Origin of the sequence: uncultured Flavobacterium sp. (genome assembly GCF_951805225.1) — a bacterium.
Taxonomy (GTDB): domain Bacteria; phylum Bacteroidota; class Bacteroidia; order Flavobacteriales; family Flavobacteriaceae; genus Flavobacterium.
Map to the genome: position 1 here is coordinate 5,132,756 of NZ_OX638201.1, position 115,343 is coordinate 5,248,098.

Below are 115,343 nucleotides of genomic sequence, written 5' to 3' on the forward strand. Positions count from 1 at the left end.
TTGTATTATTCTTTTTCGAAAATTAAAAAAGGCTAATATCTCAACTTAAATTATTCGTTTTTTAAATCATTTGGGCTGTTTTAATTTTCGAAATTCCAAAGGATTAACGCCTTCATGACGGCTGAAATATCTCGAAAGATTTTTAATATCGGTATATCCGCAAACATCTGAAATTTCGGTAATAGATAATTCTGTTTCTATTAAAAGCTGTTTGACTTGTTTGATTCGGAGTGTGTTGATTTCGTCAAGAATACTTCGTTTTAAAACCAATTGAAATCTTTTTTCGAGAACTCTTCGCGATAATGCCGTTGCATTTACAACATCGTCTACAGATATTCTTTCTTTATAATTATAATAGATAAAATGCAGCGCTTTGCTTATTTCTTTGTCATTTACAGCCAAAAAATCAGTTGATCTTCGGGTAATTATTTGTAAATGTTCGACCTGAATATCATTATAAACACCATCTTTATTTGCCATCATTTTGCTAAGAAGCTGTGCCGTTTCAAAACCGGCTTTTTCGGTATTTAGAGAAATACTCGATAAAGGCGGATCGGAGAGATTGCAAATACTCAAATCGTTGTCGACGCCAAGTACAGAAACTTGTTCAGGAACATTAATGCCAATTGCTTTGCAAGCTTCGGTAACATGTTGTCCCTGATTGTCGTCGCAAGTCATAATGGCGATGGGTTTTGGTAATGCCTTAAGCCAATCTGCCAATTGCGATTCTTTGTAACTCCACAATGGCGGAGTTTCTTCTTTTTGATGTTGGTAGATATGAACATTAAAATTAAATTCTGCTGCTTTTTCGCAAAAACCTTCACATCTTTCACGCGACCAAACAATATTGTCGAAACCATAAAAGCCAAAGTTTTTAAATCCTTTTTCGATAAAATAAGAAGCCGCCATTTGTCCTGTTTCTTTATAAAGTCCGGTAATATTCGGAATGCCAATAAAACGTTCGTTCGTGTCTTGCGCAATAATTGGAATGTCTAACGAAAGTAGTTTTTCGAATACTTGTTCATTTTCAATTTGGGCTATTATTCCATTTGCGCCCCAGGTTTTTGCCCACGAAATCGCGTTTTTTAATTCCTTTTTATTTCCGCTTACAATTGGAATTCGGCAAAAGTTAAACGGACCAAATAGTCGGGAATACTTCGCAATTCCGTTTAAAAGTCCGCGTCCATATTCTTCAGAAAAGTTAACTAACAACAATACTTTCGGTGTCATTTTATTCGATATTAATTGGAATTGAACGCTTTACATTAAAATAAAATCTGGAAACAACTCACAATACACTTTGAATTCTGGAATTGTAAATATTCGCAAAATGAAGATTAATTATCGCAAATATACCATTATCAATTAAAATACAAGTCTATTTTTGTTTCGTGGTTTTTAATAAAAAACATAAAAACGTTTTAATTATTAGTTTTTTTAACTCTTTTTTAAAGCATTTAATTTTTTTTACTGCTTTTGGTAAAATATACCATTTGAAATTTTGTAGTAAAAAAATGATGAATTTTATTAGATAACCAGAAGATTTAAAACGTTTTAAACCTTAAATTTTGTTAACCAATACATTAATCTTTCGATTAGATTAAAAGAACAATTATGAAGAATATAAATTATCCTAATGGTAAAATGATTTCATTCCTTTTATGGGCTATGTGCAGTTTAATTACTGTAAGTGCTCAAAATGTAAAATTTGAACAACAACTAAAAGAAGGATGGAATATAGAATCATCAGCAAAAATAAATACAACGGGAGATAAAATTTCTCAGGCAAATTTTGATATTTCAAAATGGTACAAAACCTCGGTTCCGGCGACTGTAATGGCGTCTTTAATTGCCAATAATGAGTATTCAGATATTTTTATGGGAGAGAATATCAGTAAAGTTGATACTACAAGATTTAGAGTTCCGTGGTGGTATAGAAATGAGTTTGTTATTGAAGATGCTTCAAAAAACACAGAATTAATATTTGAAGGAATTAATTATCGTGCAAATGTTTGGCTAAATGGTAAACAAATAGCTTCGGCGGATAGTTTATTTGGAGGATTTAGAATATTTGATTTAAACATTTCGAAGCATGTAAAAAAAGGAAAGAATATTTTGGCTGTTGAAGTTTTTAATCAAAAAACACATGAACCTTCTATTGGTTTTGTGGATTGGGCGCCAATGGCTCCAGATCGCGAATTGGGACTTTGGAGACCTGTAAAACTTAAAATTTCGGATAAAACGAGTTTGAATAACATCTTTGTGACTTCAAAAATTGATAAAAAAGGCTTTAAGAGTGCTGATTTAGAAATTTCTGCGGAAGCGGTAAACAATACAAATGAAGTTGTAGAAACGGTTGTAAAAGGGAAAATCGAAAACATCAATTTCGAAAAGAAAATTAAACTTCAGCCTTTAGAAAAAAGAATGATTGTTTTTAAATCTTCGGAATTTAAACAGTTAAAAATCAAAAATCCGCGTTTGTGGTGGACGTATGAATTGGGAAAACCCAATTTGTACAATCTAACAATGTCTATTGAAACCAATAATAAAGTTTCGTTTTCAAAATCTACAAATTTCGGGATTCGTGAAGTCGAGGATTATTTGACTGCAAAAGGCTATAGAGGTTACAAATTAAATGGTGTTGAAGTTCTAATTAAAGGCGGCGGTTGGGTCGACGGAATGTTCCTGAATGATACTGAAGAAAAAGTAAAAGCGCAATTAGAATATGTAAAACAGACTAACATGAATACGGTTAGGATGGAAGGTTTTTGGGGAAATAGCGAGAGAATCTATGAAATGGCAGATAAAATGGGACTTTTGATGATGGTAGGATGGAGTTGTCAATGGGAATGGAAAGGTTATCTTGACAAACCAGAAGATGATTTTATGTCGATTAAAACTCCTGAAGACATGGATCTTATTATAAATTATACGCGCGATCACGTGAATTGGTTAAGAAATCACCCGAGTATTTTTGTTTGGGTTATGGGAAGTGACAAATTGCCGCGTCCAGAATTGGAAGCAAAATATAATGTTCTTTTTGAGGAAGTTGATCCTTCAAGACCGCTTTTAATGTCTTGCAAAGGAATGGATAGTTCTATTTCCGGAAAAACCGGAGTAAAAATGAATGGTCCTTACGAATATGTTTCTCCAAATTATTGGTTTTTGGATACAGAAAATGGCGGAGCTTTTGGATTTAATACTGAAACAGGTCCGGGGCCGCAAGTTCCTTCGCTTGAAGTTGTGAAAAGTATGATTCCCGAAGATAAATTATGGCCAATAAATTCGACTTGGGATTTTCACTGTGGGCGAAATGAATTTCAAACGCTTGATCGTTACACAAGTGCATTCAATAACAGATACGGAATTCAGAATAATGTTGAAGATTTTACTTTTAAAAGTCAGGCGTCAAATTTAGAATCGATGCGTTCCATGTATGAAGCTTTTGCTATAAACAGAAGCAACACGACGGGAATTGTTCAATGGATGTTTAATTCGCCTTGGCCAAAATTAATCTGGCAATTCTGGGATTATAATTTATTGCCAAATGCTGCTTTTTATGGTGCAAGATTAGGTGCGCGTCCGGTAAATATTGCTTATAATTATGGAGATAACGCCGTTTATGTAAGCAATCTAAACCCTGAGAAAACTAAAAATCTAAAAGCGCAATTAAAGATATATGATTTTAATGGAAAAGTAATTTTCGAAAAAGAAGAAACAGTTTCAGCAGATGGAAATGCTTCGGTTAAAGCTTTTGATTTACCGGATGATAAAGCGTATTCTAAAATTTATTTCTTGAAAATGAACTTATTAGACGAAAAAGGAAAATCAATCGCAGACAATTTTTATTGGTTATCGACTAAAAAGGATGTATTTGATTTTAAAAAATCAGATTGGATACATACGCCATTAATGGAACACGCTGATTTTAAAGATTTGGACAAATTACCAAAAGTAAAAATTGAAGCGCAACACACGATTAAAAAGGAAAACGATAAATATGAGGTTACAATAAAACTCAAAAATCCATCAGATGCTATCGCGTTTTTAATTGAGTTAAATATTGCCGGAGATGTTTCAGGAAAATCAATAGTTCCGGTTTTATGGGACGACAATTATATCTCATTAGTGCCAAAAGAAAGCAGAATAATCAAGGTTACTTTTCCAGTTTCTGCTTTAAAAGGCGAAAAACCTGTTTTTAAATACAAAGGCTGGAATGTAGAATAAAAACATCAGGATCATTTATATAAATAGCCGAATTAGCGCTATTAGAAATTACACGAATTAGAGATCTCAAAAAAACAGATTTCTTCTTCAAGAGGAAAACTCATGTCCAAATCTAAATTTTTAATAAATAAACAAACAAATGAAAACGAGTAAATTAACAGTAGGATTGGTGTTTCTGACCTTTTTTGTTATTTCTTTTTTGACTAACATTATGGGACCTTTAATTCCGGATATTATCAATAGTTACCATTTATCGCTTGGTATGGTTGGTTTTCTTCCGTTCTCGTTTTTTGCAGCTTATGGCGTAATGTCAACCTCAGCGGGAGTTTTGCTTGAGAAATACAGAGAGAAAAAAGTAATGGCATTTTCATTTCTGATAGCCGCTTTAGGTTCGCTATTATTTGGGTTGTTTCCGTACTATTCTATGGCGCTGGTTTCTTTGTTTTTAATCGGAATTGGAATGGCGGCTTTGCAAGTTGCAATTAATCCGTTATTGAGAGTTTCGGGCGGAGAAGAACATTTTGCGTTCAATTCTGTAATGGCACAATTATTCTTTGGATTAGCTTCTTTTTTAAGTCCGCTTGTTTATAGTTATTTGGTTACCAACATCAAACATGACGAAACAAATTCAAATGAGTTTCTGGAAATCTTATCAAAACTGGTTCCTGCAAATCTGAATTGGGTTTCCTTATATTGGATTTTTGCCATAACAGCACTTGCAATGGTTCTGATTATTTTGCTTTTTAAGTTTCCAAAATTTGAATTAGAAGAAACTGAAAAAGCAGGAACCTGGAGCGTTTACAAAGATTTACTTCGAAATAAAACCGTGCTTTTATTCTTCTTCGGAACTTTTGCATATGTAGGAACGGAACAAGGAATTGCCAATTGGATGTCAAAATTTCTAAGTGATTATCATGGTTATTCGCCTCAAACTGTTGGTGCGGAAACTGTCGCTTATTTCTGGGGACTTTTGACTGCAGGATGTCTTCTTGGTTTGGTTTTATTGAAATTTCTGGACAGTCGTAAAGTCCTTATTTTATTTGCCGCCGGAGCAATTATATGTCTTACGCTAGCATTATTTGGCTCAGCCAAAATTTCTCTTTATGCATTTCCAATTTCCGGTTTTGCCCTTTCGGTAATGTGGTCCGTCGTTTTTTCATTGGCTTTAAACTCTCTTAAAAACAATCATGGAGCTTTTTCAGGGATTTTATGTACCGGAATTGTTGGCGGAGCAGTTATGTCATTAATTATTGGGAAACTGGGCGATATAATTGGACTTAAATACGCAATGACAACTTTGTATATCACACTTGGATACATCTTAAGCATTGGTTTTTGGGCTAAACCTTTAGTAAATAATGCCACAATAAATTTAAAGAAAACAAAAGAAAATCAATAATTATATAAAGTAGTAAAGATGTCGGAAAGAAAGATCATAGGCGTTGACATGGGAGGGACAAAAATCCACACTAGCCTAATTTTAGGAAAAGAAATAATTTCCGAATGCATATTAGATACACCCGCCAAAGAATCTGAAAAAGTCGTTCTGGACAGATTAATAAAAGCCATAGAACAAGTTTATCAACCTGGTTGCGAAGGTATTGGTATTGGAGTGCCAAGCGTCGTAGACTGGAAAGAAGGAATTGTATATGATGTTGTTGCAATACCGTCGTGGAAAGAAGTTCATGTAAAAAAAATACTCGAAGATCATTTTAAAATTCCTGTATATGTCAATAATGATTCGAATTGTTTTGCGCTTGGCGAAAATTTCTTCGGAAAAGGAATTGATACAGCAAATTTTGTTGGAGTAACAATAGGAACCGGTCTTGGCAGCGGAATCATTATCGAAAACAAACTATATCAAGGCGTAAATACGGGAGCGGGAGAAATAGGAAGTATCTCGTATAAAGATGGAATTATAGAACAATATTGTGCGAGTGAATTTTTTATTTCCCGCGGATTAGATGGAGAAGAACTCTATTTGAAAGCCAAAAAAGGAGATCCCGAAGCTTTAGAAATTTTTAAAGATTACGGTAAAAATCTCTCTGAGGTCGTAAAAATAGTTTTATACGCTTACGATCCTGAAACCATAATTCTGGGAGGATCGATTAGTAACGCTTATGAGTTTTTTATTGATGCCGTTTGGCAGGGACTTCAGGATTTTATGTTTCCTGTTGAGCTCAAAAAACTCAAAATCGAAAAATCAGAACTTAAAAATAGTGCTGTATTAGGTGCCGCAGCATTAGTTTACAATTTTAACCTCGAAACAGCTTAGTGCATCATAAATAATCAATTTAACACATAGAAACATAGGTTATGGGTGTAAAAAAGAATACAAAAAGAAACACATTTCTTTCACATAGCCAACTCTGTGCGTTTGAAATAAGTGAAACACCTTTTGAGAGATTAAAGTCTATGTTTCAATGTGTTAAAATTAATTACAACCTGTGAATTTCTATTAAAAAAATAACTAAACAAAAACCAAAATTATTAACCAAAAAGATATTACGATGAAAAATAGTCTACAAAAAGGCTTAATGGTTATCATAACCATGCTATGTACCAGTTTGATGTATTCTCAAGATGTGTCAGGGCTGGTTTCAGATTCTAGTGGCCCGCTTCCCGGCGTTTCGATTATAGTAAAAGGAAGTAAAAATGAGGCTCAAACTGATTTTGACGGAAGATTTACAATTAAAAATGTTGGCAAAGGAGCAGTTTTAGTTTTTAGCTACATAGGTCTTAAAAATCAAGAAGTAAACGTTGACGGTAAAACCAAGATAAATGTAGTAATGGCGCAAGACCGCAGCGAATTAAACGAAGTTGTAGTCGTGGGATATGGAACTTCAAAAAAGAAAGATTTAACGGGAGCCGTAGATGTACTTTCGTCCAAAGATTTTGACGGAGTTTCGAATACTTCGCCAGCTTTATTGTTACGAGGTAAAGTAGCCGGAGTACAAATTACACAAAGCAGCGGAGAACCAGGTTCGGCAGTTACGATTCGTGTTCGTGGATCTTCTTCCGTTCGTTCTGGAAACGGACCTTTAATTGTGGTAGATGGCGTTCCGTTAAGCGGAGGCGATGTTTCTGCAGAAGGAGCTGATTTATTGGGAACATCTTCGGCAAAAAATCCTTTGAATTTTATAAATGAAGCCGATATCGAGTCTATTTCTGTTCTTAAAGATGCTTCGTCAACAGCAATTTATGGTGCGCGTGGAGCAAATGGAGTAATCGTTATTACGACTAAAAAAGGAAAATCAAATGTTCCGGAATTCAACTTTAGTACCTCAACACAATTTAGCAGAAAAGCAGGAAATTTTAATGTAATGAATGCTGATCAGTTTGTTGCGGCAAGCAAAGCTGCGGGCGTACCGTCGATTCCTGCAGATCCTGTTGCAGGAACTCCGGCAATTAATAATCAGGATTATGGAGGAAGAAATTACAATTGGGAAGATGCAGTTTTACAAAATGGATTAGCAGTAAACAATAGTCTATCTTTTAATTCGTCAAGCGAAAATTCGAACACAAGAGTATCTTTTTCTACGAGTAATAACAAAGGAATTGTAAAAAATACAGGATTAGACAAATACACAATTTCGTTTTTTAACTCCAATAATTTCTTTGATAAAGTATTAAAAGTAGATACAAAATTGCTTTACGCAGGTATAAATGATGAAACTACTTTGATAACAAATAATGCCAGTTATATTGGTAACGTTATTGGATCTGCATTATACTGGAATCCAACGCGACCAATTTATAACGCCGACGGACATTATAATGTGGTAAGCGAAACGTATCTAAATCCGGTACAATTGCTGAATTCTTATAAAGATTACACGAATACAAGTAAATTGTTAGGAAGCATAAATGCTGTTCTTAATTTGGGAAGTCATTTTAAATACAATTTCTTATTTGGAATAGAAACTTCAGCATCTACAAGAAAAAGCCAAATTTTGCCAACCATGCAAATACAAGGTGAAGCATTTTTTGGAACAGTTCCGGGATCAGATCCTGCCGTTACAAAATACGGAACAGCATCTATTCAGGGGCTTAATAACTTCAATAAAACATTCGAAAATAATATAAACTATACCAATAAATTCAGCGACAATTTTAACCTGAATGCTTTAGTTGGATATTCTTATTACTATTATCTGGCAAGTGGTTTTGTAACTTCGGGAAAAGGATATGACTTGGCGCAAACCAATTTGATCGATAATATCGAAGGCGGACTTCAGAATGAATTTAGAAGTAGTTCTTTTAAAAATGCTTCAGAATTGCAATCTTTTTATGCCAGAGCCGATGCTACTTTTTTCAAACAATATGTAATTACAGCAACAGTTCGTACAGATGGATCTACAAAATTAGGAGCGAATAACAAATACGGAACATTTCCGTCTATAGGTTTTGCCGATAACTTATTTCAGGATAAAGACGGAATGCTTAATAATTTAAAAATAAGAGCAAACTGGGGAATTACAGGAAATCAGGAATTTGCTCCAAACTCCGCAATCGGAAGAGCGAGTTACGGTAACAACGGAAATTTAAATATCGATACAAATGCAAATGATAATCTGAAATGGGAAACTACAGAATCATGGGGAATTGGAACAGATTTTACTTTGCTTAAATACAGATTAACAGGAACAATAGATTATTTCTACAGAGATACAAAGGATTTAATTTTTCCGGTTCCGCAAGCCTCAACACAACCGGGACCAAATACGCCACGTAACAAAAACTTACCAGGAAACTTAATCAATCAGGGACTTGAAGTTAGTTTAGATTATAAAATTATTGAAACCGAAAATATCTCTTGGGAAATTGGCGCAAATGCTTCCTTCCTTAAAAACGAAATGAAAAACTTTAGCGGAACTGTTGGAACAGGAGGTTTAAACGGACAAGGATTGGACGGCGCTTATACACAAGTAATCACGAATAATAAACCGCTTTATTCGTATTATTTATATGATTTTAAGGGATATGACGCCAGCGGAAATTCGATTTATACAAATGCTGCAGGACAGCCAGCCGGACTTGGAGACGCTTCTAAACAATTATTGAACAAACAGCCATTGCCAAAAATAAATTATGGTTTTTCATCAACATTTAAATACAAAGGATTTGATGCAGTAGTTTCATTCTACGGAGTTGCAGGAAATTATATTTATGATAATACACAAAATGCATACTTCTTTAAAGGAGCTTTTTTGGGAGGTCGAAATGTTACTGAAAAAGCAGCATATTCTGAACAAGCACAAGGAGATCCAAACTCGCCTTCGACTAAATTTTTGCAAAAAGGAGATTTCTTAAGAATGGGAGAATTAACGTTTGGATACACTTTTACAGGACCTTTAGTTGAAAGAATAAAATGTAAAAATGTACGTGTTTATGCAAACGGTTCAAACCTGTTATTGTTTACAAATTACACCGGATTTGATCCCGAAGTAGATATTAATAAACAAGTTAACGGAGTTCCTTCTGCAGGTATGGATTATCTGGCTTACCCAAGATCAAAAGGTATTGCTTTTGGACTTAACGTAACATTCTAATTTTAAAAACTATGAAAACTATCAATATTATAAAAAGTATTTTTTTCGTAAGTACACTGGTTTTAAGTGTTAGCTGTACGAATTTGAATGAAGAAATTTTAGACGGAATTCCTACCGGAGGAGAAAATGAGCCTGTAAACACAGCAGCTTTATTGCGAACTGCGTATCAGGGTTTAAGAAATTTTCAGGTTCAGGAACAAATGCATACGTTAAACGAAATGTCTACAGATGCATTAGTTGGGCCAACAAGAGGAGGAGATTGGGATGATAATGGTACGTGGAGACAATTTCATACACTAACCTGGACGCCTGATAATGTCGAGATCAGAAATGCATGGAATAGTTTATTGGCAAGTGTGTACGATTGTAATACGATTATCCAAAATTCTAAAGATCCGTCAGAGATTGTTCAGGCGCGTTTTTTAAGAGCGTTCTATTATTACAATGTTTTGGATTTGTACGGACAAGCGCCATATAGAGAACCGGGAACTCCATTGACAAGTGATCCTAAAGTTTGGACAAGAGCTGAAGCGACAGATTTTGTACGTACAGAATTAGAAGCTATTTTGCCAAATTTACCCGCACGTGTTGCTGGAGATGCAAGTATTGTAAATGAAGATGCAGGACATTTTTTATTGGCTAAAATTTACTTGAATCTTGCTGTTTTCAAAGCTGCAAATCCTGCCGGACCATATACTTTTGAAGCCGCAAATATGAATAAAGTTATTGCGCACGTTGAAGCCATAAAAAGTAGTTTAGCTGATTCGTATTGGGATAATTTTGTGCCGGACAATAACACTTCGCCAGAGATTTTATTCTCTTCAAAAAATGTTTTGGGAGATGGCGGAGCGCTTGGAGATTACTGGAGATACGGAATGCATTACAATCAAACACCAGATGGTTACAACGGTTTTTGTACTGTAGGCGAATATTATGACCGTTTTAATGCTGCCGATGATCGTCGTCAACATTCAACACCTGAAATTATTGCACATTTTGGAAACCCAATCGGATTTCAGTATGGACAAATGTATGCACCTGAAACTACAGATGAGGTTACCGGTGTAGTTACGCCAGGAGGAACAATTCCGTTAAAAGACAGAAACGGGAATCCATTATTCTTTACCAAAGAAGTAACGCTAATTCTTTCAGGACCAACGATTGAAACAGCCGGAATTAGAACTCAAAAATACCAACCGGATGTTAATAATCTAGACAATCCCGAAAACGACTTTATTTTAATGCGTTATGCAGATGCGTTATTGATGGAAGCCGAAGCAATTCTTAGAGGTGGCACTGCGTCAGGAAACGGTTCAGCTCAGGATATTATGGACAAAATTGCTGTTCGAACAGGAGTTCCTGCGCCAACGGCAACTTTAGAAAACTTGTTAGCAGAAAGAGGAAGAGAATTATGGTGGGAAGGCTGGAGAAGAAACGATTTGATTCGTTTTGGAAAATTTCTTGGACCAAGAGAATTGAAAAAGAATACTTCTCCGGAGAAATATTTATTGTATTGTCTTCCTTCAGATGCTTTGTTTAATTTGAATTTAAAACAGAATCCGGGATATTAAATGTAAATTTTCATGTTTAGCAAATTCGGTATGCAAAATCTTATTGGCAAAGGTTTTGTATATCGAATTTGTATTTTATCAATTTTCAACTTCAGTTTTCAGCTTTTGGAATTCTTCGTTTTTCAGGGTTAGAAATTCCATTGTAGAGAGAATATTACTGTGATTTAAAAGATTTAATGATTTTGGATCAGCATCACAGAAATCAAGAAATAACTCTTTTTCCTCGGGTTTTAATTTTAAATCTCTTGTAAAAAAAACATTAGGAACTGATTTTGCAACAAGTTTTTTAAAGCCATCATTTGGCGTTGTTACTTTAGATTCGTCTTTATCTTTTTTAAATAAATTCCTAATTCCGGTTATCATTCTGCCCATGTCCATACCACCTGCAATACTTCCGTCATTAACGCCGGTATATTTTTGTAAAGAAGCAGCATCTTTTTCAAGTTTTACTGCATCTAAATCTTTTTGAGAAATTTTAAAAGGAGTCATTTTTACATCCGTAATTATTACCTCATCCAATTCTTCGGGTTTTAGACTCAACCTTACTTCAAGATTGTCAGCCGCAATATTTTCTTTGGTAACCCTTAATCTTTTGAAGAAGTAATCTTTCGAAAAGAAAATCAAACTATCTTTTACATGTACTAAAATCGAAAATTCTCCAAGGGAATTTGTAGTTGTACTTGTTTTGGTAGTTTTATTAATAACCTCTACATTTTTTAGCGGATTATTTTGAAAAATAACCTTTCCGTGAAGTAATTTTTCAGTTTGAGAAATCGAAAACTGATACGTTAAAAAAGAAATTGCAGTAAGTAATTTTACTTTCATTTTGAGAAATTGGTTAGATTTTATTTAGTTTTTAAGCTCACTTTTTAGTTTCTGAAATTCTGTGTTTTTAGCGTATAGAAAATCCATTGTAGATAGAACATTTGCGTTATCTAAAAGTTTTTTAGATCTCGGATCAGCATCGCAAAAATCAAGAAACAATTCTTTTTCTTCAGGCTTTATTTTTAAATCGTTGATAAAAAAGGCAGGCGAGCAAGAAGCCAAAACCAGTTTTTTGAAGCGTTGGTCAACTTCGATTGTTTTCTTCGGTCTATCAAAAATAGCGTGACTGTAATTTATTGCTTTATTAATTTTTCCGTCATAAACATTAACCCTTGAAGTTACATCATCAAATTGCTTACGAATTTTAATTTTCCTTATTTCGTCTCTGTTATAAGCATTATCAATGATTTTAGGAGCTTTAATATTCGTCATTATAATAACGTCATCTAATTCTTCAGGCTTTGGAGCCATATTGACAATTAGAGCATTGTTTTCTATATCTTTAGCTGAAAGCTTTAATCTTTTAAATAAATAGTTTTTAGAGAAAAATATAAGGCTATCCTGAGGTTTAACCAGAATCGAAAACTCTCCCCAATCATTTGTTCTGGTACTAGTTTGAGCAGTTTTATTGATTACTTCCACATCTTTGAGTAAGATTGTTTCCGAATGAACTTTTCCTTTTAGGAGTTTTTCAGTTTGAGAAATCGAAAGTTGATACGTGAAAAAAGAAATTGTGGTAAGTAATTTTACTTTCATACAGGATTAATTAGTTGAAAGTAAAATTATTAGAATTGTCTTAACTAAAACTTAGCAAATATGTAAATTCTTGTTAATAGATTTTTGCGTAGATGAGGTTTTAGATTAAGTTTTCAGTTAATCAGATTATGATTGAAAACTGCGACTGAATACTCTTTACAATATCTCAAGTAAATCTGAAGGATTATTTAATACCAATTTTGCGCCGGTTGCGATTAGTTCGTCTTTTGTTCTGTAACCCCAGGAAACTCCAACCGGAAACATTTTAGCATTTGTTGCAGTTAAGATGTCGATATCTGAATCGCCTACAAAAAGAATTTCATCTGTTTTTAAGTTCCAGCTTTTGCTTATTTCGATCGCTTCAAACGGATTTGGTTTTTTAAGTGATTCCGTACTTAAACCAATTGCAGCATCAAAATAATCAGGGAATATTTCGGCTACGATTTTTTTGGTAAGTTCATCTGCTTTATTCGAAAAAACAGCTAATTTGAAATCTTGCGATGCCAAATGATCTAATAATTCAATAATACCATTATAAGGTTTTGTTTTTAGCGTGCAAATCTCGCGATATTCCGTAATCATGTTTTGAAAACTGATTTCGATCTCACGTTCTGTATTATTTGATGCCGGCAAAGCTTTACTTACCAAATTTCGTAAACCGCTTCCAATAAAATATTGATAATCATCATACGAATGCGTTGGAAAATTTAGTCTTTGTAGTATTGTATTCATTGCATCAGAAATGTCTTCCAATGAATTTACCAACGTTCCGTCCAGATCAAAAATAACACCTTTAAATTTCATTATATTATATATTATTTGCCAAAATAAAACCGCTTGTCCATGCATTCTGAAAGTTAAAACCTCCCGTAATAGCATCTATATTTACAATTTCTCCAGCAAAATAAAGATTTTGATGCAGTTTGCTTTCCATAGTTTTAAAGTTGATTTCTTTTAAATCGATTCCGCCAGCAGTTACAAACTCTTCTTTGAAAGTGCTTTTTCCGTTTACCTGAAATTTTGCTTTTGTCAATTGAGAAGCTAGATTCTGTAATTGGTTTTTAGATAAATCTGCCCATTTCGTTTCTGCTTCAATTTCAGAAGCTAAAACCAGACTTTCCCATAAACGATTTGGGAAATCAAAAGGAGATTTTTTCGAAACTGCTTTTTTAGCATGTTCCTGTTTTAAGTCTTTCAGAATTTTTTCGGCATCTTCTGTATCAACATCATTTAACCAATTTACGAAAATGGTAAACTGATAATTTTTATCGAATAAAATACGAGCGCCCCAAGCCGAAAGTTTTAGAATTGCAGGACCGCTCATTCCCCAATGTGTGATTAATAAAGGTCCGGTTGATTCTAGTTTTGTATCTTTTACGTTTACGGTAACTTGTGCCGCAACGCCGGGCAATTCTTTTATTCTTGGATCTTTTATGTTGAATGTAAATAGGGAAGGAACCGGACTTACGATTGCGTGTCCTTGCGTTTGCAGCATTTCCCAAATTTTAGGATTACTTCCTGTTGCCAAAACTAATTTTTCTGTAGCATAGTTTTCATCCTGCGTATCGATTTTCCAATGATTTTCGGCTTTAAAAATCGATTGAACACTTTGTCCAGTCAAAACTTTAATACCTAATTTTCCCGTTGCTTCCAGGAAACAATCTATAATAGTTTGAGAGGAATTCGAAACCGGAAACATTCTTCCGTCGTCTTCGATTTTTAATTCAACACCATGTTTTTCGAACCATTCAATTGTATCGCCGGAACAAAATTGATGAAAAGGACCACGAAGTTCTTTCTCGCCACGCGGATAAAATTTAACCAATTCATTTGGCTCAAAACAAGCGTGTGTTACATTGCATCTTCCGCCACCGGAAACGCGGACTTTAGAAAGCACTTCTTTTCCTCTTTCTAAAATGGCAATTTTCAGTTTCGGATTTTTCTCTGCAATATTAATCGCTGTAAAAAAACCTGCAGCGCCTCCGCCAACAATAATTATGTCGAAATTTTTAATCATATTTTTATTTACGACGTCAAAATATCTTTGTCAAAGTTTAAAACTTTGACAAAGATTCGGACAGTCGATTTTATAGTTTATCCGGAAAATCAGAGATAATTCCGTCTACGTTGTAGCTTTTTATTTTTTGAATGTCTTCTGCTGTATTTACTGTCCACGGCAAAACCTGAAATCCTTTTTCTTGTATTTTTTTGGTGTTTTCCAAAGTCAACAATTGATAATCAGGATTGATGGCGCTTGCTTTTATTCCTTCGGCGAAAGCCAAAGCTTTATCCAGATCTTCCTCTGTCAAAACTCCAATGGCAATTTTTGGATTTAGATTGTGAACTTCCTCTAAAAAAATCCATTCAAAACTTGAAATAATAAAATTTTCATAATTCCAGTTTTTATCCGAAATATATTCTTCAATCAAGGCCACAACTTTACTTGCTGTTCCGACACCTTTTAACTCGACATTGATTAGACATTTTTTGTCTATCAAATCAAAAACTTCAATTAAAGTTGGAATTTCGAGTTTGCCGTCAATCAAAAACGATTTCAATTCGGACAAAGATAATGTATTTACAAAGCCTTTCCCGTTCGTAGTTCTGTCGATGGTTTCGTCGTGAATAACCACGATATGTCCGTCAGCGCTTAAGTGAACATCGAGTTCGATTCCGTCAGCATTTAATTCTAATGCTTTTTGGAAAGCTTTTAAAGTATTCTCGGGTTCGTATCCGGCACCGCGATGTCCTATTTTTAGCATAATTTGAAGGATTTAACCGCAAAGGTCGCAAAAAATAGATTTGCTATGTGTAGTTTTACCGCAAAGTGCGCAAAGTTTTTTGTGTAAGTGATTTTATAAAACACAAAGTTCGCAAAGCTTTGTGTTGATTTAGCTTTGCGAACTTTGCGTTTATTAAGATATTACCAGATAAAATCCTTGCGAGCTTTGCGGTTAAATTTTTTCCAATAAAACAACATCAAAATCACTATCAATAGTAACTTTTCCATCTATAACTTCAGCTTCCTGATTAGAATAAGTATCTCTTAATTTTGTTCCGTTTTGGAAGATAGAATTAACGGGAAGTTCTTTTTTGCCTTTCGGTAAATCTAGACCAATAACGACTTTATCTTCGAAAGTTTCTTTGCTAAATCTTCTCGAAAAAACATAAGGTTCGCTACTAATCTGAGTATGAATTCCGGCACCAACTGCTGGATGATTTCGTCTAAATTGCCCTAATTTCTGCCAATGCAAAAGTGTTTTTTGTACTTCAGAATTATTCTGAATATCATCCCAATTCATGTTTGAACGTAATGTCGCATCGCCTTGTGTGCCTTCAATAACCAAAGATCTGCTAGATTCATCACCATAATAAACCTGAGACATTCCAGGTGAAAGCAATAATTTAGTTCCGGCTTCGATACCTTTTACTCTGTTTGCATCAAAAGGTTGTCCATCATCGTGTGACGACATATAATTTAAAACCGAATATCCTTTTAAGTCATTGTTTAAAGCATTTGAATATTTCGAAAATAAACCTTCATAATTATTCTGAGCAGCATTCCATTTAAATTCAAAATTGATCATGCTATTAAAACCATTCTGAAAGTAATTTACTTTTCGATCTCCAAAATCATAATCTTGTCCGCCGCTGATTCCGTAACCGTAAACTTCGGCAATTGTATAAAATGGGTTTTGATCTAAAACTTCTTTTGGATGGTTTTTCTTCCAGGTTTCGAAAGCGTAATCACATTCTTTTTTAAAGTCAGACCAAACGTTTTCATCTGTATGTTTTACAGTATCTCCGCGATAACCATCAACGCCAAATTCGGTAATATAATCGGTTAGCCATTTTATGATGTAATATTTAGGCGTTCTTGGATAATTTGTTCTTTTGAAAAACTCATCCAATGAAGCAATTTCTTTCTCATATCGACCTTCTTTTTTCCATTTTTCGATTAAAAAAGGAGGTAATTCTACTTCTTGCGTACTCTCAGTTCTCACATCCGGAAGATTCTCTACCAAAGTACACATCGTAGTATTTTCGAATGATTTATAGTCGCAAACAACACCAGTTCGAACCCAGTCTGAAGGCCAAACAGGATCTTCGGGAGTTACAGGTCCGGTATGATTGATTACGCCGTCGAGAACAATTCGGATGCCTTTTTCGTGTGCTTTTTTTACCAGATTCGCAAGATCTTCTTTAGTTCCAAAATTTGGATCTAAAGCAGTCCAGTCTCTTGCCCAATAACCATGAAAACCATAACTAAGACCAGTTCCTTCGTCAACTCCATCATGAATTTGCTCTACAATTGGCGTAAGCCAAATCGCATTGATTCCTAGTTTTTCGAAATAACCGGATTCAATTTTCTTGGTAATTCCAATGATATCTCCACCTTCAAAACCACGGAGTTTTCCCGGAGTTTTGGTTCGGTTGAAGTTTAAATCGTTAGAAGGATTTCCGTTATAAAAACGATCGGTAAGTAAAAAGTAAACATTTGCTCCTTCCCATACGAAAGGCGTTTTCGAAGTATTTTCGTGATTCATTGTAACTGATTTAGAGCCAGAACAACTCGTGATTAAGAATACTAAAGATAAAAAAAGGAAAGTGTATTTTTTCATTTATTCTAAATTTAACAAGCATTTATAATTTGACTAATAAAAAAATTCCGCCACGAATTCACGAATTTATTTCTTCAATAAGATGGTAAATAATAATTCGTGAATTCGTGGCGGAAAAACTTTGTGTAGACGCACTGCTGTGCGCCTCTACAATACATACTGTCGCAAACAATATTGCGAACTTTGCGCTTGTCCTTGCGAACTTTGCGGTTAAGCTTTATTCCAATTCTAAAACCACTGCTGATTTTGGTTCTAAAGTAATTTCAGAAGCTAAATCGAATGTTTTTCCTGTGATAACATCTTTTCCGGATTTAAAGTTTTTGATGTTTTCTTTAAAGCGATTTGTTTTGATAGTTTGTTCTTTTGCATTGTTATTAAAAACGACCATTACGGTTTTTGCATCGGTATATCTAAAATAAACATAAGTGTTGTTTTCCGGAATATAATGTGTCATTTTCCCGAAGTGAACGGCTTCATTCGATTTTCTCCAAGTGAATAATTTAGAAGTAAAATCAAAGAATTTGGCTTGTTCAGCATTTCTTCCTGCTGCGGTAAATGCGTTGTTTTTGTCGCCATTCCATCCGCCTGGAAAATCCTGACGAATATCTGCATCGCCTTTGCCTTTATCGCCGCCCATTCCAATTTCTGAACCATAATACAATTGCGGAATTCCACGAATCGTTGCTAATAAAGTCATGGCAAGTTTGTATTTTGGAAAATCATATTTAAAGTTATGATTCATACGATCTGTGTCATGATTTTCGGCAAAAACCAAAATACTATTTGGGTTTGGATATAAATAATCCATTGCAAAATTGTTGTAGAATTTAATCAATCCGTTATCCCAGCTTGGTTCATTTTCATTGAAAGCAGAATTGATTTGATCTTGCAAAGTAAAATCCATTACAGTTGGTAAATTCGAATTGTAATTTTCGATCGCACCAATTTTACTGTCTTTTTGCCAAAAAGCTAAACTCGCCTGATTGTGCATCCAGATTTCACCTACAATATTAAAATTAGGATATTCGTTTGTAATCGATTTTGCCCAATTTGCCATTGCAGTTTTATCAGAATAATTATAAGTGTCTACTCTGAATCCGTCAAGGTTAGCAAATTCAATCCACCAAATAGCATTTTGCGTTAAGTATTTTGCAACTAGAGGATTTCTTAAATTCAAGTCCGGCATTGAAGGAACGAACCAACCGTCAACACAAACTTCCTGATCTATTTTGGATGCATGAGTATCTGGAATTACTTCACGTCTGTGGTGCGTTTGTGTGAAATTTTCGAATTGATTGAACCATGTTTTAGTCGGGATATCACTCATCATCCAGTGTGTAATTCCCCAGTGATTGGTAACATAATCCATGACCAATTTCATGTCTTTTTTGTGCATTTCTGCCGAAAGACGTGCATAATCGTCATTGGTTCCGTAACGCGGATCTATTTTGTAAACATCAGATTGTCCGTAAGTGTGATACGAATGTTGTTTGTCGTTGTCTTCGCATAAAGGCGTGCTCCAGATTGTGGTTGCGCCAAGTGACGAAATATAATCAAGGTTTTTGATAATTCCTTCGATATCGCCGCCGTGACGACCGCTTGGATCCTGACGATTTCCTTTTTCTGTTAAAGAAGCATTGCTATCGTTTTTAGGATTTCCGTTAGCAAAACGATCCGGCATGATTAAGTAAATCATATCCGATGCATCGTAACTTTTTCTATCTGCCGAATTTGCTCTTCTTTCTTTAAGGGAATATTTCTGTGTAAAGGCAACTTTGTTTTTGGTTTTGAAAGAGAAAACCAATTCAGAAGCTTTTAGGTTTTGCGTATCAATTGTAACGAAAAGGTAGTTTGGATTTTCGGTTTTTTCTACATTTTTAATCACCACATTATTAGAAACAGAAGCTTCATATTGTGCGATATTTTTTCCGTAGAACATAATTTGTAGTTCCGGATTTTTCATTCCGGCGTACCAAAATGGCGGTTCTACTTTCTGGATTTGCGCTTTCGCGGAAGCAGAAAAAAGCAAAACCATTAAAATTAATTTATAGATATAGTGGTTTATTTTTAGGTTGTTCATAATAGTTTTAAGGTTTATTATAAATATCTGAAAGGTTGATTTCGCTAATATTTATAGTGTTCTTTAATTTTTTTGAGATTAACCTCGAAAAAACTCTTAAGAATGTTTTAGTCACAGGGAATTCCAAATAGATCTAAACCATTCACCCAGAATTTTTTTATAGGTTTATCTTTTTTTACGATATAGATTGTTCTTCCGGGGAAATTACATTTGCTTTTATCAGGATATTTTCCCCACATAAAATCATCGTTATACGCAAAATAAGCATCTCCAACATTGGCAAATATTTTTGTTTTAATGCCGTCTTTATAATCATAGTTTTTGCTTTCCTTTTCTTCAAATGCCCTTACTTTTTTCTCAATATCAAAATAGTTGTTCTGATAGTTTATTTTTAATAACTGTTTTGAGCAAATAACAGGTTTCCCGTTTTTAGCGGTGTCAAAATTTTCAATTGGAAAAGCAATAATATTGGTTCGGCATTCATCAAGTCCGCAAACTACGTTGTTGATCGTTACTTTCGAAAATCCCTTTGTACCATAAACGTAATAACTCTTATCGGCAATCTTTTTAATCTCACGTTCTAATGTTTTACTTTTAATAAGTTTGAAACTTCCTAACGTATCGTAATATTCAAAGTTTCGGACTTTAGTAGTGTCTTGTTCTAAAACATTGTATAAAGAATCTTTGGCATTTACCTGATTGAAAATTTTATCAAATTCAGCTCCTTTATAAGTTTCTTCCTCATTAAGATTCACCACAATTGCGGTTGTTGTTTTTGATAAATTATAAACACAAAAAAGCGTTTTATCGATATCAATTTTATCTAAAGAGTCTGACTTTTTATTTTCGGTACTTGGTTTAAGGATTTTTTCGTTTTTCTGATTGCAGGAAAGAAGTAGAAGGCTTAAAAATAAACTTATAACGTTTTTCATTTTATATTGATTTGATTAATGCAATTTAAATTTCCGTTATCGTTTTGGAAACCTTGCAATCCAAATATAGCAATCTTAAAAAAAAGACAAGTAATTTTGGGGAAAATCACTTGTCTTTGAAAAAATTATTTAGTTTCGATAATGCTTATTGCATAACCTCCGCCAGGAGCAGATAACTGCGATAATTTTGATTTATTTGTTACTGCAATTTTCTTGATAGTATAAGCTTGCGGATTTGTTTTGTAATGCGCATCTTTTGCATCAGCATAAATTGTAGCGGTATATTTTTTACCTTTTTCAAGGAAACTGAAATCGATGTTTGATGTACGAGGAGTTTCTCCGTTTACGTTTCCTACGAACCAATTGTTTGTTCCTTTTGCTTTACGGGCAACCGTGATATAATCTCCTGGTTCAGCCTCGATATATTTACTTTCTGACCAATCTACAGCGACATCTTTAATGAATTGGAATGCATCTGGAAAACGGTTGTAATTCTCCGGAGTATCAGCTGCCATTTGCAACGGGCTATACATTGTAACGTATAATGCTAATTGATTACAAATTGTACTGTTTACATGAGATTTGTTATCAGGATTCATTTTGCTGATATCCATTTCGAAGATTCCAGGGGTGTAATCCATTGGTCCGCCAATTAAACGTGTAAATGGTAAAACGGTAACGTGATTTGGTTTAGAACCCCCAAAAGCTTGGTATTCTGTTCCTCTTGCAGCTTCGTTTCCAATTAAGTTAGGATACGTTCTGCAAATTCCAGTTGGACGAACTGCTTCGTGAGCATTCACCATAATTTTATAATCAGCTGCTTTTTCAATTGCATATTGATAATGGTTTACAATCCATTGATCGTAGTGGTTTTCACCACGAGGCAAAATATCGCCAACATATCCGCTTTTTACAGCGTCATATCCGTTGTCTTTCATGAATTGGTACGCTTTGTCCATATGACGCTCGTAGTTACGAACTGAACCTGAAGTTTCATGGTGCATGATGATTTTTACACCTTTAGATTTTGCGTATTCGTGCAAACCTTTTACATCAAAATCAGGATAAGGTGTTACGAAATCAAAAACATAATCTTTTGAATGTCCAAACCAGTCTTCCCAACCTTCGTTCCAACCTTCGACTAAAACGGCGTCGAAACCATTTGCAGCAGCAAAATCAATGTATTTTTTTACGTTAGCATTGTTTGCTCCGTGCGTTCCGCTTGGTTTTGCTTTTGAAAAATCAGAAACTCCCAATTGTACCGTTGGGAAATCGTTTGTGTATGACCAAGTGCTTTTTCCTGTAATCATTTCCCACCAAACCCCAACGTATTTTACTGGTTTAATCCAAGAAGTATCGTCAATTTTTGATGGATCATTTAAGTTTAAAGTCATTTTTGAAGCTAAGATTTCTGTAGCATTATCGCTTACCATAATCGTTCTCCAAGGCGAGTGACTTGGCGCTTGCATATATCCTTTATCTCCTTTTGCATCTGGCGTTAACCAAGATTCGAAAATCATGTTTTTGTCATCAAGATTCAAGTGCATACAAGAATAGTTGATCAAAGCTGCTTCGTGCAAGTTGATGTAGATTCCGTCAGCAGTTTTTAACATCAAAGAAGTCTGAACTCCTGTTGGTGAAAAGTTCTTTTGAGAAACATTTGCTGTATATGCTTTTTGAGATAATCCTCTAATTTCAGATAATTTAGATTTTGTATAATCGTATTCCTGAGTATCATAATCTCCCGGAATCCAGAAAGCTGTGTGATCTCCAGCCATTGCAAACTGAGTTCTTTCTTCTTTGATTACGAAATAAGTAAGATTCTTTTGAGCCGGAAATTCATATCTAAATCCAAGTCCGTCATCAAATAAACGGAAACGAATTATGATTTGTCTGTCAGTTCCTTTTTGATTTAAAGTAACCGCCAATTCATTATAGTGATTTCTAATATTGTCTACTTCACCCCAAACCGGTTTCCAGTTTTCGTCAAAAGTCGATGTTTTTGTGTCTACAACTGTAAAATCATTCAATAAAGATTTTTTGTCATCTTTAAGTTCAAGACCTAATTTACTGGTTTTTACAACTTCTTTATTTTTGTATTTTAAATTGTAAGTTGGAGTTCCGTCATTTTGAAGCGAAAATTCCATTACGAACTTTCCTTCGGGAGATTTTAATTGTTGCGCTTTTGCAATCGAGCTAAAAGCAAACAAGATTAAACTTGCGAAAAATAAGTTTTTCATGTTTTTTAGTTTTAAGGGTATTGTAATTTAATTTATTTGTACAAATTTACTTGCAATTACAGGATTTCCGTTAACGACAATTGTTAAATCCTGTTCGCCATCTACTGTAAAAGTGGTTTCGTTGTGATTTACAGCAACTTTCAGAATTTGATTTCTAAAGTTGATTTTAAACGAATAACCTTTCCATTCTTTTGGAATTTTTGGAGCAAAATGAAGCTGATCATTTTTCACACGCATTCCGCCAAAACCTTCTACAATACTCATCCAAGTTCCGGCCATTGAAGTTATGTGACAACCTTCTTCGACTTCTTTATTATAATCGTCAAGATCAAGACGAGAAGTTCTTAAATAGAAAGTATATGCCATATCCATTTTGTCCAGATGTGCAGCCTGAATCGAGTGCACGCAAGGCGAAAGTGAACTTTCATGAACCGTAAATGATTCATAAAATTCGAAATTTCGTTTTAATTCTTCTTTAGAAAAATGATCTTCGAAGAAATAAAAACATTGCAAAACATCGGCTTGTTTGATGTAAGGCGAACGTAAAACTCGATCCCAAGACCATTTCTGGTTGATTGGTCTTTGCGATTTATCTAAGTCTTTTACAGGAACTAAATCTTTGTCTAAGAAACCGTCTTGTTGTAAATAAATACCTAATTCCTTAGAAGTAGGGAAGTACATATCGTCAGCCACTTTTTTCCATTCCTGAATTTCATTAGCCGAAAGGGTTACTTTTTCTAATACACGTTTGTGATCTGCAGGATATTCTGTTGCAACTTTATTAATTTGTTCTGTTGCATAATCAATACACCATTTTGCAATATAATTGGTGTAGAAATTATTGTTGATGTTGTTTTCGTATTCGTTTGGACCTGTAACTCCAAGAATCACATATTGATTTTTCTCTTTAGAGAAAGAAGCTCTTTGGTGCCAGAAACGTGCAATTCCAATTAAAACTTCCAGACCTTTTTCAGGAATATAAGAGTAATCTCCGGTGAAACGATAATAGTTATAAATCGCAAATGCAATCGCACCATTTCTGTGAATTTCTTCATGTGTGATTTCCCATTCGTTATGGCATTCTTCTCCATTCATGGTAACCATTGGATACAAAGCCGCGCCATTTTTGAAGCCTAAATTGTCTTTGGCATTTTCGATCGCTTTATCCAATTGATTGAAACGATACGTCAATAAGTTTCTCGCAACTTGCTGATCTTTTGTCGCCATATAAAACGGAATGCAATATGCCTCAGTATCCCAATAAGTTGATCCGCCGTATTTTTCTCCTGTAAAACCTTTTGGTCCAATATTCAAACGAGAATCTTTTCCTAAATAAGTTTGGTTCAATTGAAAAATGTTGAAACGAATTCCTTGTTGTGCTTTTACATCGCCATCGATTGTAATATCTGACATTTCCCAGATTTTACTCCAAGCCTCAATTTGATTTTGAAGTAAAGTATCGTATCCTAAATTAACGGCAGCTTTTATTGCTTTTTCGGCTGCAGCCAAAGTGTTTTCGTGGTTTAAAGAAACAGTATAACCACCAATTTTCTGAATTGATGAGGTTTGTCCTTTTGCGATAATCGTTCCGTAAGTAAACTGAACTTTATCTGTTGTTGAATCGATTGTTGAAGGTGAAATATTTACGTTTTCTCCATTTGCAAAAATCGTATTGTGCATGAAAGTCGTAACTTTAAAATGCGTTTTGAAAGTTTGCGCGGTTACAAAAGCGTCACTATTTGATTTTTTTACTTCTAATGGTTCCCAGAATTTTTCTTCCCAGTTTGCATCTTCGTTCGTTACACCAGCGTCAATATAAGGTTTGTAAACGATCTTGGCGTCTTTGTTTAAAGGCGTAATTTCGTATTTGATAATTCCTGCTTCATCCAGATCCAAAGAAAGAAAACGACGAACGTTTACCGCAATTTCGGTTCCGTTTTTCAACGTAGCTTCAAAAGAACGATTGTACCAACCTTCTTTCATATTCAATTCTCTGCGAAAGTTTTTAACTTCGGTACAAGTATTTAAATCTAAGTTTTCTTCGTTGATTTCTACGTCAATTCCAATCCAGTTTGGAGCGTTTAATACTTTCGCAAAATATTTTGGATATCCATTTTTCCACCAACCCACTTTGGTTTTATCCGGATAATAAATTCCTGCGATGTAACTTCCCTGAAAAGTTTCACCAGAATAGGTTTCTTCAAAATTGGCGCGTTGTCCCATCGCACCGTTTCCGATACTAAAAAGACTTTCGGACGATTTTACTCGTTCGGCATCAAATCCTTCTTCAATGATGGACCAGTTGTCCGGTTTTATATAATCTTGATTCATTTGTTCAATTAGATAATGTGGCAATTTGATAATGTGTCAATTTGAAAATGTGCCAATTTGATAATTAAATAATTATTTGTTTTGGGTTATTTCTAATTTTATTTTATCCTTAATTGCTCGTTGTTTTACTATTTTACTTTTTTAATTAGATGATTTATATTTTTAAATTATCCGTTTGATTTGTGACAATTAGTCAATTAAATAATTCCAGTTTAGGAAATTATCTCATTTTCTAATTGATAAGTTTCTCGATAAAACTTGAGTCGATTTCGGTAAAATCTTTAAAAATATAATCAGCTTCATGCAAAATTGTTTCCTCACCAATTCCCACACTTACCATTTCTGCAATATTTGCTGCCTGAATTCCGGCAACAGAGTCTTCAAATACGATTGAATTTTTTGGATCAATTTTTAATAATTGAGCCGCTTTTAAGAAAACTTCCGGATCTGGTTTGGCATTGGTAACGTCGTTTCCGTCAACAATAACATCGAAATACGAAAGGATTCCTGTTTTTTCAAGGATTGGTCGGGCATTTTTACTCGCTGAACCTAACGCAATTCCTTGGTTTTTTTCTTTTAATAGTTGTAGAATTTTAAGTACTCCTGGAAGAATCTCGCTTTCGTCCATGTCAACTAAATAAGATAAGTAATCTTCATTTTTTTGAATCAACCATTTGTCTTTGTCTTCTTGTGAAGCCTGAACATTTCCTAATTCAAGAATTATATCTAACGAACGCACGCGACTTACTCCTTTTAGTAATTCGTTGTTTTCGAGTGTAAAATTTATATTTAATGCTTTTGCAATTTTCTGCCAAGCTAAAAAGTGGTATTTAGCGGTGTCAACGATCACTCCATCAAGATCGAAGATGAATGCTTTTTTATTATTCATGAATTTCAATTTTAGTTCTGCTATTTACTCTAAGGGTAAGTAATCCGGCAAATATCATAGATACTCCTCCGATAATTAAGGCGTATATTGGTTCGTTATGAAAGAATTGTTTAATTACAAAACCTAATATAGTGGCGGCAACAATTTGTGGTATTACGACAAAAAAGTTAAAAACGCCCATATAATAACCCATTTTTGCTGCCGGTAAAGCGCCGGATAACATGGCATAAGGCATTGATAAAATACTTGCCCATGCAATACCAACTCCCAACATTGGAAGTATTAGCATTTGTTTATCACCAATAAAATAAATCGAAATTAAACCAACACCTCCAGCGCATAATGCGATTAAATGTGTTACTCTAACGCCTACTTTTTTTGCAATAATTGGTAATAAAAAGGCAACTGCAGCGGCGATTCCGTTATAAACTGTGAATAGTACAGAAACCCAATCTGCGGCATCATTGTATACTTTTGATGTTGTATCTGTTGTGCCAAAAATGTGTTGTGTAACGGCTTGCGTGGTATAAATCCACATAGAAAATAAGGCAAACCAAGAGAAAAACTGAACCCAAGCCAGTTTTTTCATTGTGGTTGGCATATTCAATAAATCAGTCATAATGATTGTAAAACCATTATTGATTTGAGAACTTCTTAATTGTGAGGCAATCATGAATAAAACTCCCATGAAAATTAAACCTACAAACAAAATATAAAGTTCTACGGCAAGACTATTTTCGAAAATCAAAAAGGAAACTAATGCGCCAATAACGGTCAATAATATCCCGATAGACAATTGTCTTTTGATGTTACTTTTAGATTCTGTTTCCGGATTTAGGATAAGATCTTCCTTGTCTTTTTTGCTTTGCGCTTCAAAAGCATGAAGTTCTTCGGGTGTATATTCTGTTGTTTTAAAAACGGTCCATAAAACGGAAAGTAAAAAAACGATTCCGCCAATATAGAAAGACCATTTTACTGAATCTGGAATAATTCCTTCGGGAGCTGTATTGCTTACGCCAAAAACATTTGTAAATAAATAAGGCAAAACAGAACCTACAACGGCGCCGGTTCCTATAAAGAAACTTTGCATTGCGAAGCCTAAAGGGCGTTGTTTTTCGGGTAAATTATCGCCAACAAAGGCACGAAAAGGTTCCATTGAAACGTTTATCGACGCATCCATTATCCATAAAGTTCCTGCTGCAATCCATAAAGTTGGAGAGTTGGGCATAATGAATAATGCGATTGAAGATAAAATTGCTCCAATTAAAAAATAGGGGCGACGTCTGCCTAAACGAGTCCAGGTTCTATCGCTAAAGTAACCAATTACGGGTTGAATTATTAATCCTGAAACGGGAGCTGCAATCCATAAAATCGGGATTTCGTCAATTTTAGCGCCTAGTGTTTCAAAAATTCTTGAAGTATTTGCGTTTTGCAGTGCAAAACCAAACTGTATTCCTAAGAAACCAAAACTCATGTTCCAAATTTCCCAGAAACTTAATTTACGCTTTTCCATTATCGTAATTAAATAATTAATTAGACGATAAGCGCTTTGCTTATCAAAACTTACTTATGGTTTCGAAGTAAAAGTAAAAGCTTTGAGCAGGCGTAAAAGTATTAATTATTTTTTTATTTATGCTAACAAAAAAGTCATAAATGTTATTTATGACTTTAGAATATGTTGATTTTAAGAATTTTAGTCAGTAGATTCTCGTTGTATTAGATGTGTTTCGATAACTTCGGTAGTATAATTTTCGTTTTCTTCATCGTCATCGTCATGTTCGGCTTCGAGTCTTTCGATCAGCATTTTAGCCGCTTTATTTCCCATTTTTTCTCCACTTTGACTTACTGTTGTAATACTTGGCGTTGAGTATTTTGAGATAATTCCGTCCGTAAAAGCAATTACTGCTAAATCTTCGGGAACTTTTAATCCCATTTTTGATGCAGTTTTGATAATTGTTACGGCAAAAAGCTCGTTTACAGCAAAAACAGCATCAAAAGCTCTGTCGTGTAAAAGCTGACTAATTGTGATTTCGCAGGTATCGACGTCTTCAATTTTTATAATTAAATCTTCATTGAATGGTAATCCATTGTCGAGAAGCGCTTTTTCGTAACCATCGGTTCTCAATTTTCCAACGCTTACATAATCTACGGTTGTTACTAAAGCGATCTTTTTTCGGCCATTATCAATCAAGCTTTGAACGGCTTCGTAAGCAGCAGCTTTATCATCAATAATTACTTTATCGCATAAAATATCATTGGTAACGCGGTCGAACATTACAACGGGCATTCCCTGATTAATAACCTCTGTAATATGATGAAAATCGCCTTTATATTGGGTTTCTTTAGAGAGTGACATGATAAAACCATCGATACTTCCGTTGGCTAACATTTCCATATTCAGGACTTCTTTATCGAATGAATCATCAGATAAACAAATCACAACGCTATAACCATTTTCGTTAGCAACTTGCTCGATTCCGTTGATTACAGTAGAGAAAAAATAATGTACAATTTCCGGAATGATAATACCAATACTTTTGGTTTTCCGATTTTTTAAACTAAGGGCGATATTGTTGGGCTTATAGTTGTAAAACTTTGCAAAAGCCTGGACTTTCAGACGTGTTTCTTCTCCTATTTCCAGACTGTTTCGTAGTGATTTTGAGACTGTTGAAATAGACACATCAAGTTCTTTTGCAATCTGTTTCAGGGTTATTTTGCGTTTCATAATGGTTATTTGAAAAAAATCTAATTGTTAATAAAGGTATCTTATATTTTTATAATTGACAATTTTTGACTTAAAAGATTACAAAAAATAGAAAGTTTTCAACACTACCACGTTTTCGTAAACCAATAAAAATTGCCAAATGTTGGTCGTGTTAATAAATTCCTAATTTTGAAATTCGAAGTAAAATTAAAAACTTAACTAACAATCAAAAACTCAAACTAATTTAAACAAAAAGTATGAAAACAATTTACAAAAAGTTGTTATTTTTATTCCTATTGTTGCCGTTTAGTGTACTAGCTCAAAGTACCTTAAGCGGAACTGTTGTCGAAAAGTCAGGACAACCAATTCCGGGAGTAAATATAAGTGTACAAGGTGCGCCAGGTGGTGCTTCTACAGATTTCGATGGTAAGTTTCAGTTATCTAATGTTAAAAAAGGAGACAAAGTTGTTGTTTCTTTTATTGGATACAAAACGTACTCTCTTGTCTATGATGGACAGAAATCTATAAACGTAGTCTTGCAGGAAGATTCAAATGAACTTAAAGAAGTTGTGGTTCAGGTAGGTTACGGTTCTACAAAAAAGAAGGACGTAACTGGTGCGGTATCAAAAGTTACTGCTGAGAACTTGAATCAAGGAACTTTGGTAGATCCAATTCAGGGACTACAAGGTAAGGCTGCGGGTGTTTCGATCACAAAACAAGGGGGTGACCCAAACAAAGGTTTTGATGTTCGTATTCGTGGTGCTGCAGGTTTTGCTGCGGGAGGTGCTCCTTTATACGTAGTTGATGGAATTCGTGGTGTTGACCCTACAACGATTTCTCCAGACGATATTGTTTCTTATGACATTCTTAAAGATGCGGCTTCGACTGCAATTTATGGTGCTGATGGAGCAAATGGTGTTGTATTTATTACAACTAAAAAAGGAAAATCAGGAAAAACTACAATCGAATTTAACTCTTCTATCGCAACAGATAAGGTTGCAAAAGAGCAAGATTTTATATCTGCAACTAAATATAGAGAATATATAGCAGCGCATCCAAATATCGATTTTACAGATAATGGAGGTAATGTAGATTGGCAGGATCAAATTTTTAGAACTGGTTTTACTAAAGTAAATAGTTTAGCTGTTTCTGGAGGAAGTGATACTGGAAATTATAGAGGATCTATCTCGAACAGTGATTTTGAAGGAGTAATTAGAAACTCTGGAAAAAAGAGAACTGTTGGTAGATTAAACCTTACTCAAAAAGCATTTGAAAATAAAATGACAATTGACATGGGAATTTCTGCTACTATCGAGCATAATGACTATGTGAATTATGGAACTGACGGAAAAGATCAGGTAATTTACCAGGCTTTTCAAAGGCTACCAACCGATCCTGTTTACAGAGCTGATGGAGCTTTATTTGAAGCGCCGGGAACAAATAACTACTACAACCCGATGCAATCTGTTAACAATATTGAAAACTATAGAGATGCTAAATTTCTTTCAGGAAACTTAGGTATATCTTATGAACTTGCAAAAGGATTAACTGGTAAAGTTTCTACAAGTTATTTGAGAAATGATAGCGAAAGTACTTATTTCGAACCTACTTATAACTATGTTTTTACAGGTACAACAGAAACTCCAATTTATTTAGGATACGGAAAAAGGTCTTACGCAAACTGGGAGCAAGGTTTAGTTGAGGCTACTTTAACATACAAAACTACATTTGCTGAATCTCATAATGTTACTTTATTAGGAGGTTACTCTTATAGAACAACAAAAAGTGATGGTTTTGCTATGGAAGCTAATAACTCTACTTCTAATACTTTGGGATCAAACAATTTCCAAAATTTTGAAACTATCGTTTTAGGGAACTTAACTTCTTATAAAAACGAACGTAAAGATATTGGTATGTTCGCAAGAGCGACTTATGATTTTAAATCTAAATACTATGTAACCGGAATGGTTCGTAGAGACGGTTCGTCAATTTTTGGAGATAATAATCAATGGGGTTATTTCCCATCTGTGCAAGTTGCATGGAATATAGCAAATGAGAATTTTATTAAAGACAATGTAAGTGCATTGAATTTATTAAAATTCAGAGGAAGCTGGGGTGTTTCTGGAAACAGTAATTTACCGGTTGATGCAAAAGATTTAGCAGTTAGACCAGAAATTCAATTAGGAGAAGTAGTTTATGGTTATAGCCATAATGCTAATCCGGATTTAAAATGGGATAAAAATACTGAGACTAACTTTGGAGTTGACTTTGGTTTGTTCAATAATAGAGTAACTGGATCTGTTGAGCTTTACAGCAAAAAAATTACAGATATGTTAATCCAGAATACAAACGTGCCTGATCAAACGAATCTTTCTAAAAACATTTTCATTAATGGTGGAGAAATGAAAAACAGAGGTCTTGAGGCAACTTTAAATGTTAAAGTAATTGAAAACAATAACTTCAGCTGGAATACTACTGTAGTATATACACAAAACAGACAAGATGTTGTTGCTTTAGGAAACGCACGTTACAACTATTCTTTCATTAACACAGGATATATTTCAGGACCTGGTTTAGTTGGAGTTCCAACTCAAAGAATGCAGGCTGGATATAAATTAGGTACTTTTTATGGATATGAATATGCAGGAGTATCTAATGGTAAATGGTTAATTAAAGGAAACGATAATCAAATTCATTATTTAGAAGATGTTGCAAACTCTGATGATCAGAAAAAAGTAATTGGTAATGCTTTGCCAGATTTTGAAATGGGATGGAGTAACTACTTTAAATACAAAAACTGGGATTTAAGTATGACATTCAGAGCTGTTGTTGGTAATGATGTTTACAATGCAACAAACCAGGTTTTTGGTAACCCTGACCAAGTTGGAACAAGAAGTGTAAACAATGAAGCTTTAATATTGAATGATGCTGGAATAAAAGGAGCTTATAGCGCATTGTCTTATTATATTGAAGATGCAAGTTTCGTAAAATTAGACAACATTAACTTAGGATATACTTTCGTAAATCCAACGTTTGCTAAAGCAATTTCAAAACTTCGTTTTTATGCTTCTATGAACAATGTATTTACATTGACAAATTATGGTGGTGCTGATCCTGAGGTTAATTTTTCTGGAGGAAAAGACAATAAAGAAATCTTTTTTGGAATAGATAACTACAATAACTATCCAAAAACTAGAACCTTGACATTTGGTTTGAATCTTTCATTTTAATACAAAAATCATGAAACTAAAAAATAAAATAACAGTATTAGGTTTAAGCTTTTTAGCTTTTACTTCTTGTACTGATCTGGATACAACAAATAGCGAGTATTTGAGAGGAGATCAATATCCTGAAACAACAGAACAAGCTATTAATCTTGCGACTCCTGTTTTTGCTAAAACACAAGGAATGCTTGATGGTGGCGGATGGTGGTTTACTCAGGAATTAAGTTCTGATGAGGCAGTTTGTCCTACAAGAGGAGCTGACTGGGATGATGGTGGTAAATGGAGAGCTTTATCAAAACATACTTGGGGACCTCAAACTGAAGCAGTAACTCAATTATGGGGAATGATTTATTCAGCAGTGCCACAAGCTAATTATGCTGTTGAAACTTTAACACCGGCTTCTGCGACAAATCCAAAAGTAGCTAAAGTATTAGCTCAGGTAAAAGTGTCAAGAGCTTACTACTATTATTTGGCTATTGACAATTTTGGAGACGTTCCGTTTCCAACCACTTTTACAGGTGCAGATGAGTTTCCTAAAAAGACATCCAGAGCAGAAGTTTTTGCAGCTATTGTTAAGGATATTGAGGATAATGTAGCATTATTACCAAAACAAGGAGATGAAGGTGTTGTAAGAAGTGATATCACTCAAGGTATGGGATATACGCTTTTGGCTAAATTATATTTGAATGCAAAAGTTTATACAGGTACAGCAATGTGGGAAAAAGCAATTGCAGCTTGTGATAAAGTTTTAGCATTAGGTTATTCATTAGAAGCTAATCCTTTGGCACCTTTTGTAACTCAAAATGAGAATTGTAAAGAGAATATCTACACAATTGCTTACGATCAGGATAAAGTAAAAGGATTCAATCTTCACATGCGTACTTTGATCGATTTGTCACAACAGACTTTCAATATGAGTACAGCTCCATGGAACGGATTTGCAACTCTTGAAGCACATTACAATTCATTCCCGGCTGGTGACAAAAGATTAGCAGGAATTCTTGTTGGTCAACAAAAAACAAAAGCAGGAGATAATATTCAGGATCCTAAATCTGGGAATGCAAACCTGGTTTTTACAGCTAATATTCCAAATCTGCAAATGGCTTTAGGTACTAATACGCAAGAGCAAATTAGAATGGCAGGAGCAAGACCAGTAAAATGGGAAATTGCTGCAGGAGCAAAAGAAAACTTGAGTAATGATTTTCCTCTTTTCAGATTGGCAGATGTTAAGTTAATGAAAGCAGAAGCATTAGTTTGGTTAAACGGTGCGGGAGCTGGAGATGCTTTAGTAAATGAAATTAAAGGAAGAGCTGGAATTGCACAAACAGGCGGATATACATTAAACGATATTTTAGCTGAAAGAGGTAGAGAAATGATGTGGGAAGGACACCGTCGTCAGGATTTGATCCGTAACGGTAAATTTGAAAACACTTGGTGGGAGAAATCAGATACTGATCCTAACCATAGATTGTTTCCAATTCCTACATATGCAATTAATGCAAACCAAAATTTATTGCCACAAAACCCAGGATATTAATAATATAAAAATATAAATCAAAATGAAAAAATTAACTTTTTTATTACTAGGACTACTTGCATTTACTATAACATCATGTAGTGATGACGATCCGGATATCATTGTAAATGGTAAAGAGAAAATAACAACATTACCAGTTTTGGATGCATTACCTGCTCCAGCTGAATACGTTGTTCAAAAAGACGTAAATGAAACTACAGAAGCAGGAACTTTTAAATGGTCAGCTGCAACTTTAGAGTACAATGGAGCTGTTAGTTATTACATTCAGATGGCACCTGCAGGAAGCGATTTCTCTACTGCAGTAGATGTATTTCCTGCAAGCGTTTCAACTACTACAAAAAGCTTTACGTTTGGAGATTTAAACAATGCTTTAACAAGATTAAATGCTTCACTTGTTGCAAATGGTAAAACTTCATTAGGATTTGGGGCTCTTGCTCAAGTTGAAGTTAGAGTAAAAGCAATCGCTGAAAAATCTTTATCAATAGGATATTCTTTAACTCAATTAATGAAAATCAATGCTTATGAGAATATCGTTGTTGTAACGCCAGAATTATTTTTAGTTGGTGCGCCACAAGCTTCTTATGGAGGATCTGCTTGGGATGAAAAACATGGTATTGCATTAAAATACATTGGTGACGGAACAACAAAACTTTTTGAAGCTTACGTAAAAGTAAATGTTGGAGAAGGTTTCAAATTTACTGGAGACGGAAAAACTTGGGATAATGGTAACTATGGTACTGACGGAGGTGTTGCAGCTATTTCAGGAGGACAAGAGTTTGCTTTAACTAATTCAGGAGGAAGCAGTGATCTTAAAGTTGCTGAAGCTGACGGTGCTGGATTGTACTATGTACGTGTTGACATGGATGCAATGAAAGTTAAAGTTATAAAAATGCAATGGGGAGTTATTGGTGCTGCTACTGCAGGAGGATGGAATGACGAAAGTGCAATGGGTTATGATTTTGCATCTAACACATGGTCATATGCAGGAAGTGATATTACTGCTGGAGAAATGAAATTCAGATCTAAAAACACAGGTAACTTCATTAATGGAGTAAATGGAGCAGGTGGAGAATGGACATTCAATGTTGGTGATTTACTTTTTGTTGGTGATGGTGGTACAGGTAAAAACTTTGTAATTACTGCTGGTGCTAAACCAAAATTAGTAGTTAATTTTGATGGAACTGCTGTTGTTACGGGATTGTAATACATAAAATAAATTTTAAAAAGGGCTGTCGAAAGACAGTCCTTTTTTTATGCCTTTTTGAATGAGACTTTATGTACAGGGTAAATTCTAAGATTGCGATTTAGTCAGGTAACTTTCTGGATTGATGTTATTAGTTGATAAAAATATCAATTTAGGAAAATAGTTCAGAGATAAATAACTATTTGTTAAATAAATAGAAGTAAAAAAACACACTTTGCAATTTCATTTTCTGTCTGAAAAATATCCTTTTTTGAATAATTTTCTTCTTTTTGCGATAAAGTTTTGAACACTACAACGTTTGCGCGAGGTCATTTCGAAAACGCTATAGTAGATTTACGATTTATAGGATACCTTTATTAATTATGTCATTTTTTGCTTTAATACACATTACTTAAATTATGAAAAAAACTTTACTTTTATTTTTCCTTTTGTTATCAGCAATTACATTTGCGCAACAACAAACGGTTACTTACAGTGTAAGTCCATCAACTTTTGAAGAAACTACTGCAATTACCATTACAATTAATGGAAACAGTGTTAATGAAAGTACTTGGGGAGTTACAGATCACTCACTTTATCTGTGGGCGTGGGCTTTTGATACCAATGATACAACTCAAAAAGGTACTCCAAATAATGGTGGTTGGGATGCATCAAGCGATGCAAGTAAATTTACATACAACTCAGCTTCGGATACTTATACTAAAACAATTACGCCAACAACTTATTATAATGTAACAGGAATTGGTAAAATTGGTTTTTTGGTTAAAGCAAAAAACGGAACCGGTGATAAAAAATCACAAGATATTCTTGTTGAAGTAGGATCTTTTCAGGTAACATTAACGGCTCCAACAGAAAATAGTACTACAATTTTAGCTTCGGGAGCAAGTTTTAATATTGCTGCAACAAATACAAACGGAGTTGCAAGTTATTCATTGAAAGCTAACGGAACTGTAATCAATACAAATGCAAGTACATCAAGTTATTCTTATACTGCGACTAATATTACAGCCAATCAAAGTTATGAGTTAATTGCAACTCAGGGAACAACGACAATCTCTAAAAAGTTTTCGGTTGTTGTAAATCCAAATACGGTTTCAGAAAATATGCCTGCGGGTTTAGTTGACGGAATTAACTATAATGCTTCTGATGCTACAAAAGCAACTTTGGTTCTTGATGCACCTTTAAAAGACTTTGTTTACATTGCAGGAAGTTTTAATAATTGGCAGCCTTCATCGGCGTATGCCATGAAAAAAGACCCAACTTCAGGGAAATTCTGGTTAGAATTAACAGGTTTAGTTTCCGGCGTAAATAATACATATCAATATTGGGTAGTTGAATCTACTCCAATTGCAAATTCACCTTCATTGGTAAAAACTGCAGATCCATATTCAACTTTAGTTTTGTCTCCTTCTGATGATTCTGGGATTCCTGCAGCTTCATATCCAAATAGACCGGCTTATCCGGCAGGACAAAATTTTGAAGTTACAGTTTTGAAAACAGGACAAACTCCATACAATTGGAAAGTGACCAATTTTACAAAACCTGCTAAAGAAAAATTAGTAGTTTATGAAGTTTTGGTTCGTGATTTTGATGCTAATAAAAATTATCAAAGTCTGATTGACAGAATCGATTATTTTAAAAATCTTAAAATAAATGCAATCGAATTAATGCCGGTTATGGAGTTTGAAGGCAATGAAAGCTGGGGTTACAATACTTCATTTCATATGGCTTTGGATAAATTTTACGGAACTTCAGATAAGTTAAAAGAGTTTATCGATTTATGTCATGAAAACGGAATTGCGGTGATTCTTGACGTTGCTTTAAATCACGCTTTTGGCCGTAATCCTATGGTTAGAATGTGGATGAATGATCCTGATGGAGATGGTTATGGTTCGCCAACAGCTGAGAATCCTTATTTTAATACCGTTGCAAAACACAGTTATAGTGTTGGAGAAGATTTTAATCACCAATCACTAAAAACACAAAATTATGTAGATCGAGTAATCAAACAATGGATTGAAGAATACAAAATTGATGGTTTCCGTTGGGATTTAACCAAAGGATTTACACAAGCTTGTACAGCTTCAGATGAAACTTGTACGAATGCATATCAACAAGACAGAGTAGATATCTTAAAGAAATATGCTGATTATTCCTGGAGTCTTGATCCTACACATTATACCATTTTTGAGCATTTAGGAACTGATGCCGAAGAGAAAGAATGGGCAAATTACAGAGTTACAGAAACGCCTAGTAAAGGAGTTATGATGTGGGGGAAAATGACAAATCAATACAATCAATTGTCAATGGGATATGCAACAAGTAGTGATATTTCGAGAATGGCAAGTTCTAGTCGTGGTTTCACTGCAAACAGATTAATGGGATATGCAGAAAGTCATGATGAAGAGCGTTTGATGTACAAAAATGTTCAATACGGAGCTTCAAGCGGATCTTATAACGTTAAAACATTAAATACAGCTTTGTCAAGAATGTCTGCAATTGGTGCCGTTTCATTATTAGTTCCTGGCCCAAAAATGATTTGGCATTTTGGAGAATTAGGTTGGGACAGTTCTATTTTTACTTGTAATAATAACACCGTAAATACAGATACTGATGCTGCTGCCGGAGATTGTAAATTAGATACAAAACCACAACCTCAATGGGTTAATAATTGGTTAGGAAACACGAATAGAAGCAAGATTTATAATGATTGGGCAAAAATGATTAATCTTAAAATCACAGAACCTGTATTTTTAGGAACTTCTACTATTTCAAGTCCAAATTCATTGAGTATCAATATCAAAATCAAGAATGATAATCTGACTTCTGCACAATTAAAAGACGTTGTGATTCTGGCTAATTTTGATCTTACAGCAAAAAATGTTGCAACAGGTTTTCCATATGCAGGAAATTGGGTTAACTTAATGGATAACACAACTATTGCTGTTACAGATGTAAATGCAACGATAAGTATTCCGGCTGGAGAATACAGAATTTACGGTAACAAACAAGCGAATTTAGCGATCGAAGATTTCGAAAAAGGAAATGTGGTTAGTTTGTATCCAAATCCGGTTGCTAACTACTTTACTTTAGATATTGCAACAACCAAAGTTCAGGTTTATGCAGTTTCTGGTCAATTGGTAAAAAGTTTTACAACAAACGGAGATTTAGATTTTCAATTTGGTGTAAGCGATTTAAAAACAGGAATATATATTGTAAAAGCTTTTGACGAGAACGATAATGTTCGAGTAGCAAAGTTTATTAAAAAATAACTTTTAGAGTATAATCTTTATAGTCTGAAAAGTATAATGTTTGGTTTTGTTTAGTAATGAAAAAGGGTTGTCTGGAAACAGACAACCCTTTTGAGTTAAAGTGTATTTCAACTTATCTCTTTTTGTGATTGTACTCGCCAATTACAGCGAAATAGCCAAAAGTTCCTAATCCTAAAACAATTAACGGAGTAAGAATAAAAAGAATAATGATGCCAAATACTAAATCATCTTGTTGATCTGATAATAATTTAGGTAAGCCAAATTCAAACACGCAAAAGTAAGCAGCGGCAACTGCTAAAATAACCCATAAAACGCCTAAAGCCTGTTTGATTGTATCCATGTTCTAAAATGTTAAAGATGATTAATTTTATTTTTGTTGTCTATATAAATCATTCCAATTATAAAGCAGACCGAAGCAATAATAATAGGATACCAAAGTCCGTCAAGATAAAAATCGCTTTTTCCGGCTGCTTTTGAATGCGTTACAAAGTAAGTTGAGATTGCCGGCAGTAAACCTCCAAAAATTCCATTTCCTACATGATAAGGAAGTGACATTGAAGTATATCTGATTTTAGCTGGAAACATTTCAACTAAAAATGCGGCAATTGGACCATAAACCATTGTAACAAATAAAACCTGAATAAAAACTAAAAAAATTAAAGTCCATTCATCGCCGGAATTGATATTTATAGTGATAGTGCTTTGAGATTTTTTCTTATCAGCAAAGTCTGTTCTCTTTTCGATATACGAAGTTCCATCCGTATAGGTTTTTGAAATAGTGGTAATTATGTTATTATTTTTTGCTGTTTCAACATTTTGTGTGGTTTGTTCTACAATTTCAGATTTGTAACTTACATCCGTTGTATTGTACATCATTTTATAGATTGGTCTGTAGAATAAAATGGCAAGAAGCATTCCGCCCATCATAATATATTTTCGACCAACTTTGTCGCTCAGCCATCCAAAAACTATGAAAAATGGTGTTCCAATTAAAAGTGCAATTCCCAATAATCCATCAACTTGAGACGAATCTATATTCATCACAGTTTTCATAAAACTCATGGCGTAAAACTGTCCAGTATACCAAACAACGCCTTGTCCCATTGTAGCGCCAAACAATGCGAGTAATACAAATTTCAGATTGTATCGATTTCCAAAACTTTCTTTTAACGGATTTGTGCTCGTTTTTCCTTCTTTTTTTGCTTTAGCGAAGACAGGAGATTCGTCCATATTTTTCCGAATCAAATACGAGACACCAACCATTACAATAGAAACCCAAAACGGAACACGCCATCCCCAGGAATCAAAAGCTTCAGCAGAAAGCACGTTTTTAGTAGCAAGAATAACCATTAAGGAGATAAATAGACCAATTGTAGCGGTAGTTTGAATCCAGGAAGTCCAATATCCTTTTTGTCCAACCGGAGCATGTTCTGCAACATAAGTAGCTGCACCTCCATATTCGCCACCAAGAGCAAGTCCTTGTAATAAACGAAGAATCAAAACTAATAAAGGCGCAAGAAAACCAATAGTTTCATAACTGGGAATACAGCCAATTAAAAATGTAGAACCTCCCATTAATAATAAAGTCGCCATAAAAGTATATTTCCGACCAATGATATCGCCAAGTCTTCCAAAAAATAAAGCTCCAAAAGGACGAACTACAAATCCTGCCGCAAAAGTGGCTAACGTTGATAAAAAAGCCGCAGTAGGATTGTCACTTGGAAAGAATTTAGTGGAAATTACAACAGCTAAACTCCCAAAAATATAGAAATCGTACCATTCAATCATTGTTCCCATTGACGAGGCCGAAATTACTTTCCAAATGCCTTTTGTAGAATTTTTACTCATAAAATATTTTGTGTTTTTGATAATTAATTGAATAATTAAGTAACATTTTACGAATATATGAGATATTTTTTTATTTGTTCAATACTTTTTTAACAAAATTAGATCGATTATTGACTTTGTTTTTGTTCTATCAGTAAATGCCTAATAATTCGAAATAAATCATAGATTGAAGATTATAGATTGGGCTTTTAAATATAAAGGAGTGTTATTTTCTTAAGAAAGAAAACACTAGTTTTACAGCACAATTTTAAAACAGAAAATGGTTGTCATATTGAATAAATATTGACATTAAAAGGGAATTTGGTGTAACTCCAAAACTGTCCCGCAGCTGTAAGCTCATTAACTGAAGCCCTTTAATACGTCACTTTTCATTTTTTGAAAGGGAAGGCTGGGTGTAGGGAGCAAGTCAGAAGACCTGCCATTTTTATAGTAATAAATAGCTTTCGGGGATTGAAGCTTGAATTAAAACCAATACTTTTTCACTCTATGTGATAATGGTATTGTTTGGTTATTCTATTCTCGTAAGCCAAAAAAAGAGTTTATGAGATTTTTTTTCTGCAAATATGATATCGTAAAAACAATTTCCTGTTGGATGGTTTTCTTTCCGATACATGCTTTTTCTTCATTAAAAAAATCATTAAAACGTATCGTTGTACAAAATGTTTTGCTTTTTAAACAAAGGCAGACAGAAGTTTATTTTATAAAACTTTTGCTGAACACAAATTGTACATCGATTTAAAGATTTAAGTAATCTAATTTTAAATATTTAATGATGAAAAACCAATTTTTTACCAAGCAGTTACTTGCAATTGCTTCTTTAATGATCCTAACAGTTTCGTGTAATAATGACGACAATTTTACAGCAGCTCCGTCAATAAAAGGCGCACAACAATTAAAAGACACTTTAACTATTGGTAAAGCCCTAAAGTTAAGTTCGAAGTTAACAGATAGAAATAATGTTACTTACGAATGGGCTGTAGACGGAAAAGTTGTAGGATCTGATTCTACTTATGTTTTTAAACCAGAAACAAGAGGTGATTTTAAAGTTACAATGACAGCCAAAAATGATGGAGGAAAAACGTCTCTAACCTATAATGTTCTTGCATTAGGAACTTATGAAAATGGTTTTTTCATGATCAACGAAGGTTGGTACGGACACGGAACAGGAACAGTTGGGTTTTATAGATATGATACAAAAACTATTGAAGACAGTGTTTTTGTAAAAGCAAATCCAGGTAAAGATTTAAAACCAGAATCGTCTACATTAGAATTTGGAACGATCTTTAACAAAAAACTATTCTTAGTTTCTAAAGTTGGCGGACCAGTTGTTGTTACAGATGCGTACACACTTAAAGAAGAAAAAAGAATTCCAGCTCAAGGCGGAAACGATTGGCGTGCAGTAGTTGGTATTGATCAAAATCAAGCATTATTGACCTCTGGTAATGGTATATATAAGCTTAATCTGAATACAATGGCATTAAACGGACAAGTTGCTGGTGTTACAGGTCAGGTTGGAGATATTGTTAAAGTTGGTAATTATGTTTTTGCATTATCTGCTTCACAAGGAGTTATTGTTCTTAATGCTTCAACATTTGCAGTTGTAAAAACGATTCCGGCTATGGTTTTAGGATTTGCCGTTACGGATGATAAAAAAGTTTGGGCAGCGGGAGGTACAAACCTTATAAGTATAGATTCAGGTACGCTTACGGTAACAGAAATTCCGTTAGGTTTTCAAGCTTATGGAAGCTGGGGAGCATGGCATCCGGGATCTATTACGGCAGCCCAAAACAATGTTTTTATTGCTAAAAACGGAAGTTGGAGTGGTGGTAAACAAGTTTATAAATATACTGGTACGACCGCATCTTTGGCTACACCTTTTATTACTTTAACACAATCAAATATATTATATGGTTCAGGAATTGGTTACGATCGTCTGAAAAATACTTTGGTTGTAAATACAGTAAATGAAGGATTTGGAGCAAATTTCGCAATCAATAATCTTTACTTATTCAATGCTGATTCTGGTGTTAAAACTGGTACAGTAAGTTTCTCAGGATATTATTTCCCTGCGGTTTCTGTATTTCAGCAATAGTTTTTTTATTTCTTAACCGCAATCCCGATAGTTATCGGGAGCTAAGATTTACGCAAAGGTTCGCAAAGTGATTATAGCTTTGCGAACCTTTGTGTTTAAATAGATCAATAAAAAAACGTTGTAAGAGAATATATAACCGCAAAGTGCGCAAAGATTTTTTTAAGTAGGGATTTTGTAAAAAAAACGCAAAGTTCGCAAAGCTTGATCAACACAAAGCTTTGCGAACTTTGCGTGTTTGTTAACCACAATCCAAGGCAAAAAAAAACTTTGCGCGCTTTGCGGTAAAATCCGATGCAATTAAGCTTTTCACGGAAATATTTAAAAACAAAAAACCCGAATAGAAATATTCGGGTTTTGTGGTACCTCCAGGGATCGAACCAGGGACACATGGATTTTCAGTCCATTGCTCTACCATCTGAGCTAAGGTACCTTTGTGTGCGTATTGCGGGTGCAAAGATAGAATCATTTTCCGTTTATCCAAAACATTTTTTTAAAAAAATCAATTCGTATCTTCGCAGAGGTAAAAAAATAAATATGGTTTTAGCAATTGATGTTGGTAATACAAGAATTAAAGCTTCTGTCTTTGAGGATAATAATGTTTTGGAAGGCTTTGTTTTTGATAAAAATGAGCTCGAAAAAAATATTGAAAAAATTTTAAAAAAATTTCCAAATTGCTCTGATTTGATCGTTGCTTCGGTTGGAAATATTGAAAAACAATCTTTTTTAGCTTTCGAAAAAACACTAAATATTCATTTTTTTACACACGAAGATCTTTTTCCCTTTACAAATAAGTATGCAACTCCAAAAACTTTAGGAATTGACAGAATGATTTTGGCTTCCGGAGCAACTTTACAGTTTCCAAAACAAAATCGATTAGTAATTGATGCAGGAACTTGTATTACCTACGATTTCATCGACGAAAATGACAATTATCTGGGCGGAGCAATTTCTCTAGGCCTACGTTTAAGATATGAAGCGCTCCACAATTTCACGGCCAGATTGCCGTTACTGACTTTAGATGCACCTGAATCCTATATAGGAGACACGACTGCACAAGCCATTCATTCCGGAGTTGTCAATGGCTTCGTCTATGAGATTGATGGTTTTATCGATGAATATCGAGCAAACTTTTCAAATTTTATAATAATTTTAACGGGAGGTGATGCAGAATTTTTGGCTAAACGATTAAAAAATACCATATTTGCCAATTCAAATTTCTTACTGGAGAGTTTGAACCAAACATTTCAATATAAAATCGACAATGATTAAAAAAATTATAGTAAGCGCTTGTTTGCTTATCTCGTTCGTTTCATTCGCTCAACAAGGAACAGCTTCTCCTTATTCTTTCTACGGAATTGGGGATGTAAGGTTCAAAGGAACACTTGAATACAGATCTATGGCCGGAGTTGCAGTAGAGCAGGATAGTATTCACTTAAACATTGAGAATCCCGCGAGTTATGCCAGTTTGCTTCAGACGACTTTTACTGTTGGAGGAACTTTTGGAACTTCAAACTTAAAGACAAGTCAGGAAACTGCAAAAGCACAAAGAACTACTTTTGATTATTTGGCGATAGGAATTCCAATGGGAAAATTCGGTGCAGCATTTGGTTTGATCCCAGTATCTTCAGTTGGATATAAAATTAGAAATGACAGAACGGACACTGAAGGAGCGACAAGTTCTCAGCTTAGTGGAACCGGTGGAATAAATAAAGTGTTTTTTGGTTTAGGTTATAAAATCAGACCAAACTGGAATATTGGTGCAGATGCTCAATATAACTTCGGAAAAATCACAACAACAAGTGTAGAACTTCTTACAGGTGTTCAAAACTCGACTGCAGAAACAAATGCAGCAGAGTTATCAGGTCTTAGTTTTAATATTGGTACAATGTATCAAGCTAAACTTACTCAAAAACTACAGTTATTTACTAGTTTGAATTATACTTTTGCAACTAATCTAAATTCTAATACAACAAGAGTTATTTCGGTTGATGGAGATTCTACTCCAGTAGTATTTGAGCCGCATGGTGATGATTTGAAATTGCCAAACAAAGTAACATTTGGTGCAGGTATCGGACAGGCTAGAAAATGGTTAGTAGGAACTACAATGGCTTTTCAAGGAGACGGACAATTTGCGAATTACTATAATTCAGAGCAAAATGTACGTTATGAAAAATACCAAAAATATGCAGTAGGAGGATATTATATTCCAAATTATACTTCTTTCTCAAACTATTTAAGCAGAATTACCTATAGAGGAGGATTTAAATACGAGAAAATTGGTTTAATAATCAATAATGAGTCTATAAAAGATGTTGGTATGACTTTAGGAGTTGGAGTTCCAATTCCTGGATCTTTTTCGAATGTAAACTTTGGTGTTGAATTTGGAAAAAGAGGTACTGTTTCTTCAAACCTTGTTCAGGAAAACTATGTAAACTTTAGTGTAAGTTTCTCTTTTAATGACAGATGGTTTATTAAGAGCAAATATAATTAAACATAAAATCTTATGTTTTTTTAAGCACATACAATTTACTACATTTGGCAAATGAATTTACCAAAGAGATATATTATAAATGCTGTCACAGTTCTCGCTGTGACACTGTTTTTTGGATGCGAAAGTAACTTTAAGGATGTTCAGAAATTTAACTTCTCTGAATTCGTTCCGGGCAGTGATGCTGATACCGTTAATATTAAGTATACAGATTCTGGGCGTATAACCGGTGTTTTGGTAAGTCCAAAAATGCTGGATTATTCTAATCTGGATTTTCCTTTTACAGATTTTCCTAAAGGATTGGATGTTACTTTATACGACAAAAAACAAAAACGTACCTTTATAAGATCTAATTATGCTGTTTCATATAAGGCTACAGGTATAATAGATTTACAGGGAAAAGTGAAAATCACCTCAGAAACTGGTCAGATGCTGGAAACAGAGCAATTGTATTTTGATCAGAAAAACGAATGGTTTTATACCGAAAGAAAATTCAAGCTTACAGATGCTAAAGGAGTTTCATACGGACAAGGAATAGATTTTAGTAAAGATTTTAAAGTGATTAATTCGCAACGAGTAAGTGGTGAAATTGAATCATCAGAAGAATAAAAAAAATATTATGGGCTTAATAAAATACACACAATACCTTTATTTGATAATTGCAGCTGCGTTTATTTATGACGGAATCACAAAATTAAATGATCCTGCAAATGGTTATTGGTTAAGTTTTGGGATTGCTGCAGTGAGCATTTTTATGTTCTTCTTCAGAAGAAAATATGCAAAGAAATTTGACGATCATTATAAAAAACAGTAAAAATGGAAATTAGTATTATAATACTATGTTTAATACTATCAGCCTTTTTTTCAGGAATGGAAATAGCTTTTATTTCCTCGAATAAGATTTATCTTGAAATTGAAAAAAAACAAGATAATTTTCTTTCTCAGATTCTAACCAAACTTACCGAAAACCCTTCAAAGTTTATCGCTGCAATGTTAATTGGTAATAACGTGGCTTTAGTTGTTTACGGTTTCTTTATGGGAGATTTAATTCTAAAATGCATCATAAGTTTAGGATTTCATTTTTCTGATTTTAGTAGTTTGTTGATTCAAACAATAACTTCGACTTTTATAGTTTTAATGACTGCGGAATTTCTTCCGAAAGTATTTTTTCAGATTTATGCCAATACGTTGATTAAAGCTTTTGCGCTTCCGGCGTATTTGTTTTATCGATTGTTCTATTACATTTCGACTTTCTTTATTTGGATATCAGATTTTGTTTTGAGGAAATTCTTTAAAACAGAAGGAGATCAGACGCAACTTTATTTTAGTAAAATAGAACTCGGAAATTATATCACAGAACAAATGAATTCTGTAGAAGACGATGAAGAAGTAGATTCTGAGATTCAGATTTTTCAAAATGCTTTAGAGTTTTCAGGCGTAAAAGCGCGCGATATTATGACGCCGCGTACAGAAATTGTAGATGTAGATTTATTTGACAGTATAACAGATCTTAAAGAATTATTTATTGAAACTGGATATTCTAAAATTGTAGTCAGTCAAAACTCTCTGGATGATATTGTGGGTTATGTGCATTCTTTTGACTTGTTTAAGAAGCCAAAAACGATCAAATCCGTTTTGATGACCGTTGAGTTTGTTCCGGAAACAATTTTGATAAAAGACGCTTTGAATTTGCTGATTAAAAAAAGAAAAAACGTTGCGGTAGTTCTAGATGAATACGGAGGAACTTCAGGAATTATTACAATCGAAGATATCGTAGAAGAACTTTTTGGAGAAATCGAAGACGAACATGATTCAGAAGAAGAAGAGTTGATTGAAGAAGAGTTAGGCGAAGGAAAATATTTGTTTTCGACACGCTTGGATGTGGAGTATTTAAATGAAACTTACAAGTTAATGATTCCAGAAGAAGATTCTTACGGGACTTTGGGAGGTTTTATTGTGAATTATACCAAAGAAATCCCTCAAAAGGGCGATGAAATCGTGATTGACAACTTTTATTTCGTGATTGAAGAGGCGACAAATAAGAAAATTGAATTAGTCAAAATGACAATAAAAGACTGATTTTTTAAATTAATAAAAAAAATTGTTGAAAATAAAACGCTAGTTGTATTGTTATTAACTAGATAATTGTATTTTCGCAAACTGAATATAAAATTAACGATAATAAAAATGGCAGTTTTAGCAAAAATTAGACAGCGTTCCGCTTTATTGATAGGAGTTATTGCACTTGCATTATTTGCATTTATAATACAAGATCTTTTCACTAGAGGAAGTTTCGGTCAAAGTTCAAAAGATGTAGGAAGCATCGATGGAAAAGATATTTCATTTGAAGACTTTAGAGTTAAAGTTAGTAATGTTGAAAAAAGTGGTCAAGGAATTACTTCCACTGAAGCTGCAAACAGAGTTTGGGATCAAGAAGTTTCAATCGCATTATTATCTGCTCAGTTTGATAAATTGGGATTAAGAGTTGGTGAAAAACACTTACTTGAAGTTTTAAAAGCAGATCCGAATATTGGTAAAAACCCAATGTTCTTAAATGCAGCTGGATTATTTGATGTAGCTAAATTTAAAGAGTACTTCAAAACAAATCCTGAAGCAGCTCAATATCTTTCTCAAAAAGAGAATGATGCTGAATTGAACGCAAAATATCAAATCTACAGCACACTTGTAAAAGCTGGACTTTATACAACTGTTAGCGAAGGAAAGTTGAAATATGAAATGGAAGCTAACAAAGTAAACTTTGCTTATGCTGCTGCATTATATTCTTCTATTAAAGATAGCGATGTTAAAATTTCTGATGATGAGATCGTTGCTTATATGAAGAAAAACGAGAAAAAATTCAAAGCTGATGAAACTCGTGAAATTCAATACGTTTTAGTAGAAGACAAAGCTTCAAAAGAAGACGAAGCTGAAATTAAAGCTAAAATCACTGCATTATTAAACGGTAGAGTTGAGTACAATACAAAAACTGGTAAAAACGATACGTTACCTGGTTTTAGAAGTGCAACAAACATTGCTGAATTCGTAAACTCAAATTCTGACGTTCCTTACGATTCTACATACGTTCCTAAGAATGCTTTGCCAGCTATCGATGCTGATAAATTATTTAGTTTACCTGCAGGAGCAATTTATGGTCCTTATGTATACGGAAAATATTATGCTATCTCTAAATCTTTAGGATTTAAAGCTGGTGTTAACGCAAAAGCAAGTCATATCTTAATTGCTTATGAAGGATCTCAAACTCCAAATGCTAAAGAAAAAAGAACTAAAGAAGAAGCTAAAGCTAAAGCTGAAGAAATTTTAGCACAAGTTCAGGCTAATCCTGATAGTTTCATGATGTTGGCATTTACAAGTTCTGATGACTCATCTGCTCAACAAGGTGGAGATTTAGGATATTTTGGTCCAAATCAAATGGTGAAACCATTCAATGATTTTGTATTCAATAACGGAATTGGAAAAATTGGTTTAGTTGAAACTCCTTTCGGATTTCACATTATCAAAATTACAGATAAACAAGACGGAATTCGTTTAGCTACAATTGCTCAAAAAATTGAGCCATCTGAAGCTACTTCTGATAAAGTATTTACATTGGCAACTAAATTCGAAATGGACGCTGCTAATAAAGATTTCAATACTACGGCAAAAGAATTAGGTTTAAAAGTTGCTGCTCCGGTAACTGCAAAAGCTTTAGATGAGCAATTTGGTCCATTAGGAAACCAACGTAACATCATCAGATGGGCATATGACAAAGAAACAAGCAAAGGAGATGTAAAACGTTTTGAAATTGCTAATATTGGGCACGTAATTGCACAATACAAAAGCGAAAACAAATCAGGTTTAGTATCTGTTACTTTAGCTAGACCTTATGTTGAGCCAATCTTGAAAAACAAGAAAAAAGCTGAAATGTTAAAAGCTAAAATGACAGGATCTAGCCTTGAAGCTATTGCTAAAAGTGCTGGTGTAGCTGTTCAACAAGCTGCTGACGTAACTATGGATAACCCGGTATTACCTGGTGGAGTTGGACAAGAGCCAAGAGTTGTTGGTAATGCATTTGCTTTGTCTGCAAACAAAATCTCTGCTCCAATTGAAGGAAACACTGGAGTTTATGTTGTAAAAAACATCAGTACTGTTAAAGCTCCAGCTGCTGCTAATCATGCAGAATATGTAGCTAAAGTTAAAGCTCAAAGCGCATCTGATGCAAGCAGAATTTTGCCAGCATTGAAAGCTAACGCTAAAATTGAAGATAACAGATTACAATTTAACTACTAGTATTTAGTAATTAAATAATCAAAATAAAAAAACCCGAAATATTCATTTGAATATTTCGGGTTTTTCTTTGCGCTGTATTGTGTTTTTTGTAGTATTTATTAGCCGCTTTTCTTAATGTATATAGGAATAATAGAAATAAAATTTTAAAAATTTGTGATATTAAAATTATTACAGTTAATTTGCTGCGATTTAACGAAGTAACTTCCGCCCCTAAGGTATTAGCTAAATTATAATTAACGGAGATAACAATCGAGTACTGTGGATAAACAAAAATTTTATATTTTTTTATGTTTAATTTGTTAAGAAGAAAACCTAGGGTGTATACCAAAATTGAGAATCATATTTTGGGGATAATTACGGAACTTTTAAAACTAAATAATACTGATATCAATTGTGATGAATTGGGAGGTAAGTATTATTTAAGTAATGAAGAACAGCATTTTAAAGTTACCGTATTAAGTAATGACTATGTTATTAGGTTGACTAATACTCGTGATTCTGTTGCTGAAAAATATGAAAAACTTTTTGTCGAAGATGTTCTAAAAGCTATAAAAGAAGAAAAACATCGAAGGATGGAAGTCGTTTATGATTCTATCAATAATAGTATAGAAAAAATGGCTGAGCGTTTACATAATACACTTATCGAAACCAATGAGCTTGAAACCCAAAAGGTGAGAAGGCTTGAAACGAAGCATATAAAAACAAAAAAAGTGAACTATTAGTTCACTTTTTTTGTTTTATGTCAGGTTGTATTGATGATTTAATTCTGTAGAATCATTTCATCATAAGTCAGGATTGTCTCGTATCCTTTTGAAGTGAAATATTCAGTTGGATTTTCTTTTGAAACAACCATAACAAAATCTCCGCCCCAGGCACCAAGACTTTTTACTACTCCGGAAAAATCAGGAAAGGCAATTTCTTTGATCGTTTCCAGTTCTAATATATTGCTTAAATGAATTTCGTGTTTTTCTAAAGCAAAGGCAAATTCTTTTAAGTTTTCTGCCTTTAGAACAGCTTCCGTTATTTTATCATTGTCGATAATGTTGTGCGCCAGATTTTGATTCTTGTTATTGTAATAAGCGTTTATTGCTGCTTTACTATTTTGTTTTTTATTGAGGTAAACGAAATGAATATTTTTAGTAAAATCGGGACTAAAATTAATTGTTTCTACGGTTGGTAAATTTTGTTGATCCAGACGATATATAATTGGCGTATTATTTTGAGCGCAGGCAATATCGTAACCGCTGCCTCCGAAACTGTTTTTAAGAAGCGTAAAAGCGTCAATTTTAGTCCATTGAGCAATGTTGTTCAATAAGGTTGATGATGTGCCTAATCCCCAGTTTTTTGGAAATGTAAGTTGCGTGCTTATTTTATAACCTTCTGCATTATTGATAAAATCAGGATTTAAAAGATATGCTTCGTGCAAAATGTTTACTAAAGTACTTTTAACTGTTTCGATTTGGACTGGAATATTGGCTATAATTTCAGAGAATGAAATAGTGTTTTGAAACCAAAGATTTTCATCAAAATCATAGCTTTGCCATTCAATTTCTTTATTTGAACCATTTTCTACAATTAAATTCTGTCCAAATTTTGTGGGTAACGCAAAAGCTTTGGCGCCATCTAAAACTAAATATTCACCTGTAATTAGGAGTTTTCCGTTACTGTAAAAGGTTGTTTTCATTCTGTATTTTTAAAATAAATTCCAATTAACGTTGGGGTTTGGAATTTTATTAGGAGGCTGTAATATTTGGAATTTTTATTTACTTTGTTTTCTTATATTTTCAATAAATTCGACAACGGCACTGTGTGAAACGGCATTTTTCTTAAAATGAGTTTTGATTAAATGACGTTCTTCATCTGTGGCTTCAAATTGGTTGATGATGTTGTTTAAGTGCATTTTCATGTGTCCTTCCTGAATTCCGGTTGTGGTTAATGAGCGTAATGCTGCAAAATTTTGTGCCAAACCTGCAACTGCGACAATTTCCATTAATTCTTTTGCAGATGGTTTTTCAAGTATTTCTAAACTTAATTTTACTAACGGATGTAAAGAAGTTAAGCCGCCAACGGTTCCGATTGCTAATGGAATTTCTAACCAAAAAGTGAAGATTCCGTTTTCAATTTTAGCGTGTGATAAACTTGAATATTGACCGTTTTTTGAAGCGTATGCATGAACTCCGGCTTCTACAGCTCTAAAATCATTTCCGGTTGCGAGAATTACAGCATCGACACCGTTCATAATTCCTTTATTGTGCGTAACGGCTCTGAATGGCTCAACTTCGGCAATTTGAACTGCCTGAACAAAACGTTCGGCAAATTCTTGTGGATTCGGAATATGTTTTTCGGTTAAATCTTCAATTGGACAAGAAACTTCAGCTCTGACAAGACAATTTGGAACATAATTAGACAAAATACTCATAATTACTTCCAGCGTTTCATTGTTCGAAAATAAATCTGAATTTTGAAATTCGTCTTTTAATGTAGTAGCAAATTGCTCTAAACAAGAGTTTATGAAATTTGCGCCCATGCTATCTTTGGTCTCAAAAGTAGCGTGAAGCTGAAAGTAGTTTTCAAGTAAACTTCTTTTGTCTTTTAGTTTTATATCTAAAATTCCGCCGCCACGTTGTTGCATGTTTTTAGTGATGCTTTGTGTTTCAGAAAAGAATTTTGGTTTGATTTGATCAAAAAAGGATTGTAGTTTTTGTGCATCTCCATTGAAAGTAAAATGTACTTGTCCAATTTTTTCGGTATCAATTACAGTGGCTTTAAAACCTCCGCGGGTTGCCCAATATTTGGCTGCTTTTGAGGCGGCTGCAACTACGGAACTTTCCTCAATTGCCATTGGGATTGTTTTGTATTTATTGTTTATTAAAAAATTTGGAGCGACTCCTAACGGAATGTATAGATTGGTTATTGTGTTTTCGATGAATTCGTCATGCAATTGTTGCAGCTTTTCGTCTGAATTCCAGTAATTTCTTATAATATTTAAGGCTTCTTGGGGCTCTGTGAAGTAGGTATTGGCGATCCAGTTTATTTTTTCTTTTTTGGATAATTTCGAAAATCCGGCAACTGCGTTGTTCATTCTCAGTGTATTAAATAATATTGTTGCGACAAAGATACCAATTTAAGAGTTTTGTTTAAAATCTATTTAAATTTAGAAAGTACGCAAACGTTATTTTTTTTAACATTTAACACTTAAAATGTGTATTATGTTTATTTTTTTTACTAAAATTGGGCTCTTTTTTATATTTAAAATAATTCAAATGAATACAAGTAAAATTACGGTTATACTTTTGTTATTAGTTGCTACTGTTTTTGGGCAACAAAAAATTACAGTTGAGAATATTTATGGTGGAGCTTTTCGGGCCAAAGGAATGGATGAATTGCAATCTTTGAAAAATACAGACCAATATACTGTATTGAATGTGGACAACGCCAGCAGAAGTATGCAAATAGATTTGTACGATTTTGCAACGTTAAAAAAGGTATCTAATCTAATCGATACAAAAAATCATAAGGAATTAGCAAGCGGAATTAACAGTTATATTTTTGATGCTTCTGAAAAAAAGATTTTAATTGCTTGTAATTCTAATAAAATCTTCCGTCACTCTTTTACTGCTGATTATTATTTATACGATATCACATCAAAATCACTAACAAAACTTTTCGATTTTCAGATTCAGGAACCAACTTTCTCGCCTGATGGAACTAAAATCGCTTATGCTAAAGAAAATAACCTTTATGTATATGATGTAGCTTCAAAAAAATCGACTGCTGTTACTACAGATGGAAAGAAAAACGCAATCATCAATGGTATTACGGATTGGGTTTATGAAGAAGAGTTTGCTTTTGTTAAGGCTTTTGACTGGAGTAAAGACAGTAAAAAATTAGCTTATATTCGTTTTGACGAAAGTGCCGTTCCGGAATTTTCAATGTCAATGTTTCATAAAGATTTATATCCAACAATTGAAACGTTTAAATATCCTAAAGCAGGAGAAAAAAATTCAGTGGTTTCGTTACATATATATGACGCCGCTGCAAATGCTACTAAAAAAGTTGATTTAGGAAATTATAACGACTTTTATATTGCAAGATTAAAATGGACAAATGATAGTAATGTATTATCGGCTCAGGTTTTAAACCGTCATCAGGATAATCTTGATTTGCTTTTTGTTGATGGAACTACAGCTGCTGCAAAAGTGGTTTTGAATGAAAAAGACAAAGCATATGTTGATGTTACAGATAACTTGACTTTCTTAAAAGATAACAGTTTTATCTGGACTAGCGAAAAAGATGGTTTTAATCATATTTATGTTTATGATAAAGCCGGAAAACTTAAAAATCAAGTTACTAAAGGTAACTGGGAAGTAGTGAATTACTACGGTTTTGACGAAAAAACAAAAACTATTTTCTACCAATCTACAGAAAATGGTTCTATCAATAGAGATATTTACAGAATTGGTTTAGACGGAAAAAGTAAAGTACGTTTAACTTCTAAAGTTGGAACAAGTGCGGCGACTTTTAGCCCGAATTTCCAATTTTTTATTAATACATTCTCAAGTGCTTCTCAACCTACAACTTATACATTGAACGAAGCAAAAACTGGAAAAGAAGTTCAGGTTATCGAAAACAATCAGGCTCTTTCTGATAGATTAAAAGCATATAACTTACCAACTAAAGAATTTTTTGTTTTAAAAACTGCTAAAGGAAACGAACTTAATGCGTGGATTTTGAAACCAAAAGATTTTGATCCTTCAAAAAAATATCCTGTTTTCATGTACCAATATTCTGGTCCTGGATCTCAACAAGTAAATAACGATTGGAATAATACTGATGATTATTGGTTTGCTTCACTAACACAACAAGGTTATATTGTGGCTTGCGTTGATGGTAGAGGAACTGGTTTTAAAGGTGCTGATTTCAAAAAGGTAACTCAAAAAGAATTAGGTAAATTCGAAGTAGAAGATCAGATTGATGCTGCAAAAGTAATTGGAGCTTATCCTTATGTTGATGCTTCAAGAATTGGAATCTTCGGATGGAGTTATGGTGGATTCATGGCTTCAAACTGTATTTTTCAAGGAAACGATGTTTTCAAAATGGCAATTGCTGTTGCTCCGGTAACAAACTGGCGTTTTTATGATTCTGTTTACACAGAAAGATACATGCAGACTCCGCAAGAAAATGCTAGTGGATATGACCAAAATTCCCCAATAAATCACGTTGATAAATTAAAAGGTAAATTTTTATTGATTCACGGTTCAGGTGATGACAACGTTCATGTGCAAAACTCAATGCAAATGATGGAAGCTTTGATTCAGGCAAACAAACAATTTGATTCTCAGATATATCCAGATAAAAATCACGGGATTTTTGGCGGAAAAACGAGAATTCAGCTTTATAATAAAATGACTAACTTTATCAAAGAAAATTTATAATTTAAACATAATTAACAGTAAATAAATAATGAATAATATGGGAGAAACTCAAGTAAAAACTGCGCATCCAAAAGGACTTTGGGTATTATTTGGAACGGAGATGTGGGAGCGATTCAATTTCTATGGAATGCGAGCTTTATTGACATTATTTCTTGTGAACTCATTATTGATGAAAGAAGAAGAAGCTTCTCTTATTTATGGAGGTTTTCTTGGACTTTGTTATTTAACACCAATGTTAGGTGGTTTTGTAGCCGATCGTTTTTTAGGTAACAGAAATTGTATTCTTTTAGGTGGATTATTAATGGCGATTGGTCAAATGTTGTTGTTTACCAGCGGAACTGTATTTGATGCTAATTTAGGTTTGGCTAAAACTATTATGTATTGCGGTTTAGGAGTTATCGTTTTTGGTAACGGATTCTTTAAACCAAATATTTCTAGTATGGTTGGGAGTTTGTATCCAAAACAAGAAAAAACAAAATTAGATACTGCTTTTACGATCTTTTATATGGGAATTAATATTGGCGCTTTTTTAGGTCAATCTATTTGTCCACTTTTAGGAGATGTTGTTGATAGAGGTGGTGTTAGAGATATTCATGCTTTTAAATGGGGATTCCTAGCTGCTTCGATAGCAATGCTTTTGGGAACTATTCTTTTTTATGTTTTAAAAAATAAATATGTAGTGTCTCCGGAAGGAAGGCCATTAGGAGGTTTGCCATCTAAAAATATTGCTTCTGATTTTGAAGAAGGAGAAGCTCAACAAGCTAATTTCTCTACTCAAGCTTTGATAGGTGCCGGGATTGCGTTTGTAGCTTTAGGATTCTTTTTTCATTACGTTGTAGGTCAGAATTTAATTTACACTCTAATTTATTCAAGCGGATTAGCTTTAGCAGGATTGATTATTTCTGATTCTTCGCTGACTAAAGTTGAAAGAGATAGAATTATTGTAATCTATATTGTTTCGTTCTTTATTATTTTCTTTTGGGCTGCATTTGAGCAGGCTGGTTCTTCTTTGACTTTTATTGCAAATAATCAAACAGATAGAAACTTTTTTGGAATTTGGAATATGCCGCCATCAATGGTTCAAATTTTTAATGGATTATTTGTTGTTGTTTTGGCTGTTCCTTTTAGTGTGTTATGGGATTCTTTAAGAGCGAAAAGTAAAGAGCCAATATCTCCTGTAAAATTAGCCATAGGTTTGGTTTTGATTACAGTAAGTTTCTTTATGATTGCTACTCAGGTTTCTTATATCGGAACTTCTGGATTGTTAATGGTGAAATGGCTTATTTTATTATATTTCTTAAACACTTGTGCTGAGTTGTGTTTGTCACCAATTGGTTTGTCACTTGTTGGTAAGTTGTCGCCAAAACGTTTTGCTTCTTTGTTGTTTGGAGTGTTCTTTTTATCAAATGCTTCAGGTTATGCTTTGGGTGGAACTTTAGGGTCAATTTTGCCTCCAACAGGAGATAAATATAAAGCAGCAGAAAAAGTAAATATAGATTTAGCATCAATTTTAGAAAATAAAACTGTTGCAAATGGAGTAGAATTATTTGCTTTAGCAAAATTACAAATTGCTAAAATTGATAAAGATAAAGCTAAAGAGTTAGGTTTAGATGTAGAAAAGAAAATTGAAACTATTGCTGAAATTAAAAGCCAAAAAGAATTGGCGGCTAAGACTAATGTGAAATATGAAAATACTTTTACAGCAAAAGACACAACATTTACAGCAAAAGAATTTGATTTAATTAAAGAAAAAAATGTAGTGACGGTTTCTTATCCGGAATTTGCAGGATTTATAATCCATAACTTATACGAATTCTTTATGGTTTTTGTTGTTCTTACAGGTCTTGCGGCAATTATATTATTTGCTTTGACTCCATTCTTGAAAAAAATGATGCACGGAGTACGATAACATGGAAAACAAAATCACATTAGAAGAAATTCAAAATTTTAAAGGCACTTATCCAAAACAATTGTGGTATTTGTTTTTTGTTGAAATGTGGGAACGTTTTTGCTTCTACGGAATGCGTGGCGTACTTACTTTTTTTATGGTAGATCAGCTTTTATTAAAAGATGAACATGCCAATTTGCAATACGGAGCTATTCAGGCTTTTGTTTATGCTTTTACTTTTATCGGTGGTATTTTTGCTGATAAAGTATTGGGCTTTAAAAAATCATTGTTTTTTGGAGGAATTGTAATGATTCTTGGAAATCTTTTGATTGCTTTTTCGCCTCAGACAATGTTTTACTACGGTATTGCTTTCTCGATTATTGGCACAGGTTTTTTTAAGCCAAATGTTTCTTCAATGGTTGGAGAATTATATCATGAAGATGATGGTAGAAGAGATGCTGGTTACGGAATGTTTTATGCCGGAATAAATGTTGGAGGACTTCTTGGAGGTGCTTTGTGTATTTATTTAGGAAAATACTATTCTTGGCAATTGTGTTTTTTATCAGCAGCTGTAGTAATGTTTTTAGGATTAGTTACCTTTTTGTTTACTAAAAAATATTTAGGTCCAATTGGAGATTCTCCGTTATTGGATTTAGCGCCAAGTAAAAGGAGAATGCGTGAAATCGCTGTCTATGCGATCTCAATATTAAGTTTGCCATTTATTTTTATAATGGTAAAAAATACAGATTACACAGATTATTTCATGTACACTATTGGAATAGTTGCAGTTTTGTATTTTACTTATGAATTGATAAAATTGGGCGATGTAAAGATGCAGAAAAAGCTTTTTGCAGCCTTTTTGTTCGTATTCTTTTATTTGTTGTTTAATGCAATTTATGAGCAAAGTGGTGGTTCGTTATCGCTTTTTGCAAAAGATAATCTAAGTAATAAATTACTTGGTTTTACTATTGATCCCAATGTTGTAAACAATAGTTCGAATACATTTTTTGTAGTGGCTTTAAGTCCGCTAATTGGTTTATTGTGGATTTGGCTAGGGAAAAGAAGAATTGAACCAAACACCTTGATTAAATTCGGAATTGGATTCTTATTTTTGGGAGCTTCATTCTATATCTTTTATCTAACAAAGTTTTTTGCAAATTCAGAAGGTATTGCGTCTTTAAACGTGTTTACTTTTGCTTATTTGGTAACAACAATTGGAGAACTTTGTTTAGGTCCAATCGGAATGTCTATTATCACGAAATTGTCTCCAAAAAGATTATTCGGAATGATGATGGGGTTATGGTTCCTGGCGAGTGCTTTTGGGCAATTATTTGCTGGAAAATTAGGTGCCGAAATATCAAGATCAAATACAGGAGATACGTTGCTTTCTAAGCTTCAGTCTTATACAGAAGGATATTATCAATTGGCAATTTATTCGCTTGTAGCAGGAGTTGTTTTAATTGCGATTTCGCCAATTATTAGAAAATTAATGCAAGAAGTAAAGTAGACGACATTTAGTGACTCTTTTTTTGCTTAAATTTGCAGAAAATAATAAGGATATGAAAAAAATAATACTAGTAACATTGTTTTTTGTTGGTGCATTTGCAACGCAAGCGCAAGAACTAAAATGGTATACAGATGTAAAGGAAGCAATTACTGTAAGTAATAAAGCGCAAAAGCCAATGCTTATGTTTTTTACAGGAAGTGATTGGTGTGGATGGTGTATTCGTTTGCAGAACGAAGTTTTGAAAACTCCTGAGTTTAAAAAATGGGCTGCAGATAATGTTGTCTTAGTTGAGTTAGATTATCCTAGAGCTGTGCCTCAGACTCCGGAACTTAAAAACCAAAATAATGAATTGCAACAAGCTTTTGGGATTCAGGGTTTTCCAACGGTGTATTTTACAAGTGCAGAATCAAAGGATGGAAAAGTCAATTTTAAAGGTTTAGGTAAAACCGGTTATGTTGCAGGTGGTCCATCTGCTTGGTTGACAGTTGCAGAAGAAATTGTGCATCCGAAAAAATCTTAATTAAAGTAAATTCTATTTTAATAATATGAAAACTCCTTACAGATTTGTAAGGAGTTTTTTTTGTTTAGTAAGAAAAAGTATTCACTATTTTGATTGGTTTTATGGTTTTGTTATTTTATTATAATTAAAAAAACATATAATGTATTTTTTGTATTAATAAAAATTGGAAAATTAAAATAATATGTTAATTTCGTCATGCTATACTAACCAAAACCAATTATACTATGACCAAAAAATTACTTATCCTACTGTTTTTTTTAGGTTCATTTTTTCTGCATTCGCAAAATTTAGTTTGGAGAACAAACATGACAGATGCTATTGCAATAAGTAATGAACAGAGAAAGCCAATGCTAATTTTATTCACTGCCTCAGGTGTACCGGAAAATCTTCAAAACGAAATCTTTAAAACTCCTGATTTTGCCGTTTGGTCACGTGACAATGTGATTTTGGTAAAACTTGATTTATCTGATTCTACAACTGCAGATGGAGACAGAGAACAAAATCTTAAATTAAAAAGCGCTTTTGGTGTCGAAGATTTACCAGAAGTTTGTTTTGCAAGCGCTTCTATTCGAAAAAACAAAACAACTTTTAGCGCCTTAGGGAAACTTGCGTATAAACCCGGTGGAGCTAAAGCCTGGATCGCGGAATCAAATGCAATTCTGCATCCAAGCGAGTAAAATAAAATTTAAATTAAGTTTCTTAGTTTAATTTGTAGAATCCCCTTTCAACTGCGGTATGAAAGGGGATGTTTTTTTGGGAAACGAGTACGTGATATCGGTGGTTTTGATTTTTTTTCGGGGTTAAATTTTCATTTTGTTTAAAATTTAACGTTTAAATAGTATATTTCATTATAATGTAACTTTTTCCAAGTATTTCTACGGGAAGTGTTTGTTAAATGGTCGTTTTTGTGTTAATTTGGGTTTTATAACCCCCCAATGAAAAACCAAATACTATTATGACCCGAAAACTACTTACACTACTATTTTTTTTAGGTTCATTTTTACTGCATTCTCAAAATTTAGTTTGGAATACTGATTTGAGTGATGCTTTTATAATGAGTGATGCGCAAAAGAAACCATTGTTAATATTCTTTACTGCGGCTACTGCTGGACAAAAAGTACAGAACGAGGTTTTTAACACACCAGACTTTGCAGTATGGTCCCGTGATAATGTTGTCTTATTAAAACTTGATTTGTCTGATACTACAATTACTGATGCAGAAAAAGAGAAAAATTTGATGATGAAAAATGCTTTAGGTATTGAAGAAATTCCTCAGGTTTGTATTGTGATGATCACAATCAAGAAAAATAAACCCACAATTAGTAAGATGGGAGTTCTGGCCTATAAAATGGGCGGAGCGAAGAAATGGATTTCTGATTCAAATTCAATTTTGCATCCAAGCAGCGAATAAGATAAAATTTTTAGTTTAACTTATAATATCCCTTTTCACTTGTTGCGTGAAAAGGGATATTTTTTTTGATGCAAGTTAATTTCCAATTCTTAACGATCGAATTAGAATTTGAAGCATCTGCAATTATTACCTTCGGGCGTAAATCCTTCAAAAGCCTATCTAAGTTTAATTTTGGAGATTGAGTAAGAAGTAATATGTCCGGCTGAATTTTGTTCTCGTAAATTCCTGTGCTGTCTAAAACCAGTATTTTTTTTCCGTTAAAGAATAATGTATTCTTAATTTTATGGGTGCTTTTTAAAACGCCAAAATTCCCGACTAAATAAGAGGTTGAAACATTGTTTTTGGCAAGAGTATCGCTTGTGATAAAGTTTATATTTTTTCCAATCCTTTCAGATATTAAAGTGTTTTTCTTGGTATGATAAACGATTAATTCCTGCTGACTTTCGGTTTCTTTTTTAGTATATATAAAAGAAATCTGAACAATAACTATACTAAGTAAAAGTGAAATCGTTTTATTGAAATTTGGCTTAGCCATCCAAATTGTGCCTGTAATTATCAATAGGTAAATAGTCACCAGATAATAAAAATTGAAACTTATATCCCGAATCACAAACGATTCAAATGTTGCAACAAAGTGAATCATTAGATTTAGAAGATAAATGCTCTTTTCGAAAATAACCACAAAAATGACTGGTGGACTATAAAAAACGGCAATGATCATAACTATAATTCCGGCAATCATTATAAATGATAGTACAGGAAGAATGATAATATTGGTTACAAAAAATAATCCTGGAAATTGATGAAAATAATACAAGCAAACTGGTAAAGTGCCTATTTGTGCAGCGAAAGAAACTGTCAAAGCATTCCATATGTAAATTGTTATTTTGTGTTTTGGAGTCCACAGATTTTTTAAAATTGGTTGTAGCCAAAGAATGAAAAACAGGGCTAAATAACTTAATTGAAAACCGACATCAAACAGAAAATAAGGTTCAAATAATAGTATCAATAAAATAGAAACTAATAAAGTATGGTAGATGTTTCCGCTTCTGCGCAAATGGTTTCCTATCGCAAGAAAGGAAAACATGACAACTGAGCGTAAAACGGGCGGAGATAAACCTGAAATTATAGCGAAAATTGCCAATGATACTAAAATGGAAATCAATTTTATAAAAGAACCTTTTCGATTGTTCGGAATTGGTTTTAGAATAAAATTTATAAACAGCATTATGAATCCAACGTGTAATCCAGAAACGGATAATACATGCGTTGTGCCAGAATATTGGTAATCTTTTATTATCTCTGATGAAATCTCTTGCTGTTGCCCTAAAATCAAAGCAAGTGCAACGTTCATTTCGTCTTTGCTGAAATGCGCTTTTTCAAGATTTTTTATTATTCTGGAATGCAAACGACCGGAATAATACCAAATGTCCTTTTTTATATTTTTATCAATTGCGATTTCAGATTTTCGGCAATAAATCTGTCCGTAGATTTGTTTGTTTTCTAAATACTTGGCATAATCGAATTGATTAGGATTTTTGCTTGAAGTATTTCCTTGTAGAATTGTTTTTACCCGAATTGTATTTCCTAAAATAACATTGTTTTTTGTACTGTCTTTTTGAATGTTTACAATTATTCTGCCTGTATTAGTTTTGTTTTCAATTTGGTTTATAATGCCAATATAACGATCATTAAAGTCGTTGCTTTTTAGTTTTTCACGTAAAGTGAAAGTTATAAACTGGGGTTTTTCAAATGCTGTTTTAGCATGTATGTAATTCGATTCCTGATAAGAATCTGTTTGTAATTGCAGCGTAATCAAACCAATGAAAAAAGAAACTATAGAAGTAATTATTCCAAAAAGAATATTGAGTTTTTTGTTTTTAGCAATAAAGAAATACAGAATGAAGAATATTGTGGCGATTGAAATAAGTATTATTCCTGCCGTTGTTATCGAAGGTTTTGCGTAGTAAGAAACAATAATGCCAAGAATAAAGCTAATTGTAATTTTAGCCAAAGGAAAATCTAATACTTTCATGGTTTAAAAGTATTAAAATTTTGTAAGAAAAAGAATATATTTTTATATATTTCAAATTATTCGATTACTCTGTTAATTTGAGCAAAAGAATTTCCGTAATATGCCTCTTTTGTAGACGAAATTATTACTCCTTTGGATGTTGAGGAATGTACAAATTTTATTTCGCTCGAATTTACTTCAACAATAAGTCCAACATGATTAATTTGTTTGCTTTTGTTTGTTTTAAAGAAGATTAAATCGCCTTTTCGAGCATCATCAAATTTGATTATTGTACCTATTTTAGATTGCTCAAAAGAGCTTCTTGGTAGTTTTATATTTTCAGATTCAAATGTAGTATATACCAATCCGGAACAATCGAATCCGCTTTTTGTGGTTCCTCCGGCTTTATATCGAACACCAATATTATCAGTCGCTTTATCGATTAATTTATTAACGGTATATCTATTTTCTTTTTTCGATTCATTTTTGCTTACAGCATTTGATGTCGATTTACAAGAAGTAAAAGCAATCGCCAGAAGAAGGAAAATGAGTATTTTTTTCAAATCAAAAAGGTTTTATGCCTGTTTTAAATCAGCTACAATAAGTTTTGCCGTTTTTTTACTTGCACCAACTCCGCCTAATTTTTGCTCCAGAATATCATAATTCTTTAGTAGTTTTTCGCGATATTGAGGTTCAAGTAATTTATATAACTCTTCTTTAATGCGTTTAGTATTGCAATCACTTTGAATTAATTCGGTTACAACTTCCTGATCCATTATTAAATTGACAAGCGAGATGTATTTTAGCGTAATAATGCGTTTTGCAATTTGGTACGAAATCGAACTTCCTTTATAACAAACTACTTCCGGAACTTTAAAAAGTGCCGTTTCAAGAGTTGCAGTTCCTGAAGTTACCAAAGCCGCTGTTGACGAACGAAGTAAATCATAGGTTTTATTCGAAACAAATGCGATGTTTTTGTTTTTTATAAATTGCTGATAAAATTCATAATCCTGACTTGGGGCGCCGGCAATCACAAACTCATAATCCTGAAAATCATCGACAACACTTAGCATAACGCTCAGCATTTTTGTAATTTCTTGTTGGCGGCTTCCTGGCAAAACCGCAATAATTGGTTTGTCTCCCAATTTATGTTCTTCTCTAAAAGTCTTTTCGTCAAATGCAGGCTGATTTTGAATGGCATCAATTAATGGATGTCCAACAAAATCTACCGGAAAATGATGTTTGTCTTCATAAAAACTTTTCTCAAAAGGTAAAATCACAAACATCTTGTCGACATCTTGTTTTATCGCTTTAATTCGGTTTTCTTTCCAAGCCCAAATTTGAGGAGAAATATAATAATGTGTTTTATAATTTAACTCTTTGGCCCATTTTGCAATACGCATATTAAAGCCCGGATAATCGATGAAAATCAAAACATCAGGTTTGAATTCCGAGATGTCTTTTTTGCAAATCTTTATATTATTTAAGATGGTTTTCAAATTGAAAATAACTTCAACAAATCCCATAAAGGCCAATTCACGATAGTGTTTTACTAATGTTCCGCCAGCTTTTTGCATTAAATCTCCACCCCAGAATCTAATTTCTGCTTGAGGATCTTCTTCATACAATGCCTTCATTAAATTTGAACCGTGTAAATCTCCAGAGGCTTCGCCAGCTATTATGTAATACTTCATATAGATTTCTTTGAAAGTGTTTTTCGATTTTTAAACACAATATTTTTTTTGCAGTGCAAAGATAAGATTTAAATAAATAAGGTAGAAATTGCTAAAACAATCACTGCCAGAACCACGCCTCTTGCCATAAGTTCTTTGTTTCTTTTTAGAAGAATTAAAAAAACAGCAAGATCTAAAATAGTTCCCAGCGTAATTACTTTTCCCAGATAACCTTGTTTTCTTATGGTTTCAAGTCCTGTTGAAACATCAAAAGTGGTAAAAAAGGTGATAAATAAATAACTTCCAAGAATTGAAGTAAAAATACCGATCATAAATCCGATAAGAAGGTCTGCTTTATTCATTTAAATTCCAAGTATTAAGTTGTTGTATAGAGTGATGTGCCGTTAAGTCAAATTGTACCGGAACTACAGAAATGTATCCATTTTCTAAAGCCCATTCGTCAGTATCTTCACCTTTATCTTCGTTGGTGAATTTTCCGGTTAACCAATAATAATCTTTCCCGAAAGGAGTTTGTCGTTTGTCAAATTTCTGCGCATAATAAGCTTTCGCCTGACGACAAATTTTAATTCCTTTAATTTCGTTTTCTTTTAATTTAGGGAAATTGACATTTAAAACGACACCTGCAGGTAATTTATTGGCTAAAGTTTCTAAAGTAATTTTTTTTACGAATGATTTTATTTGCTCAAAATCGGCATTCCAGTCAAAGTCTAATAATGAAAATCCAATTGCCTGAATTCCTTCAATTCCTGCTTCAACAGCGGCGCTCATAGTTCCTGAATAAATTACATTTATAGAAGAGTTTGAACCGTGATTGATTCCGGAAACACACAGATCCGGTTTGCGTTTTAAGATTTCATTTACGGCCAGTTTGACGCAATCTACAGGAGTTCCTGAGCAGCTATATTCGGTTATAATGTCATCTTCTTTTGAGATTTTGTCCAAAAACAAAGTATTATTAATGGTTATGGCATGTCCCATTGCACTTTGAGGTTTGTCCGGAGCTACGACGACAACTTCGCCAATAGTTTCCATAACGCTTATTAACGCTCTGATTCCGGGAGCCAAAATACCATCATCGTTGGTAACTAATATTAGAGGTTTTTCGCTTTTCATTTACGAATTATGGTTTTAAATGTAGGATTTTAAAACAAATGTAGTGACAGATTTTGGTTGAATAGTCACAAATAAAGTAAAATTTGTCAACTAATTTAAAGAAGATTTTAGCGCGTCAAACATTTTTATATCTTTAACAAAAAATTATAGTGAGCTTGGCTTTGTTGGCACAGTTTTTACCGTAACTTAGATTAAAAAATTTGATGAATGCTATTATTCAATTTATGAAAAGAAATTATAAAATACTTATAGCTGTATTATGCTTGTCATTAACCTTATTTGCTTTTAAGATTAATGCAGATAAAACGATAGACCCGGACCCAAATAGAGATAAAACGCTTTTAGAATTGCTTGCTTTTGTTATTGAAAAAGGACATTACAGCCCTGCAGAAATAAATGATGAGTTTTCTAAAGGAATTTTTAAAGATTATATCGAAGCGCTGGATCCTTCAAAGAGATTCTTTCTTCAGTCTGATATTGACGAATTCAAACAATATGAATTGCAGTTAGACGATCAGTTCTTGAATAAAGATTTGACGTTCTTCAATCTCACTTATACAAGATTGATGAAACGTATGGAAGAAAGCAAAAAACGTTATAAGACTATTTTAGCGCAACCTTTCAACTATACTGTTGATGAGAGTTTTAATGCCGATTATGAGCATATTCCGTATGCAAAAAATCTAACTGAAATCAACGAAAGATGGAGAAAACAAATCAAATTGTCGACACTTTCTTCGCTTGTTGCTAAACAAAAATTAGAAGAGGATAAAAAGAAAAAAGATCCTGCTTACAAAGAAAAATCTTTTGATACATTAGAGAAAGAAACTCGTGATAGTTCTTTAAAATCACTAGACGATAACTTTGGTGTAATTAAAGATTTGAACAAAGAAGATTGGTTTTCTGTATATGTAAACTCAATCATGACACGTTTTGACCCGCACACAAGCTATTTTGCACCTGAAGAAAAAGATCGTTTTGATGTTAATATCAGTGGAAAACTAGAAGGAATTGGGGCAAGATTAGTGAAGAAAAATGACTTTACTCAAATTGATGAATTGATCTCTGGAGGTCCTGCATGGAAAGGTAAAGAATTGGAAGCTGGAGATTTAATTTTGAAAGTAGCACAAGGAAACGAAGAGCCAGTTGATGTAGTTGGAATGCGTTTGGACGATGTTGTGAAAAAAATTAAAGGTCACAAAGGAACTGAAGTTAAACTTACAGTTAAAAAAGTTGACGGAACAATCAAAGTAATTTCAATTACAAGAGACGTTGTTGAAATCGAAGAAACTTATGCTAAATCTAGTATTGTAGAAAGAAATGGATTGAAATATGGTGTAATTTATTTACCTAAATTCTACATTGATTTTGAAAATAAAGATGGTCGTGATGCCGGAAAAGATATTGCTCTTGAAGTAGAAAGACTGAAAAAAGAAGACATCAACGGTATCGTACTTGATGTACGTGATGATGGTGGTGGATCTTTGTCTACAGTTGTTGATATTGCAGGTTTATTTATCGAAGAAGGACCAATTGTTCAGGTGAAATCTGCAGGTAAAAAGAAAGAAGTTTTATACGATAAAGATAAAAAAATCGAGTGGGACGGACCATTAGTAATTATGGTTAACAGTTTCTCGGCTTCTGCATCAGAGATTTTGGCTGCTGCAATTCAGGATTATAAACGTGGAGTTATAATTGGTAGTAAACAAACTTATGGTAAAGGAACAGTGCAAAATGTACTTGATTTGAACCAATTTGTTCGTAATGCAAATTATGGAGATTTAGGAGCTTTGAAAATTACAGGGCAAAAATTCTACAGAATCAACGGAGGTTCAACTCAGTTAGAAGGTGTTCATAGTGATGTTGTTATGCCAGATCGTTATGCTTACTTAAAAATGGGTGAGCGTGATATTGACAATGCAATGCCTTGGGATAAAATTGATCCTGCTGATTACAGCACTTGGACTTCAAACGAGAATTTTGCTAAAGCAATTGATAATAGTAAAAACAGAATCGCTCAAAATGCACAATTCAAATTGATTGAAGATAATGCAAAATGGATCGATGTTAAGAATAAAGAGAATACTTATAGCTTGAATATTACTAGCTTTAAAGCTACTCAGGAACAAGTTGAAAATGAAGGTAAAAAATACAAACCTATTTCAGATTATAAAAATAGCTTGACTTTTAAATCTTTGCCTTACGAAGAGCTTGAAATGAAAAATGACGCTACATTAAAAGAAAAGAGAGATGCTTGGCACCAGGCTTTATCTAAAGACGTTTATGTGGAAGAGGCTTTGAATGTACTAGATGATTTACAGTCTAAAGGTTATGTAAAAAACACTGTTTCTCCTAAAATGAAAAAGGATAAATTGGTAAAATCTTAGATCTTTATAGAACTAATTTGTTATTAAAACGCTCCAAAAAGCTTAATTTTTGGAGCGTTTTTTTGTAAGTTTATATAGTATAAGAAGTAATTTGTAATCTGTTAGAAGTCCTTACTAAGTGTTGAATATTGAAAAAAAGATTGTTGTATGAAGAATTGTATTGTTTTAGGTTTGATTGGTTTTTTGTTTTTGTCTTGTAAAAATGAAATCAAGGAAAAAGAAAATTTAGCACAAGAACAGGAATCTGGTTTTGTCTCGGATCAAAATAATACAGGTTCGGGATTTTCTGTTTCATATTTGCCTACATCTACAACAAAGCAAATTGTTAAGCATAAATATTATACACTTTCTTATAATGAAAAATATGAGCAAGCCGAATGGGTTGCTTACGAATTAAAGAAAGAATATCTGAAAAACGGGAATTATAAACGTCCGTATTTTATTGAAGATCCAAGTGTGACAACAGGTTCTGCGGATTGGAGAAACTACAAAAAATCAGGTTATGATAAAGGACATCTTTGCCCTGCAGGCGATATGGAATTTGATCAAAGCGCTTATAATGATACTTTTTATACGTCTAATATTTCGCCTCAAAAGCATGATTTCAATAGCGGAATCTGGAATAGATTAGAGCAAAAGACACGTTATTGGGCAGAGAAATACAGTGATATTTATGTTGTAACGGGTGGAATTCTGAAAGATTCGGATAAAACAATAGGGACCGAAAATGTTGCCGTCCCTAAATATTTTTATAAAATTATTCTAACTAAATCTGGTAAAGAACACAAAGCAATTGCTTTTTTGGTTCCGAATGAAGATAGCAATAAATCACTTTATGATTTTGTAGTTCCTATTGAGACTCTTGAAAAAATGACAGGAATTGATTTCTTTCCAAATTTGAAAAACTTGAAAAGCAGTAAGGATTTTTAAGTTGCTAAAAACAGGTTTATAAATGCTAATCAAAAGTTGAGATGTGCCTTTAGGCACTAAATATTGGTAGAAAACAGGAATATGAATAAATTTAGCGTGCCGTAGGTACGCAATAGTTAGCATTCTGTTGCGTACCTACGGCACGCCAGCACATTACAAACTTAGTTTTTACCAATATTTAGTGCCTAAAGGCACAAATTGTAAACTTTCAACCTTATAACTTATTTTTCTTTTTTCTTGGATTAAATAATATAAAACTCAAAAGAGCTAATATCCAAGCGCCAATTCCTCCGTAAAGCAATATTATTTCAAAACCATGAGCAAGAGCTTTATGCAAGATTGAACTTGACGAATCTAATAGGCTTAATTCTGGAAAGTCTCTATTAAGTGATGAAAAGTTTCCTGCAGCTATTTTTTCTGAAATAGAATGTAATGTTTTTGAATCTATTGATTTGGAAAAAGCGGTATCTAAGTATGAAAAAATCCCTTCGACTAATAGATATCCCATCAAAGCAATATTGATAGATAAAGTAATTAATCTCGCACTCATGTCTATTCCGGAAGCCATTCCTGAACGATTGGAAGAAACTGATCCTGTGGTTGTATTGGTTACTGGTGTATTGGTTAATCCTAATCCAATTCCTGCGAGTAAAGAGCCCGGAAGCATTGTTAACCAACTGGCATGTTCTGCAATACTGCCATATCTCATAACAATAAAACCTAATCCGATTACAAACAAACCTAACGGAATTACAATTCCTGAGCGATATTTAACGGTGAGATATTCGGCAAAAGGTGGAATTATTAAAGTTGGAAGTGTGTAAGCGAGCAAAGACAAACCAACAGTTACCACATCGTATCCTAAATAACTTTGAAAATAAATGGGTAAATAAATTATAAAAGGCCAAAAGCTAAAATTCATACCAATTGACCCAAGAATTGCCCCAGAAAAATTCCGAATTTTGAATACCGAAAAGTCAAACATTGGATAAGGATTTGTTTTTTCGACGCGTAAAAATATTATAAAACTTATAATTGTTGCGATTATAATACCCAAAGCAATGGGACTGCTAAAACCAAGATCCGGACCTTGTGTAATGTAATAAGTTAGTCCGAATACGGATAAAGACAAGGTAATCATACCCCAAATATCTATTTTTTTAGCATCAGAATCTTTAGATTCGTCTACGTAAAAGTGAACGAGAATAATAGCCAAAAAGGCGAGAGGAACATGAATTAAAAATACCCATTTCCAAGATAAAATCGCTATGATTGATCCGCCTATTATTGGACCAAAACCTAATCCAATACCAAGAATAATTCCCCAAATACCAAATGCTTTGCTACGTTCTTTTCCTTTCTGAAATTGATGTGATAAAGTGGCTATTTGGCAAATTAACATTGCTCCGCCACTTATTCCCTGAAAGAAACGACTGATTATCAATAAAACTATATTTTCGGCTAAACCACAAACTAATGAAGAAATGCCAAATAAAGTTAAGGTGATTATAAGAATACGTTTTCTGCCATATCGATCTGCAAGTGTTCCGGCAGCCATCAAAACTGTAGTGCAACCTATCGTATAGATGTTCATAATCCATTGCATGTCTTTGAGATTGGCATTTAGTAATTTTTCGAGTGTTGGAAGTATAACCGGTACACTTGAAATTTCGAGAGAGAACATTAATGTAGCCAGACAAATTGCAATTAAGACAATTGTGTTTTTGTACGAGTAAAAATTTTGCTTCATTTTTTAAATTATTTTTAGCAAAAATAAACTGAATTACATCTATTTATCGGTACAATTAAATGATAAAGAAGTACTTTTACAAGATGAGAAAAGAGAACATGCATCAATCCGTTGAAGTGATTTATAAAAAAGTCGAAGATTGTTCGATGGTAAATTCACAGCTTAGTTTTTTTCAAATGGTTTATGTTATTTCAGGCACAGGGTTTTTACGTATAAATGGAAATTCGATATTGTATCAAACAGGAAATCTAATGTTGCTTACGCCAAATGATTATCACACATTTGATATTTCGACGCCAACAGAGTTCTTATTGGTTAAGCTTAATACGGAATATGTAAAGGAATATCGCTCAAAAAGTATCGATCATATTGAATGTCTGCTGCATTATGCCTCGCATTTATCAGGTTGTATTTTGAAACGAAAAGCAGACGAATTTCTGGTGAGATCAATCGCCGAATCATTAATATATGCGATTGATAATAAGGATATTTATGATGAAGATTTAATTAGTCATTATGTAAATGCGCTAATAGTAATTGCTGCGCGAAATATTGCAGTAATAAAACCATCAGGCGTTAAGGTAAGTGCTGATAAGAGAATTCTGGAAATTATCAATTATATACAAGGGAATATTTTATTTCCTCAAAAATTAAAAGCTTCGGCTATTGCAGAGAAATTTGATATATCAGAGACTTATATCGGGAGTTATTTTAAGAATCATTGTGGAGAAACGATTCAGTCTTTTGTTTCCAATTATAAAATACGACTGATAGAACATCGCTTAAGTTTTAGTGATATGAGAATTAATGAAATTGTAGCCGAATTTGGTTTTTCGGACGAAAGTCACCTTAATAAATTTTTCAAGAAACATAGAAATATTAGCTTGACCGGATATAGAAAAGCTAAGGTTTTACCGAATTGATTTTTTACAGATTAATTATAAAAAAAGCCGAAGATTTCTCTTCGGCTTCTGTTTTTGTACGTTTTTTGAAACTTAAAAATTAGTCAAATTTTTTAGATCGACTATTGTTTGAGTTGGGTTTTCGGCTTTAAATACAAAACTTCCGGCAACTAAAACATCAGCTCCGGCTTCTACTAATTGTTTTGCATTTTTGCTTGTTACACCGCCGTCAATTTCAATTAATGTTGAAGCATTTTTGCGTGTAATTAAAGCTTTTAACTTTTGAATTTTAGCATAAGTATTTTCGATGAAAGATTGTCCTCCAAAACCTGGATTCACGCTCATAATGCAAACTAAGTCAATATCGTTAATTACATCTTCTAATAAATCAATATTAGTGTGTGGATTTATCGCAACTCCAGCTTTCATTCCTTCGGCTTTAATTGCCTGAAGTGTTCTGTGAAGATGTGTACAAGCTTCATAATGCACTGTTAATCCGTTAGCGCCTAAATCAGCGAAAGTTTTAATGTATCTGTCCGGATCAATAATCATTAAATGTACATCAATATATTTTTTTGCATGTTTAGAAATTGCTTCTAAAACTGGCATTCCAAAAGAAATATTCGGAACAAAAACTCCGTCCATAATATCGATATGAAACCAATCAGCCTGACTGTTGTTGATCATTTCGATATCACGTTGTAAATTGGCAAAATCAGCCGCAAGAACAGAAGGAGCAATAAGTGTATTTTTCATTGTGTAGTTGTGTGTGTTGTTTTTTTACAAAGATAAATTTTTTATGCTGTATAGTGAAATTTAACCGCAAAGCTCGTAAGGTATTTTAAGTGAAAGCTTCTATGTAATGAGATTTTACCGCAAAGTCCGCAAAGATTTTACGCAAAGCTGGCAAAGTTTTTATGCTGAATTTTTGATGAGTTTATGAAGTTCACAAAGCTTTGTGTAAAGTTTGATTAACATATAGCTTTGCGAACTTTGTGTTTTTACAAGATTCTAAAAGGTAAAAAAACCTTTGCGAACTTTGCGGTAAAAAAATAAAAATAAAAAACTCCGGTAATCAGCCGGAGTTTCAATCATCAATCAAAAAACGAACAGTCAATCAAACTGTTGTTTGCTTTAAAGTCCAATATAAGCACTTTCGCAATAAATTCCAAATTCCAATAAAATAATTGAAATTTGGAATTTAAAATATTGGATTTATATTTTTAATATTAACCTAAATAGGTTTTAAGAATTTTACTTCTAGAAGTGTGTTTTAATCTACGGATTGCTTTTTCTTTAATCTGACGAACACGCTCACGAGTTAGGTCGAAAGTTTCTCCAATTTCTTCTAAAGTCATTGGGTGTTGATCGCCAAGACCAAAATATAAACGAACAACATCTGCCTCTCTAGGAGTTAATGTTTCTAAAGAACGTTCGATTTCAGTACGCAATGATTCGTGAATTAACTCTCTGTCCGGGTTTGGAGATTCTCCAGAACGTAAAACGTCATAAAGGTTAGAATCTTCACCTTCAACAAGTGGAGCATCCATAGATAAGTGACGACCAGAGTTTTTCATAGACTCTTTTACGTCATTTACAGTCATATCAAGTTCTTTTGCAATTTCTTCAGCAGAAGGTGGACGCTCGTTAGATTGCTCTAATAAAGCGTACATTTTGTTGATTTTATTGATAGAACCAATTTTGTTTAATGGTAAACGAACAATACGAGATTGTTCTGCCAAAGCCTGAAGAATCGATTGACGAATCCACCATACGGCATAAGAGATGAATTTGAAACCACGAGTTTCATCAAAACGTTGAGCCGCTTTAATTAAACCTAAGTTTCCTTCATTAATTAAATCTGGAAGAGTTAATCCTTGATTTTGATATTGTTTAGCAACCGATACAACGAAACGTAGGTTGGCTTTTGTTAATTTTTCTAAAGCTCTTTGATCACCAGCCTTTATTCTTTGTGCTAATTCTACCTCTTCATCAGCGGTAATTAGGTCAACTTTTCCAATTTCTTGTAGGTATTTGTCTAACGATGCAGTTTCACGATTGGTTACCTGCTTGGTGATTTTAAGTTGTCTCATGTTTTTTGTCTCCTCAATTTTTAAGTGTACAAATAGTTATACGTAAGAGGATACAAAAAAGTTACAACTATGTGTAAAATATTTTTTAAAATGAAAAACACTCCGTCTTAAAAGTTTAATTAGGAGTGTTTTATCGAAGTGGAGCAAACTTATTTTTTATTCTGAAAAGTCATCAGATGTATCTAAAATTTCGTCAAATATCTTTTTAAGTGATCTTATATAGATAGGAAATGAGATTACTAATAATATATATTCTCTTCTAAGAACCGTAATATCATCCAGAATTTCATATAAACAAGGAATTATTACGGCTAATGAAGCAATAACTCCAACCCATGGATTATTAATTATTTTTTTCATGATTGATAAAGGCCTCATATCAGGTTGGTTAATTAATGCAATTCTCATTGTTAGTAGGTTTTTTGTTGTTTACGAATGTAAAAGTAATTTTGATTTTGCCTTTATAGCTGAGAAATGTCATGAAAGCTAATTTTCTTGTCATAAAAGCATTCAGGAAGATTGTAAATCAATAAATTGGCCACTAAAAACGACAAATCCCCTTTGTTTCAAAGAGGATTTGTCGTTTTTTATATTTTAAGTAAAGAGCTTTTTAGGATAAAATATTCATCTTTTTTATAAAGTCTTTATAAGTATCGCTTAGGTTTATTTTGTGGTTTCCTTTTAGGATAACAAGATTGTCAGCGAGAATAATTTCTTCGATTTTGTCTGTATTGACAATAGTGTTTCGGTGCGTTTTTATGAATTTATTCTTGTCTAATAAATTACTGATTTTGGTAAGCGAGATCTGAATGACAAATTTTTCTTTTTCGGTAATAATATTGCAATATCGTTCTTCGACTTCGATATATAGAATGTCACTTATGGCAACTTTTTTTAGTGAGTTTTTCTTCTTTATAAATAAATAATCATTGCTGATCACCGTGTCTTGTTCTTCGCTTAAAAACACATTTGTTTGTTCGTAGAACTTTTCTACAGCCATTTCTATCGCATACAGAATTTCTAACTCATTAAAAGGTTTCATCAGGAAGCTGAAAGGTTTTGTGAGTTTTGCACGTTCAAAAATCTGGCGATCATGCGAACTGGTCAAAAAGACAAAAGGTTTTGAAGCATTCGGAATAATATTTATAGATTCAGCAAACGTAATTCCGTCTGGTTTTCCGTCAAGAAACACATCGATGATGATGATATCAACGGTGTTTTCGTAAAAAAGCTTTATAGCATCAGTAAAACTTGTGGCAACTCCGGCAATGGTATAATTGTTTTCAAGCAATACTTTGGTAAGCGCATCGCTTTGTTCTGGAGTATCTTCTATTATTAAAACATTGATATTATCCATTATTTATTGTTTTTGGGAAAGCAAGTATTGTTAATAAGGTTTTTGGTGGAGTAAAGTAAAGAATTATTATAGAAAAAAGGATTATTTAAAGTGTATTTTTTGAAGAGCTTTATTAAAACAAAAGATGTTATTGTGATTTATAGAATACAATAAAACAGAAACCCAATCTTTTTTAATTAAAAAAGATTGGGTTTTTATTTTAAAACAATGCCTATGAATAAAAAGAATCTAAAATTTTAAATTTAATAGACTAATTGCATTTGAATTAAACTGCTGCACTTGTCTTTGTGCCTCTAGATGTTTTTGGATCATCTCCTCCTGAAATAGTTTGTAATTGTTTTCTAGAAAGAGAAGTGAAGTTTTTTAAGTTCGATGTTTTCTCTGTGTTTGTGGTTGGTTTATTTTTCATAGACTTTTTGTTTTAGATAACAATCTTAATTGCCAACTTGTGTCGTAGTTCCTCTGGAAGTTTCCGGTCCGCCAATAATAGTTTCAAGCTGGCTTTTAGAAAGAGGTTTTAGGTTTTTTAATTTTACAATGCTTTTATTTTCTGTAGCTTTATTTTTCATAGTAAATTAATTATAGTAAACGAGTGATAAAATATGTTTTATGGACGTGTAGGCTTGGTTTCAGTTCCTCTAGAAGTTTTTGGTCCACCAACAATAGTTTAAAGTTGGCTTTTAGAAAAAGATTTAAGGCTTTGTAGGCTTTGTTTCAGTTCCTCTTGAAGTTTCTGGTCCGCCAATAATAGTTTCAAGCTGCCTTTTAGAAAGGGGTTTAAGTGTTTTTTGTCTTGTTGTTTTTTCTAAGCTTGTGGTTTTTACTTCCTTGTTTTTCATAATTAGTTTATGATTTTTTGATTAATAATAAAGTGGTAATAAACTTAAGGAAGTTCAGTTCTAGTTCCTCTTGAAGTTTCTGGTCCACCGATAATAACTTCTAGTTCATTTTTAGGAATAGGTTTTAAGTTTTTAAACTTCGCAGTTTTCTTCGGGTCTGTTATTTTTATTTCTTGTTTTTTCATATTTTTTTTAAAATTAAATGATTGAATAAGGATTTAGTTTGTATTATTCACCTACTCCAGTTCTAGTTCCTCTAGTTGTTTCCGGCCCGCCAACAATAGTTTCAAGTTGATTTTTTGAAAGAGGTTTAAGACTTTTTATTTTTATCGTTTTTTCTAAGCTTGTGGTTTTTACTTCGTTGTTTTTCATAATTAGTTTATAATTTTTTGATTAATAATAAAGTGGTAATAAACTTAAGGAATCTCCGTTCTAGTTCCTCTGGAAGTTTCTGGTCCACCAATAATAGCTTCTAGTTCATTTTTAGGAATAGGTTTAAGGTTTTTTAATCTTGTATTTTTTTCTGTATTAACGTTTTTGGTTGTGTTGTTTTTCATAATAGCTTATTTAAATTAATCTTTGGTTGTAAAATTTGATTAGTGACCTACTCCAGTTTCAGTACCTCTTGAAGTTTCTGGTCCGCCAACAATAGTTTCGAGTTGATTTTTAGAAAGATTTTTAAGGTTTTTTAGTTTTGAAGCTTTTTCCAAGTTTGTAGTTTTTGCATTCTGGTTTTTAATAATTATATAGTTTTAATTTTATAAACATATATTGGCTATTAACATCTCGATTTACAGGATGAGATTGAATAATTTATAATGGTTAATCGTGTTGTTATCTAGTGAATATTTTTGATGTTTTATGGAGTTACATCTACTTTTGTCCCCCTAGAAACTTCTGGACCGCCAATAATAGTTTCAAGTTGTTTTTTAGAAAGAGATTTAAGACTTTTTATTTTTATCGTTTTTTCTAAGCTTGTTGTTTTTACTTCCTTGTTTTTCATAATTAGGCTATGATTTTTGATTAATATTAAGGAACATTAGTCTTAGTTCCTCTAGAGGTTTCTGGTCCGCCAATAATAGTTTCTAGTTCCTTTTTAGGAATGGGTTTAAGGTTTTTTAGTCTTGTATTTTTTTCTGTATTTAGATCTTTGGTTGTGTTGTTTTTCATAATAGTTTATTTAAATTAATCTTTGGTTGTAGAATTTGATTAGTGACCTACTCCAGTTACAGTTCCTCTAGAAGTTTCTGGTCCTCCCACAATAGTTTCAAGTTGACTTTTAGAAAGAGGTTTAAGGTCTTTTAGTTTGGCAATGTTTTTGGTTTCTATAGCTTTATTTTTCATAGTTGATTAGTTGAATTTAATGCTAGACTTGTTGCTTGTTAATAATTTGACTATTCTCCAACACCTGTCGTTGTACCTCTAGAAGTTTCTGGTCCTCCCACAATAGTTTCTAGTTGATTTTTAGAAAGAGATTTAAGGTTTTTTATTCTTGTTGCTTTTTCTGTGTTTGGGACTTTGATAATTTTGTTTGTCATAATAATAGTTTGTTTTGATTATGAAATTCTATCCTTTAGCTACTCCAGTTACAGTTCCTCTAGAAGTTTCAGGCCCGCCAATAATAATTTCAAGTTGGTTTTTAGAAAGGGATTTTAGGTCTTTTAGTTTTGTAATGTTTTTAGTTTCTATTACTTTATTTTTCATGGTTAGTGGATTAAATTTTAATATTGGGTTTGTTACTTCTAAACATTTTTGATATGCTAGCTATGGGGTTACTTCAGTTTTAGTCCCTCTAGAAGTTTCGGGCCCTCCCACAATAGTTTCTAGTTGTTTTTTTGAAAGAGATTTTAGCTTTTTTAGTTTTCTTGCTTTTTCTAAGTTTACCGTTTTTATTTCTTGATTTTTCATGTTTTTTTGGTTAAATTAAATCTAGTAATTGGATTAGTTTCGCACTGGAACATTATATGTTTATTAAGTTCCAACTTTTACCTCAGTTCCTCTAGAGGTTTCTGGTCCGCCAACAATAGTTTCAAGTTGATTTTTAGAAAGAGGTTTTAGGTTTTTTAATCTGCTAGCTTTCTCTAAGCTTTTATTTTTTAGATTTTTCATAATTTTATTAAAATGTTAAGGTTTTACATTTACTTCAGTTCCTCTGGAAGTTTCCGGTCCGCCAACAATAGTTTCAAGTTGATTTTTAGAAAGAGGTTTAAGATCTTTTAATTTCGTGATTTTTTTATTTTCTCTTGATTTGGTTTTCATGATTGTTGTTTAGTTAAATTTTAATATTGAAGTTGTTAATTATTGATGCCTCTACTGTTTTCCAACACCAGTTTCAGTTCCTCTAGAAGTTTCTGGTCCGCCAACAATAATTTCAAGTTGATTTTTGGAAAGAGATTTAAGGTTTTTTAGCATTTCAGTTTTTTCTGTTTTTTTGATAGTTGTGTTTTGGCTCGTCATGTTTTTTGGGTTAAATTAAATGATTAAGGAGGGGAGTAAATAAAATTAAATATTCACTATAGTTCTATATCAGAATAAGTTTTCTGTTCGATAGTTTTAAGTTGATTCTTAGAAATTGGTTTAGGGATATCTTACTCCAGTTTCAGTTCCTCTGGAAGTTTCCGGTCCGCCAACAATAGTTTCAAGTTGATTTTTAGAAAGAGGTTTTAGGTTTTCAGCTTTTTTTGGTGCTGTAGTTTTTATGGATTTATTTTTCATGGTATTTTATTTTTTGGATTAAATAAAAATAAACAAAAAAATAAGACAGTAGAAAAATTGGTAGGAAAAATTAGGACAAAATAAATTCATTAATTTGTCTAATAGATTATTACAGAAAATTAGTGGAATTACCTACTGATACCTTTTTTAAAACTATAAAATAAACGCTCCGCCAGAGTTTTATTTTCTGTAATAATTTCGGCAGATGCTGTCATACCATTTCTAAAAATAATATTGGTATTGTTTGTTGTTTTTTGACCATTCGGTAGAGTAACAATGGCATAAAAACTCTTGTTTTCAGGAGTTGGTATTTGAGCAATTGATTTTATTTGACCTTCGGCTGCGCCAAATTCTTCAAACGGATATCCTTGAAATTTTATAAGTACAGTTTGTCCGGTTTTTATTTTTCCAAAATTATCCTGTGGAATTTTAATTTCGCCCAAATATTTGTTTTTGTGGTCAGCAACATATAGTACAATGCTGTTTGCTTTAAGATTTTGCTTTGCCTGCAATGAATTTGTAAAGTTTACAACACCTTGACTTGGTGTTGTTAGTATATATTTGTTTTTCCACAAGGCGATAACACTTCTTAAGGTATTTAGAGATTGTTTAAATGTTTCTTTTTGTTCTAAGGCAAGTTTGTCCAGATCCAAGAGTTCTTTTTCTTTGGATCTGATTAGCATTGTATTGTTTATTAAGAAGGTTTCTGTGTTTTTTATAGGTATTTTCTTTGCTAATAATTTACTTTCTTCCTTGTTTAATTCGGCTGGAGCTATTATATTTTGTTTGTACAAAGATTGGTTCATTTTGAACTCTTTTTCTTGTAGGGCTACATCCTGATTTAGAATTGTTTTTTGATTTTTTAAATTTTGACTTAAATGAATTAATTCCTGAATGTCATTTTTTAAGAAATTTTGCTTTTGTTGGTAATACCCATCACTAAATAAAGCCAATGTTTGTACATAAATTTTTTGAAAGTCCTGATAAGCAAGTTGTACATCACCAAGATTTTGATAATTTTTTAAATGCCAATGTTTCAATTTTGTCAAATCTTTTTGATTGCCAATAGAAACCAATTGATCTAATTCTTTATCAAGGCTCAAAACCTCTTCGTGTTTTGCCGTGCTCTCTACATAACCTAGAGTTTGCCCTTTTTTTACGACTTGATTATCGGTTACAAATAAACTTTCCAATCGTCCGTTTACTTTTGCAATGACAGGTTTTGGTACTTGTACAGAAATCAGTTTAAAATCAGTACGAACAATAGAAGGGTATTCTATAAACCAGGTAATGCTAAATAAGATGAATAAAACAAAGCAAAGAATTATTGTTCCCCATCGTATCAATTGACTCGGAATTTGTTCTAAATAATCTCTTACGGCTTCGCTACTTGAATCTGTTTCTGATGTATTTGGCATATCTGATTTATTTATTATTCACCAAGTTCTAGTTGGTTTTTTACTAATGTAAAATAGTATCCTTTTTTTGCGACTAATTCAGTGTGTGTGCCTTGTTCTACTACTTCGCCTTTGTCGAGTACAATGATTTGATCCGCATTTTTTACGGTGCTTAAACGGTGCGCTACTACAATAACAGTTTTGTTGTTTTCTGTAGCTGAGTGACCTTTGAAAAATTCATTGAGGTTCTTCATAATTACCGTTTCATTGTTTGCATCTAATGCCGAAGTTGCTTCGTCAAAGAAGATGTATTCCGGATTTTTGTAAACAGCTCTGGCAATAAGAATACGTTGCTTTTGGCCACCGCTTATTCCAATACCGCTAGACCCAATTTTGGTTAAATAACTATTAGGCAATCCTTCAATAAATTCGGTTATATTAGCAGTTTGCGATGCGATTCTTAACTTTTTTTGGTCAATTAGCCCATTTATATCAGATTCACTGATATTTCTGGAAATAGTATCTGCAAAAATAAATCCGTCTTGCATAACAGCACCACAATTTGATCTCCAGGAATTGAAACCTAAATTTTTAAGATTAGTTGGGCCTACAAAAACCTGACCACTGGTAGGATCGTTAAATTTTAGCAGTAATTTTAATAATGTTGTTTTACCGCTTCCGCTTGCACCAACAATCGCAGTTACTTTTCCTTCGGGAATGGTAATGTTAATGTTCTTTAAAACCATTTCTGAGGCGGAACTACCATATCTAAAATTTAAGTTTTCGATTTTAATGGTTTTGTTCTCAGGGAGTTCATTAATAAAGCCTCCGTCAAGAGGTTCTTCATTAGGTTTATTGTGAATTTCGGAAAGACGAAGTAAACTTAATTTAGCATCCTGATAGCTTCTTATAAAACCTAAAAAATTATTGATAGGAACATTCATTTGGCCAATAATGTACTGTACAGAAAGCATTGTTCCCAAAGTCATTTCTCCGTTTATAACTGCCTTGGCAGCGATAAAACTTATGAAAATATTTTTTATCTGATCTATGAATCGGCCACCTTCATTCTGACTTTGATTTAATGATAAGTTTTTAATGTTTAGTTTAAATAATGTTGCTTGTAGCGCTTCCCAATCCCAACGGCGACGTTTTTCGGAACCATTAAGCTTGATTTCCTGCATTCCGTTTACTAACTGAATAGTTGTGTTTTGGTAGTTTGCTTGTTGATCAAAATAACGGAAATCCAATTCAGCGCGTTTTTTCATAAACAGCATAATCCAGGTCATATACAAAGCTGAACCTATTACAAATACTAAAAACAAATACATATTAAAATAGGCTAGTATACTGCTAAATACAAGGAGTGTAAGCGTAGAAAAAAGCACATCAAGTGTTGTTGTAGATAAAAATTCCTGAATTCTATAATTATCTTTAAGTCTTTGTAAAATATCTCCGGTTGCCCTACTATCAAAATAGACAATAGGAAGATTCATTAATTTAATAATAAAATCAGAGAGCATTCTTAAATTCATTCTGCTTGTAACATGCAGAATAATCCAATTCCGGAAAATACTCAACGCAGATTGAGATATAAACAGTACAACCTGAGCAATTAATATAAGATATATAAAGTTGAGGTTACGAGTGTTGATACCGGTATCTACAATTTGTTGGGTCAGAAAAGGAAATATTAATTGTATAATTGTACCAAAAAATAGCCCTAAAAATACCTGCGCAATATATTTTCTGTGTGGTCTGATATATTGATTTAAAAAACCAATTAAATTAGTTTTTTTGGTAACATGCTCTTCATTTTCGTAAAAAAGGGGAGTAGGTTCTAGAACTAATGCAATGCCTTCAGAATCATCTTGTGGTTTTTTGGTAGCAAGCCAACCTTCTAAGAAATCTTTTTTAGAATATGTTATTAATCCAAAATTTGCAGGATCTCCCACAATTACTTTGTCTTTTTTTATTTCGTATACTACAGCATAATGCCGTTGACGCCAATGAACAACGCATGGTAACGGGATGTCTTCAGATAAGGATTCATAGGTAATTTGAAGCCCCATGGTTGCAAAGCCAATTTTTTCAGAAGCATCAACTAGTCCTGCCATTGAAGTACCTTGTCCGGATATAAATGATATTTCTCTTAAGTACGCCAGATCGATATTCTTAGCATAGTATTTGCAAATCATTTTAATGCATGTAGGACCACAATCCATAAAATCATATTGATGATAATGGGGGTATTTTTTTCTCATTCTTTTATTTCAAATTGATGCATTTTTGATTTACTGGTACTAAAATACAAGCTACTATTTGTAGATTAGAGTATAATCATTTCCTGATTTTTAATATATAAAAGTAATTTTATTTTGAAAACAATCACCCTATGCAGAAGGATTTTTAAACAATTGTTTTTGGAAAACTCAAAATCATTTTTGTTCCTTTATTGAGTTCACTTTCTATAGCTAAAGTTCCGCTATTTTTCTTGATCATTTGTTTGCATAATTGTAAACCTAAACCAGTTCCTATAATTTCGGAGTTATCTTTCTTAGATAACAATTCGCCTTCTGAAAGCAATTCCTGAATAGTACTTTCTTTCATTCCTATTCCTGAATCTTGAATGATGAGTTTACAGAAATCAGTATTGGTGTCTTCGGAGTAAAAGCGGATTTTTCCGTTTTCGTTAGAAAATTTAATAGCATTGTCTAATAGATTTCGAAGTACAATTTTTAACGAATCAAGATCTACGAAAATAAAGATGTTTTTTGAAACCGAATTTTCAAAAGTAATGGTTTTATCAAGAAGTAAAGGTTTGTAATTATACTCAATTTGTTGAACAACAGAGTGTAAATGCACTGATTCTTTATGAAAATACAATTGCTTGGTTTGCAACATTGCCCAATGCAATAAATTGTCGAGTAAGCTGTAAGCGCCATTGGCAATAGTGCTATTTTGTATAATGAGTTGGTTTAATTCATCGTAATTTTTAGTTTCAAGAGTTGCAGATAATTTAGCGTTACTTGTTTTGAGTGCGTTTACAGAAGATCTTAGATCATGACTTACAATCGAGAACAATTGATCTTTAGTTGCGTTGAGTTCATCGAGTTTATTTTTTTGGAGTAATATAATTTTGGCATTTTTTACTTTTTGAGCATAAAAATAAACACCGGTGGTTAGAAGTAATAATAAACCAATTGCAGCAAAAAAGAAAGCGTTACGCTCTGCATTTTTCAGTTTGTTTTGGACTTCAAGTACTTTGATTTGTTTTTGTTTTTGAGCTACAGCAAATTTCTTCTCATAATCAGCAACTGCCCAAATTTTGTTTTGATTGTTTACCGAATCTTTCCATTGCTCTGATTCTTTTCGATATTCTAAAGCTTTTTTAAAATCACTTCTGTTTTCTTCTACAACAGCCATGTTAAATGCTGCGTCTTTTTTTAAGTTGAAGTCTTTTACACTTTTAGATAAGGTATAGGCTTTTTGAAAATAGTATATTGCTTGTGCGTCTTTATATTGTTGATAATAAAGACCAGCAAGATTTATATTGGATCGAATTACATTTTTTGTAGCTCGTTTAGGATTTAAAAGAGCATCTTTTTTAAAATATGATTCTGCTTTAGAAAATTGATTTAAGTGTAAATAACATATTCCAATATTTGTGTATAAATCGGCTATTTCTTCTTCATCTTTATGATTCAGTATCTCTTTTTCAGCCTTTAAAAAATAAACAATTGCTTTTTCGAATTTTTTTTCAAAATGAAATAAATGTCCAATATTATTATTGACTAAATAATAATATTCGAAAGATTTATTTATTAAGTTGAATTCAACTAGTGCTTGTTTGTGTAGATCTTTCTTTTTTAACGAATAACCCCTGAAATAATGACAATAGTTTTTTGTTTCTAAATCAGAACTAGAATTCAATTGTTTCATTGCGTATACCAATGTTGAATCCCATTCTTTTTTTAGAAAAAAATATTGTGCTTTGTTAAAGTTGAGTTCACTTTTGCCTGCTTTTGCTTTTTTTTGGATGGCAATCTCAAAATAATTTAATTTTTTTTCTGGTTGTGATAAGACTATTAAAGGTAAAAAAAGAAGAATAAAAAGGAAGTAATGTATTTTTTGAATCATTATTGGTATTTTGAAAAATTACTAGATCTAATAATAAGTATTGATGATTAATGAATTATAATTTCTGTGAAATATTTATTACAAAACGATAATCATCAATACAAAATGGTGGAAATCTATAAATTTAGCGTAGCACCTGTTTTGGATTAACCTCCTGAACTTGTCCTTGTGCCTCTAGATAGTGTTGGTTCCTCGTTACCCTCTACAGGACCTATATCTCGTAAATAAGATATTACTGTTTTAATGTCTCCAACAGTTTCAGAAGTATAATCTACCTCTACATACCAAACATCATAAGTTTCAGGTGTTTCCTCATCCCAATCGTAATCAAAATAAATTTTTAGTTTTTTTCCTTTTTCTTTTGTTTTTATTACGTCCGGTTTTTTTGAATTTTTAGAATTGATGTATAGAGTAGCACAAATTTTTAATGTTTGTTGTCCATTATTGTTATAAGAATTTACCGAAGCTAAAGGTGCAACGGGGAATTCAATATCAGTTTTGTCTTCAAATAAAAAATCTGGACCATTAATTTTTGTAATTTGAATAATGTTCAATGCCATAATAGGGTTTTTAGGGTTAATATCTTTATTTTTGGTAGGCTAAAGGTATTTTTTTTCTTTGAATAAATTATGAAATACCTTTAGTTTTTCTTCATTAACGCTAAATTTATTGACTATTTGTTAAATTCGATCCTAATTGGGTTCGTTTTGTTGTTTAAATGCTTTAAAAAACAAATCACTTTTATTCCACACTAATCGTTTTAGAAAGATAAACAGGTTGTCCTTTTTCTGTAAAACCTTCTAAGACAACTTCAAAGCTTCCTTTTACGTCAGAAGTATAAAAAGAAATATTATCTTCTTTTTGATCTAATGCTACATTTGGTTTCCACAATAATTGATATCTATAATCTGGTATTCGTTGCAAATTGTTTCCAACAGCATAATCAGGACTATAGTATGTTTTTTTTGCAGAAGGTCTCAATATGGTAGGTTTATAGAGGTAATTGTCTTTTTGCAAACTAGTAAAATTACCGTCTACAGTAACAAAACTTACGATACCATTAAAAACTTTAGGACCTACATAATAGGGACCAGTTATGATACTGATACTATAAATATTTGCCATATTAAAGTTGAAAAGTTCGTTTATATTTTGCAACATATAACCATCAACTATTACTAATGGCAATTCAGGTAATTGTGTATGAAGATTATAATCATTTACATGCAAAGAATAATCGCCGCCGCTTTGTCTGTAATATAGTTCAGTTGCTATTTCCGTAATTGTTTCCTTTAGGGAAGGGAATCTTGTAAAATCCTTAAGAATATATTTTTTGGCAATAGGATAGTAAAACGGATCTATATTTTCCGGTTTAATTATACTGTCTATTTTATCTGTATAATAAGCGTTTTCAATTTGGCTTGCAACTGACCTTTCTAGTAAAGCGTCTTCAATTTCGCTTGTTAAATTAAAATTAGATTGAAATGCTAGTTTTGGATAATCCGGTTCACTTGCTTTATCAAGTTCTATAGTATAGTTATCTTTTTGCTCGCCTACAATTTGTAAAACTATTTCGTTGTTATAATAAGGTTTGTCCAAATTGAAAATAAAACGACCGGCTTCATTTGTTTTTACAGCTTTAAAGGCAAACGATTTCCCAGGAATAGACAATGCTATAATTATATTTTGTAGACTATTGTTTGTTGAACTTTTGGAAATTATTTTACCGGAAATCATTTCTCCACGAAGTTCAGGAAGAATTATTGCATTTTTATTTTGCAAATTAGACTCAATTTCAGCCGAAACTTTAGAAAACTCACTTGCCGTTAACTGATTTGTTGTTGGCAAATTGTCTTTCTTTCGAACAGATAATGAATAACTTCCTTTTTCAGGAGATAAAGCAGAAGACTCAATTCCTAATGTAACTTTCTCACGATTAGAGAAAACATCTTTGTTTGATTTTATCTTGAAGTTTTTATCCGATGCATTTTCTTCAGTTTTAGATGTAGAAGTTACTGCAGGACTTGTTGGATTTGTTTTTTCTGAAACTGCTTTATTTTCTACGGAATTAGATTCACTGATTTGATATGGATTTATAATCTTAATATCAATTTGGAACATCTTAGAAACAGAAGTATTTAACATCCAATTGGTATACCCAATAAGTTTGTAACTTCCTGTTTTAATGGTTGTAGGAATGAAATAATCGCCTTCTCCAGTACTGTTTTTTAAGTACAGTTTGTTTTTAAACATGCTTTTCCCACTACCGTCTACAAGCTCAACATAAGCTACTTTGCTTAGAGTACTTGGTGTTTTATCGGTATTTTTTAAGCTATAAACTTTATACAATAGTTTCTCTCCTGTAACAAATGTTGTTGCATTTGCATGGATAAATACACTTTCATCTACAGAAGTGTTTTGTTGTGCTATAATCGGGTTTACATTGATAATCAATATCAATAATAAAATGTATTTTATTCTTTCCAAAATGAAGGTATTATGTTAGACGAAAAAGAAGTACAGTCTCCGCATGGTGTTTCAACCATAATTATCGTTGAGCCCTCATCAGCGTCACCAGCGTAGTATAATAGTCCACCGCCTTGAAGACCTGAAATCACGGTATATCCGTCACATGCTGGCGTGGAATTAAGTGCAAAACAGAAGTTAAGTTTCATAGGTTCGCATGCATTAATATAAGCAGGATTATTTGTGGGAGGAAAAAAGTCTGTATAGTTAAAAAAGATTCTTTTAGAAGATACTGTTGCAATATCAAAATAGCCCATAACCTTTTCATCTACATTGCTAATACATCTTATGTTACCCGAAAATACACCAGGCTGTTTTGGAGATAATACACTAGAAGAGCTCGATATCTCTTTCATAGTTTTATGAAAAGTATAAGCTGCTTTGTTTTCTACATATTGTCTTACCAAGATACTGTATCTTTGGGCAATTTTATAATCATTTTCTTTTATAAATCGTACAGGAAAATTAACACGATCTTCTGTTAGATTGTTTGTGCTGGTTACAATTATATCGGTTGATTTTTGTGTCGAATAACAGATTTTTTTGGCGGGATCATTATCATCGTCAATTCTTATACTTTTGGGACCAGTTACCGTTGCTCTGTCATTAGTCCATTTAGGCGCTACAAGTTTATAAGTTTCTTCATATTCGTATCTGTAATAATTAGAAGTTCTATTTGGATCATAGCTGTTTGCATTTAATTGCACTCCAGTCTCGTTTTTACTATTTACTACCACACTTGCAGTAACATCAGTAATAGGAGTTACCGTTGGTAAAGTTTCAGAAGATGATCTATAAACTTTACCATCTTTTGTTTTTACTTCTAAAGTATATTGTCTGTTTGCAACAACTTCAAATTCTGATTCTGAAACATAAACGCCAGATTTCTCCGTGAAAAGATATTCGTTGTTAAGATTGTCTTTTACAACCACATTTGCGCCAGTTTCTACAGCGACATCTGTATCTTCAAATCGAGAAGTTTTGGTGATCTTTATTTCTTGTTTTTTAAGTTCATTCGTCAAAGTTGCTTCTATAACTATAGCTTCTTCATAAGTATCAGTTTGTAAGTTATAGCTTTCTGAACAACTACTAATGAAAAAACTTAGCAGAAAGAAAAGAATAATTTTATTTGAATGTTTGATTATATCGGTTTTAAAATGCATTTCGTTAAAATTTAAAATTATAAGTTATACTAGGCACCGGAATAGAAAAAATAGACGTTTTATATGCTTTTACTTGTCCTTTTTCGGTAACAAAATAAATAGAGTAAGGATTACTTCTGCCTAAGACATTATATACAGATACGTTCCAGAAACTATGTGCCAGTTTTTTTATTTTATGATTTCCTTCGATGTTAAGCCCGATATCTAAACGAATATAATCCGGAATTCGATATTTATTTCTGTCACTGTACAAAGTGTATTCAGCATTTCCGTAATGGTATGTTCCTATAGGATATGTAATTGGTCGACCTGTTTGGTATAAAAAGTTAGTTGATAAACTATAACGCTTTGTAAATTTATAATTTAAAACCGCACTTAAATCATGAGGTTTGTCAAAATTTGCAGCAAAATATTTACCGTTGTTTACTATTTCTGAGTCAAATTTACTGTCAAGTTTTATCAGTGTTCTGGAATACGTGTATCCAATCCATCCGTTTAATTTTCCAATTGATTTTTTAATTAAAAACTCAACGCCATATGCTTTTCCTTCTCCTTGCAAAAGCTGCGTTTCTACTTTGTCATTCAGGATTAATTCTGCGCCAACTTTATAATCTAATATATTTTGTGATCTTTTGTAATAACCTTCCAGACTAAGTTCGATTTCATTATCATGTAAATTTTTGTATAAACCTAACGAATATTGTTGTCCGCTTTGAGGTTTTACATTCGTATTCGATAATGTCCATGTATCTGTAGGAGATTGTGTTACATTGTTCGAAAGCAAGTGAATATATTGTCTTGTCTGATCAAAACTTGCTTTTATAGAAAAATCGTCAGTAAAGAAATAACGCGCGGCAATACGAGGTTCAAAACCGCCATATGTTTTTATAACTTCATTGTTTCCGTAGTGTTTCGTTTCGATATAAGAGGCGTCATCAAGAGGTAATCCGTCTTGATAAATTCGTTGATTGGCTTCTCCTAAAGCAGCATAAAAAGAATAGCGTAATCCTATATCGATTAATAATTTGCTGTTTAATTTAAAATTATCAGCTATGAAAATCGCAGATTCAAGACCTTTTTCTTTTGGAATGTCAATTGGAACTATAGGCGAATCAGGGTTTTTAGGATGCTGAAAACCTGGACTAACATTGTATAACTTACTCGAAACACCATAGTTTATGCTGTGTTTCTCACTATACAAATAGTTAAGTTTCGCCATAAGTTGCGTTTCATTTATTTTGTATCCAAAGTCAAAAGAATTATTACTATTATTAGAGTCGTAATCAATGTTGAATTTGTATTCACTATTAGTGAAAAGCAAAGCTCCTTTATTTTTTTTATTAAAAGTATGATCCCATTTTGCAGAAGCAAGACGGTTACTATATTTATATAATGAATCAGAACTAATACTGAAACGGTCGTGGCTGTAATACAACGTTGCTTCAACTGAATTGTTTTTGTTAATAGTATTGTTGTATTTCATGATTCCGTCATAGAATCCAGCTTCACTATTTTTTAAATCTTCATTGTCTAATGATTTTAAAATCCAGTCAGAATAAGTGGCTCTTAATCCAACAATAATGCTCGATTTATTCTTTTGAATAGGTAATCCGACAGTGATATTTGAGGTTATTGGACCTACAGCACCTTCACCTGAAATCTTTTCTGCATTACCGTTTTTAGTGCTTATATCAAAAACAGAAGATAAACGACCACCAAAATCAGCAGGAATACTACCTTTATAAATATCAGCTTTCTTGGCAGTATAAGGATTTATTGCAGAGAAAAAACCTAAGAAATGCTGCGGATTATAAAGTACAGCATTGTCCAGAAGAACTAAGTTTTGATCTTCTTTTCCTCCACGAACATTAAATCCGGCAGAACCTTCTCCAGTAGTTTTTATCCCCGGAAAAGTAGTTGCAACTTTAAGAATATCGCGTTCTCCTAATATTAAAGGTACCGTCTTTGACGCTTCGATATCAATAGACACAAGTCCTGAAATAACGGTTTCTACAGTTTTTGGCCTTTTGCTTCTTATGATTACTTCATCCAATAAGTTGGTGTCTTCCTGAATTTCAAGATCAAGCGGACCATCATTATAAACCATTATTGTTTGTACAAGTTTTTTGAAACTAAGCGATTTAATTTCAATCACATTAATTCCTGGAGGAACCTGTAGAATATAATGTCCGTCCTGATCACTTACGGCGCTTATGTTTTTATTACGGACCTTCATATAGATATTAGGCTCAGGTTTGTTTGTCGAACCATTTCTAATATATCCGGTAATAGTGCTGTTTTTCTTATCAGTAATATCTGTTTCTTTACCAATAAAAGTTATAGCCAGATTCTTTTTAGAACCAGTACTATTTTGTAAAGAATCATATTGTTGGTAAAATATCGGGTTTTGAATTATTCTGCCCGCTTGATTAGGGTTATTGTTATTTGATTTAGGAAAATAATTAGCAGGTAATTTACTGTGAATACTGCTGTTGTTGGTTAAAATTACTTTCGATTTAAGAATAAGATAGTTTAAGTTAGTATTGCTGAATACTTTGTTTAATACATCATCAATAGAAACATTTTTATAGCTTCCCGTATATAAGTTTTTATTTGAGTTAATCCATTCAGCATCAAAATAAAAACGATAAGATGATGAAGCTTCAATAGTTTGAATTACGGTCATCAAATTAGCATCTTTAAATTCAAGAGATACTTTATCATTTGTATCTTGTGCAAGTAAGAATTGATTGAAAATTAAAGTAAGTAGAATAAGTACAATTTTTCTCATAAGTTTATTTTTCTGTAATTAATAGAGAAGAGTTAATGTGTTTAAGAAGATTGATCATAAACTGATCGTTGTCTGATTTTCGAATTTCTCTATTCATTGCATAAAAATCATTAATCTGTTTTTTTAGAGTTGGAAAAATTTTTAAAACATCACTTTTACTATTGCTGACGTAATAAGTATTATTATAAAAGATAAAATAGCTATTGTCTTCTGTGAAATAAGAATATGCTTTAAGATCCTGAGTCTTACTTTCCATCTTCTTGTAATGTTTGATGTAAAAGTTAAAACCTTCCCGAAGAACATTCAATTCATAATAACCCGTAGTCAGTTGTGGTAATGGAGATACTTCTTTATTTAGCTTTACGAAGTTTTTACCATTAACAGTAAATGCAGATATTTTGTCTTGAATAAGGGCAATTGAAGAATATTTAGAATCACCAAGTGGATTTATGATCAATTGATCTCTATAAAGGTCATATTTAATGTTTAAATCATAATAAGTTTGACCTTCATAAGTTACATTACCTTTCGTGAATTTGTTGGCGATGTAGTACATATTATTATCGCCAATTGTTACATAATTGTCTCTGTAAGATGGTCCATTGTTAATATTTAGATTTTCTTTACCTACAGAATTGTCAAACCAGTTGTGAAATGATTCTTCTTTATTAGATTGGCTATATAAATTTGAAATATTTAATAAAAATCCAAATAAGAGGATACTGATGTGGTGTTTTTTGTGATTTTTCAAAAGAATTGTGGTTTTTATGTTTTTGGTATGGTGGATTTCAAAAGTATTAAAAAATTGTATAAATAAATATTGAACAAATGTTAAAATGTAATAAAAAGTCTATATTTTTTTACGGGAAACCTCATTTTGTTTAATAAATCAGGTTTTTTTATAAACAAATGTCTTAAAAAATTAAAAAGGAACAGTTTTTTATGAGAAAACATTAAAAAAACGAAACGCTCAATTCATTTTATTTGAATTGAGGATTTTTTATGAAAATTATTCTAGTAAAGTAAAGCGGTAATATCAGCTTTTAAAATAATAAGTCAACTTGAGAATTAATTTTTTCAATATAATAATCTATTTTTCGAATGGCTCGATTAAAGAATAGATTTTGTTCCTTAATGCCCGATTGTCCTAAAGGTTTTGAATTGATAATTTGTTGTTTAAAAAATTGATGAACATTATTACAACTTTCCTCATTATCAGTTATAAAGTAACCTAAGAGCGTGTAAGGAACAAACATAGTTAGTTTTTCTTCCGTTTCAATAAGCATATTGTTGTTGAGTAGAATTAACTCATTATAATAAATATTGAAATTTGTATTTTTCACATTGCATTTTTCCTGAATCACATTGATAATTCTTTTCAGGTCTTTGCAAAGAGCATTTGCGTTTTTTAAAGAAAGTAAACCAGCTTCATGAAAATATAGAATTTGTTGTAAACTACTGTTTATTGTAGTGTCATTCCAGATTTCATTTACTACCGTATTTTCATATACATTTTTCAACTTCTGCATATATTCTGCAAAAGATTCTTCGATTATAAAGCTTTCAAAACTGACTTTTTTTTGATTTGTGTTTAAAAGATTCAGCCAGACAAAAGCTTTGAATTTTGATAAAATGGTTCCGTCCATAAAATAAAATAGCGGAATATCTTTAGCAGAATAAAATAGCGTTGTATTGGGATTTTTAGTCAATACTTCAATTTGTTCTGCAGATGTTTTGAAATATTGAAGCATATCTTTTAAGGTTTCAATCTCGATTGTCTTTTCTACAATTACCTTTTCTTTTTTCGAAAATAGATTGTCCAATGAAATATTAAAATGATTTGCCAATGTGATGGTTTCATCAATCGAAAATTTACTTTTTTCAGATATTCTTCTGTGCGATGCGTCGTAGCTTATTTCTAAAACTGTAGCGATTTCATCTATTATAGAAGTAGATTTTGGGATTTTAGCCCTAAGCGCCTTTAAAAACGATTCTTGATATTTCATAATTTGCGATAATCACAAATATATGAAATAGTTTTATTGATTTAAGCAAATACGTGTGTGATAATTGCAATAGGTTTGCCTTGTAATTTTAAAACAATGATTTTTATGAAAACATCAATTTTAGTAATTCTAAGTTTTGTTTTTGGATGTTCTTACGCTCAGAATTCAGTTCTAATTGAAAAAGATTCTGTTGAATTGCATTCGCAAATTTTCAGCCTTTCACCAATGTCTAAAAAAGTAGATAAAGTAAATGGACTTGTATTCGGAATCGGGCATGTTGAAAATAAACGTGTGGCAAATCAAACAATAAACGGATTAAATGTCGAAGCAAATCCGGCGCCAATTGCTGGAGCTTTTCTGGCTTTTATGTCATTAATGTATTTGCCGGAAAGTATTAAGAATAATAAAAAAGTGGATAGTATTAAGAATACTGAGGCTTATTATAAAATTAAGAATATGAATTATTCTCCTGATTTAAAATTAAATGGTCTAAATATTAGTACAGGATGCTTTTTTACCACAACTAGTATGAATGGATTGAATGTTTCTGCAGGAAATAAATTCAAAAATTTTAATGGACTTTCGGTTACTGTTTTAGGAACAATTGCGGATCATCAAAATGGACTTTCGGTTGGGATTTATAATGCTAATAATAGTTTGGCAGGCTCAACAGTTGGGATTTACAATCAATCGTATCAATTAACGGGATTGCATTTGGGAATTTTTAATCAAACGAGAATTAATAGGGGTTTGCAGATTGGTGTTTTTAATAAATCAAATTCAAAAGGTTTTCAATTAGGTCTTTGGAATATAAATAATAAAAGGTCAATGCCTTTTTTAAACTGGTAAATTATGAGAAGATTTTTATTACTGCTGATTCTTATATTTTCAGAATTTGCGTTTGCTCAAGAAGAATCTCAAGATTTGTCTAAAGAATATGAGAGGGTTTATGTTGAAGCTGGTTTTGTACAACCAATAGGTAAGCTTTCTAATAAGTTTGATTTATCGCCATCATTTGGTTTTTGGTTTAGAAATAAACTGACAAGGGAAGATTTTGTAGATTTTGGATTTAATTTTTTTATACCTAAAAATCCTGTAGATGTCAATTTTAAATATCGGGATTCTATTGTGCACTATAAATCAAGTCATTTTGCGATAAATATAGGAACTCGTTTTGCAAAAGTTATTCCGTTATCACAACGAAAAATAGATTTTAATTTAGAATGGAATTCAGGAATTGGCTTGGCTCTAAATTTTTATAATGCTCCAAACGAATTGGAATTTGGTGATGGAGAACATACAAGAGAAGTTTTGACGACATTTTATTTATCGCAAGGAATAAAGCTTAATTATAGAAATACCGGATTGCAATGTCATTATCAATGGTCACCTTACGGTTTGTTTAATGATCAGGTTGAAAAGAATTTTGGTTCCCAAAGCTTAATGTTTGGAATCGTTTACAGACAATAAATTTAAATTATAAAAATGAAAAAAGTTCCTTTATTACTTATTAGTATTCGGTTATTGCTGGGTTTCGTAATGATTTTAATTGCGAATAGTAATTTTATTTATGTTAGAATGATTTTAGTATCGATAATGATATTCGGATTATTGACCGATATTTTTGATGGTATTATTGCTCGGAAAGTTGGTGTTTCATCAGAAAAATTACGTAGAATGGATAGTCAGGTCGATTTAGTTTTTTGGATTTGTGTAGGTTGGTGTGCGTGGTTATTAAATCCTGAAATTATTATTGATTATAAATATGCGATTATTTCAATTTTTGTAATGGAAGGTTTGACCTATCTTTTTAGCATTCTTAAATTTGGAAAAGAAACATGCACTCACGCTCTTTTATCTAAATTATGGGGCATAACACTGCTTGTTGCTTTTGTTTCTATGATTGGTTTCGGTCATGCGGGAATTCCTTTTTTTCTTGCAGTATTCTTTGGAATAGTTGGACATATTGATGTTTATCTGATCATTTATTTTTTACCTAAATGGACACATGATGTTCCAAGTTCTTATCATGCTTATTTAATTCGGGATGGAAAATCAATCAGGAGACACAAATGGTTTAATGGATAATTATCTAATTTTGAAAAAGATATAAATACAAAAAATCCCGTTTCAGTTAAATGAAACGGGATTTCTCTATGAATAAACCTTTAGTAAACTAAGATCTGATTACTCTTTTTTCTCCTCACGTGGAGGTCTTTGTAAAAGTGCTTTTCTTGACACTTTTTCTTTTTTAGTTTTAGGATCAACACCTAGGTATTTCACTTCAAATACATCACCCATGTTTACAACATCAGTAACATTTTCAGTACGTTCCCAAGCTAATTCAGAAACGTGTAATAAAACTTCATTTCCTGGTGCAGCAGTATATTCAACTACAGCTCCAAAATCTAACATTTTAATTACTTTTACTTCATAAGCTTCACCCATTTGTGGTTTGAAAGTGATTGACTTAATTTTAGCCAATACTGCTTCAATTCCAGCAGGATCTGTACCTAAGATTTCGATAACACCTTGCTCATCAACTTCGTTGATAACAATAGTTGTTCCTGTAGCTTTTTGTAATTCCTGAATTACTTTTCCGCCAGGTCCAATCAATGCTCCAATAAAGTTTCCAGGAATAGTTCTGGTAATGATTTTTGGTGCATGAGCTTTTACATCAGCTCTTGGTGCAGCGATAGTTTCAGTCAATTTTCCTAAAATGTGTAAACGTCCTTCACGTGCTTGCCCTAAAGCTTGCTCCATAATGTCGTAACGTAAACCATCAATTTTAATGTCCATTTGACAAGCTGTAATACCGTCAGCAGTTCCAGTTACTTTAAAGTCCATATCTCCTAAGTGATCTTCATCACCTAAAATATCAGACAATACAGCAAATTTCTCACCATCAGTAATTAATCCCATAGCAATACCAGAAACTGGTTTTACCATTTGAACTCCAGCGTCCATCAAAGCCATTGTTCCAGCACAAACTGTTGCCATAGAAGAAGAACCGTTAGATTCTAAAACCTCAGAAACAATACGAATTGTGTAAGGACAATCAGCAGGAATCATATTTTTTAAAGCTCTTTGAGCTAAGTTACCGTGACCAACTTCTCTTCTTGAAGTACCTCTTAGTGGTTTTGCTTCACCAGTTGAGAAAGGAGGGAAGTTATAGTGTAAGTAGAATTTCTCTTCACCTTGTTCAGATGGAGAATCGATTTGATTCGCTTCTCTTGAAGTTCCTAAAGTTACAGTTGCCAAAGCCTGAGTTTCTCCACGAGTAAATAAAGATGAACCGTGAACTCTTGGTAAATAATCAGTTTCACACCAGATTGGTCTGATGTCTGTAGTTTTTCTACCATCTAAACGAACACCTAATTCTAATACTACATTACGAACAGCTTCTTTGTTTGTTTTGTAGAAATATTTAGAAACTAAATCTCCATCAGCAGCTAATTCTTCTTCAGTAAATAAAGCTTTAACTTCTTCTTTTACTTCAGCAAATGCAGCAGATCTTTCGTGTTTAGCTGAACCAACTTTAGCTATATCATAAATTTTATCATATGCTGCAGCTTTTACTTTTTTGTAAATTTCTTCGTTTTCTTTCTCACCTTCGTAAGTACGAATTTCTTTTTTACCAAAAGCAGCTTGTAAACGCAATTGCGCTTGAATTTGAACTTTTATAGCTTCGTGAGCAAATTTGATAGCTTCTACCATTTCTGCCTCTGAAATTTCTTTCATCTCTCCTTCAACCATTGCTACAGAATCCATAGAAGCACCAATCATCATGTCGATGTCAGATTTGTCTAAATCTTCTCTGCTTGGGTTAATAACAAATTTCCCGTCGATACGTGCAACACGTACTTCAGAAATTAAGTTGTAAAAAGGAATATCTGAAACAGCTAATGCAGCAGATGCAGCTAAACCAGCTAAAGCATCAGGCATAACAGTTTCGTCATGAGACATTAATTGAATCATAACTTGTGTTTCAGCATGGTAATCGTCTGGGAAAAGCGGACGTAAAACACGGTCTACTAATCTCATTGTTAATACTTCACTATCGCTTGGGCGCGCTTCTCTCTTGAAGAAACCACCTGGAAAACGACCAGCTGCTGCAAATTTTTCGCGGTAATCTACCGTTAATGGTAAAAAGTCTACCGCTGGGTTAGCGCTACGAGCTGAAACTGCTGTCGCAAGTATCATCGTGTCGCCCATTCTTACTACTACAGAACCATCAGCTTGTTTAGCTAAACGTCCTGTCTCGATTGTGATGCTTCTGCCATCACCTAAATCGATTTTTTCTACAAATAATTGTGGAATCATAATTTTTCCTTATTGGTTATACAATGGGTTTTAGTTGTGTTGTAGTTGTTGTGTGTAGTTGTTGTTAATCTAAAACCCAATGAAAAACCAAACTTTTTTTCTTATAAAATGCTTGTAATGTAAAAACAAAAAGAGGCACTCTCGCACCTCTTTTCTATATTGATTATTTTCTGATATTCAATACTTTGATAATCTCACGATATCTGTTGATCTCTTTCTTTTTCAAGTAATCCAACAAAGCTCTTCTTTTACCTACTAATAGTACAAGTGAACGCTCAGTGTTGTAATCGTGACGATTTTTTTTCAAGTGTTCAGTCAAGTGTGAAATTCTGTACGTGAACAATGCAATCTGACCTTCTGCGCTTCCAGTGTTTGTTGCACCACCGTGTTGTGCGAAAATCTCTTCTTTTTTCTCTTTACTTAAATACATTCCAATATTATTTAATGATTTTTATGTATGTCATACAACTTTTGTAAGACGGGTGCAAAATTAGTACTTTTTTTTGGAAAAACGAATTTTATGGGGTGTTTTTTGCAATTGTAATAGGTAATGTATATTTAACCCGTACCGACATTCCTCTTTTTATCCCTGGATTCCAGTTTTTAGCAAATGTGATTACATTAATAGCACTTTCGTCCAATCCATGACCAATTCCTTTTAGAATTGTTGGTTCAACCAATTTACCATTTTTATCTACTATAAAAGACAGATGTATCTTTCCAGCAATTTTACCTCTTGCTTCTTGAGGGATGTGAAGGTTTTGTCCAACAAATTTATAAAAAGAATCGATGCCCTTTTTTGGAGTCGGAGGTTGATAAACAATATCGTAAGGGTGTTCTATATTTAAAGAATCTGTAGTTATCCCAGAGATTAATTTACCGTTTTTATAATTTTCAACGAAAGTGTACTTCTGTTTTAAACTTTTTCCTTTCCAGATACCATCAGGAACTCCATCTTTTATTTTACCGCCTTCTTCATAACCATTTTCATCTACATCTTCATAGTCGCCATTTCCGTCTGCTACTTTTCGCTCTTTTTGAAGATTCCAATAATTATTAATTTTATAATCTTCTTTTTTGTCCTTGTTTTCGAAATATTCAAGTTCAGATTTTAAATTTCCGTTATCATACCAATTATATTCTTTTCCAATTTTTTTTCCATTCGAATAAAAAACAGATGATTCTTTATTTCCACTTTCATAATAGTAGATGGTTTGTCCTTCTTTACGTATAACGTCTTTGTCTGACGAAGAACTAATCATTTTTAAAGCTTTAGACTTGTAAAAATCTTTAAAAATGTAAATCTTTTTTTCTGAGTAGTATTCCAGAATCAATCTTGTATATTGATGTTTTTCTTCAGTGGTTTCTGCCCACATCGAATCTAAATAAACTAGTTTGCTTACTGCTGTTGGCGTCTGAGAAAATAGCTTTGTTGAAATTAAGAGGAAAAAGAAAACGCGTAAAATTAGTTTCATAAAAGAATTTAAAAATAAAGTTACGCGAATGTATTATTTTTAGTACAATTTGGCAACTTCTAGATTTACGAACTCTAAAAATCTTTCGTCAGCTTCTGTAAAAGGGTCGATTACGTGACTGTCAATATCGATTTGACCAATATTTACTCCGTCAACAAATAGAGGAACCACGATTTCAGATTTCACTGTAAAACTACACGCGATATAATTGTCCTGAGCAGCAACGTCAGGCACCACAAAATTGGCATTGCTTTCAGCTACTTGACCACAAATTCCTTTTCCAAACGGAATAACAGTATGATCAGTTTCTGCGCCTACATAAGGGCCTAAATGCAAAGTTTTATTTTCGTGATTGGCAAAATAAAAACCAACCCAGTTATAATATTCTACATTTGCATTTAAAAGTTGGCAAATGGCTAATAGTTTTTCGTCTCTAAGAGTATTAGTGTCAGCTACAATTGCGCTTATTTTTGGTTGTAATTCTTGAAATGTCATGATATAAAAATTTTATACAAAAGTATTTAAAGCTAAACTCAAAAAATACATAAATTTGAAAAAAAAATCCACTTGAGAAAATATTTAATACAGTTCAAACCCTTCCTGATTTTTATAGGTACTTTTTTTGTTACCTATATTGTGCTTACCTTTATTTATAAGTGCTATTTGGATAGTTTTCAAGTGAGTGACGTTGACGGAATTACAAAAGCTGTAGCTCGCAATGTTGAACAATTAATGAAATTGTTCAATTGTGATATTATAGTAGATAAAAAATGGTCAGATTCCTGGTTGGATGTTTTTTATAATTATAGATATATGACACGAATCATTGAAGGTTGCAATGCTGTTAGTGTCGTTATTTTGTTTGTTTCGTTTGTTGTGGCTTTCTCAGGAAAATTTAAACAAACGTTTCTTTTCATCTTATTTGGAGTTCTGCTGATCTATATTTTTAATGTTATCCGAATTGCATTATTAGTGGTTCTGATGTATCATTTTCCTGAATACGCACATTTTTTACATAGCGTCTTTTTCCCTTTAGTTATATATGGGTTAGTATTTGTTTTATGGGTTATTTGGATTAATAAATTTTCAAAATATGCTAGATAATATAAAGGAACACAAATTAAAAATTCTGGTTTCGATTCTGGTTGTGTTTTGTTTTGGAGTTATCAGACAGTTTGAAGATCAATTGTTTTACGATCCTTTTTTGAATTACTTTACTAAATTTGATTTTAAAAATTTGCCTTTTCCTAAAGTTGATTCTTTTAAGCTTTTTATAGGGCTTTTTCTGCGATATATTCTAAATAGTATTTTGTCTTTAGTATTAATCTATACATTATTTCAGGATAAAGAAATTCTGAAATTCAGTACCTATATGTATGGTTTTTTTCTGGTGCTTCTGTTTGTAATGTTTTTTATGATTATCGAATATTTTCCAGGTGCAAACTGGCTTCTTTTTTATGTAAGACGATTTATTATTCAGCCCATATTTGTATTGTTGTTTATTCCTGCGTTTTATTATCAGCAACAAAATCTTAAAAAATAACATATTATTAAATTTTTTTTCAAGACTTTTTAGCTAGTTTTGCAGTATGAATCTAAAGAAGTGCACAGGATTATTTCTAGCTTTCCTATTGTTGGTTTCCAACATAGGCTTTGCTTTTGATGTGCATTATTGTGGAGGCGAAATAGCTTCTGTTTCATTAAATACTTCGGCTTCTGCATCTCCAGAAAAGAAATGTTGTGGAGATACTGAAAAGAAATCATCTTGTTGTAAAGACAAAGTAGTTCATTTCGAAAAAAAATCGGATAATGCTACTTTTAAGATTTTCTTCTTCCAATTAGCTTTTCCAGCGGTAATTCAAGAATATAAACCAATTGTTTTTGTATCAATTCCAAATTTCAAAAACAATCAAATTACTTCGTATTATTCTGACGCGAATGCGCCGCCACTATTTAAATTATACAACCAATACATTTTTTATTCCTGATTTTAATGTTTAGAATCAAGCTGTTTATTGGCTTGGGCTATACTGTTTGGTTATTTTTCGTCTAAAGAAAATTTCTATAAAACAGTTTTTCTAATTAACATTAAAATCATTTTTTATGCAAAAAAATATCGTGCTTTTTTGTATGATTTTATTTTCTGTTGCTGCTTTTTCACAAGAAGATTTACAGGAAGTTAAGATCACAAAGAAGCAAAAAGGAATAAAAAAATCTTATACCCTTACCTCAAATACATCCGTAATTACAAGTAAAGAATTGCTTAAAGCGGCATGTTGTAATTTGGCCGAAAGTTTCGAAACAAATCCCTCAATCGATGTCAATTTCTCTGATGCTTTGACAGGAACGAAACAAATAAAAATGTTGGGACTTACAAGCCCATATCTAATGATTACCGAGGAAAATATTCCTTCGGTTCGTGGGGCTTCTCAAGCTTATGGATTGTCATTTACTCCCGGAACCTGGATCGAAAGCGTTCAGATTACTAAAGGAGCCGGAAGCGTAATCAATGGTTACGAAAGTATTTCGGGACAAATTAATACAGAGCTTTTAAAACCATTAAATGACATTCCGTTCTTTTTGAATGTTTATGGTTCTACCGATGCAAGATTTGAAGTAAATACACATTTCAATAAAAAACTATCTGATAAATGGGCGACAAGTTTGTTTGTTCATGGAAATGCCCGTGTCGCAAAAAACGATATGAATAACGATGGTTTTCTGGATAATCCTTTAGGGAAACAAATCAACGTTTTGAACCGTTATCAATATTATGATGCCGAAAGTGGTTTGGTGAGTTTTATCAATTTTAGATATATGAATGATAAAAAACAAACCGGAGAAGTTGATTTTGATAAAGACAGAGATCGCGGAACAACGAATCATTGGGGTTCAGAAATCAACACAGAACGTTTTGATGTTTCGACAAAAATAGGATACGTTTTTAAAGATATGCCGTATCAAAGTATCGGTTTTCAGAATGCTTTTAATAGTCATAATCAAAACTCTTATTTTGGTTTGAATTTGTATGATATTAAGCAAAATAGTTTCTATTCGAATTTAATTTTCAATTCGATTATAAATAATACCATGCATAAGTTCTCGACAGGTTTGAACTTTACGTATGATCAATATCAGGAATTTGTGAACGTAACTGATTATAGCCGAATTGATAATTCAGTTGGAGCGTTCTTCGAATATACATATGATAATACAGATAACTTTAGCTTGATTCTTGGAGGACGAGTTGACAATCATAATCGTTTAGGTTTTTTTGTTACACCGCGTTTACACGTGAGATATAATCCGTGGAAAGATGGAGTTATCCGATTTTCTGCGGGAAGAGGAAAACGTTCGGCTAATATTTTTGCTGAGAATCAACAGCTTTTTGCAAGTTCCAGAACATTTTCTATTTTAGATAATGGCGGGAAAATTTATGGATTGAATCCTGAAATCGCCTGGAATTACGGCATTAGTTTTTCTCAGAAATTTAAAATTTTCAATAAAAATGCCGAAGCTGGATTTGATTTCTATAGAACCGATTTTCAAAATCAGGCTGTTGTAGATTTAATGCAAAGTCCGCAAGAAGTTTTGTTTTATAATCTAAAAGGAAGTTCATTTGCGAATAGTTTTCAGTTTGAATTCAATTATGAGTTGATTCATAATTTGAATTTGAGAACTGCTTATAAATATTATGACATTCAAACCGATTATTTAAGAGGAACTTTTCAGCGTCCGTTGCAGGCAAAACATCGTTTTTTAGGAAATCTGGAATACGAAACTCAACTGAACGATGGAAAACAATGGAAGTTTGATTATACTTTTAACTGGTCAGGAAAACAACAATTACCATATACGGCATCAAATCCTGTAGAAGATCAGTTTCCGGATTTTTCGCCATCTTATGCCGTTATGAATATGCAGGTTACAAGAGTAATTTCGCCTGTTTTTGAAGTGTATGTTGGAGGAGAAAATATTGGAAATTATAAACAACAGAAAGCAATTTTGGGTGCCGAAGATCCATTTGGACCTAATTTTGATGCTTCTGTTGCATATGCGCCAATTTTTGGACAAATGTATTATGCAGGATTACGATTTAAAATAAAATAATAAATTTATAAACTTTAATAATAGACAAAATGAAAAATATACTTTTAATCGCATTAGTTACTTTTTTAGGATTTTCGGCACAAGCCCAAACTAAGAAAAACAAGAATTTGAAATATACTACAGAAGTAAATGGTAATTGTGAGCAATGTAAAAAACGTATCGAAAAAGCTGCGTTTGGTGTTCCCGGAGTTAAAACGGCAAGTTGGGATATAAGTTCACATCAATTAACGGTAATTCTAAACGAAGAAAAATCGTCGCCAGCAGATTTAAACAAAGCAATTGCCAAAGTAGGGCATGATACTAAAGAAGTTAAAGCAACGGAATCTGATTATGCTAATTTGCATTCATGTTGTAAATATGTAAGGGAAGAATAAACATAGAGAGCCCAAGTATAACTTGGGCTTTTTTAATAGTTAATTTATCTTTAAAATACCGTATTTTATTGTGGTTAAAGTAAATTATTGTTACTTTCACGAACTTATAAATGTAACCAACCTCATTTTATGAATAATTTTGATTGGACTCAATTAGTCAACCCTGAATTTTATATTACCTTAAGTATTGGCGGTTTTCAAATTGGTTTATATATTGTTTTGTTTATCGTTTTTGCCGAAACAGGACTTTTTGCAGGTTTTTTTCTACCAGGAGATAGTTTGCTTTTTTTGGCAGGTATTTACAGTCGTGATTTAATTGAAAATGTGATACACATTCCAGGTGATTTTATTAATGTATTCTTGCTTTCGTTTCTGGTTGCAGTTATGGGAGTCTTAGGAAATATGACAGGTTACTGGTTTGGAGCCAAAAGTGGTTACTATTTATTTAAAAAAGAAGATACTTTCTGGTTTAAAAAGAAATACCTGCTTCAATCGAAAGATTTCTTTGAAAAATATGGAGGAAAAGCAATTATTTATGCGCGTTTCTTACCAATTTTCAGAACTTTTGCACCAATCATCGCAGGAATAGTTTCTATGGATAAAAAGAAGTTTATGTTCTTCAATATATTAAGTTCATTTTTATGGTCTTTTATATTGATCTTTTCAGGACATTATTTATATGGAGTATTTTTGAAACAAGGAATCGATTTAAAAGAACACATAGAATACATTATTATAATTATTATAATTATATCTACATTTCCGGTTCTTCTTAAGCTTATGAAGAAAAGACCAAGTGAAAATGTATAAGTAATAAAATCAAACATAAAAAAAGTCCGAAGTTTAAACTTCGGACTTTTTTTATATCTGTATTTTTTTAGGAATGAATCTGTTTTTTATATAGCTCGCGGTTTGAACTGTTGACTCTATTAAGATAATTATAACAATGGCTTTTATTCCTTGTTTAAATCAAGAAATATAACTCTAATTGAATAAGTTATCTAGTTGCTGAATTAAGTAAAGTAAAGTCTTTTATAAATTATTTGCTGATGCAGAAGTAAATTTCTAGAAAACAATAATCAACAATTAATAATTTACAATTATAAAAACTACCATTCATTTACTTTATTCGCATCCATTTTTAAGAAGATAAACAGTAAAATGGTGAATCCCCAAAGTCCTGAACCTCCATAAGAAAAGAAGGGCAGAGGAACTCCAATTGTTGGGAAAATTCCAATAACCATTGCAATATTTACAAAAAAGTGAGTAAATAGAATTCCTGCCACACAGTAACCGTAAACCCTGCTGAATTTTGTTTTTTGTCTTTCGGCCAGATAAATTACTCTTAAAAATAAACCAACAAAAAGCGAAATAACAACTAATGAACCAACAAAGCCCCATTCTTCTCCAACAGTGGTAAAGATGTAATCTGTATGTTGTTCAGGAACGAATCCTCCTTTGGTTTGTGTTCCTTCTAAGAAACCTTTTCCGATCCAGCCTCCAGATCCAATTGCAATTTCCGATTGATTGGTATTATATCCAATACCTTTCATGTCGACAGTTTTACCTAGTAAAATATTGAAACGATCACGGTGGTGTTGCTTAAAAATATGATCAAAAACATAATCTACAGATAATACAAAAGCTGAAATAATAGCTAATAAAATACCACTTAGAATAATGTTTCTATCTACGACTCTGCCTTTAAAATGTATGATTGCCAATACTCCAAAAGCGATTAAAATAACGGCATATGGTTCTAAAACGAGTGTTAATACAAATAATAAAATAGTAATAAAACCAGTCCAAACATACCAAGATGGTAATCCTTCTCTGTATAGTACAACGATAAATATACTATAGATTAAGGCGCTTCCCGGATCTGGTTGAGGTAAAATCAATAATACAGGTAAAAATACAATTGCCAATGCCTGAATTTGCCTGTTTGTCTCTTTTAGATTGATCTGAGTATCACTTAGATATTTGGCTAATGCCAATGATGTAGCGGCTTTTGCAAATTCAGAAGGTTGTAATGTAAAGCTTCCAATGGCATACCAACATCTTTGACCTGCAATAGTTTTTCCGAATAGAAATAATCCGGCTAGTGATAATAAAGCAACTCCAAAAATTATACTAGCATATTTTTCATAGAACTTACCATCAACAAAAAGCACGACAAAAATCAAAGGAATAGTACAACCAATAAAGATTAATTGTTTTTGATAAGTTCCTTCAGTCGATAATAATGATGATGAATAAATATTTAGCCACCCTAATGTCACTAACGCGATATAGATAAAAACGCTTATCCAGTCAATGTTATTTTTTACACTTTGATTTTTCATTTGAAATAATCTTTAATTGTCTTTAGTGGTGTCAATAGGGATGTTTTTTACTTCTACTTTTGGTTTTACAATTTTAGCTTTCATAACAGAATCTTTTGGAGTAGATTCAATCGCACTAGCTTCAGTCATTCCGCCAAGTTTTGCATATTCGCTTGCTAAGCTTTTATTTAAAACGCGAATTTCTAAGTCGTTTCTTGTGATTTTATGTCTCAAATATTTCTCGATCATCAAACTGGCGATTGGTCCTGCAACTGTAGCACCAAAACCTCCGTTTTCAATCATAATTGCAATAGCGATTTTCGGGTTGTCTTTTGGAGCAAAAGCCACAAATATAGAGTGATCTTTTAGCTTTGTTCTGACACCGTCAATTTTTGCATAGTTTTCGGCAGTACCTGTTTTTCCGCAAATATCTATACCTTCAACTCTAAGGGCGTAAGCAGTTCCTTTATTATAAACGTCAAATAAACCACTTATTACTGGTGGAAAATATTTTTTATCGATTGTGGTTTCGTGTTTAGTCGTAAACTTAGCATCGATTTTTTTTCCCTCAATCTTTTTAATGATATGAGGCGTATAATAATAACCTTGATTTGCGACTGTAGCCATCATGTTTGCCAACTGAATTGGAGTCATTAAAACTTCTCCCTGACCAATTGCATTGGATACAATCGTTGTGCTTCTCCAACCTCCGTTAGGATAGATTTTTTTATAGGTTTTAGATGTTGGAACATTTCCTCTTTTACCAATTGGTAAATCGTATCCCATAAATTGACCTAAACCAAAACTTTTTACGTGATCACTCCAAACATCAACAGCTTTTGCAGGATTGTTGTATTTGTTAATGGTCAACATATATGCCTGTGCAAAATAAGTATTACAAGAATTATAGATTCCGTTATGTAATTGGTGAGGACCAAAACCGTGACATTTCATGAAACGACCTCGACCATAACTAAATCCATGGTGACACATAAATGTAGTTTGTTCATTAATAACACCTTCTTGTAATGCTACAAGACCAGTTAAAATCTTAAATGGCGAACCTGGAGGATATTCTGCCAGAAGTCCTCTGTCGTATAAAGGTTTTGCAATCGAATCATGATATAAAAGAGTATAGTTTTTAGATCTTTGTCTTCCAACTAAAATTCCCGGATCATAAGATGGTGCGGTAACCAATGCCAGAATTTCTCCAGACTTAGGTTCAATAGCAACAATTCCGCCTCTTTTATTGATCATTAATTCTTCTCCATACTTTTGAAGCTCAGCATCAATCGTTAGGTTAATATCTTCTCCGGCAACTGCGATTGTGTCGTATTTACCATCTTTATAAGAGCCAATTTCTCTGTTATATTTATCTTTTTGAATGTATTTTACACCTTTTATTCCGCGTAAAATTTCTTCGTAGCTTTGTTCTACACCTTGTTGTCCAATTAAATCTCCACTATTATAATAGGGATTTTTGGCAATTAAACCTTCAGTTACTTGTGTGATAAAACCAAAGATATTTGCACCATAATCTACTTCGTAATCACGAAGTGATCTTTTCTGGAAGTAGAAACCTTCAAATTTTCTGATTTTTTCCTGAAAAGCAGCAAATTCATTTTTATTTAATTGTGCCAGAAATACAGAAGGAAGCCTTGGACTGTAGACTTTTGCTTTTGCAATTCTTTTGTCGTATTCTTCTCTCGTTATGTTTAATAAGGCGCAGAATTCGTTGACATTAAGGTCTTCTTTAATCTCTCTTGGAATAACCATTATATCATATGAAGCTTGATTGGCAACTAATAATTTGCCGTGTCTATCATAAATGTAACCTCTTTCAGGGTAATCATACTTCTTCTTTATTGCATTATTTTCTGATTTCAATTTGAAGGAATCGTCAATAATTTGCAAATAAAATATCCTAATCACTAGCAAAGATGCTGCAATAATAATTAAAGAGGGCAGCAGAACTTTTCTCATCTTTTATTGGGCTTAATAAGATAAATTATTATGATTGAAGTAATTATTGTGAATATAGAGCTAAACAAAGTTCGGAGTAAAACATCCCAAATAAAATTAAATTGAAAAGCCAGAAGGATAAACAATACAATGTGATGTAATAGAACAGAAACTAAAATAAATGAAAATCGCTCTGGGGTTAATGATTCGTTTAATCTAATAGTTTGATATTCGTAGCTCAGTCCAAATGAAAACTTAAAAATATACGGTCGGTAATATGCTAATATTACGCAAGCTGTAGCATGAATTCCGCCCGAGTTACAAAACATATCCATTGTTAATCCTAGTAAAAAACTAGAGATGATTAAACCAGTTCTGTTGCTGTTTACCGGGTACAAAATAATGTATAGGATGTATGGGAAGGGACTTATGTACCCTAAAAAATTCATATTATTGAAAATAACAACCTGAATTGTTAGTAACATAATAAATCGAAAAATATTGACTAACAAAGCGCTATTCATCTTTTTCCTTGTTTTCTAAATTAATAAGTTCTTCTCTGTCCTTACTTTTGATAATATAAACATGTCCTAAGTTTGTCATATCGTTAAATAGTTTAACGTTTATAACATAGTAACTTGTGTTTTTCTTGATGAAAATTTTATCAACCGTACCAATATTGATTCCTTCCGGGAAAATTACAGATTGTCCACCTGTAACAATTGTATCGCCTTTTCTGATCGAAGCTAATCTAGGAACATCCTCTAATTGAACAAATCCTGTGCTTTTTCCGTCCCAGGTTAAAGAACCAAAGTGGTTTGATTTTTTAATCTTGGCGTTGATTTGCGATTTCATATTCAAAATACTAACAACAGTAGAATATCTTGGAGAAGTATCGTCGATAACCCCAACAATTCCTAAACTGTTGATTACACCCATATCCGGTTTAACGCCGTCATTTACTCCTGAATTCAGAGTAATGAAGTTTTCGTGCGTGTTGTATGAGTTATGAATAACTTTTGAAACAATAATATCTGCAGGTTTTACTCCTTTTATGCTATCGGCAAGAGGTATTTTTGTAGTGTCTTCTTTATTGAATAATAAACTTTTTAATCTTGCATTTTCCAACACAAGTTCGTCATTTTCAGTTTTTAGATTCAAATATTCATTAACACGATTGATTCTTTCATAAACACCTCCGCTCAAAAAGTTGGCAGAACTGATTACTTTGCTTCTATGGTAGGAATGCGATTGAATTGTGAGAGTCAACGAAATACCTAAAAGCAGCAAAAACAGCAATCGATTACTGTTTCTTATAATGAAATTAAAAATTTGCTGCATTTCTTGTTTGGTTATTTTGTTTCAGGATATGCTTATGGTTTCAAATTTTATAAGAGTTGAATTCAATTAATTCAACTCTTATAAAAAAAAATATTGATTACTATTTTGAATCTTATTTGATTAAGATACTTTTAAATTTTGCAATGTTTTTAAGTGCCATTCCAGTTCCACGAACTACAGCTCTTAATGGATCTTCGGCAATGTAAACAGGTAAATCTGTTTTTTGCGAAATACGTTTATCAAGACCTCTAAGCATAGATCCTCCACCAGCTAAGTAAATACCAGTATTGTAAATATCTGCTGCTAATTCAGGCGGAGTTTGAGATAACGTTTCCATTACAGCATCTTCAATACGTTGAATAGATTTGTCTAATGCTTTTGCAATTTCACGGTAAGAAACATCAACTTGTTTAGGTTTACCAGTAAGTAAATCTCTACCTTGAACTGACATATCTTCTGGTGGTCCATCTAAATCTTCGATAGCAGCACCAATTTGAATTTTTATTTTTTCAGCAGTACTTTCTCCCACAAAAAGATTGTGTTGTGTACGCATGTAATAAACGATATCATTTGTAAAAACGTCACCTGCAATTTTCACAGATTTGTCACATACAATTCCTCCTAAAGCAATTACAGCAATCTCAGTTGTACCACCTCCAATATCAACAATCATGTTTCCTTTTGGTTGCATGATATCGATACCAATACCAATTGCAGCTGCCATAGGCTCATGAATTAAGTAAACTTCTTTTCCGTTTACTCTCTCACAAGATTCCTTTACAGCTCTCATCTCAACCTCAGTAATACCAGAAGGAATACAAACTACCATACGTAAAGCTGGAGTAAACATTCTTTTTTTCAATGCTGGTATACTTTTGATGAACATATTGATCATTTTTTCCGAAGCATCAAAATCTGCAATTACACCATCTTTCAAAGGCCTTATGGTCTTTATGTTTTCATGTGTCTTACCTTGCATCATATTAGCTTCCTTACCAACAGCAATGATTTTGCCTGATATTCTATCACGTGCAACGATTGATGGACTATCAATAACAACTTTATCATTGTGAATGATTAAAGTGTTTGCGGTACCAAGGTCTATCGCAATATCCTCGGTCATGAAATCAAAAAATCCCATAAGTTTTTTAGGGGTTTAAAATGTTATAAATTATTTTGAACAAAGTTAAACAAATTAATGTTTAAAATGACGTGTTCCTGTAAATACCATTGCAACATTATTTTCATTGCAATAATTTATGCTTAATTCGTCTTTTATTGAACCTCCCGGCTGAATTACAGCTGTAATTCCTGCTTTTTTGGCTAATTCTACACAATCCGGAAATGGGAAAAATGCATCACTTGCCATTGAAGCACCGGTTAAATCAAATCCAAAAGCTTTAGCTTTATCTACAGCTTGTACCAAAGCATCAACTCTTGATGTCTGGCCAGTACCTGAAGAAATTAATGTTCCGTTTTTTGCAAAAACAATCGTGTTTGATTTTGTGTTTTTACAAATTTTTGAAGCAAATATCAAATCTTCTATTTCTTGAGCGGTTGGCTCTGTAATTGTAACGGTTTTTAAATGCTCTTTATTATCCGTAATATTATTTCTGTCCTGAATTAACAAACCATTAAGACATGTTCTTACTTGTCTTGAAGGTAATTCAACTTCATTTTGAACTAATATAATTCTGTTTTTCTTTTCTTGTAAAACTGCAATTGCATCATCATCATAACTTGGAGCAATTACTACTTCACAAAATAATTTGTTGATTTCCTGAGCTGTAGCCAAATCAATTTTGGTATTTGCAATCAAAACTCCACCAAATGCAGATGTTGGATCGCAAGCTAAAGCTGCTAAATATGCTTCGCTAATTGTTTTTCTTGAGGCTAAACCACAAGCGTTATTATGTTTTAAAATTGCAAAAGTTGGTCCGTCAGTTTTAAACTCGTTAATTAAGTTTACTGCAGCGTCAACATCCAGTAAGTTGTTGTAAGATAACTCTTTTCCGTGAACTTTCTTGAACATTGCATCAAAATCTCCAAAAAAGAATCCTTTTTGATGTGGATTTTCTCCGTATCTTAAAACCTGACCGTCAGCAATGCTTTCTTTATAGATAGTTTCATCTGTATTGAAATAATTAAAAATCGCCCCATCATAGTGAGATGAAACGTGGAATGCTTTTGTAGCAAGCAATCTTCTGTTTTCTAGAGTTGTAGCTCCATTTTGTTCTGTGATCAAATCAAGAAGCAAGCTATATTCATTAACAGAAGCCACAATTACAGTGTCTTTGAAGTTTTTTGCACCAGCACGAATTAAAGAAATTCCGCCAATATCAATTTTTTCGATAATATCTTGTTCGCTTGCACCAGAAGCAACAGTTTTTTCAAACGGATACAAATCAACAATTACCAAATCGATTTGAGGAATATCAAATTCCTTCATTTGTTGAACATCACTTTCGTTATCCTGACGGTTCAAAATTCCACCAAAAATTTTCGGGTGTAACGTTTTTACTCTTCCTCCAAGAATTTCCGGAAATGAAGTAATATCTTCAACAGGAACTACAGGAATTCCAAGATTTTTAATAAAATCTTCTGTTCCTCCAGTCGAGTAAAGTGTTACATTTTGTTCGTGTAATTTTCTAACGATTGGCTCCAGTCCGTCTTTCGAAAAAACTGAAATTAATGCTGATTGTATTGTTTTAGTTGTGCTCATTGTGTAGTTATGATTTTCAGACTGCAAAAGTAGTTTTTTTAAATATTATTTTAAAGAAAATTAATGTAACATTATGCTAAAAAAAACTACTGATGAGTTAGTTAACTTTTATTAGGTTTTTGAATTTAAATTATTGAATTTTACTTTATTGAAAAATACGAAAATATGCTTGTTTATCTAAGATTATTAAAAGAAAGTTTAGGTTTTGCTATAAACGCTTTGCGAAATAATAAATTACGTACTTTATTGTCTTTGCTTGGCGTTACGATTGGTATCTTTTCAATTATTGCTGTTTTGGCGGCAGTTGATTCTTTAGACAGAAAAATTTCTAAAGATTTGAGTAGCTTAGATAAAAATACGATTTATTTAATGAAATTTTGCTTTGGACCATCCGAAATTCCACAATGGAAAAGAGAACAGTTTCCAAATGTAAAATATGATGAATATATTGCTTTAAAAAACTCTCTTAATAATACAGACCAAGTAGGTTATCAGCTTTTTGTAAATCATGAAAGTTTAAAATACGATTCAAAAACGGTTGCCGATGTAAACATGATTCCTTCTTCTTTTGAAATGGTTGATATTGACGGTTTGAGTTTTGAGAAAGGAAGATTTTACAATGAGTCCGAATCAAATTCTGGAGCTCCCGTAATTGTTTTAGGGCACGATATTGCTAATGGACTTTTTGGAGAAAGTAGCGATCCTATCGGAAAAAATATTCGTTTATACGGACAGCGTTTTACCGTTATTGGTGTAATGACAAAACAAGGAGCCGGTTTTTTTGGCGATAGTAATGATACTTCGGTTTATTTTCCGGCTAATTTTTTACGTCGAATGTATGGCGATAGCGATTCAATGACGCCGGTAATTGTCTTAAAACCTGTAAAAGGTATCGATATGGAAGCTTATAAAGCAGAAGTTGCTCAGAAATTAAGAGCAATTCGCGGAATGAAAGCAGGAGAAATCGATAACTTTTTTGTGAATGTACTTTCTGGTTTTACTGACTTTATTGATGGTATTTTGGGAAGCTTAAGAATTGGCGGAATTATTATAAGCTTTTTTTCTTTCTTAGTTGGAGGTTTTGGAGTGGCCAATATTATGTTTGTATCTGTAAAAGAACGTACGAATTTAATAGGTATTCAAAAATCTTTAGGAGCAAAAAATCGATTTATATTATTTCAGTTTTTATTTGAAGCCATAATACTTTGTTTGATTGGCGGAATAATTGGTTTACTAATAGTTTGGTTGCTGTCTTTACTATTAACTAATTTGTTGGATTTTGAATTTGTTTTAAGTTTTTGGAATATAATAATTGGAGGAGGATTGTCTATGTTTGTTGGATTAATTTCGGGAATCTTACCTGCTATTTCGGCCGCAAAATTAGATCCTGTTGAAGCTATTAGAAGCGGAATGTAAAAACAGGTTTCAAATAATAATTTTTTTACAACTTAGATTTTCATTTTGTTGTTGAATTTTGTCGTAATTTTAGTACCCTAATTAAAAATATGATAATATGATACCAGTGAAAGCTTATGCAGCCTACGATGCTGCAAATCCGTTAAAACCCTACACGTTTGAAAGAAAGGAAGTTGGTGCTCATCAAGTTCAGATAGAAATTTTATATAGCGGCGTTTGCCATTCAGATATTCATACTGCAAAAGGAGAGTGGGGACCTGTAAATTATCCCTTAGTTCCCGGACACGAAATTGTTGGACGAATCGTTGCCGTTGGTAGCGAAGTATCCAAATTTAAAGTTGGAGAATTAGCAGGCGTTGGTTGCTTTGTCGATTCTTGCAGAGTATGCCCGAGTTGTCAGGCTGGAGAAGAGCAGTTTTGCGACGAAGGAATGACAGGAACTTACAATAGCGTAGAAAGAGGAACAGATATCCCAACTCGTGGCGGATATTCTACTAGTATTATTGTTGACGAAAGTTATACACTTCATGTTTCAGAAAAACTTGATTTGCGTGGCGTAGCTCCTTTATTATGTGCGGGAATTACAACTTATTCTCCATTGCGTTATTTAAATGTTGGAAAAGGACATAAAGTTGGAGTTTTAGGACTTGGAGGTTTGGGACATATGGCGGTAAAATTTGCCGTTTCTTTTGGTGCCGAAGTTACGATGTTAAGCCATTCTCCATCTAAAGAAGCCGATGCGAAAAAACTTGGAGCGCATCATTTTGCTTTGACTTCAAATCCTGGAACTATGGAATCTCTTGCTAATAGTTTTGATTTTATCTTAAATACAGTTTCGGCAAAACACGATCATAATGCTTATTTGAATTTATTAAAAACCAATGGAACAATGATTGTTGTTGGCGCTCCGCCAGCTCCCGCAGAAATTCCTGTTTTTACTTTAATCATGAAAAGAAGAAGTATTATAGGAAGTTTGATTGGCGGAATCAAAGAAACTCAGGAAATGTTAGATTACTGTGCCGAACATAATATTACGTCAGATGTTGAAATAATCGATATGTCTTATATCAATGAAGCTTACGATCGTATGAATAAAAGCGATGTAAAATATCGTTTTGTAATTGATATGGCTTCTTTAAAATAGGTTCAAAGTTACAGAGTTGCAAAGGTTCAGAGGTTTTCTTGTTTTGGATAAATGCTTTGAATTTTTTAGAAATAAATATAAAACCGAAGAATCTTTCTTCGGTTTTTTTGTGCTTGATTGTTTAGTGTTGAAAATAAAACAGTTAGAGATTTGAGAATTATAAAAGTAAAGTGAGATTTTTTGAAGAATCGCAAAACATATTTTTCTTGTAATATTTTACTGTAAATGCTTTGAGCTCAAAATAATTAAATAAATTTGGTAGATAGACAATTTAAATTACTGAATAAATGAGCTTTATATTAAAACCTGTCGATGTTGTTGAGTCTATTTCCAGAGAAGATTTTAAAAAGAAATATTTAGATAAAAAGAAACCTTTAATTATAAAAGGGTTGACAAAAGATTGGCCTGCAAGAGAAAAATGGACAACAGATTATTTTAAGGAAATTGCGGGAGATATTGAGGTAAAACTAGTGGATAATTCCAAAGCCGATCCCAAGAAAGTAATCAATGCCTCGATTGCAAGTATGAAATTTGGAGAATATCTTGATTTAATAAAAAGAGAGCCAACACAATTGCGTATTTTTTTCTTCAATCTATTCAAACATAAACCTGAATTGGTTAATGATGTAAAAGTTCCAAAAGAATTAATGGGCGGTTTTATAGAAAGTATGCCAGCAATGTTTTTTGGAGGTTCGCATGCTTTTACCTTTTTGCATTATGACATCGATTTGCCGCATCTTTTTCACACTCATTTTGGAGGGAGAAAACATATTATTCTTTTTGATTATAAATGGAAAAAAAGACTTTACTGCGTTCCAAATACAACTTATGCATTAGAAGATTATGATGTTTCTAATCCCGATTTTGAAAAATTTCCCGCTCTAAAAGGTGTCGAAGGTTATGAAGTTTTCCTTGAACACGGAGATACATTATTTATGCCAACCGGAATGTGGCATTGGATGCGATATATTGATGGTTCTTTTTCGCTCAGTCTTCGGGCGTGGGATAAATCAATAACCCGAAAAATGGCAAGTGTTTGGAGCTTGTTCATGCATGGCGCAGTCGATAGCGCTGTAAAAATCGTTTTTAGAGAACGTTATGCAATATGGCGCGAGAAACTAGCTTTTAAAATTGCCGAAAGAGAATTAAAAAAGGATTTGAAAAAGGCAGGGTAATTCAGAATTAAGATTGAAATCACAAGTCAAAGAAATATTCCGTAGGAATTAGTGGTTGGTAGCAACGGAATTTATTCCGTTGAAAAAATGGAAATAGATTTTAGAAGTTCCGTAGCAACGATACAAATTTTGTTTTAATGATCCAATTTTGGTTTTATAAAAGGAAGTTGTATTCTGTTTTGATCCCATTTAATATCTTCAGAATAATATGAGGTATCTTTTTTCTTGTATTTAAGAACTGTATCTTCTTCTTGCGTTGTTCTTCTAATTAAGTATGTATCTATTTTGTTTTTATTTATAAAATTTAAAAAAGAGGTATTTTTGATAGTATCAGATTGGGATGCAATTGTTAAAACTCGTCTGCCACTTTCTTTATTAAGTATGTTTTCAGAAAGAAAGTCATTTAAGCTTTTCTCTGGTATTCGAACAATATCTTTTGGTTTTAAATCTAAAAAATGGGGGAGTGTGTCACTTTTGGAATGATTACCACAAATTCTCATGAAATAGTCTTTTTGATAAAAATAAAAGGCTCCTTTTTTATCGATAATAAGTTGGCATTCACTGTAAAAACCTCTGTTTGGTATTACAACTAGATTACTATTACTATTTGCTACCGAATCACTATATTTTTGAAGTTTTTTGTCTTCATACGAAATAATATAAGTATCAGTTTTATCGTGGCTTTCTTTTTTGGAACAATTCAAGATCAAAAAACAAAGTATTAAACCCGTTAATATTTTTTTCATAAAAGATAGATTTAAAATAAAGATATAAAAAAATCCCATCGGCCGAAGCGAATGGGATTTTATATGTTAAGAAGTCCGAAAACTATCTAATTGTATTATTTTGAATCAAATCGATGTACAAATTAATTTTGTCTTTCAATTCTTTTCTAGGCGTGATAAAGTCTAGGAAACCATGCTCTAAAAGAAATTCAGCAGTTTGAAAACCTTCTGGTAAATCTTTTCCTGTAGTATCGCGAACAACACGAGGACCAGCAAAACCAATCAAAGCTCCAGGCTCAGAAATATTAATATCTCCTAACATAGCATATGATGCAGTTGTTCCTCCGGTAGTTGGATCAGTACAAAGCGAAATATAAGGTAATTTTGCTTCGGCCAATTGAGCCAATTTTACAGATGTTTTTGCTAATTGCATTAAAGAATAAGCAGCTTCCATCATACGAGCTCCACCGGATTTAGAAATCATTACAAAAGGCAATTTGTTTTTGATCGCGTGATCAATACCTCTGGCAATTTTTTCTCCAACAACAGCTCCCATAGATCCACCAATAAAGGCAAAATCCATACAGCAAATTACAAGTTCTTTTCCTTTAGATTTTCCCACTCCTGTACGCACAGCGTCTTTCAGGTGAGTTTTCTCCATTACATCTTTCAATCTGTCAGCATATTTTTTTGTATCAACAAAATGCAGCGGATCTTTTGATGTCATGTTTTTATCTAATTCAACAAAATCATTATTGTCGAACAAAATTTCAAAATAGGTTGCGCTTCCAATTCTAACGTGGAAATCATCTTCAGGACTAACAAATAAGTTTCTGGCTAATTCGTCAGCGTCAATAATTTTTCCAGTAGGAGATTTGTACCACAATCCTTTCGGAACGTCCATCTTATCTTCAGTAGCAGTCGTAATCCCTTTTTCCTGTCTTTTAAACCAAGCCATATTGAATGTTTTTTTTTGTTTTAAGTTTCAAGTTT

General features: G+C 32.7%; 105 protein-coding genes, 1 tRNA gene and 1 riboswitch (1 of these 107 cut by a window edge). Of the genes, 39 read left to right on the plus strand and 67 right to left on the minus strand.

Going from position 1 to position 115,343, the window contains the following annotated elements; all coding sequences use genetic code 11:
* A protein-coding gene (locus WN975_RS21390; protein ID WP_337968253.1) for a tetratricopeptide repeat protein crosses the window boundary here: on the plus strand, positions 1-49 show its 3' end. Its footprint begins 911 nt before the window's first position; the window shows 49 of its 960 coding nt (coding positions 912-960); the start codon falls outside the window, past its left edge; its stop codon occupies positions 47-49.
* 17 nt (positions 50-66) lie between these two features.
* Here the strand turns inward: WN975_RS21390 and WN975_RS21395 are convergent, their stop codons facing one another.
* Positions 67-1,230 carry a XylR family transcriptional regulator gene (locus WN975_RS21395; RefSeq protein WP_337968254.1) on the minus strand — a complete coding sequence of 388 codons (1,164 nt, stop codon included), beginning with the start codon at positions 1,228-1,230 and terminating at the stop codon, positions 67-69.
* 384 nt (positions 1,231-1,614) lie between these two features.
* Here WN975_RS21395 and WN975_RS21400 point away from each other — a divergent pair, with 384 nt between their 5' ends.
* From WN975_RS21400 to WN975_RS21420, 5 genes are all read left to right on the plus strand, one after another.
* The gene (locus tag WN975_RS21400) at positions 1,615-4,227 is read left to right on the plus strand and encodes a glycoside hydrolase family 2 TIM barrel-domain containing protein (RefSeq protein ID WP_337968255.1); all 2,613 of its coding nucleotides are present in this window, start codon (positions 1,615-1,617) and stop codon (positions 4,225-4,227) included.
* Between the two features lie 139 nt (positions 4,228-4,366).
* On the plus strand, positions 4,367-5,626 hold the full coding sequence (locus tag WN975_RS21405; RefSeq protein ID WP_337968256.1) for an MFS transporter: 1,260 nt from the start codon (positions 4,367-4,369) through the stop codon (positions 5,624-5,626).
* Positions 5,627-5,644: 18 nt separating this feature from the next.
* The gene (locus WN975_RS21410) at positions 5,645-6,502 is read left to right on the plus strand and encodes an ROK family protein (protein WP_337968257.1); all 858 of its coding nucleotides are present in this window, start codon (positions 5,645-5,647) and stop codon (positions 6,500-6,502) included.
* A 235-nt stretch (positions 6,503-6,737) separates the two neighbouring features.
* Positions 6,738-9,779, plus strand: a complete 3,042-nt coding sequence (locus WN975_RS21415; RefSeq protein ID WP_337968258.1) for a SusC/RagA family TonB-linked outer membrane protein — start codon at positions 6,738-6,740, stop codon at positions 9,777-9,779.
* Positions 9,780-9,790: 11 nt separating this feature from the next.
* Positions 9,791-11,350, plus strand: coding sequence for a RagB/SusD family nutrient uptake outer membrane protein (locus WN975_RS21420; RefSeq protein WP_337968259.1), 1,560 nt, complete (start codon positions 9,791-9,793; stop codon positions 11,348-11,350).
* Positions 11,351-11,428: 78 nt separating this feature from the next.
* Here the strand turns inward: WN975_RS21420 and WN975_RS21425 are convergent, their stop codons facing one another.
* The 13 genes from WN975_RS21425 to WN975_RS21485 form a co-directional block, all read right to left on the minus strand.
* Positions 11,429-12,175: a hypothetical protein gene (locus WN975_RS21425; RefSeq protein ID WP_337968260.1), complete on the minus strand. Its 747-nt coding sequence runs from the start codon at positions 12,173-12,175 to the stop codon at positions 11,429-11,431.
* Between the two features lie 24 nt (positions 12,176-12,199).
* Positions 12,200-12,931, minus strand: a complete 732-nt coding sequence (locus WN975_RS21430; protein ID WP_337968261.1) for a hypothetical protein — start codon at positions 12,929-12,931, stop codon at positions 12,200-12,202.
* Between the two features lie 156 nt (positions 12,932-13,087).
* Positions 13,088-13,735, minus strand: a complete 648-nt coding sequence (locus tag WN975_RS21435; RefSeq protein ID WP_337968262.1) for an HAD family hydrolase — start codon at positions 13,733-13,735, stop codon at positions 13,088-13,090.
* Positions 13,736-13,739: 4 nt separating this feature from the next.
* Positions 13,740-14,948 carry an NAD(P)/FAD-dependent oxidoreductase gene (locus WN975_RS21440; RefSeq protein ID WP_099710493.1) on the minus strand — a complete coding sequence of 403 codons (1,209 nt, stop codon included), beginning with the start codon at positions 14,946-14,948 and terminating at the stop codon, positions 13,740-13,742.
* Between the two features lie 70 nt (positions 14,949-15,018).
* Positions 15,019-15,693 (minus strand): glycerophosphodiester phosphodiesterase family protein, encoded by a 675-nt coding sequence (locus tag WN975_RS21445; RefSeq protein ID WP_337968263.1) that lies wholly within the window; start codon positions 15,691-15,693, stop codon positions 15,019-15,021.
* Positions 15,694-15,885: 192 nt separating this feature from the next.
* The gene (locus WN975_RS21450; RefSeq protein WP_337968264.1) at positions 15,886-17,553 is read right to left on the minus strand and encodes an alpha-amylase family glycosyl hydrolase; all 1,668 of its coding nucleotides are present in this window, start codon (positions 17,551-17,553) and stop codon (positions 15,886-15,888) included.
* Positions 17,554-17,770: 217 nt separating this feature from the next.
* Positions 17,771-19,633 (minus strand): glycoside hydrolase family 13 protein, encoded by a 1,863-nt coding sequence (locus tag WN975_RS21455; RefSeq protein ID WP_337968265.1) that lies wholly within the window; start codon positions 19,631-19,633, stop codon positions 17,771-17,773.
* Between the two features lie 107 nt (positions 19,634-19,740).
* Positions 19,741-20,565, minus strand: a complete 825-nt coding sequence (locus WN975_RS21460) for a hypothetical protein (RefSeq protein ID WP_337968266.1) — start codon at positions 20,563-20,565, stop codon at positions 19,741-19,743.
* Between the two features lie 125 nt (positions 20,566-20,690).
* Positions 20,691-22,805, minus strand: a complete 2,115-nt coding sequence (locus WN975_RS21465) for a glycoside hydrolase family 97 protein (RefSeq protein WP_337968267.1) — start codon at positions 22,803-22,805, stop codon at positions 20,691-20,693.
* Between the two features lie 27 nt (positions 22,806-22,832).
* Positions 22,833-25,136 carry a glycoside hydrolase family 65 protein gene (locus tag WN975_RS21470; RefSeq protein ID WP_337968268.1) on the minus strand — a complete coding sequence of 768 codons (2,304 nt, stop codon included), beginning with the start codon at positions 25,134-25,136 and terminating at the stop codon, positions 22,833-22,835.
* 232 nt (positions 25,137-25,368) lie between these two features.
* Positions 25,369-26,025, minus strand: coding sequence for a beta-phosphoglucomutase (gene pgmB / locus WN975_RS21475; RefSeq protein WP_337968269.1), 657 nt, complete (start codon positions 26,023-26,025; stop codon positions 25,369-25,371).
* The gene (locus WN975_RS21480; RefSeq protein WP_337968270.1) at positions 26,018-27,538 is read right to left on the minus strand and encodes an MFS transporter; all 1,521 of its coding nucleotides are present in this window, start codon (positions 27,536-27,538) and stop codon (positions 26,018-26,020) included. The genes pgmB and WN975_RS21480 overlap by 8 nt, the downstream gene beginning before the upstream one ends.
* A 180-nt stretch (positions 27,539-27,718) precedes the next feature.
* Positions 27,719-28,750: a LacI family DNA-binding transcriptional regulator gene (locus WN975_RS21485; protein WP_099710501.1), complete on the minus strand. Its 1,032-nt coding sequence runs from the start codon at positions 28,748-28,750 to the stop codon at positions 27,719-27,721.
* A gap of 236 nt (positions 28,751-28,986) precedes the next feature.
* Here WN975_RS21485 and WN975_RS21490 point away from each other — a divergent pair, with 236 nt between their 5' ends.
* The 4 genes from WN975_RS21490 (at position 28,987) to WN975_RS21505 (ending at position 37,966) form a co-directional block, all read left to right on the plus strand.
* Positions 28,987-31,959, plus strand: a complete 2,973-nt coding sequence (locus WN975_RS21490; RefSeq protein WP_337968271.1) for a SusC/RagA family TonB-linked outer membrane protein — start codon at positions 28,987-28,989, stop codon at positions 31,957-31,959.
* Between the two features lie 10 nt (positions 31,960-31,969).
* Complete coding sequence (locus WN975_RS21495) at positions 31,970-33,490, plus strand: RagB/SusD family nutrient uptake outer membrane protein (protein WP_337968272.1); 1,521 nt, start codon at positions 31,970-31,972, stop codon at positions 33,488-33,490.
* A gap of 22 nt (positions 33,491-33,512) precedes the next feature.
* Positions 33,513-34,694 carry a SusE domain-containing protein gene (locus WN975_RS21500; protein ID WP_337968273.1) on the plus strand — a complete coding sequence of 394 codons (1,182 nt, stop codon included), beginning with the start codon at positions 33,513-33,515 and terminating at the stop codon, positions 34,692-34,694.
* A 398-nt stretch (positions 34,695-35,092) separates the two neighbouring features.
* Positions 35,093-37,966, plus strand: coding sequence for an alpha-amylase family glycosyl hydrolase (locus WN975_RS21505; RefSeq protein ID WP_337968274.1), 2,874 nt, complete (start codon positions 35,093-35,095; stop codon positions 37,964-37,966).
* A gap of 112 nt (positions 37,967-38,078) precedes the next feature.
* On the opposite strand, the gene WN975_RS21510 is transcribed toward WN975_RS21505, so the two are convergent.
* Together WN975_RS21510 and WN975_RS21515 are read right to left on the minus strand one after the other, a co-directional pair.
* Positions 38,079-38,306, minus strand: coding sequence for a hypothetical protein (locus WN975_RS21510; protein ID WP_337968275.1), 228 nt, complete (start codon positions 38,304-38,306; stop codon positions 38,079-38,081).
* A gap of 11 nt (positions 38,307-38,317) precedes the next feature.
* The gene (locus tag WN975_RS21515) at positions 38,318-39,814 is read right to left on the minus strand and encodes an MFS transporter (RefSeq protein WP_337968276.1); all 1,497 of its coding nucleotides are present in this window, start codon (positions 39,812-39,814) and stop codon (positions 38,318-38,320) included.
* A 243-nt stretch (positions 39,815-40,057) separates the two neighbouring features.
* Positions 40,058-40,252, plus strand: a riboswitch (cobalamin riboswitch).
* 334 nt (positions 40,253-40,586) lie between these two features.
* On the opposite strand from WN975_RS21515, the gene WN975_RS21520 reads away from it, so the two are divergent.
* Positions 40,587-41,906: a DUF5074 domain-containing protein gene (locus WN975_RS21520; protein ID WP_337968277.1), complete on the plus strand. Its 1,320-nt coding sequence runs from the start codon at positions 40,587-40,589 to the stop codon at positions 41,904-41,906.
* Positions 41,907-42,263: 357 nt separating this feature from the next.
* Here the strand turns inward: WN975_RS21520 and WN975_RS21525 are convergent.
* Positions 42,264-42,336 (minus strand) — tRNA-Phe (locus tag WN975_RS21525).
* Between the two features lie 104 nt (positions 42,337-42,440).
* On the opposite strand from WN975_RS21525, the gene WN975_RS21530 reads away from it, so the two are divergent.
* From WN975_RS21530 to WN975_RS21560, 7 genes are all read left to right on the plus strand, one after another.
* Entirely contained in the window at positions 42,441-43,175 is a 735-nt protein-coding gene (locus WN975_RS21530) for a type III pantothenate kinase (RefSeq protein ID WP_337968278.1), read from the plus strand.
* Positions 43,168-44,397, plus strand: coding sequence for a hypothetical protein (locus WN975_RS21535; protein ID WP_337968279.1), 1,230 nt, complete (start codon positions 43,168-43,170; stop codon positions 44,395-44,397). Before WN975_RS21530 ends, WN975_RS21535 begins: the two co-directional genes overlap by 8 nt.
* 51 nt (positions 44,398-44,448) lie before the next feature.
* Positions 44,449-45,003 (plus strand): LPS export ABC transporter periplasmic protein LptC, encoded by a 555-nt coding sequence (gene lptC, locus WN975_RS21540; RefSeq protein WP_337968280.1) that lies wholly within the window; start codon positions 44,449-44,451, stop codon positions 45,001-45,003.
* Between the two features lie 10 nt (positions 45,004-45,013).
* Positions 45,014-45,208: a hypothetical protein gene (locus WN975_RS21545; protein WP_337968281.1), complete on the plus strand. Its 195-nt coding sequence runs from the start codon at positions 45,014-45,016 to the stop codon at positions 45,206-45,208.
* A 2-nt stretch (positions 45,209-45,210) separates the two neighbouring features.
* Positions 45,211-46,473 (plus strand): hemolysin family protein, encoded by a 1,263-nt coding sequence (locus WN975_RS21550; protein ID WP_337968282.1) that lies wholly within the window; start codon positions 45,211-45,213, stop codon positions 46,471-46,473.
* A 108-nt stretch (positions 46,474-46,581) separates the two neighbouring features.
* Positions 46,582-48,681, plus strand: a complete 2,100-nt coding sequence (locus WN975_RS21555) for a peptidylprolyl isomerase (protein WP_337968283.1) — start codon at positions 46,582-46,584, stop codon at positions 48,679-48,681.
* 287 nt (positions 48,682-48,968) lie between these two features.
* Positions 48,969-49,403: a hypothetical protein gene (locus WN975_RS21560; protein ID WP_337968284.1), complete on the plus strand. Its 435-nt coding sequence runs from the start codon at positions 48,969-48,971 to the stop codon at positions 49,401-49,403.
* Positions 49,404-49,441: 38 nt separating this feature from the next.
* Here the strand turns inward: WN975_RS21560 and WN975_RS21565 are convergent, their stop codons facing one another.
* Together WN975_RS21565 and WN975_RS21570 are read right to left on the minus strand one after the other, a co-directional pair.
* Positions 49,442-50,365, minus strand: coding sequence for a GYDIA family GHMP kinase (locus tag WN975_RS21565; RefSeq protein WP_337968285.1), 924 nt, complete (start codon positions 50,363-50,365; stop codon positions 49,442-49,444).
* A 75-nt stretch (positions 50,366-50,440) separates the two neighbouring features.
* Positions 50,441-51,763, minus strand: a complete 1,323-nt coding sequence (locus WN975_RS21570; protein WP_337968286.1) for a hydroxymethylglutaryl-CoA reductase, degradative — start codon at positions 51,761-51,763, stop codon at positions 50,441-50,443.
* Between the two features lie 181 nt (positions 51,764-51,944).
* Here WN975_RS21570 and WN975_RS21575 point away from each other — a divergent pair, with 181 nt between their 5' ends.
* The 6 genes from WN975_RS21575 (at position 51,945) to WN975_RS21600 (ending at position 59,442) form a co-directional block, all read left to right on the plus strand.
* Positions 51,945-54,116, plus strand: coding sequence for a DPP IV N-terminal domain-containing protein (locus WN975_RS21575; RefSeq protein ID WP_337968287.1), 2,172 nt, complete (start codon positions 51,945-51,947; stop codon positions 54,114-54,116).
* Positions 54,117-54,153: 37 nt separating this feature from the next.
* A complete protein-coding gene (locus WN975_RS21580; protein ID WP_337968288.1) occupies positions 54,154-56,025 on the plus strand; it encodes a peptide MFS transporter in 1,872 nt (623 codons plus the stop codon).
* Between the two features lies 1 nt (position 56,026).
* Complete coding sequence (locus tag WN975_RS21585) at positions 56,027-57,511, plus strand: peptide MFS transporter (protein ID WP_337968289.1); 1,485 nt, start codon at positions 56,027-56,029, stop codon at positions 57,509-57,511.
* A 52-nt stretch (positions 57,512-57,563) separates the two neighbouring features.
* A complete protein-coding gene (locus WN975_RS21590; RefSeq protein WP_337968290.1) occupies positions 57,564-58,031 on the plus strand; it encodes a thioredoxin family protein in 468 nt (155 codons plus the stop codon).
* 224 nt (positions 58,032-58,255) lie between these two features.
* Positions 58,256-58,708, plus strand: coding sequence for a hypothetical protein (locus WN975_RS21595; protein WP_099710527.1), 453 nt, complete (start codon positions 58,256-58,258; stop codon positions 58,706-58,708).
* A gap of 278 nt (positions 58,709-58,986) precedes the next feature.
* Positions 58,987-59,442 carry a thioredoxin family protein gene (locus WN975_RS21600; protein ID WP_337968291.1) on the plus strand — a complete coding sequence of 152 codons (456 nt, stop codon included), beginning with the start codon at positions 58,987-58,989 and terminating at the stop codon, positions 59,440-59,442.
* A 10-nt stretch (positions 59,443-59,452) separates the two neighbouring features.
* On the opposite strand, the gene WN975_RS21605 is transcribed toward WN975_RS21600, so the two are convergent.
* The 5 genes from WN975_RS21605 to surE form a co-directional block, all read right to left on the minus strand.
* Positions 59,453-61,477, minus strand: a complete 2,025-nt coding sequence (locus WN975_RS21605; RefSeq protein ID WP_337968292.1) for a ComEC/Rec2 family competence protein — start codon at positions 61,475-61,477, stop codon at positions 59,453-59,455.
* 56 nt (positions 61,478-61,533) lie between these two features.
* Positions 61,534-62,019 (minus strand): C40 family peptidase, encoded by a 486-nt coding sequence (locus WN975_RS21610; RefSeq protein ID WP_337968293.1) that lies wholly within the window; start codon positions 62,017-62,019, stop codon positions 61,534-61,536.
* Between the two features lie 12 nt (positions 62,020-62,031).
* A complete protein-coding gene (gene lpxB / locus WN975_RS21615) occupies positions 62,032-63,150 on the minus strand; it encodes a lipid-A-disaccharide synthase (RefSeq protein WP_337968294.1) in 1,119 nt (372 codons plus the stop codon).
* 68 nt (positions 63,151-63,218) lie between these two features.
* Complete coding sequence (locus tag WN975_RS21620; protein ID WP_337968295.1) at positions 63,219-63,491, minus strand: hypothetical protein; 273 nt, start codon at positions 63,489-63,491, stop codon at positions 63,219-63,221.
* Entirely contained in the window at positions 63,484-64,263 is a 780-nt protein-coding gene (surE, locus tag WN975_RS21625) for a 5'/3'-nucleotidase SurE (RefSeq protein ID WP_337968296.1), read from the minus strand. Before surE ends, WN975_RS21620 begins: the two co-directional genes overlap by 8 nt.
* Positions 64,264-64,466: 203 nt before the next feature.
* Between surE and WN975_RS21630 the strand changes: the two genes are divergently transcribed.
* Both WN975_RS21630 and WN975_RS21635 read left to right on the plus strand, forming a co-directional pair.
* Positions 64,467-66,650, plus strand: a complete 2,184-nt coding sequence (locus tag WN975_RS21630; RefSeq protein WP_337968297.1) for a carboxy terminal-processing peptidase — start codon at positions 64,467-64,469, stop codon at positions 66,648-66,650.
* Between the two features lie 147 nt (positions 66,651-66,797).
* Positions 66,798-67,580, plus strand: coding sequence for a DNA/RNA non-specific endonuclease (locus tag WN975_RS21635; protein WP_337968298.1), 783 nt, complete (start codon positions 66,798-66,800; stop codon positions 67,578-67,580).
* 214 nt (positions 67,581-67,794) lie between these two features.
* Here WN975_RS21635 and WN975_RS21640 read toward each other — a convergent pair whose 3' ends face one another.
* On the minus strand, positions 67,795-69,330 hold the full coding sequence (locus WN975_RS21640) for an MFS transporter (RefSeq protein WP_337968299.1): 1,536 nt from the start codon (positions 69,328-69,330) through the stop codon (positions 67,795-67,797).
* 83 nt (positions 69,331-69,413) lie between these two features.
* On the opposite strand from WN975_RS21640, the gene WN975_RS21645 reads away from it, so the two are divergent.
* Positions 69,414-70,253, plus strand: a complete 840-nt coding sequence (locus WN975_RS21645; RefSeq protein WP_337968300.1) for an AraC family transcriptional regulator — start codon at positions 69,414-69,416, stop codon at positions 70,251-70,253.
* Positions 70,254-70,325: 72 nt separating this feature from the next.
* On the opposite strand, the gene rpe is transcribed toward WN975_RS21645, so the two are convergent.
* The 30 genes from rpe to WN975_RS21795 form a co-directional block, all read right to left on the minus strand.
* A complete protein-coding gene (gene rpe, locus WN975_RS21650; RefSeq protein WP_337968301.1) occupies positions 70,326-70,988 on the minus strand; it encodes a ribulose-phosphate 3-epimerase in 663 nt (220 codons plus the stop codon).
* Positions 70,989-71,461: 473 nt separating this feature from the next.
* A complete protein-coding gene (locus WN975_RS21655) occupies positions 71,462-72,325 on the minus strand; it encodes a sigma-70 family RNA polymerase sigma factor (RefSeq protein ID WP_007804760.1) in 864 nt (287 codons plus the stop codon).
* A gap of 156 nt (positions 72,326-72,481) precedes the next feature.
* Positions 72,482-72,733 carry a hypothetical protein gene (locus tag WN975_RS21660; RefSeq protein WP_337968302.1) on the minus strand — a complete coding sequence of 84 codons (252 nt, stop codon included), beginning with the start codon at positions 72,731-72,733 and terminating at the stop codon, positions 72,482-72,484.
* Positions 72,734-72,935: 202 nt separating this feature from the next.
* On the minus strand, positions 72,936-73,682 hold the full coding sequence (locus WN975_RS21665) for a response regulator transcription factor (RefSeq protein WP_337968303.1): 747 nt from the start codon (positions 73,680-73,682) through the stop codon (positions 72,936-72,938).
* Positions 73,683-73,947: 265 nt separating this feature from the next.
* Positions 73,948-74,091 carry a hypothetical protein gene (locus WN975_RS21670; protein ID WP_337968304.1) on the minus strand — a complete coding sequence of 48 codons (144 nt, stop codon included), beginning with the start codon at positions 74,089-74,091 and terminating at the stop codon, positions 73,948-73,950.
* Positions 74,092-74,116: 25 nt separating this feature from the next.
* Positions 74,117-74,251 (minus strand): hypothetical protein, encoded by a 135-nt coding sequence (locus WN975_RS21675; RefSeq protein WP_337968305.1) that lies wholly within the window; start codon positions 74,249-74,251, stop codon positions 74,117-74,119.
* 123 nt (positions 74,252-74,374) lie between these two features.
* A complete protein-coding gene (locus WN975_RS21680; protein ID WP_337968306.1) occupies positions 74,375-74,521 on the minus strand; it encodes a hypothetical protein in 147 nt (48 codons plus the stop codon).
* A gap of 44 nt (positions 74,522-74,565) precedes the next feature.
* Entirely contained in the window at positions 74,566-74,706 is a 141-nt protein-coding gene (locus WN975_RS21685; RefSeq protein ID WP_337968307.1) for a hypothetical protein, read from the minus strand.
* A 43-nt stretch (positions 74,707-74,749) separates the two neighbouring features.
* Positions 74,750-74,893 carry a bacteriocin gene (locus WN975_RS21690; RefSeq protein ID WP_337968308.1) on the minus strand — a complete coding sequence of 48 codons (144 nt, stop codon included), beginning with the start codon at positions 74,891-74,893 and terminating at the stop codon, positions 74,750-74,752.
* Between the two features lie 44 nt (positions 74,894-74,937).
* On the minus strand, positions 74,938-75,078 hold the full coding sequence (locus WN975_RS21695) for a bacteriocin (protein ID WP_337968309.1): 141 nt from the start codon (positions 75,076-75,078) through the stop codon (positions 74,938-74,940).
* A 39-nt stretch (positions 75,079-75,117) separates the two neighbouring features.
* Positions 75,118-75,231, minus strand: a complete 114-nt coding sequence (locus tag WN975_RS21700) for a bacteriocin (protein ID WP_337968310.1) — start codon at positions 75,229-75,231, stop codon at positions 75,118-75,120.
* Positions 75,232-75,380: 149 nt separating this feature from the next.
* Positions 75,381-75,524 carry a bacteriocin gene (locus tag WN975_RS21705; RefSeq protein ID WP_337968311.1) on the minus strand — a complete coding sequence of 48 codons (144 nt, stop codon included), beginning with the start codon at positions 75,522-75,524 and terminating at the stop codon, positions 75,381-75,383.
* Between the two features lie 26 nt (positions 75,525-75,550).
* A complete protein-coding gene (locus WN975_RS21710; protein ID WP_337968312.1) occupies positions 75,551-75,691 on the minus strand; it encodes a bacteriocin in 141 nt (46 codons plus the stop codon).
* A 39-nt stretch (positions 75,692-75,730) separates the two neighbouring features.
* Entirely contained in the window at positions 75,731-75,865 is a 135-nt protein-coding gene (locus WN975_RS21715) for a hypothetical protein (RefSeq protein WP_337968313.1), read from the minus strand.
* A 50-nt stretch (positions 75,866-75,915) separates the two neighbouring features.
* On the minus strand, positions 75,916-76,059 hold the full coding sequence (locus WN975_RS21720; protein ID WP_337968314.1) for a hypothetical protein: 144 nt from the start codon (positions 76,057-76,059) through the stop codon (positions 75,916-75,918).
* Between the two features lie 28 nt (positions 76,060-76,087).
* On the minus strand, positions 76,088-76,225 hold the full coding sequence (locus WN975_RS21725) for a hypothetical protein (protein WP_337968315.1): 138 nt from the start codon (positions 76,223-76,225) through the stop codon (positions 76,088-76,090).
* 60 nt (positions 76,226-76,285) lie between these two features.
* On the minus strand, positions 76,286-76,429 hold the full coding sequence (locus WN975_RS21730; protein ID WP_337968316.1) for a hypothetical protein: 144 nt from the start codon (positions 76,427-76,429) through the stop codon (positions 76,286-76,288).
* A gap of 63 nt (positions 76,430-76,492) precedes the next feature.
* On the minus strand, positions 76,493-76,630 hold the full coding sequence (locus WN975_RS21735; protein ID WP_337968317.1) for a bacteriocin: 138 nt from the start codon (positions 76,628-76,630) through the stop codon (positions 76,493-76,495).
* Between the two features lie 15 nt (positions 76,631-76,645).
* Complete coding sequence (locus WN975_RS21740; protein ID WP_337968318.1) at positions 76,646-76,780, minus strand: bacteriocin; 135 nt, start codon at positions 76,778-76,780, stop codon at positions 76,646-76,648.
* Positions 76,781-76,831: 51 nt separating this feature from the next.
* Complete coding sequence (locus tag WN975_RS21745; protein ID WP_337968319.1) at positions 76,832-76,978, minus strand: hypothetical protein; 147 nt, start codon at positions 76,976-76,978, stop codon at positions 76,832-76,834.
* Positions 76,979-77,098: 120 nt separating this feature from the next.
* The gene (locus WN975_RS21750) at positions 77,099-77,236 is read right to left on the minus strand and encodes a bacteriocin (protein ID WP_337968320.1); all 138 of its coding nucleotides are present in this window, start codon (positions 77,234-77,236) and stop codon (positions 77,099-77,101) included.
* Positions 77,237-77,364: 128 nt separating this feature from the next.
* Positions 77,365-78,654: an HlyD family efflux transporter periplasmic adaptor subunit gene (locus tag WN975_RS21755; RefSeq protein WP_337968321.1), complete on the minus strand. Its 1,290-nt coding sequence runs from the start codon at positions 78,652-78,654 to the stop codon at positions 77,365-77,367.
* 14 nt (positions 78,655-78,668) lie between these two features.
* Positions 78,669-80,897, minus strand: a complete 2,229-nt coding sequence (locus tag WN975_RS21760; RefSeq protein ID WP_337968322.1) for a peptidase domain-containing ABC transporter — start codon at positions 80,895-80,897, stop codon at positions 78,669-78,671.
* Between the two features lie 145 nt (positions 80,898-81,042).
* On the minus strand, positions 81,043-82,773 hold the full coding sequence (locus WN975_RS21765) for an ATP-binding protein (RefSeq protein ID WP_337968323.1): 1,731 nt from the start codon (positions 82,771-82,773) through the stop codon (positions 81,043-81,045).
* A gap of 146 nt (positions 82,774-82,919) precedes the next feature.
* A complete protein-coding gene (locus WN975_RS21770; protein ID WP_337968324.1) occupies positions 82,920-83,333 on the minus strand; it encodes a hypothetical protein in 414 nt (137 codons plus the stop codon).
* Positions 83,334-83,514: 181 nt separating this feature from the next.
* Complete coding sequence (locus WN975_RS21775; RefSeq protein WP_337968325.1) at positions 83,515-85,260, minus strand: hypothetical protein; 1,746 nt, start codon at positions 85,258-85,260, stop codon at positions 83,515-83,517.
* Positions 85,248-86,462 carry a DUF4249 domain-containing protein gene (locus WN975_RS21780; RefSeq protein WP_337968326.1) on the minus strand — a complete coding sequence of 405 codons (1,215 nt, stop codon included), beginning with the start codon at positions 86,460-86,462 and terminating at the stop codon, positions 85,248-85,250. Before WN975_RS21780 ends, WN975_RS21775 begins: the two co-directional genes overlap by 13 nt.
* A gap of 4 nt (positions 86,463-86,466) precedes the next feature.
* Positions 86,467-89,253, minus strand: coding sequence for a TonB-dependent receptor (locus WN975_RS21785; RefSeq protein WP_337968327.1), 2,787 nt, complete (start codon positions 89,251-89,253; stop codon positions 86,467-86,469).
* Between the two features lie 4 nt (positions 89,254-89,257).
* Positions 89,258-90,004 (minus strand): hypothetical protein, encoded by a 747-nt coding sequence (locus tag WN975_RS21790; protein WP_337968328.1) that lies wholly within the window; start codon positions 90,002-90,004, stop codon positions 89,258-89,260.
* Positions 90,005-90,296: 292 nt separating this feature from the next.
* Positions 90,297-91,259, minus strand: a complete 963-nt coding sequence (locus WN975_RS21795; RefSeq protein ID WP_337968329.1) for a hypothetical protein — start codon at positions 91,257-91,259, stop codon at positions 90,297-90,299.
* A 105-nt stretch (positions 91,260-91,364) separates the two neighbouring features.
* Between WN975_RS21795 and WN975_RS21800 the strand changes: the two genes are divergently transcribed.
* Genes WN975_RS21800 through WN975_RS21810 form a run of 3 tightly spaced genes read left to right on the plus strand, consistent with a single transcriptional unit; the run spans position 91,365 to position 93,347 of the window.
* Positions 91,365-92,108: a hypothetical protein gene (locus WN975_RS21800; RefSeq protein WP_337968330.1), complete on the plus strand. Its 744-nt coding sequence runs from the start codon at positions 91,365-91,367 to the stop codon at positions 92,106-92,108.
* Positions 92,109-92,111: 3 nt separating this feature from the next.
* Entirely contained in the window at positions 92,112-92,729 is a 618-nt protein-coding gene (locus WN975_RS21805) for a hypothetical protein (RefSeq protein WP_337968331.1), read from the plus strand.
* Between the two features lie 15 nt (positions 92,730-92,744).
* On the plus strand, positions 92,745-93,347 hold the full coding sequence (locus WN975_RS21810) for a CDP-alcohol phosphatidyltransferase family protein (RefSeq protein ID WP_337968332.1): 603 nt from the start codon (positions 92,745-92,747) through the stop codon (positions 93,345-93,347).
* Between the two features lie 99 nt (positions 93,348-93,446).
* Here the strand turns inward: WN975_RS21810 and WN975_RS21815 are convergent, their stop codons facing one another.
* From WN975_RS21815 to WN975_RS21830, 4 genes are all read right to left on the minus strand, one after another.
* A complete protein-coding gene (locus tag WN975_RS21815; protein WP_121327219.1) occupies positions 93,447-95,582 on the minus strand; it encodes a polyribonucleotide nucleotidyltransferase in 2,136 nt (711 codons plus the stop codon).
* 163 nt (positions 95,583-95,745) lie between these two features.
* Positions 95,746-96,012, minus strand: a complete 267-nt coding sequence (rpsO, locus tag WN975_RS21820; protein WP_099710550.1) for a 30S ribosomal protein S15 — start codon at positions 96,010-96,012, stop codon at positions 95,746-95,748.
* A gap of 88 nt (positions 96,013-96,100) precedes the next feature.
* Positions 96,101-97,057 (minus strand): energy transducer TonB, encoded by a 957-nt coding sequence (locus WN975_RS21825; protein WP_337968333.1) that lies wholly within the window; start codon positions 97,055-97,057, stop codon positions 96,101-96,103.
* A 39-nt stretch (positions 97,058-97,096) separates the two neighbouring features.
* Entirely contained in the window at positions 97,097-97,552 is a 456-nt protein-coding gene (locus WN975_RS21830) for a GAF domain-containing protein (RefSeq protein ID WP_337968334.1), read from the minus strand.
* Positions 97,553-97,624: 72 nt separating this feature from the next.
* Here WN975_RS21830 and xrtF point away from each other — a divergent pair, with 72 nt between their 5' ends.
* From xrtF to WN975_RS21860, 6 genes are all read left to right on the plus strand, one after another.
* Entirely contained in the window at positions 97,625-98,161 is a 537-nt protein-coding gene (gene xrtF / locus WN975_RS21835) for an exosortase family protein XrtF (protein WP_337968335.1), read from the plus strand.
* Complete coding sequence (locus tag WN975_RS21840) at positions 98,151-98,600, plus strand: exosortase F system-associated protein (RefSeq protein ID WP_337968336.1); 450 nt, start codon at positions 98,151-98,153, stop codon at positions 98,598-98,600. Before xrtF ends, WN975_RS21840 begins: the two co-directional genes overlap by 11 nt.
* A 46-nt stretch (positions 98,601-98,646) precedes the next feature.
* Positions 98,647-99,045 (plus strand): hypothetical protein, encoded by a 399-nt coding sequence (locus WN975_RS21845; protein ID WP_337968337.1) that lies wholly within the window; start codon positions 98,647-98,649, stop codon positions 99,043-99,045.
* A 115-nt stretch (positions 99,046-99,160) separates the two neighbouring features.
* Complete coding sequence (locus WN975_RS21850) at positions 99,161-101,167, plus strand: TonB-dependent receptor (protein ID WP_337968338.1); 2,007 nt, start codon at positions 99,161-99,163, stop codon at positions 101,165-101,167.
* Between the two features lie 29 nt (positions 101,168-101,196).
* Positions 101,197-101,541 carry a heavy-metal-associated domain-containing protein gene (locus tag WN975_RS21855; RefSeq protein ID WP_337968339.1) on the plus strand — a complete coding sequence of 115 codons (345 nt, stop codon included), beginning with the start codon at positions 101,197-101,199 and terminating at the stop codon, positions 101,539-101,541.
* A gap of 129 nt (positions 101,542-101,670) precedes the next feature.
* The gene (locus WN975_RS21860; RefSeq protein ID WP_337968340.1) at positions 101,671-102,351 is read left to right on the plus strand and encodes a VTT domain-containing protein; all 681 of its coding nucleotides are present in this window, start codon (positions 101,671-101,673) and stop codon (positions 102,349-102,351) included.
* Between the two features lie 299 nt (positions 102,352-102,650).
* On the opposite strand, the gene rodA is transcribed toward WN975_RS21860, so the two are convergent.
* The 6 genes from rodA to purH form a co-directional block, all read right to left on the minus strand.
* On the minus strand, positions 102,651-103,886 hold the full coding sequence (gene rodA / locus WN975_RS21865) for a rod shape-determining protein RodA (RefSeq protein WP_337968341.1): 1,236 nt from the start codon (positions 103,884-103,886) through the stop codon (positions 102,651-102,653).
* 12 nt (positions 103,887-103,898) lie between these two features.
* Positions 103,899-105,848 carry a penicillin-binding protein 2 gene (gene mrdA, locus WN975_RS21870; protein WP_337968342.1) on the minus strand — a complete coding sequence of 650 codons (1,950 nt, stop codon included), beginning with the start codon at positions 105,846-105,848 and terminating at the stop codon, positions 103,899-103,901.
* A complete protein-coding gene (locus WN975_RS21875; protein ID WP_337968343.1) occupies positions 105,845-106,351 on the minus strand; it encodes a rod shape-determining protein MreD in 507 nt (168 codons plus the stop codon). Before WN975_RS21875 ends, mrdA begins: the two co-directional genes overlap by 4 nt.
* Positions 106,344-107,168: a rod shape-determining protein MreC gene (gene mreC / locus WN975_RS21880; protein ID WP_337968344.1), complete on the minus strand. Its 825-nt coding sequence runs from the start codon at positions 107,166-107,168 to the stop codon at positions 106,344-106,346. The genes WN975_RS21875 and mreC overlap by 8 nt, the downstream gene beginning before the upstream one ends.
* Positions 107,169-107,280: 112 nt before the next feature.
* The gene (locus WN975_RS21885) at positions 107,281-108,309 is read right to left on the minus strand and encodes a rod shape-determining protein (RefSeq protein ID WP_007804822.1); all 1,029 of its coding nucleotides are present in this window, start codon (positions 108,307-108,309) and stop codon (positions 107,281-107,283) included.
* 54 nt (positions 108,310-108,363) lie between these two features.
* Positions 108,364-109,890: a bifunctional phosphoribosylaminoimidazolecarboxamide formyltransferase/IMP cyclohydrolase gene (purH, locus tag WN975_RS21890; protein ID WP_099710562.1), complete on the minus strand. Its 1,527-nt coding sequence runs from the start codon at positions 109,888-109,890 to the stop codon at positions 108,364-108,366.
* A gap of 165 nt (positions 109,891-110,055) precedes the next feature.
* Between purH and WN975_RS21895 the strand changes: the two genes are divergently transcribed.
* From WN975_RS21895 to WN975_RS21905, 3 genes are all read left to right on the plus strand, one after another.
* Positions 110,056-111,306, plus strand: a complete 1,251-nt coding sequence (locus WN975_RS21895) for an ABC transporter permease (RefSeq protein WP_337968345.1) — start codon at positions 110,056-110,058, stop codon at positions 111,304-111,306.
* A gap of 97 nt (positions 111,307-111,403) precedes the next feature.
* The gene (locus WN975_RS21900) at positions 111,404-112,450 is read left to right on the plus strand and encodes an NAD(P)-dependent alcohol dehydrogenase (protein WP_337968346.1); all 1,047 of its coding nucleotides are present in this window, start codon (positions 111,404-111,406) and stop codon (positions 112,448-112,450) included.
* A gap of 287 nt (positions 112,451-112,737) precedes the next feature.
* Positions 112,738-113,625, plus strand: coding sequence for a cupin-like domain-containing protein (locus WN975_RS21905; RefSeq protein WP_337968347.1), 888 nt, complete (start codon positions 112,738-112,740; stop codon positions 113,623-113,625).
* A gap of 134 nt (positions 113,626-113,759) precedes the next feature.
* Here WN975_RS21905 and WN975_RS21910 read toward each other — a convergent pair whose 3' ends face one another.
* Together WN975_RS21910 and accD are read right to left on the minus strand one after the other, a co-directional pair.
* Positions 113,760-114,371: a hypothetical protein gene (locus tag WN975_RS21910; protein WP_337968348.1), complete on the minus strand. Its 612-nt coding sequence runs from the start codon at positions 114,369-114,371 to the stop codon at positions 113,760-113,762.
* 82 nt (positions 114,372-114,453) lie between these two features.
* Positions 114,454-115,308 (minus strand): acetyl-CoA carboxylase, carboxyltransferase subunit beta, encoded by an 855-nt coding sequence (gene accD / locus WN975_RS21915; protein WP_099710569.1) that lies wholly within the window; start codon positions 115,306-115,308, stop codon positions 114,454-114,456.
* Positions 115,309-115,343 lie beyond the last annotated feature (35 nt).

What these genes read in the sequence shown, in the direction of transcription:
- WN975_RS21755 (WP_337968321.1), bottom strand. Translation starts at nt 78,654, where the DNA reads ATGCCAAATACATCAGAAACAGATTCAAGTAGCGAAGCCGTAAGAGAT.
- WN975_RS21715 (WP_337968313.1), bottom strand. Translation starts at nt 75,865, where the DNA reads ATGAAAAATAAAGCTATAGAAACCAAAAACATTGCCAAACTAAAAGAC.
- WN975_RS21705 (WP_337968311.1), bottom strand. Translation starts at nt 75,524, where the DNA reads ATGAAAAACAAGGAAGTAAAAACAACAAGCTTAGAAAAAACGATAAAA.
- WN975_RS21725 (WP_337968315.1), bottom strand. Translation starts at nt 76,225, where the DNA reads ATGAAAAATAAAGTAATAGAAACTAAAAACATTACAAAACTAAAAGAC.
- rpsO (WP_099710550.1), bottom strand. Translation starts at nt 96,012, where the DNA reads ATGTATTTAAGTAAAGAGAAAAAAGAAGAGATTTTCGCACAACACGGT.
- WN975_RS21905 (WP_337968347.1), top strand. Translation starts at nt 112,738, where the DNA reads ATGAGCTTTATATTAAAACCTGTCGATGTTGTTGAGTCTATTTCCAGA.
- WN975_RS21795 (WP_337968329.1), bottom strand. Translation starts at nt 91,259, where the DNA reads ATGAAATATCAAGAATCGTTTTTAAAGGCGCTTAGGGCTAAAATCCCA.
- WN975_RS21480 (WP_337968270.1), bottom strand. Translation starts at nt 27,538, where the DNA reads ATGGAAAAGCGTAAATTAAGTTTCTGGGAAATTTGGAACATGAGTTTT.
- WN975_RS21535 (WP_337968279.1), top strand. Translation starts at nt 43,168, where the DNA reads ATGATTAAAAAAATTATAGTAAGCGCTTGTTTGCTTATCTCGTTCGTT.
- WN975_RS21845 (WP_337968337.1), top strand. Translation starts at nt 98,647, where the DNA reads ATGAATCTAAAGAAGTGCACAGGATTATTTCTAGCTTTCCTATTGTTG.
- WN975_RS21415 (WP_337968258.1), top strand. Translation starts at nt 6,738, where the DNA reads ATGAAAAATAGTCTACAAAAAGGCTTAATGGTTATCATAACCATGCTA.
- WN975_RS21585 (WP_337968289.1), top strand. Translation starts at nt 56,027, where the DNA reads ATGGAAAACAAAATCACATTAGAAGAAATTCAAAATTTTAAAGGCACT.
- WN975_RS21465 (WP_337968267.1), bottom strand. Translation starts at nt 22,805, where the DNA reads ATGAAAAACTTATTTTTCGCAAGTTTAATCTTGTTTGCTTTTAGCTCG.
- rodA (WP_337968341.1), bottom strand. Translation starts at nt 103,886, where the DNA reads ATGAAAAATCAAAGTGTAAAAAATAACATTGACTGGATAAGCGTTTTT.
- WN975_RS21670 (WP_337968304.1), bottom strand. Translation starts at nt 74,091, where the DNA reads ATGAAAAATAAACCAACCACAAACACAGAGAAAACATCGAACTTAAAA.
- WN975_RS21490 (WP_337968271.1), top strand. Translation starts at nt 28,987, where the DNA reads ATGAAAACAATTTACAAAAAGTTGTTATTTTTATTCCTATTGTTGCCG.
- WN975_RS21840 (WP_337968336.1), top strand. Translation starts at nt 98,151, where the DNA reads ATGCTAGATAATATAAAGGAACACAAATTAAAAATTCTGGTTTCGATT.
- WN975_RS21485 (WP_099710501.1), bottom strand. Translation starts at nt 28,750, where the DNA reads ATGAAACGCAAAATAACCCTGAAACAGATTGCAAAAGAACTTGATGTG.
- WN975_RS21505 (WP_337968274.1), top strand. Translation starts at nt 35,093, where the DNA reads ATGAAAAAAACTTTACTTTTATTTTTCCTTTTGTTATCAGCAATTACA.
- WN975_RS21770 (WP_337968324.1), bottom strand. Translation starts at nt 83,333, where the DNA reads ATGGCATTGAACATTATTCAAATTACAAAAATTAATGGTCCAGATTTT.
- WN975_RS21495 (WP_337968272.1), top strand. Translation starts at nt 31,970, where the DNA reads ATGAAACTAAAAAATAAAATAACAGTATTAGGTTTAAGCTTTTTAGCT.
- WN975_RS21850 (WP_337968338.1), top strand. Translation starts at nt 99,161, where the DNA reads ATGCAAAAAAATATCGTGCTTTTTTGTATGATTTTATTTTCTGTTGCT.
- WN975_RS21565 (WP_337968285.1), bottom strand. Translation starts at nt 50,365, where the DNA reads ATGAAAACAACCTTTTACAGTAACGGAAAACTCCTAATTACAGGTGAA.
- WN975_RS21445 (WP_337968263.1), bottom strand. Translation starts at nt 15,693, where the DNA reads ATGCTAAAAATAGGACATCGCGGTGCCGGATACGAACCCGAGAATACT.
- WN975_RS21675 (WP_337968305.1), bottom strand. Translation starts at nt 74,251, where the DNA reads ATGAAAAATAAAGCTACAGAAAATAAAAGCATTGTAAAATTAAAAAAC.
- WN975_RS21560 (WP_337968284.1), top strand. Translation starts at nt 48,969, where the DNA reads ATGTTTAATTTGTTAAGAAGAAAACCTAGGGTGTATACCAAAATTGAG.
- WN975_RS21765 (WP_337968323.1), bottom strand. Translation starts at nt 82,773, where the DNA reads ATGATTCAAAAAATACATTACTTCCTTTTTATTCTTCTTTTTTTACCT.
- WN975_RS21875 (WP_337968343.1), bottom strand. Translation starts at nt 106,351, where the DNA reads ATGAATAGCGCTTTGTTAGTCAATATTTTTCGATTTATTATGTTACTA.
- WN975_RS21430 (WP_337968261.1), bottom strand. Translation starts at nt 12,931, where the DNA reads ATGAAAGTAAAATTACTTACCACAATTTCTTTTTTCACGTATCAACTT.
- surE (WP_337968296.1), bottom strand. Translation starts at nt 64,263, where the DNA reads ATGAAAAGCGAAAAACCTCTAATATTAGTTACCAACGATGATGGTATT.
- WN975_RS21860 (WP_337968340.1), top strand. Translation starts at nt 101,671, where the DNA reads ATGAATAATTTTGATTGGACTCAATTAGTCAACCCTGAATTTTATATT.
- WN975_RS21735 (WP_337968317.1), bottom strand. Translation starts at nt 76,630, where the DNA reads ATGAAAAATCTAAAAAATAAAAGCTTAGAGAAAGCTAGCAGATTAAAA.
- WN975_RS21635 (WP_337968298.1), top strand. Translation starts at nt 66,798, where the DNA reads ATGAAGAATTGTATTGTTTTAGGTTTGATTGGTTTTTTGTTTTTGTCT.
- WN975_RS21805 (WP_337968331.1), top strand. Translation starts at nt 92,112, where the DNA reads ATGAGAAGATTTTTATTACTGCTGATTCTTATATTTTCAGAATTTGCG.
- pgmB (WP_337968269.1), bottom strand. Translation starts at nt 26,025, where the DNA reads ATGAATAATAAAAAAGCATTCATCTTCGATCTTGATGGAGTGATCGTT.
- WN975_RS21690 (WP_337968308.1), bottom strand. Translation starts at nt 74,893, where the DNA reads ATGAAAAACAACGAAGTAAAAACCACAAGCTTAGAAAAAACGATAAAA.
- WN975_RS21530 (WP_337968278.1), top strand. Translation starts at nt 42,441, where the DNA reads ATGGTTTTAGCAATTGATGTTGGTAATACAAGAATTAAAGCTTCTGTC.
- WN975_RS21440 (WP_099710493.1), bottom strand. Translation starts at nt 14,948, where the DNA reads ATGATTAAAAATTTCGACATAATTATTGTTGGCGGAGGCGCTGCAGGT.
- WN975_RS21895 (WP_337968345.1), top strand. Translation starts at nt 110,056, where the DNA reads ATGCTTGTTTATCTAAGATTATTAAAAGAAAGTTTAGGTTTTGCTATA.
- WN975_RS21830 (WP_337968334.1), bottom strand. Translation starts at nt 97,552, where the DNA reads ATGACATTTCAAGAATTACAACCAAAAATAAGCGCAATTGTAGCTGAC.
- lptC (WP_337968280.1), top strand. Translation starts at nt 44,449, where the DNA reads ATGAATTTACCAAAGAGATATATTATAAATGCTGTCACAGTTCTCGCT.
- lpxB (WP_337968294.1), bottom strand. Translation starts at nt 63,150, where the DNA reads ATGAAGTATTACATAATAGCTGGCGAAGCCTCTGGAGATTTACACGGT.
- WN975_RS21910 (WP_337968348.1), bottom strand. Translation starts at nt 114,371, where the DNA reads ATGAAAAAAATATTAACGGGTTTAATACTTTGTTTTTTGATCTTGAAT.
- WN975_RS21555 (WP_337968283.1), top strand. Translation starts at nt 46,582, where the DNA reads ATGGCAGTTTTAGCAAAAATTAGACAGCGTTCCGCTTTATTGATAGGA.
- mrdA (WP_337968342.1), bottom strand. Translation starts at nt 105,848, where the DNA reads ATGAGAAAAGTTCTGCTGCCCTCTTTAATTATTATTGCAGCATCTTTG.
- WN975_RS21720 (WP_337968314.1), bottom strand. Translation starts at nt 76,059, where the DNA reads ATGACAAACAAAATTATCAAAGTCCCAAACACAGAAAAAGCAACAAGA.
- WN975_RS21400 (WP_337968255.1), top strand. Translation starts at nt 1,615, where the DNA reads ATGAAGAATATAAATTATCCTAATGGTAAAATGATTTCATTCCTTTTA.
- WN975_RS21655 (WP_007804760.1), bottom strand. Translation starts at nt 72,325, where the DNA reads ATGAGACAACTTAAAATCACCAAGCAGGTAACCAATCGTGAAACTGCA.
- WN975_RS21825 (WP_337968333.1), bottom strand. Translation starts at nt 97,057, where the DNA reads ATGAAACTAATTTTACGCGTTTTCTTTTTCCTCTTAATTTCAACAAAG.
- WN975_RS21900 (WP_337968346.1), top strand. Translation starts at nt 111,404, where the DNA reads ATGATACCAGTGAAAGCTTATGCAGCCTACGATGCTGCAAATCCGTTA.
- WN975_RS21785 (WP_337968327.1), bottom strand. Translation starts at nt 89,253, where the DNA reads ATGAGAAAAATTGTACTTATTCTACTTACTTTAATTTTCAATCAATTC.
- WN975_RS21595 (WP_099710527.1), top strand. Translation starts at nt 58,256, where the DNA reads ATGACCAAAAAATTACTTATCCTACTGTTTTTTTTAGGTTCATTTTTT.
- WN975_RS21680 (WP_337968306.1), bottom strand. Translation starts at nt 74,521, where the DNA reads ATGAAAAACAAGGAAGTAAAAACCACAAGCTTAGAAAAAACAACAAGA.
- WN975_RS21520 (WP_337968277.1), top strand. Translation starts at nt 40,587, where the DNA reads ATGAAAAACCAATTTTTTACCAAGCAGTTACTTGCAATTGCTTCTTTA.
- mreC (WP_337968344.1), bottom strand. Translation starts at nt 107,168, where the DNA reads ATGCAGCAAATTTTTAATTTCATTATAAGAAACAGTAATCGATTGCTG.
- WN975_RS21740 (WP_337968318.1), bottom strand. Translation starts at nt 76,780, where the DNA reads ATGAAAACCAAATCAAGAGAAAATAAAAAAATCACGAAATTAAAAGAT.
- WN975_RS21510 (WP_337968275.1), bottom strand. Translation starts at nt 38,306, where the DNA reads ATGGATACAATCAAACAGGCTTTAGGCGTTTTATGGGTTATTTTAGCA.
- WN975_RS21550 (WP_337968282.1), top strand. Translation starts at nt 45,211, where the DNA reads ATGGAAATTAGTATTATAATACTATGTTTAATACTATCAGCCTTTTTT.
- WN975_RS21405 (WP_337968256.1), top strand. Translation starts at nt 4,367, where the DNA reads ATGAAAACGAGTAAATTAACAGTAGGATTGGTGTTTCTGACCTTTTTT.
- WN975_RS21450 (WP_337968264.1), bottom strand. Translation starts at nt 17,553, where the DNA reads ATGAAAAAATACACTTTCCTTTTTTTATCTTTAGTATTCTTAATCACG.
- WN975_RS21590 (WP_337968290.1), top strand. Translation starts at nt 57,564, where the DNA reads ATGAAAAAAATAATACTAGTAACATTGTTTTTTGTTGGTGCATTTGCA.
- accD (WP_099710569.1), bottom strand. Translation starts at nt 115,308, where the DNA reads ATGGCTTGGTTTAAAAGACAGGAAAAAGGGATTACGACTGCTACTGAA.
- WN975_RS21810 (WP_337968332.1), top strand. Translation starts at nt 92,745, where the DNA reads ATGAAAAAAGTTCCTTTATTACTTATTAGTATTCGGTTATTGCTGGGT.
- WN975_RS21470 (WP_337968268.1), bottom strand. Translation starts at nt 25,136, where the DNA reads ATGAATCAAGATTATATAAAACCGGACAACTGGTCCATCATTGAAGAA.
- WN975_RS21425 (WP_337968260.1), bottom strand. Translation starts at nt 12,175, where the DNA reads ATGAAAGTAAAATTACTTACTGCAATTTCTTTTTTAACGTATCAGTTT.
- WN975_RS21815 (WP_121327219.1), bottom strand. Translation starts at nt 95,582, where the DNA reads ATGATTCCACAATTATTTGTAGAAAAAATCGATTTAGGTGATGGCAGA.
- WN975_RS21600 (WP_337968291.1), top strand. Translation starts at nt 58,987, where the DNA reads ATGACCCGAAAACTACTTACACTACTATTTTTTTTAGGTTCATTTTTA.
- WN975_RS21665 (WP_337968303.1), bottom strand. Translation starts at nt 73,682, where the DNA reads ATGGATAATATCAATGTTTTAATAATAGAAGATACTCCAGAACAAAGC.
- WN975_RS21460 (WP_337968266.1), bottom strand. Translation starts at nt 20,565, where the DNA reads ATGAAAAACGTTATAAGTTTATTTTTAAGCCTTCTACTTCTTTCCTGC.
- WN975_RS21395 (WP_337968254.1), bottom strand. Translation starts at nt 1,230, where the DNA reads ATGACACCGAAAGTATTGTTGTTAGTTAACTTTTCTGAAGAATATGGA.
- WN975_RS21500 (WP_337968273.1), top strand. Translation starts at nt 33,513, where the DNA reads ATGAAAAAATTAACTTTTTTATTACTAGGACTACTTGCATTTACTATA.
- WN975_RS21620 (WP_337968295.1), bottom strand. Translation starts at nt 63,491, where the DNA reads ATGAATAAAGCAGACCTTCTTATCGGATTTATGATCGGTATTTTTACT.
- WN975_RS21780 (WP_337968326.1), bottom strand. Translation starts at nt 86,462, where the DNA reads ATGCATTTTAAAACCGATATAATCAAACATTCAAATAAAATTATTCTT.
- purH (WP_099710562.1), bottom strand. Translation starts at nt 109,890, where the DNA reads ATGAGCACAACTAAAACAATACAATCAGCATTAATTTCAGTTTTTTCG.
- WN975_RS21855 (WP_337968339.1), top strand. Translation starts at nt 101,197, where the DNA reads ATGAAAAATATACTTTTAATCGCATTAGTTACTTTTTTAGGATTTTCG.
- WN975_RS21645 (WP_337968300.1), top strand. Translation starts at nt 69,414, where the DNA reads ATGAGAAAAGAGAACATGCATCAATCCGTTGAAGTGATTTATAAAAAA.
- rpe (WP_337968301.1), bottom strand. Translation starts at nt 70,988, where the DNA reads ATGAAAAATACACTTATTGCTCCTTCTGTTCTTGCGGCTGATTTTGCC.
- WN975_RS21640 (WP_337968299.1), bottom strand. Translation starts at nt 69,330, where the DNA reads ATGAAGCAAAATTTTTACTCGTACAAAAACACAATTGTCTTAATTGCA.
- WN975_RS21630 (WP_337968297.1), top strand. Translation starts at nt 64,467, where the DNA reads ATGAATGCTATTATTCAATTTATGAAAAGAAATTATAAAATACTTATA.
- WN975_RS21685 (WP_337968307.1), bottom strand. Translation starts at nt 74,706, where the DNA reads ATGAAAAAACAAGAAATAAAAATAACAGACCCGAAGAAAACTGCGAAG.
- WN975_RS21695 (WP_337968309.1), bottom strand. Translation starts at nt 75,078, where the DNA reads ATGAAAAACAACACAACCAAAAACGTTAATACAGAAAAAAATACAAGA.
- WN975_RS21410 (WP_337968257.1), top strand. Translation starts at nt 5,645, where the DNA reads ATGTCGGAAAGAAAGATCATAGGCGTTGACATGGGAGGGACAAAAATC.
- WN975_RS21800 (WP_337968330.1), top strand. Translation starts at nt 91,365, where the DNA reads ATGAAAACATCAATTTTAGTAATTCTAAGTTTTGTTTTTGGATGTTCT.
- WN975_RS21730 (WP_337968316.1), bottom strand. Translation starts at nt 76,429, where the DNA reads ATGAAAAATCAAGAAATAAAAACGGTAAACTTAGAAAAAGCAAGAAAA.
- WN975_RS21575 (WP_337968287.1), top strand. Translation starts at nt 51,945, where the DNA reads ATGAATACAAGTAAAATTACGGTTATACTTTTGTTATTAGTTGCTACT.
- WN975_RS21710 (WP_337968312.1), bottom strand. Translation starts at nt 75,691, where the DNA reads ATGAAAAACAACACAACCAAAGATCTAAATACAGAAAAAAATACAAGA.
- WN975_RS21580 (WP_337968288.1), top strand. Translation starts at nt 54,154, where the DNA reads ATGGGAGAAACTCAAGTAAAAACTGCGCATCCAAAAGGACTTTGGGTA.
- WN975_RS21435 (WP_337968262.1), bottom strand. Translation starts at nt 13,735, where the DNA reads ATGAAATTTAAAGGTGTTATTTTTGATCTGGACGGAACGTTGGTAAAT.
- WN975_RS21570 (WP_337968286.1), bottom strand. Translation starts at nt 51,763, where the DNA reads ATGAACAACGCAGTTGCCGGATTTTCGAAATTATCCAAAAAAGAAAAA.
- WN975_RS21455 (WP_337968265.1), bottom strand. Translation starts at nt 19,633, where the DNA reads ATGAACAACCTAAAAATAAACCACTATATCTATAAATTAATTTTAATG.
- WN975_RS21660 (WP_337968302.1), bottom strand. Translation starts at nt 72,733, where the DNA reads ATGAGAATTGCATTAATTAACCAACCTGATATGAGGCCTTTATCAATC.
- WN975_RS21885 (WP_007804822.1), bottom strand. Translation starts at nt 108,309, where the DNA reads ATGGGATTTTTTGATTTCATGACCGAGGATATTGCGATAGACCTTGGT.
- WN975_RS21605 (WP_337968292.1), bottom strand. Translation starts at nt 61,477, where the DNA reads ATGAAAGTATTAGATTTTCCTTTGGCTAAAATTACAATTAGCTTTATT.
- WN975_RS21760 (WP_337968322.1), bottom strand. Translation starts at nt 80,897, where the DNA reads ATGAGAAAAAAATACCCCCATTATCATCAATATGATTTTATGGATTGT.
- WN975_RS21545 (WP_337968281.1), top strand. Translation starts at nt 45,014, where the DNA reads ATGGGCTTAATAAAATACACACAATACCTTTATTTGATAATTGCAGCT.
- WN975_RS21745 (WP_337968319.1), bottom strand. Translation starts at nt 76,978, where the DNA reads ATGACGAGCCAAAACACAACTATCAAAAAAACAGAAAAAACTGAAATG.
- WN975_RS21515 (WP_337968276.1), bottom strand. Translation starts at nt 39,814, where the DNA reads ATGAGTAAAAATTCTACAAAAGGCATTTGGAAAGTAATTTCGGCCTCG.
- WN975_RS21420 (WP_337968259.1), top strand. Translation starts at nt 9,791, where the DNA reads ATGAAAACTATCAATATTATAAAAAGTATTTTTTTCGTAAGTACACTG.
- WN975_RS21750 (WP_337968320.1), bottom strand. Translation starts at nt 77,236, where the DNA reads ATGAAAAATAAATCCATAAAAACTACAGCACCAAAAAAAGCTGAAAAC.